Annotated in this window: 97 protein-coding genes and 2 pseudogenes (2 of these 99 cut by a window edge); 74 read left to right on the top strand and 25 right to left on the bottom strand. The window is 43.1% G+C overall.

All coding sequences use genetic code 11. The annotated features are described in order from the left end of the window. The 9 genes from BLT18_RS03440 to BLT18_RS03480 all read left to right on the top strand — a co-directional run. A protein-coding gene (locus BLT18_RS03440; RefSeq protein ID WP_091271254.1) for an enoyl-CoA hydratase-related protein crosses the window boundary here: on the top strand, window positions 1-741 show its 3' portion. The gene continues 39 nt to the left of window position 1, outside the view; 741 of the gene's 780 nt are visible here — the last part of the coding sequence; its start codon lies beyond the left edge, outside the window; it ends in the stop codon at window positions 739-741. A 24-nt stretch (window positions 742-765) separates the two neighbouring features. Continuing rightward, on the top strand, window positions 766-1,947 hold the full coding sequence (locus BLT18_RS03445; protein ID WP_091271255.1) for an acetyl-CoA C-acetyltransferase: 1,182 nt from the start codon (window positions 766-768) through the stop codon (window positions 1,945-1,947). A 257-nt stretch (window positions 1,948-2,204) separates the two neighbouring features. Further along, a complete protein-coding gene (locus BLT18_RS03450; protein ID WP_091271536.1) occupies window positions 2,205-3,713 on the top strand; it encodes a class I adenylate-forming enzyme family protein in 1,509 nt (502 codons plus the stop codon). 36 nt (window positions 3,714-3,749) lie between these two features. After that, a complete protein-coding gene (locus tag BLT18_RS03455; RefSeq protein WP_091271257.1) occupies window positions 3,750-5,123 on the top strand; it encodes a xanthine/uracil/vitamin C permease in 1,374 nt (457 codons plus the stop codon). 31 nt (window positions 5,124-5,154) lie between these two features. Beyond that, on the top strand, window positions 5,155-6,849 hold the full coding sequence (locus BLT18_RS03460) for an acyl-CoA dehydrogenase family protein (RefSeq protein ID WP_091271258.1): 1,695 nt from the start codon (window positions 5,155-5,157) through the stop codon (window positions 6,847-6,849). A gap of 43 nt (window positions 6,850-6,892) precedes the next feature. After that, complete coding sequence (locus tag BLT18_RS03465; protein ID WP_091271538.1) at window positions 6,893-8,476, top strand: class I adenylate-forming enzyme family protein; 1,584 nt, start codon at window positions 6,893-6,895, stop codon at window positions 8,474-8,476. Between the two features lie 237 nt (window positions 8,477-8,713). Continuing rightward, a complete protein-coding gene (locus BLT18_RS03470; RefSeq protein WP_091271260.1) occupies window positions 8,714-9,838 on the top strand; it encodes a cupin domain-containing protein in 1,125 nt (374 codons plus the stop codon). Between the two features lie 24 nt (window positions 9,839-9,862). Continuing rightward, the gene (locus BLT18_RS03475; RefSeq protein WP_091271262.1) at window positions 9,863-10,720 is read left to right on the top strand and encodes a fumarylacetoacetate hydrolase family protein; all 858 of its coding nucleotides are present in this window, start codon (window positions 9,863-9,865) and stop codon (window positions 10,718-10,720) included. Between the two features lie 3 nt (window positions 10,721-10,723). Then, window positions 10,724-11,128, top strand: coding sequence for an acyl-CoA thioesterase (locus tag BLT18_RS03480; protein WP_091271264.1), 405 nt, complete (start codon window positions 10,724-10,726; stop codon window positions 11,126-11,128). 183 nt (window positions 11,129-11,311) lie between these two features. On the opposite strand, the gene BLT18_RS03485 is transcribed toward BLT18_RS03480, so the two are convergent. Next, window positions 11,312-12,070, bottom strand: coding sequence for an IclR family transcriptional regulator (locus BLT18_RS03485; RefSeq protein ID WP_091271266.1), 759 nt, complete (start codon window positions 12,068-12,070; stop codon window positions 11,312-11,314). Between the two features lie 178 nt (window positions 12,071-12,248). Between BLT18_RS03485 and BLT18_RS03490 the strand changes: the two genes are divergently transcribed. Beyond that, a complete protein-coding gene (locus BLT18_RS03490; protein WP_091271267.1) occupies window positions 12,249-13,481 on the top strand; it encodes an FAD-dependent monooxygenase in 1,233 nt (410 codons plus the stop codon). Between the two features lie 64 nt (window positions 13,482-13,545). Continuing rightward, a complete protein-coding gene (locus tag BLT18_RS03495) occupies window positions 13,546-14,268 on the top strand; it encodes a hypothetical protein (RefSeq protein WP_091271269.1) in 723 nt (240 codons plus the stop codon). 178 nt (window positions 14,269-14,446) lie between these two features. Here BLT18_RS03495 and BLT18_RS03500 read toward each other — a convergent pair whose 3' ends face one another. Together BLT18_RS03500 and BLT18_RS03505 are read right to left on the bottom strand one after the other, a co-directional pair. Further along, the gene (locus BLT18_RS03500) at window positions 14,447-15,232 is read right to left on the bottom strand and encodes an IclR family transcriptional regulator (protein ID WP_091271271.1); all 786 of its coding nucleotides are present in this window, start codon (window positions 15,230-15,232) and stop codon (window positions 14,447-14,449) included. 10 nt (window positions 15,233-15,242) lie between these two features. After that, on the bottom strand, window positions 15,243-16,013 hold the full coding sequence (locus BLT18_RS03505; RefSeq protein ID WP_091271273.1) for an IclR family transcriptional regulator: 771 nt from the start codon (window positions 16,011-16,013) through the stop codon (window positions 15,243-15,245). 173 nt (window positions 16,014-16,186) lie between these two features. Between BLT18_RS03505 and BLT18_RS03510 the strand changes: the two genes are divergently transcribed. After that, entirely contained in the window at window positions 16,187-17,461 is a 1,275-nt protein-coding gene (locus tag BLT18_RS03510; protein WP_245705164.1) for a phenylacetate--CoA ligase family protein, read from the top strand. Between the two features lie 299 nt (window positions 17,462-17,760). Here the strand turns inward: BLT18_RS03510 and BLT18_RS03515 are convergent, their stop codons facing one another. After that, complete coding sequence (locus BLT18_RS03515; protein WP_091271275.1) at window positions 17,761-18,960, bottom strand: ROK family transcriptional regulator; 1,200 nt, start codon at window positions 18,958-18,960, stop codon at window positions 17,761-17,763. 204 nt (window positions 18,961-19,164) lie between these two features. On the opposite strand from BLT18_RS03515, the gene BLT18_RS03520 reads away from it, so the two are divergent. The 3 genes from BLT18_RS03520 to BLT18_RS03530 are packed head-to-tail and all read left to right on the top strand — an operon-like array spanning window position 19,165 to window position 22,946. Then, window positions 19,165-20,007, top strand: a complete 843-nt coding sequence (locus BLT18_RS03520; RefSeq protein ID WP_091271277.1) for an MBL fold metallo-hydrolase — start codon at window positions 19,165-19,167, stop codon at window positions 20,005-20,007. A 5-nt stretch (window positions 20,008-20,012) separates the two neighbouring features. Continuing rightward, entirely contained in the window at window positions 20,013-20,999 is a 987-nt protein-coding gene (locus tag BLT18_RS03525) for a TAXI family TRAP transporter solute-binding subunit (RefSeq protein ID WP_091271278.1), read from the top strand. A gap of 60 nt (window positions 21,000-21,059) precedes the next feature. After that, entirely contained in the window at window positions 21,060-22,946 is a 1,887-nt protein-coding gene (locus BLT18_RS03530; RefSeq protein ID WP_091271280.1) for a TRAP transporter permease, read from the top strand. Between the two features lie 317 nt (window positions 22,947-23,263). Here BLT18_RS03530 and BLT18_RS03535 read toward each other — a convergent pair whose 3' ends face one another. Beyond that, window positions 23,264-24,484, bottom strand: a complete 1,221-nt coding sequence (locus BLT18_RS03535) for a CynX/NimT family MFS transporter (protein ID WP_091271282.1) — start codon at window positions 24,482-24,484, stop codon at window positions 23,264-23,266. 190 nt (window positions 24,485-24,674) lie between these two features. Beyond that, a complete protein-coding gene (locus tag BLT18_RS03540) occupies window positions 24,675-24,854 on the bottom strand; it encodes a hypothetical protein (protein ID WP_091271284.1) in 180 nt (59 codons plus the stop codon). 479 nt (window positions 24,855-25,333) lie between these two features. Between BLT18_RS03540 and dcuS the strand changes: the two genes are divergently transcribed. The 6 genes from dcuS to BLT18_RS03570 all read left to right on the top strand — a co-directional run bounded on the left by dcuS (window position 25,334) and on the right by BLT18_RS03570 (window position 32,936). Then, a complete protein-coding gene (dcuS, locus tag BLT18_RS03545) occupies window positions 25,334-26,950 on the top strand; it encodes a DcuS/MalK family sensor histidine kinase (RefSeq protein WP_091271285.1) in 1,617 nt (538 codons plus the stop codon). Further along, window positions 26,943-27,668 carry a response regulator gene (locus BLT18_RS03550; RefSeq protein WP_091271287.1) on the top strand — a complete coding sequence of 242 codons (726 nt, stop codon included), beginning with the start codon at window positions 26,943-26,945 and terminating at the stop codon, window positions 27,666-27,668. Before dcuS ends, BLT18_RS03550 begins: the two co-directional genes overlap by 8 nt. A gap of 136 nt (window positions 27,669-27,804) precedes the next feature. Further along, the gene (locus tag BLT18_RS03555) at window positions 27,805-29,490 is read left to right on the top strand and encodes an SLC13 family permease (protein ID WP_091271289.1); all 1,686 of its coding nucleotides are present in this window, start codon (window positions 27,805-27,807) and stop codon (window positions 29,488-29,490) included. Between the two features lie 525 nt (window positions 29,491-30,015). Further along, complete coding sequence (locus tag BLT18_RS03560; protein WP_139184700.1) at window positions 30,016-30,498, top strand: hypothetical protein; 483 nt, start codon at window positions 30,016-30,018, stop codon at window positions 30,496-30,498. Between the two features lie 328 nt (window positions 30,499-30,826). Beyond that, window positions 30,827-31,510: a response regulator transcription factor gene (locus tag BLT18_RS03565; RefSeq protein ID WP_091271326.1), complete on the top strand. Its 684-nt coding sequence runs from the start codon at window positions 30,827-30,829 to the stop codon at window positions 31,508-31,510. Further along, window positions 31,503-32,936, top strand: coding sequence for a sensor histidine kinase (locus BLT18_RS03570; RefSeq protein WP_091271541.1), 1,434 nt, complete (start codon window positions 31,503-31,505; stop codon window positions 32,934-32,936). Before BLT18_RS03565 ends, BLT18_RS03570 begins: the two co-directional genes overlap by 8 nt. Before the next feature lies 1 nt (window position 32,937). Here the strand turns inward: BLT18_RS03570 and cobT are convergent, their stop codons facing one another. Beyond that, a complete protein-coding gene (cobT, locus tag BLT18_RS03575; protein WP_091271327.1) occupies window positions 32,938-33,981 on the bottom strand; it encodes a nicotinate-nucleotide--dimethylbenzimidazole phosphoribosyltransferase in 1,044 nt (347 codons plus the stop codon). A gap of 192 nt (window positions 33,982-34,173) precedes the next feature. Here cobT and BLT18_RS03580 point away from each other — a divergent pair, with 192 nt between their 5' ends. Together BLT18_RS03580 and BLT18_RS03585 are read left to right on the top strand one after the other, a co-directional pair. Then, a complete protein-coding gene (locus tag BLT18_RS03580) occupies window positions 34,174-35,088 on the top strand; it encodes a TIGR01777 family oxidoreductase (protein WP_175487359.1) in 915 nt (304 codons plus the stop codon). Between the two features lie 403 nt (window positions 35,089-35,491). After that, complete coding sequence (locus tag BLT18_RS03585) at window positions 35,492-36,061, top strand: FAD-dependent oxidoreductase (protein ID WP_091271329.1); 570 nt, start codon at window positions 35,492-35,494, stop codon at window positions 36,059-36,061. A gap of 267 nt (window positions 36,062-36,328) precedes the next feature. Here BLT18_RS03585 and asnB read toward each other — a convergent pair whose 3' ends face one another. Continuing rightward, entirely contained in the window at window positions 36,329-38,215 is a 1,887-nt protein-coding gene (gene asnB / locus BLT18_RS03590; protein WP_091271330.1) for an asparagine synthase (glutamine-hydrolyzing), read from the bottom strand. Between the two features lie 127 nt (window positions 38,216-38,342). Between asnB and BLT18_RS03595 the strand changes: the two genes are divergently transcribed. Further along, on the top strand, window positions 38,343-40,025 hold the full coding sequence (locus tag BLT18_RS03595) for a glycoside hydrolase family 13 protein (RefSeq protein WP_091271331.1): 1,683 nt from the start codon (window positions 38,343-38,345) through the stop codon (window positions 40,023-40,025). 239 nt (window positions 40,026-40,264) lie between these two features. Here BLT18_RS03595 and BLT18_RS03600 read toward each other — a convergent pair whose 3' ends face one another. From BLT18_RS03600 to BLT18_RS03610, 3 genes are all read right to left on the bottom strand, one after another. Beyond that, on the bottom strand, window positions 40,265-41,299 hold the full coding sequence (locus tag BLT18_RS03600; RefSeq protein ID WP_175487370.1) for an LLM class flavin-dependent oxidoreductase: 1,035 nt from the start codon (window positions 41,297-41,299) through the stop codon (window positions 40,265-40,267). 169 nt (window positions 41,300-41,468) lie between these two features. Continuing rightward, window positions 41,469-41,990 carry a nitroreductase family protein gene (locus tag BLT18_RS03605; RefSeq protein ID WP_245705165.1) on the bottom strand — a complete coding sequence of 174 codons (522 nt, stop codon included), beginning with the start codon at window positions 41,988-41,990 and terminating at the stop codon, window positions 41,469-41,471. Window positions 41,991-42,037: 47 nt separating this feature from the next. Beyond that, window positions 42,038-42,589, bottom strand: coding sequence for a GbsR/MarR family transcriptional regulator (locus tag BLT18_RS03610; protein WP_091271336.1), 552 nt, complete (start codon window positions 42,587-42,589; stop codon window positions 42,038-42,040). Between the two features lie 262 nt (window positions 42,590-42,851). Here BLT18_RS03610 and BLT18_RS03615 point away from each other — a divergent pair, with 262 nt between their 5' ends. From BLT18_RS03615 to BLT18_RS03625, 3 genes are all read left to right on the top strand, one after another. Continuing rightward, window positions 42,852-44,054, top strand: coding sequence for a quaternary amine ABC transporter ATP-binding protein (locus BLT18_RS03615; protein WP_091271337.1), 1,203 nt, complete (start codon window positions 42,852-42,854; stop codon window positions 44,052-44,054). Next, on the top strand, window positions 44,038-44,874 hold the full coding sequence (locus BLT18_RS03620) for an ABC transporter permease (RefSeq protein ID WP_091271339.1): 837 nt from the start codon (window positions 44,038-44,040) through the stop codon (window positions 44,872-44,874). The genes BLT18_RS03615 and BLT18_RS03620 overlap by 17 nt, the downstream gene beginning before the upstream one ends. Before the next feature lie 74 nt (window positions 44,875-44,948). After that, on the top strand, window positions 44,949-45,878 hold the full coding sequence (locus BLT18_RS03625) for a glycine betaine ABC transporter substrate-binding protein (RefSeq protein WP_091271340.1): 930 nt from the start codon (window positions 44,949-44,951) through the stop codon (window positions 45,876-45,878). A 530-nt stretch (window positions 45,879-46,408) separates the two neighbouring features. Here BLT18_RS03625 and BLT18_RS03630 read toward each other — a convergent pair. From BLT18_RS03630 to BLT18_RS03640, 3 genes are all read right to left on the bottom strand, one after another. Continuing rightward, window positions 46,409-47,434, bottom strand: coding sequence for a ThiF family adenylyltransferase (locus tag BLT18_RS03630; RefSeq protein ID WP_091271341.1), 1,026 nt, complete (start codon window positions 47,432-47,434; stop codon window positions 46,409-46,411). A gap of 26 nt (window positions 47,435-47,460) precedes the next feature. Further along, a complete protein-coding gene (gene moaA / locus BLT18_RS03635; RefSeq protein WP_091271343.1) occupies window positions 47,461-48,477 on the bottom strand; it encodes a GTP 3',8-cyclase MoaA in 1,017 nt (338 codons plus the stop codon). Window positions 48,478-48,687: 210 nt separating this feature from the next. Further along, window positions 48,688-48,927, bottom strand: coding sequence for a DUF362 domain-containing protein (locus BLT18_RS03640; RefSeq protein ID WP_091271344.1), 240 nt, complete (start codon window positions 48,925-48,927; stop codon window positions 48,688-48,690). 319 nt (window positions 48,928-49,246) lie between these two features. Between BLT18_RS03640 and BLT18_RS03645 the strand changes: the two genes are divergently transcribed. Beyond that, entirely contained in the window at window positions 49,247-51,034 is a 1,788-nt protein-coding gene (locus BLT18_RS03645; protein WP_091271345.1) for an SLC13 family permease, read from the top strand. 267 nt (window positions 51,035-51,301) lie between these two features. Here BLT18_RS03645 and BLT18_RS03650 read toward each other — a convergent pair whose 3' ends face one another. Then, on the bottom strand, window positions 51,302-51,754 hold the full coding sequence (locus BLT18_RS03650) for a single-stranded DNA-binding protein (protein WP_091271347.1): 453 nt from the start codon (window positions 51,752-51,754) through the stop codon (window positions 51,302-51,304). A 917-nt stretch (window positions 51,755-52,671) separates the two neighbouring features. Between BLT18_RS03650 and BLT18_RS03655 the strand changes: the two genes are divergently transcribed. From BLT18_RS03655 to BLT18_RS03675, 5 genes are all read left to right on the top strand, one after another. Then, complete coding sequence (locus BLT18_RS03655) at window positions 52,672-53,661, top strand: S-layer homology domain-containing protein (RefSeq protein ID WP_091271348.1); 990 nt, start codon at window positions 52,672-52,674, stop codon at window positions 53,659-53,661. A 28-nt stretch (window positions 53,662-53,689) separates the two neighbouring features. Next, window positions 53,690-54,583, top strand: a complete 894-nt coding sequence (gene galU, locus BLT18_RS03660; RefSeq protein ID WP_091271349.1) for a UTP--glucose-1-phosphate uridylyltransferase GalU — start codon at window positions 53,690-53,692, stop codon at window positions 54,581-54,583. 188 nt (window positions 54,584-54,771) lie between these two features. Further along, complete coding sequence (locus BLT18_RS03665) at window positions 54,772-55,833, top strand: bifunctional glycosyltransferase family 2/GtrA family protein (protein WP_091271351.1); 1,062 nt, start codon at window positions 54,772-54,774, stop codon at window positions 55,831-55,833. Window positions 55,834-55,841: 8 nt separating this feature from the next. Next, window positions 55,842-57,662 (top strand): hypothetical protein, encoded by a 1,821-nt coding sequence (locus BLT18_RS03670; protein WP_139184701.1) that lies wholly within the window; start codon window positions 55,842-55,844, stop codon window positions 57,660-57,662. Window positions 57,663-58,145: 483 nt separating this feature from the next. Continuing rightward, window positions 58,146-60,365, top strand: coding sequence for an S-layer homology domain-containing protein (locus BLT18_RS03675; RefSeq protein ID WP_091271354.1), 2,220 nt, complete (start codon window positions 58,146-58,148; stop codon window positions 60,363-60,365). 225 nt (window positions 60,366-60,590) lie between these two features. On the opposite strand, the gene BLT18_RS03680 is transcribed toward BLT18_RS03675, so the two are convergent. Together BLT18_RS03680 and secA2 are read right to left on the bottom strand one after the other, a co-directional pair. Continuing rightward, window positions 60,591-61,502 (bottom strand): accessory Sec system S-layer assembly protein, encoded by a 912-nt coding sequence (locus tag BLT18_RS03680; RefSeq protein WP_091271356.1) that lies wholly within the window; start codon window positions 61,500-61,502, stop codon window positions 60,591-60,593. Further along, window positions 61,502-63,871 carry an accessory Sec system translocase SecA2 gene (gene secA2 / locus BLT18_RS03685; RefSeq protein ID WP_091271358.1) on the bottom strand — a complete coding sequence of 790 codons (2,370 nt, stop codon included), beginning with the start codon at window positions 63,869-63,871 and terminating at the stop codon, window positions 61,502-61,504. The genes BLT18_RS03680 and secA2 overlap by 1 nt, the downstream gene beginning before the upstream one ends. 168 nt (window positions 63,872-64,039) lie before the next feature. Here secA2 and BLT18_RS03690 point away from each other — a divergent pair, with 168 nt between their 5' ends. Beyond that, a complete protein-coding gene (locus BLT18_RS03690; RefSeq protein WP_091271360.1) occupies window positions 64,040-65,467 on the top strand; it encodes an S-layer homology domain-containing protein in 1,428 nt (475 codons plus the stop codon). Between the two features lie 527 nt (window positions 65,468-65,994). On the opposite strand, the gene BLT18_RS03695 is transcribed toward BLT18_RS03690, so the two are convergent. Next, window positions 65,995-66,828 carry a tetratricopeptide repeat protein gene (locus BLT18_RS03695; RefSeq protein ID WP_091271362.1) on the bottom strand — a complete coding sequence of 278 codons (834 nt, stop codon included), beginning with the start codon at window positions 66,826-66,828 and terminating at the stop codon, window positions 65,995-65,997. 321 nt (window positions 66,829-67,149) lie between these two features. Between BLT18_RS03695 and BLT18_RS03700 the strand changes: the two genes are divergently transcribed. The 10 genes from BLT18_RS03700 to BLT18_RS03745 all read left to right on the top strand — a co-directional run bounded on the left by BLT18_RS03700 (window position 67,150) and on the right by BLT18_RS03745 (window position 79,376). Continuing rightward, a complete protein-coding gene (locus BLT18_RS03700) occupies window positions 67,150-68,826 on the top strand; it encodes an N-acetylmuramoyl-L-alanine amidase (RefSeq protein ID WP_091271364.1) in 1,677 nt (558 codons plus the stop codon). Between the two features lie 460 nt (window positions 68,827-69,286). Then, window positions 69,287-70,786: an S-layer homology domain-containing protein gene (locus tag BLT18_RS03705; RefSeq protein WP_091271366.1), complete on the top strand. Its 1,500-nt coding sequence runs from the start codon at window positions 69,287-69,289 to the stop codon at window positions 70,784-70,786. Between the two features lie 250 nt (window positions 70,787-71,036). Then, window positions 71,037-72,170, top strand: coding sequence for a polysaccharide pyruvyl transferase family protein (locus BLT18_RS03710; protein ID WP_091271367.1), 1,134 nt, complete (start codon window positions 71,037-71,039; stop codon window positions 72,168-72,170). 129 nt (window positions 72,171-72,299) lie between these two features. Beyond that, the gene (locus BLT18_RS03715; RefSeq protein WP_175487360.1) at window positions 72,300-73,640 is read left to right on the top strand and encodes an O-antigen ligase family protein; all 1,341 of its coding nucleotides are present in this window, start codon (window positions 72,300-72,302) and stop codon (window positions 73,638-73,640) included. Between the two features lie 4 nt (window positions 73,641-73,644). After that, the gene (locus tag BLT18_RS03720) at window positions 73,645-74,754 is read left to right on the top strand and encodes a glycosyltransferase (protein ID WP_091271370.1); all 1,110 of its coding nucleotides are present in this window, start codon (window positions 73,645-73,647) and stop codon (window positions 74,752-74,754) included. Continuing rightward, window positions 74,751-75,227 (top strand): PssD/Cps14F family polysaccharide biosynthesis glycosyltransferase, encoded by a 477-nt coding sequence (pssD, locus tag BLT18_RS03725; protein ID WP_245705166.1) that lies wholly within the window; start codon window positions 74,751-74,753, stop codon window positions 75,225-75,227. The genes BLT18_RS03720 and pssD overlap by 4 nt, the downstream gene beginning before the upstream one ends. Next, on the top strand, window positions 75,224-75,703 hold the full coding sequence (pssE, locus tag BLT18_RS03730) for a PssE/Cps14G family polysaccharide biosynthesis glycosyltransferase (protein ID WP_091271372.1): 480 nt from the start codon (window positions 75,224-75,226) through the stop codon (window positions 75,701-75,703). The genes pssD and pssE overlap by 4 nt, the downstream gene beginning before the upstream one ends. A 42-nt stretch (window positions 75,704-75,745) precedes the next feature. Then, complete coding sequence (gene murJ / locus BLT18_RS03735; RefSeq protein ID WP_091271373.1) at window positions 75,746-77,278, top strand: murein biosynthesis integral membrane protein MurJ; 1,533 nt, start codon at window positions 75,746-75,748, stop codon at window positions 77,276-77,278. Continuing rightward, on the top strand, window positions 77,239-78,573 hold the full coding sequence (locus BLT18_RS03740; RefSeq protein WP_322787550.1) for a UDP-glucose dehydrogenase family protein: 1,335 nt from the start codon (window positions 77,239-77,241) through the stop codon (window positions 78,571-78,573). Before murJ ends, BLT18_RS03740 begins: the two co-directional genes overlap by 40 nt. Window positions 78,574-78,602: 29 nt before the next feature. Continuing rightward, a complete protein-coding gene (locus BLT18_RS03745) occupies window positions 78,603-79,376 on the top strand; it encodes an S-layer homology domain-containing protein (protein ID WP_091271375.1) in 774 nt (257 codons plus the stop codon). Between the two features lie 906 nt (window positions 79,377-80,282). Here BLT18_RS03745 and BLT18_RS03750 read toward each other — a convergent pair. Together BLT18_RS03750 and BLT18_RS03755 are read right to left on the bottom strand one after the other, a co-directional pair. Beyond that, complete coding sequence (locus tag BLT18_RS03750) at window positions 80,283-81,719, bottom strand: SpoIID/LytB domain-containing protein (RefSeq protein WP_091271378.1); 1,437 nt, start codon at window positions 81,717-81,719, stop codon at window positions 80,283-80,285. Window positions 81,720-81,741: 22 nt separating this feature from the next. Beyond that, a complete protein-coding gene (locus BLT18_RS03755; RefSeq protein WP_091271380.1) occupies window positions 81,742-81,951 on the bottom strand; it encodes a hypothetical protein in 210 nt (69 codons plus the stop codon). Between the two features lie 428 nt (window positions 81,952-82,379). Between BLT18_RS03755 and BLT18_RS03760 the strand changes: the two genes are divergently transcribed. Continuing rightward, window positions 82,380-83,438 carry a glycosyltransferase family 4 protein gene (locus tag BLT18_RS03760; protein WP_091271382.1) on the top strand — a complete coding sequence of 353 codons (1,059 nt, stop codon included), beginning with the start codon at window positions 82,380-82,382 and terminating at the stop codon, window positions 83,436-83,438. A gap of 396 nt (window positions 83,439-83,834) precedes the next feature. Here BLT18_RS03760 and BLT18_RS03765 read toward each other — a convergent pair whose 3' ends face one another. Together BLT18_RS03765 and BLT18_RS03770 are read right to left on the bottom strand one after the other, a co-directional pair. Next, a complete protein-coding gene (locus BLT18_RS03765; RefSeq protein ID WP_091271384.1) occupies window positions 83,835-84,875 on the bottom strand; it encodes an LCP family glycopolymer transferase in 1,041 nt (346 codons plus the stop codon). Window positions 84,876-85,163: 288 nt separating this feature from the next. Then, window positions 85,164-85,796: a YigZ family protein gene (locus BLT18_RS03770; RefSeq protein WP_091271386.1), complete on the bottom strand. Its 633-nt coding sequence runs from the start codon at window positions 85,794-85,796 to the stop codon at window positions 85,164-85,166. A 238-nt stretch (window positions 85,797-86,034) separates the two neighbouring features. Between BLT18_RS03770 and BLT18_RS03775 the strand changes: the two genes are divergently transcribed. From BLT18_RS03775 to BLT18_RS03845, 14 genes and pseudogenes are all read left to right on the top strand, one after another. Then, window positions 86,035-87,177, top strand: coding sequence for a sensor histidine kinase (locus BLT18_RS03775; RefSeq protein ID WP_091271388.1), 1,143 nt, complete (start codon window positions 86,035-86,037; stop codon window positions 87,175-87,177). Window positions 87,178-87,258: 81 nt separating this feature from the next. Beyond that, window positions 87,259-87,972, top strand: a complete 714-nt coding sequence (locus BLT18_RS03780; RefSeq protein ID WP_091271390.1) for a response regulator — start codon at window positions 87,259-87,261, stop codon at window positions 87,970-87,972. A gap of 325 nt (window positions 87,973-88,297) precedes the next feature. Then, window positions 88,298-89,143, top strand: a complete 846-nt coding sequence (locus BLT18_RS03785; protein ID WP_091271392.1) for a DegV family protein — start codon at window positions 88,298-88,300, stop codon at window positions 89,141-89,143. Between the two features lie 102 nt (window positions 89,144-89,245). Continuing rightward, the gene (locus tag BLT18_RS03790; protein WP_091271395.1) at window positions 89,246-90,775 is read left to right on the top strand and encodes a DEAD/DEAH box helicase; all 1,530 of its coding nucleotides are present in this window, start codon (window positions 89,246-89,248) and stop codon (window positions 90,773-90,775) included. Further along, entirely contained in the window at window positions 90,768-91,544 is a 777-nt protein-coding gene (locus BLT18_RS03795) for a ComF family protein (RefSeq protein ID WP_091271397.1), read from the top strand. Before BLT18_RS03790 ends, BLT18_RS03795 begins: the two co-directional genes overlap by 8 nt. 32 nt (window positions 91,545-91,576) lie before the next feature. Then, entirely contained in the window at window positions 91,577-91,999 is a 423-nt protein-coding gene (locus BLT18_RS03800; RefSeq protein WP_091271399.1) for a TIGR03826 family flagellar region protein, read from the top strand. Window positions 92,000-92,096: 97 nt separating this feature from the next. Then, a complete protein-coding gene (flgM, locus tag BLT18_RS03805; RefSeq protein ID WP_245705167.1) occupies window positions 92,097-92,360 on the top strand; it encodes a flagellar biosynthesis anti-sigma factor FlgM in 264 nt (87 codons plus the stop codon). Between the two features lie 267 nt (window positions 92,361-92,627). After that, on the top strand, window positions 92,628-93,119 hold the full coding sequence (locus tag BLT18_RS03810) for a flagellar protein FlgN (protein WP_091271402.1): 492 nt from the start codon (window positions 92,628-92,630) through the stop codon (window positions 93,117-93,119). Between the two features lie 23 nt (window positions 93,120-93,142). Next, window positions 93,143-95,032: a flagellar hook-associated protein FlgK gene (flgK, locus tag BLT18_RS03815; protein ID WP_091271404.1), complete on the top strand. Its 1,890-nt coding sequence runs from the start codon at window positions 93,143-93,145 to the stop codon at window positions 95,030-95,032. 32 nt (window positions 95,033-95,064) lie between these two features. After that, window positions 95,065-96,186 carry a flagellar hook-associated protein FlgL gene (gene flgL / locus BLT18_RS03820; RefSeq protein ID WP_091271406.1) on the top strand — a complete coding sequence of 374 codons (1,122 nt, stop codon included), beginning with the start codon at window positions 95,065-95,067 and terminating at the stop codon, window positions 96,184-96,186. 68 nt (window positions 96,187-96,254) lie between these two features. Beyond that, window positions 96,255-96,790: pseudogene (locus BLT18_RS18520) on the top strand (DUF6470 family protein). 25 nt (window positions 96,791-96,815) lie between these two features. Then, window positions 96,816-97,286 carry a flagellar assembly protein FliW gene (gene fliW, locus BLT18_RS03835; RefSeq protein WP_091271412.1) on the top strand — a complete coding sequence of 157 codons (471 nt, stop codon included), beginning with the start codon at window positions 96,816-96,818 and terminating at the stop codon, window positions 97,284-97,286. Then, on the top strand, window positions 97,280-97,516 hold the full coding sequence (csrA, locus tag BLT18_RS03840) for a carbon storage regulator CsrA (protein ID WP_091271413.1): 237 nt from the start codon (window positions 97,280-97,282) through the stop codon (window positions 97,514-97,516). Before fliW ends, csrA begins: the two co-directional genes overlap by 7 nt. 330 nt (window positions 97,517-97,846) lie before the next feature. Beyond that, window positions 97,847-98,545 carry a response regulator transcription factor gene (locus BLT18_RS03845; protein ID WP_091271414.1) on the top strand — a complete coding sequence of 233 codons (699 nt, stop codon included), beginning with the start codon at window positions 97,847-97,849 and terminating at the stop codon, window positions 98,543-98,545. On the opposite strand, the gene BLT18_RS03850 is transcribed toward BLT18_RS03845, so the two are convergent. Continuing rightward, window positions 98,546-99,025, bottom strand: coding sequence for a competence protein ComK (locus BLT18_RS03850; protein ID WP_091271415.1), 480 nt, complete (start codon window positions 99,023-99,025; stop codon window positions 98,546-98,548). Between the two features lie 187 nt (window positions 99,026-99,212). On the opposite strand from BLT18_RS03850, the pseudogene BLT18_RS03855 reads away from it, so the two are divergent. The 6 genes and pseudogenes from BLT18_RS03855 to fliD form a co-directional block, all read left to right on the top strand. Further along, window positions 99,213-99,359: pseudogene (locus tag BLT18_RS03855) on the top strand (flagellin); the annotation flags it as partial. 122 nt (window positions 99,360-99,481) lie between these two features. Next, entirely contained in the window at window positions 99,482-99,853 is a 372-nt protein-coding gene (locus tag BLT18_RS03860) for a hypothetical protein (RefSeq protein ID WP_091271416.1), read from the top strand. Window positions 99,854-99,871: 18 nt separating this feature from the next. Next, window positions 99,872-100,072, top strand: coding sequence for a YjfB family protein (locus BLT18_RS03865; protein WP_091271418.1), 201 nt, complete (start codon window positions 99,872-99,874; stop codon window positions 100,070-100,072). 427 nt (window positions 100,073-100,499) lie between these two features. Then, window positions 100,500-100,733 (top strand): hypothetical protein, encoded by a 234-nt coding sequence (locus tag BLT18_RS03875; protein ID WP_091271421.1) that lies wholly within the window; start codon window positions 100,500-100,502, stop codon window positions 100,731-100,733. A 64-nt stretch (window positions 100,734-100,797) separates the two neighbouring features. After that, window positions 100,798-101,151: a flagellar protein FlaG gene (locus BLT18_RS03880; protein ID WP_091271422.1), complete on the top strand. Its 354-nt coding sequence runs from the start codon at window positions 100,798-100,800 to the stop codon at window positions 101,149-101,151. Window positions 101,152-101,178: 27 nt separating this feature from the next. After that, on the top strand, window positions 101,179-102,972 hold the full coding sequence (gene fliD, locus BLT18_RS03885) for a flagellar filament capping protein FliD (RefSeq protein ID WP_091271424.1): 1,794 nt from the start codon (window positions 101,179-101,181) through the stop codon (window positions 102,970-102,972). A 107-nt stretch (window positions 102,973-103,079) separates the two neighbouring features. Here fliD and BLT18_RS18095 read toward each other — a convergent pair whose 3' ends face one another. Continuing rightward, the gene (locus tag BLT18_RS18095) at window positions 103,080-103,235 is read right to left on the bottom strand and encodes a hypothetical protein (protein WP_175487361.1); all 156 of its coding nucleotides are present in this window, start codon (window positions 103,233-103,235) and stop codon (window positions 103,080-103,082) included. A gap of 274 nt (window positions 103,236-103,509) precedes the next feature. Here BLT18_RS18095 and BLT18_RS03890 point away from each other — a divergent pair, with 274 nt between their 5' ends. The 5 genes from BLT18_RS03890 to BLT18_RS03910 all read left to right on the top strand — a co-directional run bounded on the left by BLT18_RS03890 (window position 103,510) and on the right by BLT18_RS03910 (window position 107,866). Then, the gene (locus BLT18_RS03890; RefSeq protein ID WP_091271426.1) at window positions 103,510-105,198 is read left to right on the top strand and encodes a methyl-accepting chemotaxis protein; all 1,689 of its coding nucleotides are present in this window, start codon (window positions 103,510-103,512) and stop codon (window positions 105,196-105,198) included. Between the two features lie 99 nt (window positions 105,199-105,297). Further along, window positions 105,298-106,152 carry an alpha/beta hydrolase family protein gene (locus tag BLT18_RS03895; protein ID WP_091271428.1) on the top strand — a complete coding sequence of 285 codons (855 nt, stop codon included), beginning with the start codon at window positions 105,298-105,300 and terminating at the stop codon, window positions 106,150-106,152. A 204-nt stretch (window positions 106,153-106,356) separates the two neighbouring features. Next, entirely contained in the window at window positions 106,357-106,911 is a 555-nt protein-coding gene (gene fliS, locus BLT18_RS03900) for a flagellar export chaperone FliS (RefSeq protein WP_322787551.1), read from the top strand. Continuing rightward, complete coding sequence (locus BLT18_RS03905; protein WP_091271430.1) at window positions 106,912-107,274, top strand: hypothetical protein; 363 nt, start codon at window positions 106,912-106,914, stop codon at window positions 107,272-107,274. It begins immediately after the preceding gene. 202 nt (window positions 107,275-107,476) lie between these two features. Beyond that, the gene (locus BLT18_RS03910; RefSeq protein ID WP_091271431.1) at window positions 107,477-107,866 is read left to right on the top strand and encodes a hypothetical protein; all 390 of its coding nucleotides are present in this window, start codon (window positions 107,477-107,479) and stop codon (window positions 107,864-107,866) included. 107 nt (window positions 107,867-107,973) lie between these two features. Here BLT18_RS03910 and BLT18_RS03915 read toward each other — a convergent pair whose 3' ends face one another. Then, window positions 107,974-109,038, bottom strand: a complete 1,065-nt coding sequence (locus tag BLT18_RS03915) for a DUF6612 family protein (RefSeq protein ID WP_091271433.1) — start codon at window positions 109,036-109,038, stop codon at window positions 107,974-107,976. Between the two features lie 534 nt (window positions 109,039-109,572). On the opposite strand from BLT18_RS03915, the gene BLT18_RS03920 reads away from it, so the two are divergent. The 4 genes from BLT18_RS03920 to secA all read left to right on the top strand — a co-directional run. After that, the gene (locus BLT18_RS03920; protein ID WP_091271548.1) at window positions 109,573-111,000 is read left to right on the top strand and encodes an NAD-dependent succinate-semialdehyde dehydrogenase; all 1,428 of its coding nucleotides are present in this window, start codon (window positions 109,573-109,575) and stop codon (window positions 110,998-111,000) included. A gap of 542 nt (window positions 111,001-111,542) precedes the next feature. Further along, on the top strand, window positions 111,543-111,740 hold the full coding sequence (locus BLT18_RS03925) for a cold shock domain-containing protein (protein ID WP_091271434.1): 198 nt from the start codon (window positions 111,543-111,545) through the stop codon (window positions 111,738-111,740). A gap of 415 nt (window positions 111,741-112,155) precedes the next feature. Beyond that, window positions 112,156-112,743 carry a ribosome hibernation-promoting factor, HPF/YfiA family gene (gene hpf, locus BLT18_RS03930; RefSeq protein ID WP_091271436.1) on the top strand — a complete coding sequence of 196 codons (588 nt, stop codon included), beginning with the start codon at window positions 112,156-112,158 and terminating at the stop codon, window positions 112,741-112,743. A gap of 254 nt (window positions 112,744-112,997) precedes the next feature. After that, window positions 112,998-115,343: the 5' portion of a preprotein translocase subunit SecA gene (gene secA, locus BLT18_RS03935; RefSeq protein WP_091271437.1), read on the top strand. 183 nt of this gene lie beyond the right edge of the window; 2,346 of the gene's 2,529 nt are visible here — the first part of the coding sequence; its start codon is at window positions 112,998-113,000; the stop codon falls past the right edge of the window.

Raw genomic sequence — 115,343 nt, forward strand, 5'->3', positions numbered from 1 at the left:
GTTGCAGTAGTAACGATTGATCGTCCGCCAGTGAATCCGCTGAATGGCCAGGTATTTCAAGAGTTAGCTGATGTGATGGATGAACTAGACCGTAACGATAATGTTCGGGCGATTGTTATAACAGGAAGCGGCGAAAAAGCGTTTGTTGCTGGCGCTGATATTAATGAAATGGCCTCTTTGGATGTAGTAGGCATTAATAAATCCAATCAGCAATCCCGAAGCGCATATTCCAAAATTGAAAACGTTAACAAACCGGTAATTGCTGCCATTAATGGTCTTGCTTTAGGCGGCGGCCTGGAATTAGCGCTCGTGTGTGATTTGCGTATATGTTCGGAAAAAGCGAAGTTCGCGTTCCCGGAAGTTGGCCTTGGTATTATTCCGGGCGGAGGCGGAACACAGCGTTTACAGCGAATCGTTGGTCAAGGCGTGGCGAAAGAACTTCTCTATTTTGGTGATATGTTTGATGCCCAGCGCGCTGAAGAGCTGCAGCTTGTAAACAAAGTAGTAGAGTCTGAAAAAGTAGTAGAAGAAGCGAAAAAATGGGCAGAAAAATTAACAGAACAGCCGCCTGTTGCTCTGCAAATGGTAAAAACAGCAGTGAATACTGGAGCAAGCCTTGATTTGGAGTCTGGCTTAACATTAGAAAACCATTGTTTTTGTAATGCATTTGTGTCAGAGGATGCCAAAGAAGGGCTTACAGCTTTCTCAGAAAAGCGCAAGCCGGTCTTTCAAGGAAGATAAAAAGCAGAGAGGAGGAAAAAAGACATGGCAGAAGGCATTGTATTACTGGAAGGAGCACGCACGCCGTTTGCAAATATCTCAGGGTCTTTTCGCGGGATAACAGCAACTGAACTAGGGGTGCACGCTGCAAAAGGAGCTATAGAGAAAGCCGATATCTCTGCAGAAGATATTGATCATGTGGTGTTTGGCAACGTACAGCAGTCCAGCAAGGATGCACATTTGTTGGCAAGACACGTTGGTCTGAAATCTGGAACACGCCAAGACGTACCCGCTGTTACGATTAATCGTGTATGCGGAACGGGGGTTGAGGCTATCTTAGCTGGTGCCCGCCACATTCTAGCAGGAGAAGCACAAGTAGTATTAGCCGGCGGGACAGAAAGCATGAGTCAAGTGCCGCATGTTGTTCCAGGCATGAGATGGGGAAGTCCGCTGGGCGGTCCGAAGATGGAAGATTGGTTGTGGGATGGCTTACTGGATACAAATGCTGGCTGCACCATGGCAGAAACCGCAGAGAACTTAGCTGAAAAATACAGCATCAGCCGCGAAGAAGTGGATGAGCATGCGCATGCCAGTCATCAACGGGCTATTGCTGCTAGAGAAAAAGGTTATTTAGCAGAAGAAATTGTCCCGGTTACCGTGAAGGGAAGAAAAGGCGATGAAGTGATTGAAGAGGATCAACATGTTCGTGAAACAAGCATGGAACAGCTCGGTAAATTAAAGGCTCGCTTCATAGAAAACGGAGTGGTGACACCAGGTAATGCGAGCGGTATGGTAGATGGAGCAGCAGCTGTAGTTATTGCATCGGAAAGCTATGCCGAACAAAAAGGGTTAACGCCGATAGCACGTTTGAAGGCTTGGGACGTTGTTGGTGTGGAACCAAAATATATGGGGATCGGTCCTGTTCCAGCCATTCAAGGCGCTTTGAAAAAGGCAGATTTGTCCTTAGGCGACTTGGGCTTAATTGAAATAAACGAAGCTTTCTCTGCTCAATACTTAGCTTGTCAAAAAGAGCTTGGGTTTGATCTGGAGCAAGGAAACGTAAATGGAGGAGCTGTTGCTATCGGCCATCCGCTGGCTGCAAGCGGCACGCGTATTTCATTGACGCTGGCCTATGAATTAAAACGAAGAAATGCAGCGTATGGTGTTTCCGCTGTCTGTATCGGCGGAGGTCAAGGGATTGCAGCGATTTGGGAGAGCATATCATAAAAAAGCAAGTAAGGGGACAGCACTGCTGTTTCCCTTTCAGAAGGTGAGAAAGTATCAAAGTTGGCGTTTTCATGGTCTGGCGCAAGCACCTGCTCGCCCGAGATTCTTCTGATTCGTTTTGGAAAGAAACAATCAGCCGGGTCCTCGAGAGTGAATCGATCGTGACCAAGGCGCTTGCGTTTTTCTTACCGCCTGTGCGTGTTGAAAGGGGAGTGTAAGCCTTGAATCCGAAAGATTGGTCTGTTTCACAAACATTAATGCATGCAGCAAAAATATATGGAGAAAAAGAAGCGCTGTTTGATTTAAAGAGACGAATGACATATCAAGAGCTGGATACAGAAAGCGGCCGCTTGGCTGCGGGACTGAAAGAGCTTGGAGTGGCCAGAGGAGACCGTATTGGTATATGCCTGCCTAATTGGAATGAAACAGTTGTCCTTTTCTTTGCTGCAGCAAAGATTGGAGCGACGCTGGTACCTTTTAACCCGATGTATCGATCACATGAAATTGAATATATCCTTGAAAACTCCAAGCCTCACGTTTTATTTATTTCCCGTGCATTTGAAAAGCAGGTGAGCCTGTCACAGGCTGCATCACTTGTTCACCATGTGATAGCGGTTCGTTTTAAACATAAAGGAATGCTTTCGTATAGCGAAATAATTGACCGGAATGAAAAGGAGATGGTTCGTGAGCCGATCGACGTTGATGAAGATGTGTTTTGTATTCTCTATACGTCTGGAACGACAGGAATGCCAAAGGGTGTTATGACCGTTCATCGCAGCGTCGTACAATGTGCTTTTACCGTATCGGAAGAAATGCACTGTAATGAAAATGATGTTTTCATTGTTCCGGCGCCGCTGTTCCATATTTTTGGTATTACATGCAATGTCATGACGGCCATTGCTTCGGGAGCCAGGATGATTTTGCTCGAAAAATACCATCCAAAAACTGTGCTTCAACTAATTGAAAAAGAACAGGTTACCGTTCATCAAGGCGTGCCGACGATGTTTTTAAAAGAATTGGACCAAGAGGATTTTATCAACTATGATTTGTCCACCCTGCGGACGGGAATGGTAGGTGCTGCCCCTATATCGCCTGAACAAGTTCAGAAAATTAGGAAAGAAATGAATTTTGAACTTTGTCAGTCATTTGGTATCACAGAAACAGGAAGTGTGACGATTACGCGGCACGATGATGACGAAAAAACGATCACCGAAACAGTAGGAAGGCCTTTGCCTGGAATCACTGTAAACATTGTGGATGAAAACCGAAAGCCGCTTCCTCCAGGAGAAGTTGGTGAAATAGCGGTATACAGCTTCGGAAACATGAAGGGATACTACCAAATGCCTGAAAAAACAAGGGAAGTTCTTGATGATGAAGGATGGTTTTATACAGGGGACCTTGGAATATTAGATGAGAAAGGAAATGTACGATTTGTTGGCCGCCAAAAAGAACTCATTATCCGGGGTGGATTAAACATTTACCCGCAAGAAATTGAAGCTGTTCTTTTAAAGCATCCAGAAATAAGCGAGGCCGCTGTGATAGGGCTGCCCGATGATGTCTTAGGAGAAAGAGCATGTGCTGTTATTCAATTGAAGCCGGAGCGATCATGCACAGAAGATGATATTAAACAATACGTCGCAGAAAGAATCGCTACGTATAAAGTGCCTGAGAACATATTATTTTCTTCTGAGTTCCCAGTAACTGCCAGCGGAAAAATTCAAAAAGGGAAACTCAAAGAGCAAGTATTAGAGCACATAAACGCATAAAAATGAAAACGCTTTAAAAATAAAGGGGTGACGAGCATGGCGCTTTATAAACGTAAGGATGGCGGGGAACAGCCTTATTGGCCGGTTGGGAAATACAAAATGCGGCTGCCATTTATTCACTATCGTCTAGAAGCACCTGAGCTGATACAAGGGCTGGTTATTTTCACAATTGGCCTCAGTATGATTGAAATCATGACAAATGTTGTTGGGATGTCTTATCAAGCTGCATTAACGGTAACAATTTTTAGTCAGTTTTTAATGCTGATTCCGCCTATGTTTGGCGTGCCGTTTGTTACAGGTTTTATTACCCCGTTGATTCCGGTACTTGTATTGTTTTTAAGTGATTTTGAACCCGGGCCACAGGCTATTCAAGCACTGATTGCCGTTCAACTATTAGTAGCTGTTATATTTCTTGTGCTAGGTATTACAGGACTTGGTCGAACATTTATTACGAAACTGCCCACTTCTTTGAAAGCCGGGATTTTAATAGGGGCAGGTATCACAGCGATTATGACGGAAATCGAAGAGGGAGGACGTTTAGCTGAAACACCCATTACGTTAATTGCAGGTGGTTTGTTGTGTTTATACATTATGTTTTCTCTTTCATTTAAACGAATATATCAAAAAAATAAAGTGCTCAAATTTATTGCAAACTACGGCATTATGCCTGCTGTGGTTGTAGCAATGATTATTGGCTGGGTGAGCAGTGAATACCCGTCTCCGCAGATAGAGTGGGGCATCACCGTTCCGTCGCTTTCGGAAATGTGGGGAGTCAGCCCGTTTGCTGTCGGTTTCCCGGGAGCAGAATTGTTCTTAGCAGCATTTCCTACAGCGGTTCTCGCTTACATTATTGCATACGGAGATATTGTGGTCGGGCAAAAGTTAATTGAGCGCGCAAACAATTCCCGAAGAGATGAAAAAATCCGATATGATCTAAACCAAGTACACGTACTGACATTTGTACGTAACTTTCTGCACTCTTTATTCTTGCCGCATCCCGGACTGGCAGGCCCTATTTTTACAGCAGGGACAGCATCTGTCGCGGAGCGTTATACGTTTGGAAGACGCGCCATGGATTCAATTTTTTCAGGGACAAATTCGCTGCTTATCTCTCTTGCCCTGGCTATATTCATTCTTCCGCTCGTTACGCTGTTTCAGCCTTTCTTGCCAATTGCTTTATCTATTACGCTCATTCTTACTGGATATCTTTGTATCAACATTGGAATACAGCAGGTAAGAACAGAAGCTGAGATTGGAGTAGCCGGTGTGATGGCGATTGTTTTAGCAGTGTATGGGGCTGCATACGGTCTTGCAGCAGGGCTGGTGCTTTATTTCTTCATTCAACGCTCTTCTCTGTTCAAAAAAGAGGGTTCCCATGAAGATGAAACGTTAGAAAAAGATGCTGGTTAAACACTAATGACATGTATAGGAGGCGGATGGAATGGAAAAAACAACACAAACTTTTCAAGGCAATGCATTCTACAATACTGTTCACATTAACGATACGTTTACAGTAGAAGACTTTAGCGAAGAACATGAACTGATGGCATCGACGGTTGACAGTTTCGTAGAACAAGAGGTAATGCCTGTTCTGCCTGAGATGGAAAAGCAGCAGTTTCAACCGTCTGTGGATCTATTGAAAAAAGCAGGGGAACTAGGGCTTTTAGGAGTCGATATTCCAGAAGATTGTGGAGGTCTTGCGTTAGATAAAATCAGTTCCGTTATTATTATGGAAAAAATGGCAAAAGCCCGGTCATTTTCCGTGACGTATGGAGGTCAAGTAGGCATTGGCTCTCTTCCTATTGTTTTGTACGGTACAAAAGAACAGCAGCAAAAATACTTGCCAGATGTGATGACAGGAGAGAAAATTGGCGCCTATGCACTGACAGAACCTGCAGCGGGGACAGACGCTGTCAGCATTAAAACGACCGCTTATTTGTCGGAGGATTGCCAATATTATGTAATAAATGGAGAGAAACAATTCATTACAAACTCTAGGTTTGCTGATTTTTTTGTATTGTATGCAAAAGTGGATGGAGAAAAGTTTACGGTATTTATTGTTGAACGTGATACAGAAGGTTTAACAATAGGTGCAGAAGAACAAAAGATGGGTTTAAAAGGATCATCTACTGCTTCTCTCATTTTAGAAGATGTGAAAGTTCCGGTTGAAAATGTGCTCGGTGATATCGGGAAAGGACATCGCATTGCCTTTAACATTTTAAATATCGGCCGTCATAAAATTTCTGCCAGTTGTGTAGGAAGCGCCAAACGGGCGCTGGAATTAGCAGTCAATTATGTAACAGAAAGAAAACAGTTTCAACGCTCTTTAGCTGACTTTCCATTAATCAAGGAAAAGATTGCTGTGATGGCTAGTAAACTATTTGCTGCAGAGAGTATGGTTTATCGGACAGCAGGGGAACTAGAAAAAGGTGCACAGTTTGGAAAGGAACATGGTATTAAGTTTCATCAACTATTAAAAAACTATGCACAAGAATGTTCTGTTAACAAAATTTTCGCTTCTGAAATGCTCGATTATGTCGTAGATGAAGCATTGCAAATGCATGGGGGATATGGATATATCTCGGAATATGAAATAGAAACACTGTACCGGGACGCGAGAATCAACCGAATTTTTGAAGGTACGAATGAAATCAACCGCGTAGTAGCTGCGAGCACAGCACTTCAAGCAGAAGAAGGGTTTCCGGCAGAACGGGAGATAGAAGGAAGACAGTCGGATCGTTTAGATTATGAGTGGTCCCTGCTTCATTTATTACGGGAGATAACGAGTTTGATCGTCACTTATGGGAAAGAGAAGGGGGTGCATGAAGACCAGCAAATGCAAGCCCTGTTAGCAGACTTAATAAAAGCTGTATATGCGGTGGAAAGCAGCCTTGTCCGCGTAGAAAAACAAATTCTCCATAACCATAAAAATACCGAACAAAGTGAGCGGCTTGTGAGAATTTTTACGCTGGAAGCAGTGTCAGAATCCGCTGTAAGAGTGCTGTTAGAAATGAAACAATCAGGAGAAAACGTCCTCCTGAAAACAACAGAGCTCCTAGATAAAGTGAAGCAAAGCGATATAGACGTGCAAAAAGAAAAGCGGGATATTGCAGATAACATTAGCAGAAACAGCTGATAAAGACCGGCAAAAATCAAAAAGAAGGGGTTGGCTGATAGCTATGAAAGATTATTCTCTTGTTCCTGCTGCTCATGAACTATTAAAACGCGGGGCAGAACGTCACCCAAACCAGGAAGCAGTGTATGATGGAACACGAAGGCTGTCCTATGCGGAATTAGAAAAAGAAAGTGCTGCACTGGCACAGGCTCTGCTCAGTTTAGGAGTAGAAAAAGGTGACCACGTCGCTGTCAGTCTGCCAAACTGGCATGAATTTACCGTTGTGTTATTTACACTATCAAAAATCGGGGCAGTGATTGTTCCGCTGAACACAAAATATAAAGAGACTGAAATGGAGTATATTTTAACAAACGCTAAAGTCAAAGCTGCTTTTTTTTGTGAATCAGCAGAGGATAATCCGCTGGCAGAGCACTTTTTCCGTATTTCCGAAAAAAGCAAGTATGTAGAGCATTTCATTACTGTCCGGTTTGAACACGAGCGTGCGCATTCTTATCATTCGCTTGTCGACTACGGACAGGGGCAGGACAGAGAACTTCCAGATGTGTCCTCAAAACAGCCGTTTGCCATCATGTACACATCTGGTACAACCGGAAAGCCGAAAGGTGCTGTTTTGACGCATTATAATGTCGTAACGACAGCTGAAATGACAAGTGAGTTCATGGAATGTACCTCTGATGACGTCTTTTTAGTGCCGGTTCCCCTGTTTCACATATTTGGAATGGTCCCAAGTATTTTAACAGCAGCAGCGGCCAGTTCAAAAATTGTATTGCTGGAGTCGTTTAAAGCAGAAAAAGCACTGCAATTAATTGAACAAGAGAGAGTTACCGTTCATCATGGGGTGCCGACAATGTTTATCTTAGAGTTAAACCATCCTCGCTTGCAAACGTATGATTTAACATCGCTAAGAACCGGAATTGCTGCGGCAGCTCCTGTTCCAGAAGAAATTGTCAAAAAAATTAGAAAAGAAATGAATTGTGAGATTCTCGTATCATACGGAATGACAGAGGCATCTCCTTGCTTAACGGCTACGACGTTTGATGATCCGGATGAACTTCGTGCTGAAACTGTAGGGAAGGCGATGCCAGGTGTAGAATTGAAAATCGTAGAACAGCAGTCTCGTGAGTCTGTGAAACCAGGAGAAGTAGGAGAAATAGTCGCAAGAACACCTGGTATTATGAAAGGATACTATGAAATGCCGGAAAAAACGAGCGAAGTATTAAGCAGCGACGGCTGGTACGCTACCGGAGATTTAGGAACGATGGATGAGGATGGATATGTTCGAATTGCCGGCAGAAAAAAAGATTTAATCATCCGGGGCGGCTATAATATTTATCCGCGTGAGGTAGAAGAATATTTCTACAAACATCAAGCTGTTTCAGAAGTGGCAATTATAGGGCTTCCAGACAGTGTTTTAGGAGAGGTCAGCTGTGCTGTAATCAAGTTGAAAGAGGAAAAAGCAGCAACAGAAGATGACATGCGTTCGTTCATTCGTGATAAAGTAGCGTATTATAAAGTTCCGGATAAATTTGTATTCGTACCTTCGCTTCCTATGACAGCTTCGGGGAAAATAAGCAGGATAGCACTGCAAAAGCAAATGAAACAGGAATTGGAAACGGAATTAAAGTAAAACAAGGGAATAGACAAAAAATTGCCACCCCCCTCTTCTGGAAGGAGGATGGCAATTTTTTATGACAGAACGGTTTCTGTTTTCGTTGAAAAAGATTGTGTTAGGCTGTTAAACGTTTACATAAATATAGGTTTATCTATTGACAAAAACAGAAGATATTCTATATTATCATAAATAAGTAATTAAGTTCTCTTATTTTGGAATTGTTATTTGTGCTTTAAAAAGGAGCGTGCTGGCATGAACAAACAAGTATTCAGTGAGGCAGAAGTAAAGCAGTATTATGAAAACATGAAAAACGATTCAATCGGGCCGCTGTGGCATGATTTGGGACATATGGTGACAAAGGAGCCTGTTCATGATGTGGAACCGTATTTATGGAAATGGAAAACGATACGTGATTATGCGATGACAGCGGGAGATTTGCTAGAGCCTGGTAAAGATGCAGAGCGCCGAGTTGTCTATTTACAAAATCCAAGCTTGTTAAAGCGCGGATTGGTAGGATATGGGACACACACGTTATATGCCGGCATCCAGCTGCTGCTGCCAGGAGAAATGGCTCCATCCCATCATCACTCTCAAACGGCTATTCGCTTTATCATTGAAGGTGACGGAGGAGCGTATACAGCTGTAAATGGAGAGCGGTCTTACATGAAGCGGGGTGACATGATTTTAACACCGGCTTGGACGTGGCATGAGCACAAGCATGAAGGTACAGAACCAATGTTTTGGATGGATGGCCTTGATGTAGGGTTAGTGCGTACGCTCGCGGCATCGTTTTTTGAACCATATGAAGGAGGTTTTTACCCAGAAGAACCGCCTGAAAACTATTCGACGAAAAAGCTGACTGGAGGAGCTTTTGCGGCAAAAGGAGAAACAGTAAAACCGGGATATCCATCCCCAATTTTCAATTACACGTGGGAAAGAGCACAGTATGAGCTAGAGCAGCTAAGCAAATCAACAGATAACGAGGACCCATTTGACGGGTATGCGATTGAGTATATTAACCCTACAACGGGCGGGCCTGCTGATTCCCGGATTGGCACGATGATGCAAAAACTCCTGCCAGGACAGCATACAAAATCGCACCGTCATGTGCACAGCTGTATCTACCATGTGTTAGAAGGAAGCGGTTATACTGTAATAGATGGAGAAAAATTTGAATGGGAAAAAGGAGACTTTTTTATTCTGCCGCCATACAGCTGGCATGAACATGTCAATGAAGGCCAGGAAGATGCTCACTTGTTCTCTATTAATGATAAGCCGGTGATGGAAAAGCTGGAGTTGGAATTTGGTGATGAATACAAAGACAACAATGGGCATCAACCGATTGAAAAAGTCTTTCAGCCATCCGACAGCATGTAAAATGAAAACACTAGAGGTGAAACGATGAAACTAGCTATTTTTAATAATCAGTTGTTTGGAGTTGTAAAAGGCGATACAATTACGGATGTATCAGACATTGTTAACTGGAATTCTGAGTCCCCGTTTGAATCATTGGTATACGTAATGGAAAACTTCGATGCATACAAAAAAGATTTGGAATTGGCTGACAACAAAGAAAAAACATATAATCTGGCTGATGTGACGTTACAGGCACCAGTTCCTTCTACCGGTAAAATTTGGGCTGCGCCTGTTAATTATCAAAAACACCAAGAAGAGATGAACAAACAGTTTAATAACGCTCCACGTACGATTGAAGAATTAAAATTGTTTTTGAAATCCCCGTCCTCTCTTTCAGGACCGGAAGAACCTATTCGTCTGCCGCTGAAAGGTCGACGCACCGACCATGAGGCAGAACTGGGTTTTGTGGTTGGCAAAAAAGCACGAAATGTAAAAGCATCAGAAGCCAAAGATTACATTTTTGGTTATTTTGCTTTATTAGACATTTCCATACGCGGTAATGAAGAACGAACGTGGCGCAAATCATTTGATACGTTCACACCGATTGGCCCGTGGATGGTGACAGCAGATGAAATCGAAGATCCAAATAATTTGGATTTAAAGTTGTGGGTAAATGATGAGATTCGCCAAGACGGAAGCACGAAACATTTAATCTATGACTGCTATAAATGTTTTGAAGCAGCCACCCAAAACATGACATTATATCCAGGCGATATTATTGCGACAGGAACCCCAGAAGGAGTCGGCCCGATTCAAGACGGTGATAACGTTCGCATTCAAGTAGAAAATGTAGGTGAATTTACTGTACCAGTGACAGCAGGGGATGCCATCGAGGAGGAGTAAAAGGTGAAAAACATTTATGATATTAAGGTGACTTGGGGAGACACAGATGCCGCAGCTATTGTGTTTTATCCAAACTTTTATAAATGGATGGACCAAGCAACTCATGAGCTGTTTGCTGCAGCTGATTTATCGATATTGTCGCTGCAAAAAGAAGAGAATATTATCCTTCCATTGTTAGAAACATTTTGTCAGTTTAAATCACCATTGGAATATGATGATAGAGTTAGTATCCACTCGGAAGTAACAGAAATTAACAAGAAAGTTTTTACTATCACACATCAATTTAAAAAAGGTGATCACGTAGTAGCAGAAGGATATGAAAAGCGGGCATGGACAAAAGCAGAAGACGGCGCTCCGCCAAAAGCAGCAGCCATGCCTGCACACATACAGGATGTTCTCTTAGGATAAACAGAAAATGATTAACATGTTCTTGATTTTATAAGAAAAGCTGTTCCAGAACACACTGGAACAGCTTTTTTGCGTGAGAGACACCGGGAAATCAACGGAAGCGTGCCGCAGCATTTCGTATGTGGGCAAGCGCATCAGCATCCGCATTGAAACTGTACGCAGTACCAGCTGGTTTTTGGCGGTTTAGAGCTTTCCCCCGAATACAGATGATACCTCTTTGCTCTTTTCAAGCAAGTACAGACTTAACTCATGGTCAGTTGATTGCGGAATGGCATCTGCAAAACCAACAACGATAATGCTGCCTATAATATCGTCATTGTAATTAAAGATCGGAATCGCCACAGAAGAAATAGAAGAAGCTAATGCTTCCTTTGCAAAGGAAATTTTTTGCTCTTGAATGATGTCCAGCTCTTCATCAAGCCATTGCCGGTCCTTTTTATCCCAATTTGCTTGCTGGTCATTCTTCCAGGCTTCTATCATTGGATTGTTCATAAAAGCAGCAAACAATTTACCAGCGGCTGACTGAATAGGAAGAATGGATCCTACTTGACCGCCTAAATTTAAGCCGAGGCTGCTATGAATCATTTTTGTAATCATTGGCCCTGACTGCGTCCACACCGTGAGTAAGGTTGTTTCTTTCGTTTTCAAATTAATTTGTTGTAAAAATGAATTCGTTTTTGTCACAACATCCTCTTTATTAACAGCAGCCATGCCATATTGAATTAATGTGCTCCCAAGCGTATACATGCCTGTATTGTCGTCTCTGTGCAATATGCCCAGTGAGGTTAATGTATGTAAGTACTTATAAAGATTACTCTTTGTGATCTTGGTTTCATGGTGTATATCATTAAATTTCATCGGTATTCCGCGTTCGACCATTAAATCGATAATCGAGAAGCCGACAAGAAGTGATTGTACTTGCGTATTTTTCTTTTCTGCCATGGACCCATACCTTCCTTGTTTTCTTCGTTTGTGTCATTTTAACACATTTATCTACTCTCGAAATAAATTTTAAACGTACCACATAGAAGAATACATTGCTACGCATAAGCGCCAAAACTTTTTATAATACAATTAGAAAACGTTTACAGGATACTATAATTAGAAAGGATGAGCAGATATGGCAGAAAATACGAAAAAGCACTCTGTAATTGTAGTCGGTGCCGGCCCGGTCGGTTTAACAGCAGCATTAACTTTAAAAGAAAAGGGAATTTCTTGTGTTGTGTTAGAGGCAGACCCGTATGGTCATCCACGTCCAGGAAGCCGAGCAATCTTTTTGCACAAAGCTTCATTAAAGTTGTTGGAAGAATCGTCAAAAGGACTTGGTTTTACACTTGCACGAAACGGCATTGTATGGCCAATTAAACGAACACTGTACAAAGGAAAAGAAGTATACAAAAGAGATTACGGATTGACAAATACAGAGGACCCGCACAATTTACCTCCATTTACAGCGCTTCACCAAGACGAAATTGAAAGTCATATCTATGATGCTTGTGTGAAAGCTGGTGTGCGTTTTGAATGGGATACGCCTGTGAAAGAATGCCGCACTCATGAAGATGGTGTAACGATTGTAACCGAGTCTGGTGATGAATGGGAAGCTGATTATGTTATCGGTGCGGACGGAGGACGTTCCGTGGTTCGTCAGACAACCGGCTTGAAGTTTGAGGGACCGCGTACAGCTGATACATTCCTCGTTGTTGATATTAAAGAGGATGAAAACGATCCACTGCCGCTGGAGAGAGTGTTCCATTATCAGCACCCGGCAATGGGTGGACGAAATGTTATGCACGTTCCGTTTAAAGGCGGCTGGAGAGTTGACTTGCAGCTGCTCGAAGATGATGATCCGGAGGAATATAAAGATATCGAAGGCGTGAAAAAATGGCTCCCAAATGTGATGCCGGAAAAATATAAAGACCGTATTACATGGGTATCGTCTTATCGATTCCACCAAGTAGTCGCTAATTCCTTTACCGATGATAACCGACGTGTCCTTTTAGCTGGGGAAGCGGCTCACTTGTTTGCTCCATTTGGTGCCCGCGGCTTAAATTCAGGTGTTCCAGATGCAATCATTGCTGTAAATGGCATGGAAAAGGCACTTCAAGCCAAGAATGAATCAGAGCGTAAAGAAGCTATTGATGCAGCAGCAAAAGAAAGAAGAATTGCGGCTAAATGGAACCGTGATGGATCAACAACTGCGCTGCACCACTTGCAAGGAAACGCTCCTGAAATGAACGCAAAACGTGAAGTGGCGGCTTCTCTAACGTCTGTTGCTCCAAAACTTGGACGCTGGCTGGATGAAGGCCCATATGGTCCAAAGTTCGGACCTCCTGAGTTAACAACAAAATACTAGTCTCTGTGCTAGATGACGGTTATTCATGTAACAAGCTGCAGGTGGCGGCGCTTGGGAGAGAAGCATGACTCAAGCATCATGTGAGACGGACGGAGAGTTACGTCGCGGAAAGCAGAGCCGGTGTTTGTGGAATGCGTCCGACAATCGTGCAGTCACAACAACAGTATCAACAAACAGAATGGTATCTAAAAAAGGCAGAGGAGTGAGAGATGTGGCGGTAGCGGTAGAACTTGCTGATACGAAGCGATACGGCAATAATGGTGAAAATGTAGCCAGCCTGATTGAACGCTTAGCTGACATTGACTGGTACCAAAAGGCGGGGGAGCAAGACAAGGCAGTAGAAGAAAAGCTTGCCGAAAGCATGAAACAGTTAGGTGTGTCGACGTATCAAATAGAATGGATAAAGCCTGGCGAAGCGGCTGACGCCATTGCCAGCCTGGCTCTTGAAGAAAGTTCGATTTGGGAGCAGCTGAAAGAAGTTCCTGACACAATCAAAGCAAAAATGGACGAAGTAAATAGGGAAACAGTGGTTGATGACATTGTTTATAACATTCCAGAACTTGTGTATCACGGGTCATTTGCAGGAGCCTATCAATTATTTGAAGATGAAAAAACAACAGGATTTTTTACAGGGCATGCGATGTATATCAGCGTATTAGCCTGTCTATGGGAAGCGGCAGCTGATCTCGATGGGATGAAAGATAACCCGTTTTTACCTTTGGTTGAAATATTAGAATCAGGCCACGTGCCATTAGGATTAAAAAAAGAAACGATTTTTGTCCTTTAAGAGATGCAGGATAAATATTGGAAAAGAGAACCAGCGTGCAGGTGAGCCGCGGTTCTCTTTTTGCATGGATAGGAAAGCATATATCCCCTTGATGTCATTATCATGATGAGAAAAGCTGTATACGTGCAAAGGCCGTCACTTGTATCGGCTAAAATCTTGGTGCCTGCGCTTTTCTGATTTAGGAGCCAAAATAGCCCAGTTCCTCTGATATGTCACGGGCAGTGTGTTTTAAAGTGTTAATATAGCGGTTGTAGCTGTTTTCCGAAATTCGCGTTGTCGGACCAATGGTGGCAAGCGATGATACAACGTTTGAGGAATAATCCCGAATGGGCACGGCAATGCCTGCATAGTTCGGAAAATATTGTTCTTTGCTGACAGCATATCCTTGTTCTCTGATTTTGTGCAGCGTTTCTTTTAAATGTTCCCCATCCGTTATGGTGTTATCTGTGTAGCGATGGAGGCCTTGCTCAATAATATGATCCACAAATGCTTCTTCTTGATAAGCCAGTAATACAAGGCCTTCACTTGTACAGTGGATGGGGTTTTTCCGGCCAATATCTGTTATTAAACGTTCCGGGTTTTTTCGTTTCACACGGTAAAAATAAACAACTTGTTCTTTTTCTAATAAACAAATATGGCATGTTTCACCGATATCTTTTACTAGAGACTCTAAAATAGGAAAGGCGTCTTTATAAATTTCTTTGTGTACCGACACAACACCGCCTAATGTGAGCAGAGAAAGGCCTAAGCGGTACTGGCCTGTACGAGGATGCTGAGATAAAAACCCTTCTTTTCGTAATGTAGAAATCAGCCGGTGAGCAGTGCTCTTTGGCAGTCCTGTATGTCTGGCAATTTCGGCAACGCCAAAATCTTTTTTGCTGCTGTGCTTGTACAGCTGTAATATTTTCATCGCATTGCGGACAGAAGAAAGCCGGTATTTATCTCTTGTTGTGCTGTTCTGCATAGATATCACCTCATGAGCGTCTCTGTATAATAGTGGACAGTTCTTTGCTTGCACGCAAGACTTTTTCAATGCAATATTTTTTATGCGGCAAAATGCGCTTAACAGGACCGGCAATATTAATCGAAGCAACAACGTGCCGGCTGTCTTTATAAATGGGAGCGCCAATGGAGTAGATATTATGCCTGAATTCTTGGTCGCTCGTTACAACTCCCATTTGCCGGGCTTTTTTTAATTTTTCATAGATATCATGTTTATTCGTTAATGTAAAAGGCGTATATGTCGGCAGAGGCGGCTGAAGTATTTCCTCTACGATATGATCTGGCTGAAAAGCTAAAATAATCTGGCCTGAACTCGTACAATGTATCGGGTTTCGCTTGCCAAGGTAAGAGTCTAGTTTTACCGGATAAATACCATCAACTTTTTGCAAATAAATAACTTGACTGCCATCTAGAATTCCGACATGCGAACTTTCCCCAGTATCCTCGGTTAATTGTTTCAAGATAGGGTAAGATTCTTTGATTATTTTTATCTGCTCGGTTACTGTATTGGTCAATTGAAGAACAGAGAGGCCTATAGTGTATTTATTGGTGGCTGGATTCTTCACCACAAAATCTTCTTCAGCGAGAGTGGCTAATAGGCGGTGTGTTGTGCTGAGTGCCAGCCCCAATTTCTCAGCGAGTTCGCTGACACCAAGTTCTGGTTCTTCTTCAGAAAAACTTTTTAATGCTCGCAAAGCATTCTCTAACGAAGTATGTTTTCGTTTAGATGGTGCTTTTTTCATGCAGTGTCCCTCCTTCAGAAGATGCTTGCAGGCAAATAATTAGCAAGATATTGATGAAAGATAGTGCATATTTTGAATAGTTCCATATAAAAGAAAAATAGCCTTTCTTTTATTGTAAACGCTTTATAAGATTATAGATAGATGAAATTACAAATTAGGGAGGGGAAAATAAGATGTCTACAGCGGAATTGTATCCTTTATATGAGACTGGAATGGAATTGAAGTCTTATCAATTACAGCGCTTAAACCAACTATTATTATTTACATCCCAAAACAATGAATTCTATCAAAAAAAATTCAAAGATGTGACGTTTCCCATAAAAGATGAAAAAGGGTTAGAATCTCTGCCGTTTACCACAAAACAAGAGCTGGCTGAAGATCAGAAACTGTATCCTCCTTACGGGAAGAACCATTCGTATCCATTGGCTAGTTATGTAGAGTACCACCAAACATCAGGAACGACAGGTAATCCTATTCGCGTTCTTGATACGAAAGAGAGCTGGGATTGGTGGAGCAGATGCTGGCAGGAAGTGTATAGAAGCAGCGGTGTTACAGAAGACGATACCATCTTCTTGGCGTTCTCATTCGGACCTTTTGTTGGGTTTTGGGGAGCCTATCAAGGCGGAAAAGATAAAGGCTGTTTAGTTATTCCAGGCGGCGGCCAGTCTTCAAAAGAACGTTTGTACAGCATGCAGGAGAACCAGGCCACAGTGTTGACGTGTACGCCAAGTTATGCCTTGCATTTAGCTGAAGTGGCTGAAAAGCATCATATGGATCTTGCATCTTCTACTATCAAGACTATTATTACGGCAGGTGAGCCTGGGGGATCTATCCCATCTGTTCGAGAGTCTATTGAAAAAAGCTGGGGTGCTACACTGTATGACCATGTCGGCATGACAGAGATGGGGGCTTATGGGTATGCTTGTTCGGAACAAAAGGGCATTCATATCAACGAAGCAGAGTTTATTGCCGAAGTCATTGATCCAGATACAGGAAAGCCTGTACAGGAAGGAGAACGCGGTGAACTTGTTTTAACGAATTTAGGAAGATATGGTTACCCGCTTATTCGTTACCGGACAGGGGATATTGTGATTAACTCTAGTGAGAAGTGTGCTTGCGGTAATCCTTATCGTTTCTTGCCAAAGGGTATCGTGGGCAGAAAAGACGATATGGTCGTTATTCGCGGTATTAATATTTTCCCGCAATCCATTGAGGCGATTGTACGCGAGTTTGAAAGCGTTACCGAATTTAGAATTGTTTACTATACAGAAAATGACATGGATCAAGTGAAAGTACAAATTGAAGGAGACGACGCTGTGGACGGAGAATTAAAATTGCTTTTAAGAGAGCGTCTTGGTTTGCGTGTCGAACTAGAACATGTAGCAGACGGCGCACTCCCGCGATTCGAAATGAAGTCTCGCCGAGTAGAAGACCTTCGTCATCGATAATTTTTATGAAGAAAAACAAGGAACCGAAAGCACTTTTCCGCCAGAAGCAAAGAGAGCCCGAGCGATATTGCGCCCGGGCTTTTTCATATTTTCCAGCTTTCAAGATGCTTGCGCTTTTCTATTGCACAAAATGAATCAAGTTCTCATGCAAATGCTGCGTAGTGGGACAAGCAGCAGCTGAAAGGCCATCGGGGGACGTTTCCCGCTAAGCTTAATGCGCTGCCTGCAGCAAACGAGCTGAAAAAGCCATGCAATCAGAAAGAAGAAACTTATCCCAGCAGACGTTATAAAATTATATATTACCGGGGGTTTGTTTCTGTTAACCAATGCTGAAACATGAACAATGCTGCACCCATCATGCCAGAATCCCCGGCATAGGTTCCTTTTGAGATTGTTGTACGCTGTTTGATATCCATGTGGTTCTGGACTTGTCTTTGAACTTCTTCGAAAAAGCCCGGGTAATAATTAATAAGCGGTCCGTTTAATACAATGAGGTCTGCATGAAACGCCGTTGCAAGATTGGCTACTCCAGCCCCTAAGTATGGTGCAGTGCTGTATATAATTTGTTTCAGATTTTCACCGCCGTTTCGTAAAAATGGTATTAGTTCATCAATTTGAACAACACGGCGCTTGCCAATGTGTTGGTTATAATAATCAGGCATTTCTTCTTTGATGCAATCTAGTATATTATACAAAGACGTGTAGGCAACCGCACAGCCATGTTTCCCACAAGAACAGCGTTTCCCGTGCAAGTTTACTGTCATGTGTCCATATCTGCTCACATCACCGCTTCGGACATGCATAATCGAGCCGTTTTGAATTACTCCGCAGCCCCATGCCCAGCCTGATGTTACATTTAACACGTTCGGATAATACTGGTGGGCATGATACTCTCCTAAAGCTCCTACATTTGCGCCATTTTCAACAAGCACTGGGACCTGCAGTTCCTTCTCTAATGTTTCCTGCACTGGAACGTATTCCCATCCAGAAGCGATAAACGTCTCAGGTTGTAAAATCATCCCTTTCTTTCTATCGAGAGGACCAATAGCGCCTGCACCAACGCCTAACACATCACGCTGATCGATGCCACGGTCATGGAGAATTTTTTTAATTGACTGTACCACTGATTGAAGCGTCACCGCTGGGGTATGTTCAGTCGTCATGATAACCGTATCTTGGGCTAATTTTTCAAATAACACATTAAATAGTCCAATATTGGTTTGATAGCGGGTGATTTGGACGCCAATAACATAGCCGCTCGCTGGATGAAGCTGATAAAGCGCAGCCGGACGGCCGCCGCCTGAATCTGCGTGACCAGTGATATAAATGAACTGATGATCGAGTAAATATTTAAGCGAGCGGGTGACTTTTCCTCTGTTTAAATGTAGCTTTTCAATGAGTTCAGCACGAGATACTGGTCCGCGGTGGTGTATGTACGCATAAATTTGTTTGATGAAGGTATTTTGCATGGAATCATCACATAAGAAACTTTTCAGCATATGACAGCCCCTTTTCCGAGAAAGTAAGCATTCTTTACATCTAAGATAAAAGAGTCTGAACCGTGACGCAAATAATTTAGCTGCAACTGTTGACAATTTTCATAATTGATAGTAAATTTTACAATAACACTTATTCACAAATTGTGCAAAAGTAAACGTGTTTTTGAAAGCGTTTGCGATAATTGTTAAGTAGGAGTGATTGAAATGGCAGATATGAAAATAACGATGTTAGGAACAGGAAGTCCGCGGCCGGAGGTGTCAAGGTCTGGACCGGCTCAAATTATTGAATGGAACAATAACCGCATTCTATTCGATTGTGGAGAAGGGACAACGGGACAGCTGTTAAAGGCAGGGTATACACCTGAGTCTGTTACTCATTTGTGGTTTACTCATTTACATTCGGATCACACGTTTGGTTATGGACAGTTTCTTATTGGCGGCTGGGGAAGAGGGCGCAGCGAATTGACAGTGATTGGCCCGCCGGGTACAAAGGCTTTTCATGAAAAGATATTAGATTTATATAAAGAAGATATTGATTACCGCTGTTCGTTGGGACGAAGTGAAAAAGGTGTGAAAGATGTTCACGTTATAGAGGTGGAGGAGCCGGGAAAGGTGGAAAATCCTCTTGGTGTCCAAGCTAGTGCAGCCAAAATGATTCATAATGTGTGCACTTACGGATATCGTTTAGAAATAGACGGACAGGTGCTTGTTATTTCTGGTGACACCGCCCCTCACGAAGGGATTGTAGAATTAGCGGAAGACGCAGATTTACTCGTGATAGATGCTAGTTTAGCAGCAGGCGAACAAAGCGGTGCTTTAGCTAAAATTTGGGATCATTTGCAAAAAGAACATTGCACGGCAGAACAAGCCGCAGAAATTGCTGAACAAGCAAAGGTGAAAAAAGTGATATTCACGCATTTTCTGCCGGAAGTTGACACAGAAAAAGCGTATCAAGAAGCAAAGCCGCTGTTTTCAGGGGAGCTCATTATTCCGGAAGACTTGGAAACGTATTACGTGGCAAAAACAACAGCTGAATTGGGAGGATGAGATAGATGAAACGACTATGTCTATTATTGTTAGCTATCTTCGTCACAGCATTGGCAACAGCCTGTGCTGCTGATGAAAATGCATCCTCGCAAGAAGGAAGTAATGGGATTGTATCGCTGTATACGCCAGGGTCTGGAGGGCTCATTTATATGTTAAGTGCAGGAGTCAGCCAGCTGTATGACCGTCCGGACACAGAGCTGGTGACAGAAGCAACAAGCGGAAGCTCTGATATTATGCAGTCGTTAATTGAGCGGTATGAATCAGGAACACCAGCATTTGGAGGTCTTGCTTCGGCAACGGTATCGGAAGTCTATAACGGAGAATATGATCCGATTGATAGTGCACACGAGGAATTAAGAGGGGTGTCCTTTTTAGGATATACCACATTGCATATTATTACCAAAGAAGGAAGCGGTATTGAAAGTTTAGCTGATTTAAAAGGAAAAAAACTAGGTGCATCACCAGGAGCAGCAGATACGGATTTAATGATGAGATTGTTAGAAGAGCAGTATGGTTTAACGACGAATGATTATGAATATGTGCCGGTTGGATACGCTGATATTCAACAAGGCTTAGAATATGGGAGTATTGATGTTGGTGTTATCAATGGAGGCGTTCCAGCACCTTTGGTTCAGGAAACAGAGTCGATGGCAGATATTACATTTATTTCTGTTGAAAACGAAAAATTAGAAAACTTCATCGAAGATCATCCATATTATGGAATGAACACAATTGAAGATGGAACGTACGAGAGTCAATCAGAAAACATTCAAACACCGACACTGCAGCTGATGTATGTGACCCATGAAGGGACGGATGAAGAGGTGGTGTACGACTTTGTCCAAACGTTATTTGATAAACAAGAGGAATTGATCAACATACATCCTACCGCAGCAGACATTAACGAAGAAACCATCTTAAATGGTATTGACATTCCACTTCACGGTGGGGCTGAAACATATTATCAAGAGCAAAGAATTTTAGAAGAATAGAGAACGGTGAAAAGCTGCTCTATTCTATGCCCGAAAGAGAGTTCCTTTGGGAGGTACAGTATGCCACACCTATTAAAAATTATCGTTACTATTTTGGCCATCGGTATGGCAGTCTTTCATTTGTATTCCGGTGGTGTTGAGCTGCTGCCGGCAACACAACAAAGAGCCGTGCATTTAGGATTGGCATTGGCATTAATATTTCTGCTGTATCCGTTGAACCGGAAAAAGGATCATCTGCAAAGCCGCGTAGAAACTGGATTAAATGTGATATTAGCAGTCATTGCTTTAGCTTGCGGCAGTTATATTTATCTTCATTTTATGGAGCTTGCCATCAGCTTAAACTCGCCGTCTTTTCCCACGGTACTTGCTGGAGTAGGTGTCATATTACTAACATTAGAGGCGTCACGGAGAATATTAGGCTGGAGCCTGCCGATTATCGCACTTTTCTTTTTCTTGTATGCTTTTTTTGGAAACAATTTACCGTTGATGATAGCACATTCAGGTTTTTCGGTGGAAAAAATTATTACACAAGTCGGCCTTAGTGATCAAGGCATCTTAGGTATTCCTTTAGGGGTTTCCGCAACATACATTGTGTTGTTTATTATTTTTGGAGCCATGCTTGAAAAATCTGGAGCAGGCAAGCTGTTTATTGATCTGGCGATGGCCGTCGTTGGTAAATTTCGCGGGGGTGCAGCAAAAGTATCCGTCGTTGCGAGTGCCTTATTCGGTTCAATAAGCGGCAGTCAGGTAGCCAATGTTGCTACGACAGGTGTGCTTACGATTCCTCTTATGAAAAAAGGAAAATACTCTTCTCAATATGCAGGAGCGGTCGAATCCGTTGCATCAACGGGGGGCATGTTTTTACCACCGGTCATGGGGGCTGTATCGTTTCTGATTGCTGATTTTTTACAAGTCAGCTATGCCTCTGTTATTGTTGCAGCTATTGTGCCAGCTGTTTTGTACTTTTTTGCTGTATTTATTATGGTAGATTTGCGTGCTTCAAGAGTGGAGAGTACGAATCTGAAAAAGGAGATAGAAGTCCCGGAAGTGAAAAAAGTACTTCGTTCCCAAGGACATTTGCTTTTGCCTCTCATTCTATTAGTGTATTTTTTGCTTATTCTTGAGTGGGCACCGCCAATGGCGGGTTTTTGGGCAGTTGTTTCGATTCCCGTTGTTAGTTGGTTGAGAAAACATACGAGAATGACCTTACTAGATATAAAAGAAGCATTGGAACAAGGGGTTAAACTTTCGCTGCTGGTTGCAGCAGCAACAGCATGTGCTGGTATTGTTATTGGTGTCATTAACATGACTGGGATGGGTCTTCGTTTTTCAGGGATGTTAGTAGAGCTTTCCGGTCAAAATTTAATAGTATTGCTAGTGCTGACGATGGTTACTTCGGTTATCATGGGAATGGGTCTGCCGCCAGTTGCTTCCTATGTGGTGCTTGCAGTGTTAGCAGCACCGGCGATGATTGATTTAGGTGTTCATCCGATGGCGGCACATCTGTTTATTTTTTATTACGGCACATTATCTGCCATCACGCCTCCAGTGGCATTTGCTGCTTATGCAGCGAGTGGTATAGCTGGGTCTGATCCAATGCGTACTAGTTTTACTGCCGTAAGACTCGCCTCAACCGCCTTTATCATCCCATTTATGTTTGTCACGGGGCCGGCACTCATTTTGGAAGGACAGCCAATTGAAATTGCGGTGGCTGTTGCAACATCTCTTCTAGGGGTGTTTGCCTTAGCAGCTGCGACAGAAGGATATATAAAGGGACCGATAATGGTCAAGACACGTTTTCTTATGCTAGCAGGAGCGCTGCTGCTTTTACACGTTGGAACCATCACTGATGTGATTGGTGTGTTACTCGTTATTACTCTCATTGTATGGGAACTGATTCGTGTTAAAATGATGCGGAGTAAAGGCATAAATGTGGAAGCAGGTTAAAATAGTAAAAGAAACACTCGTCTCGGTAAGTGAAACCAAGACGAGTGTTTTTGGTTTTGAGCACTGTGACATTAGCATAGGTGCATCATTGACGTCGTTTGCACGCTAAAGGAAATCAGGATACGTGCAACTAGGCTAGCGCCTGCACTTGCCCGCTCGAGGTTCCTTTGATCAAAAGGCCGGCTTTCATATAGCCGGCCTTTCAGGGCTGGTGACAGGCTCTTAGGATGGAGTGGGTTCGGCGTTGTCACAAGACGTAACGGTCTTAGCCGAGCTTCCTTCTTCCAAAGTGCTTGCGCTTTTCTTTTAAGTAATAATTATTCATCTTCAGGCAGGGCATAACGGTTTTCACTTGCGTGTAACCCAAACCATAATATACATATGGCAATAAAGAAAGAAACGTATAAAAATGGCTGCCATGTGTGGAAGGTGTCATATAAAAATCCCATAAACACTGGACCGAGCGCGGCAAGCAAATATCCACATGACTGAGCCATGCCAGATAATAAGGATGCATGCCGTGCATTTGCCGCGCGAAGACTAATCATGGTTAAAGCAAGGCTGATTGCTGCTCCTTGTGCAATGCCTAAACAAATCACGCTGATGATAATAATAAAAAGATGAGAAAAAAAGATTAATCCTGTGAATCCAATAAAATATAACGAACATATACCTGTGACGATGGGCTTTTGATTTTCTAATTTATCGGCTAAAATAGGGGCGGCGAAACTAAAAGGAATTCCTACCAATTGAAGCCAGAATAACATCCACCCTGCCATAGAAAGACTCATTCCCAGCTCTTGCAGAACATCAGGAATCCATGTGATCAAGCTGTAAAACAAAAAGGACTGAAATCCCATAAATAACGTTACGTGCCATGCCACACGGGATGACCACATAGAAGCGGAAGACTTTGCTGTGCCGTTCTGTGCAGCAGTTGTTTTCCTCAATGACTGTCCTTTTATTTGGGGAAGCCAAACAATCAGTGCCACTACTGTGATAATAACCCAGACGGCCAATGCGTTTTCCCAGCCGAGACCGAGCGATTCTGACAATGGGAAGCTAAGTCCGGAACCGATACTGGCAAACGTTCCCATACACATCGTATAAATACTGGTCATCAGACCGACCTTTTGGGGAAAGCTGAATTTAATAACACCGGGAAGCAAGACGTTACATATGGCAATACCAATTCCAATCAGCGCTGTACCGATAAAAATAAAAGCAATCACACCAGACGAGCGTATCAGAATACCGGCAGCTAATGTGAGGAGTGCAAAAAAGATGGCCAATTGATTGCCAAAGCGCAGTCCCAGCTTCGGTGCAACTAGTGAAAACACGGCAAATGACAGTAATGGAATGGTCGTTAAGGTACCAGCTAAACTATTAGACATTCCAGTACTTTCCCTGATGACAGGAATAAGCGGACCAACGGACGTAATAGCAGGCCGTAAATTAAAAGCAACAAAAATAATACCGATAATTAATAAAATAGCAGCCTTACGATTTGCTTGTGATTCTGCTGATAATGTAGACATAACACAACATCCTTTTCTACGATAACCAAATTTTTCTAATCAATTACTTTTAGTATAAATGTTTTACGGTGAGACGGCCAAAGAAAAGTTATTCATATGGAAAAGCCCATTCTCTCACGTTTTTCCGTTGAAAAAATAACCCAGCCGTTTTATTAGGCTGGGTATAAACGCTTATTGTACAATATGTACGTTAACGACAAGAATACTGGCAGATTTCTTCATAAGCATCCACTACTTTGTGCAGTAAATGTTTTTTCTCGTTTTCTTGAATGGCGTCGGCTTCTAAAATCGTTTGCGACAATGACAAAAAGCTAGTGTGAGGGTTTGCTGATGAAAGCAGCAGCTCAACGTAAGGTTTTTCTTCGTTCAACAGAATTCCTCCTAATATTTGGTTCATAAAAAAGGCAGGGAAATATTTATATTGCATACATATTATCATGTAACACAATTGTAATAAATCCTAGGAAAGTCTTGATTTATGAAAGGGAATAGTAGATACTTTTTTCATTTAATGAAAAATATGGAAAGTCTTTGGTCGTAGATGATGCGGCAGAATTCAAAAAAGTATGGATGATTTTACGATAAAAGTCCTGTTTGTAAAAAGTAGGCTATTATTATTAGGGAAGAAGAATGGATGTGAAGACAGGACTAGTTCTTTGTTTTTTTGCATCTTTTTTACTAAGTACGTGTTTACCTTACTCGTCAGCATATATATACTTGGCCTGTTTGATATCCTGACAGCGAAAAGTCTGTTTGTGAAAAAGCGTATTTTCTATAATAAAGATATAAACGGACAGAGGGTGTATATTGATATAAGCGAGAAAAATGAGCGACATAGAGGAGATAGACATGAGAGTGCTACGTGGAAAGAAAAAACAGCCGCTGCGTTTACAAACATGGATTACGCTGATGGTTTGTTTTGTGTTAATTGTTGCCTTAACGGTAACAGGAATATTAATAGGAAGAAACACGGCAGAAAATGCAAGAGAAGCTCAAGAGGCCAAAATCATGAATATTGCTGAGACGGTCAGCCGTGCTCCTGCTGTTATTCAAGGCTTAGAAACTACCACGCAAAAAAACACGATACAATCTTACACGCAATCGGTACAAGAAAATACCCATGTTCATTATATTGTTGTAATGGATATGAGCCATATTAGACAGTCCCACCCTGTCGAAGAGCGAATTGGCCAATATTTTGTCGGCGGCGATGAAGACAGAGCGTTTGAAGGAGAGCGTTATACATCAGTAGCAGAAGGGACACTTGGTGAGTCACTGCGTGCTTTTGTACCCATTACAAATGACAATAATGAACAAGTTGGTGTGGTGTCTGTTGGCATTTTACTCGAACGTGTAGAGAGTATTGTGCTGACCCAGCAGAAGATGGTTTATACTGGAACAGCTGCCGGTCTTTTCACAGGTATAATTGCAGCAGTATTTTTAGCAAGACGTGTGAAAAAGACGTTATTTGGTTTAGAGCCAAACGAAATTGCCCAGCTGTTACAAGAAAGAGAAGCAATGCTTGCCTCTGTACGCGAAGGCGTGATTGCTGTTGATGATACAGGAAAGATTGTTGTGAGTAATGATGCGGCGAACCAGTTGTTTCAAGAAGCAGGATTAGCGGTTGATCCTATTGGTCAAGACGCCGCCTCTTTTTTAAAATCATCAAAACTGACGGATGTGCTGCACCATCAACAGGCAGAATATGATCAAGAACAAGTATTGAATGGCATGGTCTTTGTTGTAAACCGTGTGCCGGTCATGGCAAAAGGCAGGGTAGTTGGGGCATTGGCGACATTTCGAGATAAATCGGAGCTGACATCTCTGGTTGAACAGTTATCCGGGGCAAAATATTACGCGGAAAGCTTGCGTGAAAAAACACACGAATTTATGAACAAGCTCCATGTTATGTCAGCGATGGTACACACGGAGGCTTATGATGAGTTACAAGCATATATTAAACAGATATCCAATAACTATCAAAAAGAAGTGGGGATGGTGTCGAAATTAATAAAAGACCCGGTATTAGCAGGCTTTTTGCTGCATAAATGCAACCGCCTTGAAGAAGGAGGTGTCGATGTTTCTGTCACAGGAGAATATCCGCTGCCGCTTTTGAAAAATACGGAAAAAGTAGATGCGGTAATTACTGTGTTAGGAAATGTAATAGAGAACGCTTATGAAGCTGTAGCAAATCAACAGAAAAAGAAAGTAGATATAAGCATTGCTTACATCCATGGTATCTTTCACTTTACCGTGACAGATAACGGCCCGGGCATGAATCAATCAGAACAAGAAACCTTGTTTCAAAAAGGGGGGTCAACAAAAGGTGAGTATAGAGGAATTGGTTTATACCTTACGAAAAAAGCTCTTGATGAGCTGAAAGGAGACATAAAGGTTGATTCCATAGCAGGCAGAGGTACTGCGATAGAAGTAATTATTCCATATGAAGGTGACAAGCATGATTAATGTGTTAATTGTAGAAGATGATCCAATGGTGGCCAAATTTAATCGCTTGTATGTAGAAAAAGTAGAGGGATTTGCTGCAGCAGGTGTGGTGCATCACGTGCACGATGCTTGGAAATTACTAGAGGACGAGCATATCGATTTGCTGTTATTAGATGTGTATATGAAAGATGTTACCGGTTTAGATATGCTCATAGAGTTACGAAAAACCGATCATCCTGTTGATGTGATTGTGATTACAGCAGCCAATGACAAGCACTCTGTACAAACCGCGCTGCGTTATGGGGCAATTGACTATCTTATTAAACCGTTTGATTTTGAGCGGCTGCAAGAATCCCTGCTTCTTTATAAAAAGAAATATTGGCTGATGAACAACAAAGAAGCAGTCAGTCAAGAAGAGCTCGATCCCCTTTTCATTAGCAAGGAAAAGCCGGAAAAAACGAAAGTGAACTTACCAAAAGGGTTGACGCCAATTACGTTTGCCCGCATTGCAAATCAAATCGGCATGTGGAACGGCCAGCGTTTTTCCGCAGGTGATATAGCTGAAAAAACGGGGATATCAAGAGTCTCCGTACGTAAATATTTGCAGTATTTAGTGGAAATCGAAGTGTTAGAAGAAGACGTTATGTATCGTTCGACCGGAAGGCCGCTTCACATGTATCAGATAAAAAAAGAAAAAATCTCTGTTCTTCAATCATTGATGGCAGCCAGTGAAAAATAACCTGTGCTGCTATTTTTTTTAGTTACAAAAGTCTTTGGTTACTTATAAAAGGTATGTGTTTTTTATTTTATATTTTATAATTATCAGAAAGTTAAACAGTCAGAAAGCGTTTACAGCACGAAGGAGGAAATGACTAATGGTTAAAGGAGTGTTGACCAATGCATGGCAGAGTCTTTGGTCTGTCCATGCACAGACAAAAAAACTCTTAACTTTTTCACAAATCAGACAGGCAGGACAAGCAGCTGCGGCGAAGCAACAATCTTCCGCGTCTGCCGTTGGAGGGTCGCCAGGAGGACCAAGCGGGTCTGATAAAAATCCAGAAAAGGAAGAGAGGCCGGCATACACAAAAGCACAATTAGTCGGGCTGATTTTAGGGCCATTATTGTTTGTTATGACGTTGTTATTTTTTAATCCCGATGGATTAAGTGCTGATGCAAAAGCTGTTTTAGCCTCAACGCTGTGGATTGCAACATGGTGGATTACCGAGGCGATTCCTATTCCAGCTACCTCTTTATTGCCTATTATTCTGCTCCCTGTAACCGGAGCTTTGGATAGTGACACCGTCTTTTCAGCATATGGAGATAATATTATTTTCTTATTTCTAGGCGGTTTCTTTATCGCGACAGCAATGGAAAAGTGGAATCTTCATAAACGTATTGCATTAAATATTATTTCGTTAATTGGGACGAGTACGAAAAAAATTATTTTAGGATTTATGATTGCAAGTGGTTTTCTATCCATGTGGGTCTCTAACACTGCGGCCGTGATGATGATGATTCCAATTGGATTGGCTATTACGTACCAAGTGTCGGCTGCTGTGAAAGAAGAAAAGTATAAAAAAGAAATTCCGAAGTTTGAAAAAGCTATTATCTTTGGTATTGGTTACGCCGGAACCATTGGCGGTTTGGGAACACTAATCGGCACACCGCCAAACAGCATTTTAGCTGGAACGGTAAATGAATTATACAATGTCGAAATATCCTTTGCTGGCTGGATGGCATTTGCAGTGCCAATCGTCTTTATTTTGCTGATTAGTGCGTGGGTATATTTAACTCGCATTATTTATCCAATTGATATGAAGCATTTGCCAGGCGGAAGAGAACTCATCCAAGAGGAAAAACGTGCGATTGGTATGATGAGTTGGGAAGAAAAACTAGTACTTTCTGTATTTTTATTTGCTGCATTTATGTGGATTACCCGTACGTTTATTTGGGAAGACATCGTAGGCGTTCCTGGCATTGGCGACGGTATGATAGCCATGACAGCAACAGTGTTGTTGTTTTTGCTTCCTGCCAAACAAGCGGACAGCACAAAGTTGTTAGAGTGGAAAGATTCGAGAGATATTCCATGGGGGATCCTGCTGTTGTTTGGCGGCGGTCTGGCAATTGCAGCTGGATTTAGCCAAACTGGTTTATCCAACTGGATCGGTGAGCAGTTAACGGTTCTTGAGGGCATGAACTTCTTGCTTATCGTACTTGTGTCAACTGCAGTCGTTCTGTTCTTAACTGAAATCACTTCCAATACTGCAACAGGAACAATGATCCTTCCGGTTGTTGCATCACTGGCGATTGCCTTAAATGTGCATCCATATGCATTAATGGTACCGTGTGCGATGGCTGCTAACTGTGCTTTCATGCTTCCAGTCGGAACACCGCCGAATGCGATTATCTTTGGTACCGGCAAGCTGAAAATTATTCAAATGGTACAAAACGGTTTTGCTTTAAATATTCTAGCAATTATACTCATCACACTAGCGGTAACATTTTATTTACCAGCTATTTGGGGAATTGATTTGCAGCATATCCCATCACAATTTTTATAATAAACGATGAAAAGAAGAATCTGTCCTGTGTAAGCCGGGTGAGCTTTATTTTGATGAACACCAGCTGAAATACACGCTGTCTCCTGCAGGAAAAGCAACAGTCGAAGTGTTGCCTGCAGAAAATGAAGTGTATTTCAGCGGTGAAAAATCTTTTGGGACAGCTTCTTCTTTTTTTTCATCTGCTAAGAAAATATAAAGTGTTGATCCTATTAAGAAGGAGGGGCTGTGCAATTCTTTATGTCAGCATGCTGCTGTGGGCGTGTCGGCAGCACAGAAATTTTTGGATTTGTTAAATGCCTTTATATCAGGGTTTTTTTGTGTTTTTTTTATAAAAAATAGAGATTGACATTTAGCTGACACATAACTCCCTTAAAGTAAAAAATGTGATCGGCAGGAGCTGATTCACAATAAAGCGAAAAGGGAGGTGAAGCAAGCGATAAACAGATAGTCTCATAGCGTCCGTTCGGTAAAAGGCATAGTCGAAGCACTAGAAGCTAAAGCAGCTGTATCAGTAGTCATCCAAGTATGAAAAAACGAAGAGAAAAGAAGGTGCGCGATGTGTTCAATCAAGTCATGGACCAACGCGAGCGAAAACAGATGATGACAAGGCATGCCGTGGACAATATGTACTGGAACGCTCGCTGTATCAAAGAAAAACAAAGAGAGCGGGCATTAAGAAAAAGAGCGGAAAGCTATGGTATTGAAACAAAAGAAAAAGATATAGGTGACATCGTCAAAGAAATAAGTATTGCTCAGTTAAAGGAAGAAGCCAAAAACCTAGGCATAAACCCCAAAGGAAAAGAAGTACAGCAGATTATGGTTGAAATAAAAGAAAAGCAAATTCAGTTAGCTGCAGCTGCAGCAGGGATAGAGACTGCTAATAAAACGTTAGCAGACATACTGGACGAATTGGTAGACGAACATGAACAAGCAGCAAAATACTTTCACATCTTCCCTGCTGGAGAGCGTGATGTTGCCCCTTTAAAAAAACGAAATGTCATGCAATGAAATCGAGGCTGTTTCCCCAGCAGTCTTGAAAAGAAACCCCTTTGCTCGAAACAGCATAGCTAGCGATAAAATAGCAAAATTTTTTCATTGACCCCCCCTTTTAATAGATCGAAGGAAATCCCTGGTTCCATGCATCAGGGGTTTCCTTTTGTCATATATAGGAAATGTTTAGTCATAAAAGAGAAAAATCTCTTTACGTGTTTCAAAAGGTCGACATAATGATGATTGGATGTATGCGTCAGTTTTCTTTATACTACGGGATAGAAGAAAAAGTAAAAATCTCAGCTTGCTTCTAACCGCATTTTAGGAGTGCGAGGGAGTGAATAGGATGACAAAAGTTTTAATTATAGAAGATGAAGCCCCTATTAGTAAAGTCCTTCAAGCTTATATGCAAAAAGAGGGCTATGAAGTCCGAACCGTGCTGCATGGGGATGAAGCTATGCCCGTTTTTTATGACATGCAGCCAGACTTAGCGATTGTAGACGTGATGCTTCCTGGTAAAAATGGCTGGGATATTTTAGAAGAGATACGTGCAGAAAGCGCTGCTGCGGTCATTATGTTAACGGCACTAGGAGACGTTGATTACCGCTTGAAAGGATTAAACAGCGGAGCAGACGACTATATCGCTAAACCATTTGATGCTAGTGAAGTGGTAGCAAGGGTAAAAGCTGTCTTACGAAGGACAGGGCAGTTTTTGCAAGATGAAGAAGTCAAACATTTTGGCAGTTTAACGCTCAATGAGAAAGCGCACACGGTTAAACTGAATGGTGCGGACGTACCGCTTTCTCCGCGTGACTTATCGCTGTTATTTTTTCTGGCAAGACATCCAAATCAAACATTTGACAGAGAACAATTGATTGAACACGTCTGGGGAATTGACTATGAGGGAAGCGACCGTGCTGTGGATTTATCCATTAAGCGTATTCGTAAATCATTGCAAAATTGGCCGGAGTCAGAAGGGGAAATAAAAACGCTGCGGGGATTGGGGTATCAGTTTTGTGTTTATGAATAAAAACCGAAAAATATCGTTGCTGCGTTACTGGACAACCCGCTATTTTGTAACATTAGTGATTGGTTTAGTAATTGTTGCTGTTATATCTGTATTATGGATACGACACACGAATTTAGAAAACCGGTTAAATGTGACGATTTATTTAGCTCAGGAAATTGCGGATCGGTTCATAGAAGAGAATGAAGGACGGACAGTGCCCAGAGAAGGCGTCGATGAATATATTCAACAGCGCCAAAATATTATCGACACAGAACTTGATCCGATTATATATATTGTCGATGTAAACGGAAGGATACTTGCCAATCCTTTTAATCAAGAAACGTTTACGTCTGACTATTTTCCGGTGCGCATCTTAGAAGTGGAAAGTGATGTGCAGCGCTTAAAATTAGAAAACGGGATGCAATCGTATATTGTGAAGCGCCCTATCCAGACGGAAGGAGTGACGGCTGGCTGGGTTGTCATTATTCAATCGGCTAGTCAATTGACGCAGATGAACGAAGAGTTTCGGTTGTTGGCTATTATGTTAGCAACACTGGCTCTCATTGGCTGGGCCACGATTTATGTCCTTTCCAAGAAACTGTCGGAACCAATTCAAGACGTGGCGCAAGCGGCCAAACATGTCCAGGAACAAAACTATGATTTCAGCCTGCCTGAACACAATATACGAGAGCAGGAAGTGCATGAACTTGTCCATTCATTTAAAGAAATGTCGCTGCGCTTACAACAGTTAGAATCACTTCGTTCAGAGCTTCTAGCAGGTGTTACGCACGAACTGAAGACCCCCATTACATCGATGACCGGATTAATACAAGCTGTACGGGATGACGTTGTAGAAGGAGAAGAGGCGAAGGAATTTCTTGATGTATCTTTAAAAGAAGCAAACCGCATGAAAACGATGGTAGCAGATCTGTTAGAGTTTAATTCGTTTGCGGCTGATGCGATTCCAATAACGCTCGAGACATATGACGTAAATAAGTTAGCAAAAGAAATTTTACACCAATGGGAAATTGTCAATGATGAAGAGGGGCTGACGATTCAACACTACCTGCCTGAAGAAAATATTGAGGCACGAGTAGATTCTATCAGGCTCCAGCAAATTTTAGTAAATCTCATGAATAATGCGAAGCATGCGTTGAACGGGGAGGGGGTTATTTCCATCACGGTAGAGAGGAAGCGCCCTGGTGTGGCAGATATACACATTGAAGATAACGGACCGGGAATTCAGGAAGAGGAACAAGCGCTTATTTTTGAACGGTTTTATCGAGGAGAAAATAAAAAATACAATACCCACGGTTTAGGCCTGGGTCTGCCGTTTAGTAAAATGATTGCCCAAAGCATGCATGGTGATCTCCTGCTGACAGAAAGCAGACCCGGCCGTACCGTGTTCACGCTGGAACTTCCATGTGAAAGGAATGAAAAATCGTAAGTTAATAGCTCTTGAGGTCATCGAAAACAGCCATATCACAGATGAGAGCAGCGGCTGCTTGTATAATCGGGAACGACAGTGCTGCTCCGCTTCCTTCCCCTAATCGCATGTGTAAATCAAGCAAAGGCTGTTTGTTTAATAATTCTATAGCAAGGCGGTGTCCTGGTTCTGTTGACTGATGCCCGATAAACATGTAATCGCGGGCACGACGGGATATGTTAGAGGCTGTAACAGCGGCAGTTGAGCTAATGAATCCGTCCACGATGACAGGAACTCGGTGAGCGGCAGCTGCCAGCATGGCTCCGGTAATGCCTGCTATTTCTAACCCGCCGACCTTGGCAAGTACATCAATCGAATCATTGGAATTAATCGTACGTTCTTGTAACGCCTTGCGCAAGATATGTTGTTTATGCTTTATTTTTTCTGGAGAAAGTCCTGTGCCGGGCCCTGTGACGTGCTCGGGGTCTTTCTTGCTGTAACAAGCAATCATAGCACTGCTTGCTGTTGTATTGCCGATGCCCATTTCGCCTAATATTAAACAGCGGATACCTTGGTTTTCAATCATCATTTGAGCCACATCAAAACCAGCCTGAACAGCAGATACTGCTTCTTTTTTTGTCATGGCGTCCGTTTCGCAAAAATTAGCGGTCCCAGCTTTTATTCTTTTATTCGTGATATTTACGTGGTTTATTTCTTGTGTCATTCCAATATCTACCAGGCGAAAGGAAGCATCAATTTGGCTGGCTAATACATTGATGGCTGCCCCTTTATGTAAAAAGTTTTTAGCCATTTGTGCTGTGATTTCTTGTGGAAAAGCGGAAACCCCTTCGGCGGTAACACCATGATCAGCAGCAAACACGATAATACCAGGCGGAGTCACCGCCGGCTGTGGATTTGCTGTCATGGCGGCTAAATCCATGGCTATGGTTTCTAGCCGGCCCAGGCTTCCGGGGGGTTTAGTTAATTGGTTCATTCGCGTTTTGGCTGCTTCTCTTGCTTGCTCATCTAATGGTTCGATAGTTGTTACATGCTGCGGTAGGTCCATATATCTTTCCTCCTGTTTTGTGATGGTGGCAAGAGGCGCTTCTATGTGTCACTGCTGCCAGTTTTTGGATAATATCTTTCTAGATAAAGTGGAGCAAACAGCCACCTATTATATTTTAAAGGATTTATCATGTAATAGATAGATATGTTATTGGCAGACGAGTGTTTGACTTACATGAAGGTAGGGATCATTGTGCTTAAAAAAATCGTGTTGGCTGGCGGTTCTGGCAGGATTGGCCAGTCGCTGGCGGCTTTTCTTATCAATAAAGGTTTTTCTGTCACTGTGTTAACGAGAGGACATACACGTGTAGAAGAAGGGGTACGCTATGTTCACTGGGATGCCAGGACGCTTGGTGAATGGAAAAAAGAGCTGGATGGCAGCTATGCGTTAGTAAATCTTACTGGTAAAAGTATTTACTGTATTCATACAGAAAGAAACAAAAAAGAAATGATTCGCTCCCGTTATTACTCCGTCCGCGTATTACAAAAGGCACTCGAAACATGTGAACAACCGCCGCAAGCGTTTGTCCAAGCAGGTTCAATTGCTGTCTATGGGGATACGCATCATATGTGTATCGAAGATTCCCCGCATGGAGAGGGATTTCTTGTGAAAATGTGCGAGCTGTGGGAAAAAGCTTTTTTTGCGGTGTCTTTGGCAAATACAAGGCAAGTTATGCTGCGGATGGGTACAGTGCTTCAGACAGAGGGCGGAACCTTGAAGATGTTAGAACAATTGGTCAACTACCGCGTTGGTGGAAAAATAGGATCGGGTATGCAGTACATCAGCTGGATTCATATCGATGATGTTCATAAGTTGTTTCTGCGTGCGATAGAAGACCAGTCGATGGGCGGCATATATAATGCTGTCAGCCCGCAGCCTGTTACAAATAAATTATTTATGGAGAAGCTGCGGAAGGCGATGCGCAAAAGTTGGGGGATTCAGGTGCCCGCACCGATCGCTTCTCTAGGATCATATCTTTTGGCGGGAATAGAGCCGGATCTCTTTTTGAAAAGCCAAAATGCCTTGCCTTACAAATTAATTGACGAAGGATATACGTTCCAGTTTAATCACCTGGAAGCAGCGCTTAGCGATTTGATAAAAAAATAGTTGTTTGACATGTTGCTGACACAAAGAATCCGTATAGTAATCATTGAAGGATAGATAATCTGATCTATTCATTTAATCCCCCTGTTATGATATAAGGAGGCTTTTTAGGCAAAGTGTGTGTAAGAAGTTTGTGCGACAATGATAATTCCTCCTTTTATGATAGATTCGTTAGGGTAACCCCCTCCTTCTTCTTAGAAAGCAGTCACATATGCACTTTTCGCCTCCTTATATGTTCTTTTTCTCAATCTTTTATGATTGAGAATTTTTTTGTTTTTATTTTGCTTTATCGTGGAATGAACATAGTAGATAGACATCAACAAACGTATTTGTTGATTTTTCTGAAAAATACGTTTTACACTGAAAAAGAACATATAAAATTTGGTAAAGGGAGGCGTTGTGTTACATGTATGATGTAATTATTGTAGGGGCAGGTCCTGCTGGGGCAAGTGCAGCATTATTTACTGCAAAAGCCGGGAAAAAGACACTAGTATTGGATAATGATCAAAGTATGACCAAAGCGGCTTGGGTGGAAAATCACTACGGTGTTTCGGAAATTGAAGGCCCTGAATTATTAAAAACAGGTCAGGAGCAAGCGAAAAAATTTGGCGCAGAAATTGTTCAAACGCAAGTCAATCAAGTAAAAAAAGAAAACCCGCAACGTGTAACGGTGGAAACAGAGAAAGGCAGCTATGAAGCAGAACATGTCATTCTTACAACAGGAGGGAATACAAAGCTGGCAGAAGCATCGGGCATCAACACAACAGAAGGCACAGAGCCGCGTATTAAAACGATCATTGATACTGATGACAAAGGCAAAACAAACGTAGAAGGCGTTTGGGCTGCGGGGACGGTTGCCGGTGTTAGTGTGCATACCATTATCACTGCCGGAGATGGTGCGAAAGCAGCCATTAACGTGTTGACGGAAATGAATGGAGAACGTTATGTAGACCATGATATTCTCTCCAAAAAGTAGCCAGTATAAAGAAAAACGCAAGCGCTCTGGAAAAAGGAAGTTCAGCCGAGAAGAAGGAGCGTTCTTATCTTTTGAAAAAAGGGTAATCGGTCCTGGCCGATTACCCTTTTTGTGATGTGATGAAAAACAGTTATAAGCGCTCGATTGCTGGAAATAATGAAAAAGGTATACACTTTTCTTCTCGTGCCGTCTTGTCATGAGGGATAACAAAACAGTGAATCAAAGAGGAACGAAAATTGAAGAATGAAAGCTCTTACCATCGTTTTCTTACACGTTGACGAGCTGATTTTCTCTTTCTGTGCGTTCTGCTGTATACAGTCCTTCTACATGAACTTGATGCCAAATCATAAAAATCAGAATCGTCCACAATTTGCGGCTGTGATCATGTTTGTTTGCTGCGTGTTCGTCTAGCAGGGAAAGTACATATGCTTTATGGATATACGATTCGGTCTGGCTGTCGTTAATGATGGATCTTGCCCAATCGTAGAGTTCATTTTTTAACCAGTGTCGAATCGGCACCGGAAAACCCAATTTTTTCCGATCGTAAACATGATCTGGGACAATGCCTCGGAATGAATCTCTTAAAATAGATTTGGTCGTGTTATTAGCGATCTGGAGGTCTGCTGGAATATGACGGGCGACTTTAAACACTTCTTTATCTAAAAATGGTACGCGCAGTTCGAGCGAGTGTGCCATCGTCATTTTATCTGCTTTTAGTAAAATGTCTCCTCTCAGCCACGTGTTTATATCGACCGTTTGCATTTGCTGCACGGGATGTAAGTGAGTCGTTTTGTCAAATATAGGGCCGGTGATATCTCGATAATGCCAGTCACTCGATGCTGTTTTTAAAAACTTGCGTTTCTCTTCTTCTTCAAACATTTTTGCATTGCCGATGTATCTTTCTGCCAGCGGGGTGGTGCCTCGTTCGATAAAACTTTTTCCTTTCATTCCTTTTGGCATAAAACGGCTGGCGGCTCGTAAAAGGTACTTGATGGTTTTTGGGCAGTATTGAAACGCTTGTAAAGACGAAGGCTCGCGGTAAATGTTGTATCCGCCGAACAGCTCGTCCGATCCTTCACCTGACAAAACAACGGTGACGTGCTTCCTTGCTTCTCTGGCCAGAAAATATAAGGGAACACAAGAAGGATCAGCGAGAGGATCATCCATGTGCCAGATAATTTTTGGTAAATGGTGAACAAACTCCTCACAAGAGACCGTATAGCGATAGTTTTCAATACCTAACTTGTCTGCTGTTTCTGCTGCTATATCCATTTCCGAATAACCATTTGTTGCAAATCCTACAGAGAATGTTTTTAAATCAGGTTTGTACCTGGCAGCAAGAGATGCGATAATAGCAGAGTCAATGCCGCCGGATAAGAAAGAGCCGACAGGGACGTCGCTTTGTAAATGGGCCTCAACAGAAGAGGATAATGTGTCCCGAAGCAGCGTTTCCCACTCTTGCTTTTCTCGGTACACAGGTTGAAAGCTTGGTTCCCAGTAACTTGTAAGCTGCAGCGGCTGGGCGGGCTTTTTGACAAAGTAATGTCCTGGTGCCACTGTATGAACACCTTTAGTTAACGTGTTGTTTGGCACATATTGAAAACTCATATAGTGCTGCAAGGATTCTTCATCTATTTCTTCGTGGTGTGATACGATGCTTTTCTTTTCAGAAGAAAATGTCGTTTTCTCTGCTGTTTCTTGGTAGTATAGCGGCTTAATTCCAAAGGGATCTCTTGCGCCGTACAACGTTTGCTGTTCCTTATCCCAAATAAGAATAGCAAACATGCCTCGTAAATATGAAAACATATCAGTGCCATAATGAGAGAACATGGCAGTAAGGACTTCTGCTTCCGATGAAGTATCAAAGTAACAGCCATGGTCCAGCAGTACTTTTTTCAATGATAAAAAATTATAAATCTCTCCATTGAAAACAATCGTATAACGATTATTACCGTAACTGGCTGGCTGACTGCCGCTGTTTAGATCAATAATGCTTAATCGTCTAAAGCCAAAAGATATATAATCATCAAAGTAATAGCCATACTCATCAGGACCGCGGTGGCACAGCAGCTGACTTCTTTCATAGAAATGTATTTTTTCATCTTCATTTATCGTTTTCGGGAAATGTCTTATTTCTCCAATAAAACCGCACATGAACATAACCTCCGTTTGTAATGTGTATATATTTTACATTTTTAGACGTGTTTTTCCTAGAAGTTGTAACAAAATTTTTTAGAAAATGTAATAAAACATTTAAAAACGTGTAAGAAAGGGTGATAATATGACAAAGCAATGGTGGAAAGAATCAGTAGTGTATCAAATATACCCGCGCAGTTTTAATGATTCGAATCATGATGGTATTGGCGATATCCGGGGCATCATTGAAAAGCTGGATTACATAAAAAAATTGGGCATTGATGTTATTTGGCTTTCTCCTGTGTACGACTCTCCGAATGATGATAATGGATATGATATTCGACACTACCGACAGATTATGTCTGAATTTGGCACAATGGAAGACTTTGATGAGCTGTTAGATGAAACACACGCACGAGGGATGAAACTGGTGATGGACTTAGTGGTCAATCATACATCTGATGAACATCCTTGGTTTGTTGAATCTCGTGCTTCGACACATAACGATAAACGAGATTATTATATTTGGAAGAAAGGAGAAAACGGGAGCGAGCCAAACAACTGGGCTTCTAACTTCGGAGGTTCTGCCTGGCAGTTTGATGAAGGAACAGGGGAATATTACTTGCACTTATTCAGCAAAAAACAGCCTGACCTTAACTGGGAAAATCCCAAACTGCGCGAAGAAGTATATGACATGATGCGCTGGTGGCTGAACAAAGGGGTAGACGGTTTTCGAATGGATGTGATTAATTTCATTTCCAAAGATCAACGGTTTTTGGACAGTGATGCGAAGCCTGGCCACGTGTATGCTTCAGGTTCTAGCTATTTTCGAAATGGGCCGCGTATTCACGAATTCTTACAAGAAATGCACAAAGAAGTCTTATCTGGCTATGATGTGATGACAGTCGGAGAGATGCCCGGTGTAGACGTGGAGCAAGCAAAACTATACACTGGTGAAGACCGTAATGAATTACATATGGTGTTTCATTTTGAACATATGGGCTTAGGCAATGGGCCTGGCGGCAAATGGGATAATCAGCCATGGAAGCTGACCGAATTAAAGCAGATTATGACAAAGTGGCAAAAAGGACTGGAAAGTGTTGGATGGAACAGTTTGTATTGGAACAATCACGATCAGCCGCGGGCAGTAACACGATTTGGTGACGATGCAGACTACCGCGAACAATCTGCTAAAATGTTAGCCACATGTCTTCACATGATGAAGGGCACACCGTATATTTATCAAGGGGAAGAGATTGGGATGACCAATGTTTCCTTCCCGTCTATTACTGATTATAAGGACATTGAAACATGGAACTGGTATCAAGAACAAAAAGAAAAATTTGGCCGGGATCATTCTTCTTTCATGGCATCTATTTACGACCGCAGTCGTGATAATGCTAGAACACCGATGCAATGGAGTGATTCCGCAAATGCCGGCTTTACAGATGCCAAGCCGTGGATTGGCGTAAATCCAAACTACAAAAACATCAATGTGAAACAGTCTTTAGAGAACCCAGATTCTGTGTTCTACTATTATCAAAAACTCATTCAGCTGCGAAAACGTGAACAGACTATTGTTTATGGAGATTATGAATTGCTGCTAGAAGATGACGAAGAGGTATTTGCTTACACGCGGACGTTAAAAGGTGAAACACTGTTGATTGTTTGCAACTTTACCGGCAAGTATATTACAAGGGAGTTTCCCTCTTTTTCAAACAAGCCGAAGACTCTGCTTATTACAAATAACGACGAGCGCACAGATATGGATGCCCTTGACAGAGTCCGGCTTCTTCCGTACGAGGCATTAGTGTATAAGTTCTCGTAAAACAGAATCAGCTAGACGCTGGTTAAGCGGCAAAACATGAACGCGGTCTCCAGCGTGCGAAGCATTGACAGTGGAAAGGCATGGAAGAAGAGAAGCTGTGTATTGCAAGGAAAATAGAATGAGAATAGAGAAAGCCGGCAAACGCATGAAACGTTGGCCGGCTTTTTCGTTCCACTTTAGGGACGTTTTCTTTTATAAAAGAATACATAGTTGGAGGTTCATGATCCAGCGCTAGTTTTTTATATCGTACTGTGGTGTGGAGAAGCTGTACGCGGTTGAAGGCGGAATGCATCAGCTAACAGTTTGTAGGAGCGGCGTTTCTTTTCCGCATCATAAATATTGGTAATTACCATGATTTCATCGGTTTGATATCGTTTGCTAAATTGTTGTAATGTTTCTTTGACATAATCGGGTGTTCCGATGACTGTACGTTTCCGGTTTTCCTCGATGCGTTTTTCATCGTCTTTAGACAATGGTGTTTGTTTTGCTTCCTCCACAGAAACAATTTGTGTACTTCTTCCTTTTTCAACAGCTAACAGCCACAAATCCTGGCTTAAGGCTAAATCTTCTGCTTCTTGTTGAGTATCTGCGCAAACGACGAAAATACATGCATTGATTTTAGGTTCAGGCATTCTCTCACTTGCTTGAAAAGACGATAAATATTTTTCAGCTGCTTCCTGGCCGTATTCTGGATTAATAAAATGTCCATATGTAAAGCCGGTACTGTTAGCAGCAGCGTGTTTGGCTGCACGCCTGGATAATCCAAGCACCCATGTTTCAGGCAGAGTGTCGATGGCTGGAGATGTTTTAATTGTGCGGTACGGGTGATCTTTAGGAAGGTCTTCATCTAAGAATCCTTGCAAATCAGCTAGCTGTCGCGGAAACTCCATTAAATTTTTCTTGTTTCCATCGGTGAGTGCCAGTCGAATTGTTTCTCCTCCGCCTGGTGAACGGCCGACACCCAAATCAATACGATTTGGAAACAGGGCCTCAAGCAACTTGAAGTTTTCAGCGACTTTATAAGGGCTGTACTGAGGAAGCAAAACGCCCCCTGAACCGATACGAATCTGTTCAGTCGATGTTGCCAAGTGGGATATAAGCACTTCCGGCGATGTACTGGCCAATCCGCTCGTACTGTGGTGCTCGGCAACCCAAAATCTGGTATATCCGAGTTCTTCGGCGAGCTGGACAAGCTGCTTGGTCTGCTTTAAAGCCTGGCGTGCGTCAGACCCTTTTGATATCGGGGATTGATCAAGGATGCTAAGTCTCAACAGAACAGTCTCCTTTCGTATGTCCTTTCCTTACATAGTCTGTGCTGATTATGGAGGACATAAAAGAAAAATAGCAATAAGTTTGCATAGAGGCAGGAACGAAAACGAATGAAGCCGCTTTTAATGCGTATAATAGCCTGCTGCGTAGGCGGGATATGCAGCAGGCTATTGTTTAAAACGTGCCATAATGAACTAATTCGCTATTTTCTGGCGGTGTTTTTTTGCCGGGATGAGAGGCAGGATAACCCAGGCCTAAAATGGCAACGACCCGGCGGTCTTCTGGAATCGAAAGCGCTTGGCGGACATGTCCTTCTCGTTTGGCTGATTCTTCTTCGTCTTGGGAGTGATAAATGGCTCCAAAAGCAGAACCAAGTCCATGATCTACTGCAGCCAGCCAAATAAAGCTGCAGGCAATCGAAGCATCTTGGAGCCAGTATTTACTAACATCTGGCCGGCCGGTTACGACAACCGCTGCTTTGGCTTCTTTTAACCAAGGAATAAATGGAGAGGCTCCTTCTAAATGGTCGAGCATGTCTCGGTTTTGGACAACAATAAATTCGCGTGACGGCAGACTGTTGCCGGCAGGCGCTAAAACGGCGGCATCAAGCACTTCCTTCATCGCATCATGCGGAATGTCTTTGTCCTGATAATGGGTGATCTCACGACGATTGCGAATAATGTCTTTAAATTCCACTGTAAAACGCCCTTTCTTATAGGAATTAAAGCTCTGCTTGTATCTTATCATTTTTTCTCGACGATTTGAAAAATATCGCCATTTTCAAACAGCGCAATGACTTCATCGAGCCAGCTGTAATACCGAACCGCGTGGTTTAATTTGTCCATATCTTTTTTGATTTGTTCTTTTATTTGGGGGTCAATCGTGTGTTCATACATACGTTGCATCGCCTCAGTAGCTTGCAAGGCAGCATGATAGTTGTTATCCGTTGCCTCGCGCCAGCGGTTAACAAATACAGATGTAAACGACTGATACCAATCATCTTCTGTTTGATAAAGGTCTTTGCGTACGCCTTTTTCCCATACGCGAGACAGCATAGAAGCTTCTGTTAACGCTCTCACACCTGTGCTCATGCTTGTTTTGCTCATTTCAAGTGCTTGGCTCATGTTATCTAGTGTCATTGGTTTATCGGAAAATAAGATCGTGCCATATAAGCGCCCGTTCGTCTCTGAAATTCCATACAGCCCCATGTTCTGTGCCATAACGGAGATAAAACGATGCCTGATATGCTGGAGTTTGTCCCACTCTGCTGTTTGTTGATCGCTGCTTGGTTCCATCGCTTCGCACCTCCTTAGCCAGTATGTGATAGTTACAAAGTGTAACAGAAGAAGGGAAACGACAAAAATGACTAACCGAAGATAAAAATGTCGAAAAAAGCAGAAATAAGAAGAAAGAAGAATATAAGCTTTGTAAAGTTTAAACTTTACGTTTTACACAAAGCGTATTTTCAATAGATAAGATTTGCTACTTTATCCCTACTGACGTATAGTGGAAAAAGTGATTGAGAGAACGAAGACAGTAAAAAAGAGGTGTATAAAGGTGGCCAAATTAGAAGTTGATGGCCTGACGAAAGTTTTTGGCAAGAAACCAAAAAAGGCTTTAGAGCTGTTAGAGAAAAACAAAAGCAAAGATGACATCTTACAAGAAACGGGTAATACCGTTGGGGTGAACCGGGCCTCTTTTTCCGTAGAAGACGGAGAGATTTTCGTTATCATGGGGCTTTCAGGCAGTGGTAAATCGACACTTGTTCGTCTGTTGAATCGACTGATTGATCCAACTGTTGGGAATGTCTGGGTAGATGGTGAAAACCTGGCGGAAATGAATGATAAGCATCTGCGTGATACACGGCGCAAGAAAATGAGCATGGTCTTTCAAAAGTTTGGACTGTTTCCATTTCGTACAGTATTAAGTAACGTGGAGTACGGCCTTGAAGTTCAAGGGGAAGAAAAAGAATCCAGACAAGAAAAGGCATTAGAGGCGTTAGAATTAGTAGGACTGAAAGGTTATGAAAATATGTATCCAGACGAGCTCTCAGGTGGTATGCAGCAGCGCGTTGGATTAGCACGAGCACTTGCGAATGACCCGGACATTTTATTAATGGATGAAGCGTTCTCGGCACTTGATCCACTAATTCGAAAAGATATGCAAGATGAACTGTTGGATTTGCAGACAAAAATGAAGAAGACGATTGTGTTTATTACACACGATTTAGATGAAGCACTGCGAATAGGGGACCGAATTACGATTATGAAAGATGGAGCAATTGTTCAAATCGGCACTCCTGAAGAGATACTGATGGAGCCGGAAAACGAATATGTTGAAAAATTCGTAGAAGATGTAGACCGCTCTAAAGTGTTTACTGTTGAGCATGTAATGACAAGAGCGGAATCGGTGAATGTGGAAAAAGAAGGACCGCGCGTTGCTCTTAAACGAATGAAGGAAGCAAATATATCAAGCATTTATGTAACAGATAGAGAGCGTAATCTGCTCGGTATTGTTCATGCAAGCGATGTGTCACGTCTTGTGACAGAAAACAAAGACCAGTTACAAGAAGTGATTCAAGAGAATGTTCCTACGACCGCAAAAGATACGGTACTGCGTGATATTATGAACCTATTAACATATCAAAATGTACCATTGGCTGTTGTAGAAGACGGAAAATTAAAAGGTGCTGTTGTACGCGGAACAGTTATTGCAGCGTTATCCGGAAGCGAGGTGGAAAATGTTGGACTTTCTTCCTAGGCTTCCATTAGCAGACTGGATTGACGCATTTGTTGACTGGCTAAAAAATGCTGATTTCATTTTTGACTCCTTAACATCCTTTATCAGTGCTATTATTGAGGGATTGGATGCAGGAATCGGATTTTTTCCATCATGGTTATTAATTGTGCTGTTAACCGCGATTACGTATTGGTTTGCCGGCAGAAAAACAGGATTGACAGCTTTTGTCTTTATTGGCCTGTTTTTAATCGATAATATGGGCTATTGGGACGGTATGGTATTGACGCTGGCTATCGTCATTTCCGCCTCTTTAATTTCTGTCATTGTCGGTGTGCCATTTGGCATTTGGATGTCGAAAAACGATGTAGTAGAAGGAGCTATTAAGCCTGTGCTGGATTTCATGCAGACCATGCCGGCATTTGTTTACTTAATTCCTGCCGTTGCTTTTTTCGGTATCGGAGAAGTGCCAGGGGTTGTGGCTTCTGTTATCTTTGCCATGCCGCCTACTATTCGTTTGACGAATCTAGGGATACGGCAAGTATCAACAGAAGCGATTGAAGCAGCTGATGCTTTTGGTTCAACACCAGCTCAGAAGCTATTTAAAGTGCAGCTGCCTATGGCAAAAGTTACTATTATGACAGGAGTCAACCAAACAATTATGCTTGCTTTGTCTATGGTTGTTATTGCTTCGATGATTGGGGCAGGCGGTTTAGGTACAGAAGTATACTACGCAGTGGGCCGTAATGATGCTGGTGGAGGATTTGAAGCCGGTTTTGCTATTGTCATACTGGCCATTATTTTAGACCGTTTAACACAAAGCTTCAGCAACGGCCGCAAGTAAGTGCGTTTATCTCTTGTTTTTGTTTAAGCAAGAGTAAACATAAATAAATTTTATTTAAAAGGAGTGGGTCAATCATGTTGACAACATGGAAAAAGGCTGGTGCAGCAGCGGGGCTTTCTTTGTCACTAGTACTTGCCGCATGTGGCGCGGAAGAGGAAGAGCCAGCAGAAGAAGCACCGGAAGGAACAGAAGAAGGCAGCGAAGAAGCTTCGAGTAACCTTGGAGAAGAAGTTGATTATACTATTACAGGAATTGATGCTGGTGCCGGTGTCATGGCTTCAGCTGAACAAGCCATCGAGGACTACGGCTTAGAGGATTGGGAATTGCAGCCAAGTTCGGATGCAGCAATGACTAGTGCTTTAACAGAAGCAGTGGAAAATGAAGAGCCAATTGTTGTAACGGGCTGGAATCCTCACTGGAAATTTGCCGTACATGATTTGAAATATCTTGAAGATCCAGAAGGTTCCTTTGGGGAAGCCGAGGACATTCACACCCTTGTACGCAATGGATTGGAAGAAGACAAGCCTGAAGCATATGAAGTACTTGATAACTTCGCTTGGGAAGGCGAGGACATGGAAGAAGTAATGCTTGATATTTATGAAGGTACAGATGAGCAAGAAGCAGCTCGTAATTGGGTGGATGAAAATGAAGATACCGTTTCCGAGTGGACAGAAGGTGTAGAAGAAGTTGAAGGCGAAGAAATCAGCTTAGTATTTGTTGCATGGGATTCTGAAATTGCTTCTACGAATGTCATTGCAGAAGTGTTGAAAGACGTAGGTTATGAAGTAGAAACGACTTCGATGGAAGCACCGCACATGTTTGCAGCAATTGCTGAAGATGAAGCAGATGCAATGGTAGCAGCATGGCTTCCAGCGACACATGAACAGTACTATAATGATTATGAAGGTGAATTTGAAGATTTAGGTGTTAACCTTGAAGGAGCAAAAATCGGCTTGGTTGTACCTGAATATGTAGAAGCAGACTCCATTGAAGATCTTCAATAAATAAAATGCAGCAGAGGCTGGGGAAAACCCAGTAAATGCAAAACCCCTCACTTATTGTGAGGGTTTTTTGCGTAAAAAAGAGGATAGTACAAAATACATCCGCTTGCTGCTAGCAAGGCTTCAGCTAACCGGCGGAAGATCACCCGTCGATGGATGGACCTTCAGGTGCTTGCTTCGATGCACACAACGTGTGGCCAACGCCGACACTAGCACGTCCTGTGCGTCGAAGCACGAGCCGAAGATTCACGTGGTAATGGCTTTTCTTTACCAAGTTAGCTGAGGCTGTGCCCGCGGAACGCGACGTATTTTGACGGAGCAATGATAGAAATCAGTATGCTAAACAGATAATCCGGACTGATTGTAATAAATCGTTCGGATTATTATGTCGTTCCTACCCTTTTATCCCAGTTTTTTTTGCATTTTTTCAGTTTCAATGTGCAAATGCCTGATGTTATACAGTTCCATGTGAAACAAGCAAACACGGGATGTTCCGTTTTTATCTTGCGTAGAACAGCCATTCTCTGCATGTACTACAATCCGCTGCTGATAAATTGCTGATATAAATGCTTTGCTGTCCGGGCTTCATTGGTGCCATGTATCAATACCCGTCCGTCTTTAAAGACAGAAAAGCGGTAATTATTGATTGTGCATAAAAGAAGATATTTGTTTCTTTTGACTTCTCCGTAGTTTTTTAATGTGTTTGCAAGAGAAGTTAAATTACAGGATGTTGTTTCGGCAGGGCGAATTTGTACGGTATTGCGGCCGCATAATACATTTAGTTTCATATTGTTTTCTTGAACTAAATATGGATATGTCCGATTTGGTCCGCAAGAAGGGCATTTTTCTTTGCGGGCACTGTTTACACGAATGGATTGCTGCTCGTTTTTCCAAACGTCGAAAAAAAGCAGGGTGTTTCTTACCTTGTCATATTGTTTGGTTAATACCTTGAGTGCTTCTGTCATTTGATGAGCAGAAGTCATAAGAACTACCGGGGTAATAATGCCATTTGTTTCACAGCTCATGCTGTCTGCAGGCAGTGCTGGCAGAAGACAGCGCAGGCAAGGAGTTATTTTGGGAAGAAATGTATACGTCATGCCAAAGCTGCCAGCAAAAGCAGCGAAAATCCATGGTATTTGATATTGCTGAGAAAGGTCATTGATAATAAAGCGAATGTCGTAATTATCACTGCCATCTATGATAAGGTCACAATGGCGAACAAGCTTTTTGAGGTTGCCGGCGTGAGCATCGAGCACATACGCTTTAATCGCAGTGTCGGAATTAATTTGCTGCAGCCGTGTTTTAGCAGCGACTGCTTTTGGCTGATGTTTTCGAATGTCCTCTTCGCTGTAAAGCTGTTGACGGTGAAGGTTAGAGAGTTCAACAACGTCACGGTCAACAATCGTTAATTTGCCAACACCTGCACGTACTAATGTTTCTGCACCAGTACTTCCCAATGCACCAGCCCCGAGGATAAGGACGTGTTTATCTTTCAATTTTTTTTGGCCGCCTTTTCCGATGCCGGGGAAACGTTCTTGTCTGCTGTAGCGCGTCTCCACTTGCCCCTCGCCTCCTTTGCACAGATTTAGCCGCCAATATAAGACATTTCAATTTTTTTACGGTGTTTTGCCGTTTCACTGGTTCGCTCTGCGGAGTAACGGTCGGTGCGGTAGTGCCATATCGATTGCACGTTCCTTTCTATTTGTTCGTCTGTGGCACCGCCTCGTAATAGAGCGCGCAAGTCGTGCCCAGATTCAGCAAAAAGACATGTGTACAGTTTTCCGTCTGCTGACAGACGCGCGCGCGTGCAGCTTGCACAAAATGCATCCGACACGGATGAAATAAAGCCCACCTCGGTGTTGGTGCCAACATATCGGTATCTCGCTGCGACTTCACCAAAGTAGGCTTTTTCAACAGGTGCTACAGGAGCAATGTGCTGCAGTTTGTGCAGCATTTCCTTTTTTGTGACAACATCGGAAACATTCCAGCCATTTGATTGGCCGACATCCATATACTCAATAAAACGAAGCGTAATGCCTCGTTTTTTACAGTACTTTGCTAGTGGCAGGATTTCTCCGTCATTGACTCCTTTTTTGATAACAGCATTGATTTTAACATGCAAACCAGCAGCAAGAGAGGCATCAATTCCTCGCAGCACCGCATGCGGTTTTACGTTTCTGCCGTTCATTGTTTGAAATATTTTTTCATCTAACGCATCTAAACTGATGTTTACGCGTTGAAGACCGGCTTTTTTCAATGTATCTGCGTATTTAACTAAATATACGCCATTGGTTGTTAAGCCGATGTCTTGTATACCTTCTAGCACCGATAGACGCTCAATGAGTTGAGAAAGATGAGGCCGCATTAACGGTTCACCGCCCGTAATGCGGATTTTTTCTGCTCCCATTTGCACAAACGGTTTAGCCAGACGCATAATTTCGTTAAAAGTTAACAATTCTGATTCTGGCATAAAAGGGTAGTCATCACCGAAGATTTCTTTTGGCATGCAATAAGAGCAGCGAAAATTACAGCGGTCAATGACGGAAATTCGCAAATCGCGTAATGGCCGCTTTAATGCATCTTTTAAGACACGTTTTTTCATGATGTCCCTCCTAAAGAGGCGTTTGAATAATTAAGTTGATGCAGCGGTACAGGTTGTAACATGGGCTTATTCAATGTTATGTAAAGGCTGGCGGATGATATGCCATGCTAATTTTATTTAGCAGTACAAGAGATATGCACAGGTAAATCAAAACCCCGCGTCTTTTTAAAAGAGCGGGGTTGCGTGATTCTTATAATAGAAGAACTTAAATCAGCTTGAGCCGAAAAATTCTTTTGCCTTTTCTAAATAAGGCTCTGTTTCCGGTGTCAATTCTGTATCTTCTACAATAGCTTCAACCGGGCAAACTACGATACATGCTCCGCAGTCGATGCAGACATCCGGGTCAATAAAGTATTGATCGTCTCCTTCTTCAATACAGTCCACTGGGCAAACATCTACACAGTCGCCAGCTTTTTCCCCAATACAAGGTGAGGTAATTACAAAAGCCATCTGTCCTACCTCCTTTCCTGCAGCTAAGAATCTAAGTTGGATGGTGTTTAAACAAACACAAAAGCAGCTGTATATCAGTATCTTCTATATTTTTCGTTTCATTCCTGCTTCATTCGCTAAATTTTTTTCTAAAATTGCCTAGCGCCTGAATATACTTTTGTTGAGCGTATTAGAAATGTGTACTAGTCAAGGCTTTTTATAATTATATCATACTTTACAATTCCTAGCGGAAAAGTATAATATAAGTTATAGTATATAAAACCAATCAACTTACTATGAAATAAACATATGCTATTAAAAAAGAGAAGAGGTGTTGGCATTGACATGGGAGATCGCAGTTACCGGGGGAGTCATTACAGTCATGATGATGGCTTTAATAAAAGAAGCGGCACGTCCAGATATTATCTTGCTGAGCGGGCTATCTGTTTTGTTAATAACAGGGGTTCTAACTCCGCAGGAAGCAATAAAAGGATTTTATAACCAAGGGATGCTTGCTATTGGACTGCTTTGTCTTATTGCCGGTGCCATTCAAAAAAGCGGTCTTGTTGAAAAGTTTGTGGCAAATGTACTAAACCAAGGCCATAGTATACGGCAGTCGCTTTTTCGTATTATGGTACCTTCTTCTCTTTTTTCAGGCTTGTTGAATAATACCCCCATTGTTGCAGCATTTACACCATACGTTCGGCAATGGTGCGAAAAACATGGGGTGGCTCCATCTAAATTTTTATTGCCGATTTCATTTGTCACGATTGCAGGAGGAACGACAACCCTTATTGGCACCTCTACGAATTTAGTAGTACATGGAATGCTTATGGACCGGGGATATGATGGATTTTCTTTTTTTCAATTAGCAGTCATTGGTGTGCCGATAACAATTATCATTATGCTGTTTATGATGACAATTGGGTTAAAGCTGCTCCCCAATCGTGTCCCGGATGCTCCTTATTTCAGCAGCGATAAGTATGAAAGACGATATTGCGCTGAATTTGTTATTGAAGAAAATGGAACCTTGGATGGGAAGACCATTGATGAAGCAGGATTGAATACTACTCATGGCGCAGCACTTTTAGGAGTCGTTCGGCATGGGGAAGTTTTGTCAGATTACTCGCCTGCCTGGAAGCTTGCAGCAAATGATGGGCTTTTATTAACGGGAAGTTTACAGGAAATCGCAGCGCTCGAATCTCAAGATGGATTGCGCATTGACACGAAATCTCCTTATCAGCTGGATAGTTTGCGGGAAGGAAAAGGTCAGTTGTTAGAGGTTGTTGTCACGCACTATTCTTCACTGTTGTTTAAGAAGATGAAAGATATCTTGTTTCCACAGCAGTTTGATGCAGCTATTGTTGGAGTGGCTCGCTATGAAACGTCGCGCGTGGAGCGGATGGAAGATATAAAAATTAAACCGGGGGATACACTGCTTTTGATCGCAGGTCCGGAATTTGAACAAAGAACGAGCGAACGCAATGAGTTTACGGTTTTGCGAAAAAATAAAAAAGGGCATCCATTTCAGCCATTGCCGGCATGGAAACGAACATTGCCAATTGTCTTATTTGCAGTGATGATTATACTTGCTGCTTCACAAGTCATTTCCATTTTTGTGGGAGCTCTCATGACCGTACTGCTGCTGGTGTTGTGTAATATTCTAACGGTGAAAGACATCAAACGATATGTTCCTCTTCAAGTATTGGTTGTCATTGCAGCGGCGTTAGGAATTGGAGAAGCAATGTTAAAAACGGGGGCAGCGACATATCTTGCAGAAACATTGCTGCAATGGACAGCTCCCTTGGGAGTCATTGGTGTGTTTATTTTATTGTATGTCTTAACGAACATTCTTACTGAAATGATAACAAATAACGCTGCAGCTATTATGATGCTGCCGGTTGCTATTGAATCCTCTGCTATTTTAGGTCTTTCGATGACGCCATTTGCGGTTATTGTTGCGATAGCTGCATCCGCAAGTTTTATTACTCCGATTGGATATCAGACTAATTTGTTTGTTTACAATCATGGCGGGTATCGGTTTGTTGATTTTATGAAAATTGGTATTCCAATCAGCTTATTAGTGATGGCAACGACAGTGTCGATTGTCTGGATTATCTGGGGATGACAAAGCTTAGAAGAGGCAGGTATGTATGTTGTCGAGAAAAATACAAGCTGGTCAGCCATCACGTGCTGGCCGCTTTTTTAATAGCTGATGCTGCTTAGAGGTGACCGAAACATATTGACACGTTGTCTATACACTGCCGTGTTTTAAATCAAGCCATCTGGTGTTACAGGCAGAACCCAGATGGCTGTGTTCAGAGGAAGGAAAAGGTTAGCGGGAAAATAGTGCGAGGCGTTTAGATAGAAGGGAGGCCTGTGAGAAGAGAAAGATTTATTGAGGCTTATTTGTTTCTTTTACGTTCATTACAGGGATATGTTCAACAGGAGTCAGAGGAGTGTTGTCTGTTTCGCGGCTTTCCTCTGCCGCTGTCTGCTGACTAGCAGCGTTAAAAGCAGGTTGATGGGAGTTCAGCTTTAAGAAACGAACCTGATCAGCATTTACTTCAACGACATGAACACGTTTTTGCTCTTTGTTTTCATATGCTCGAGTGTGGATTCTGCCGTTCACTCCAACTAATGCTCCTTTATGACAGTATAAAGCTGTGTTTTCCGCTTGCTTTCGCCAGACAGTAACAGGAACAAAATCAGCATCATATTCTCCTTGTGTGTTACGAAAAGAGCGTTGTACTGCTAACGTAAAATTACAAACTGCCGTGCCGTCTTTCGTATAGGTTACCTCAGGGTCACGCGTGAAGCGGCCGACAATCGTTACTTGATTAAACACAATAGACACCTCAAATCAATAAAAAGAGAGTATAGGGTATTTTGATGATAAGAAAAACGATGTTATGCGTGTAGCATAAGGGCAAATGAAACATGTTTTGTGAAGATAAGCTTAGAAAAGTACATGCTTGTATCATGTACATGTTTGGCAGGCTGATTCCTGATGATATGTTCAAAGCAGGAGGGTGCTTTGGCATTCATTCAGAAGAATATTTCCTGCCACAGTGGACGTGTGAAAAGGGGTGTGCTGCTACATGTACAGTGCGAAGAGCGCATCTTTTGTACAGGAGGGAAAAGACGCAGCTGCTGTGTTTTATACATTATATTCATTTTGCTCGGACGTTTAATCGCTGTCATCGTCCACTCAGTCTTTTTGTTTTCTTTTGTGCCTGTCAATGGATAATTTCTCAGAGTAGAATGTCTCGTAAATAGACCAGATGAAAAAGGTGGTGTGTGAAAGAAAATAGATATTCAGAGGGAACAAGAGAGTCGTAAGCAAGGGGGCTTACATTGAGAGTGGGTGGTAAAACGTCAACGATCCTCCTTTCTAGTAATTTAACCTAAATATATCAGATATTTAGGAAAAAATCACTATATATTTTTAAAAATTTTTCAAAAAAAGTTCTTTCCTACTATTTAATAGGAATTATTGTTATGAAGTAATATGTGTTGGAAGAAAGATGCAGGATGACACACCCTTCATCGTGCTCGTTTGTTAATGCTGTTGTACAGGGCAGCTAATAATCAACATCATTTTGTACTATTTTCACGTACTCGTTCACCTGCGACTAATCTCTCTTTCTGCATGTTTCATAAACGCAGGTAGCCGCAGGCGTCATGAAGAAGATATAATAAAGGATAGAAAGCATAAGAGGAGGTGTAAACGAGCATCTTATCAAGTAAGAAAAGCTCCTATCTATGAAGATTTTTTCAAAAGAAACCTTATTTCAACCGGATCGTATGGCTGCGTTTTTATTCATGGCTGTTGTTTTATACATAGCGGCTGCATGTGTTTCAATGACGAATGCGGCAAATGCTGAAACAAGTGGTTTTCCGGATGTTGATCAAGGGTATTGGGCGTATGATGAAATTCGCTGGGCAGAAGAGACTGGATTAATCAATGGGCACGATGATGGACGTTTTGGGCCGGGAAATGCGATGAGTGAGGCACAATTTGTCACGATTCTTAAGCGTTATTTCCAGCTGGAACATAGCAGTACAACAGCCGCCCACTGGGCACAGCCAGCCTATGAAACACTCTCTCAGCATTCTCTGCGTATGCCGGGTCTGCGTGATGATTCCATAAAAAACCGTCCAGTGACCCGGGGAGTAATTAGTCAAGCGCTGGCGCACTCACAAGGGCAGCCTGCAGAATTAGAACAAGCCATTGAATGGATGTTTAGAGAAAACATTACGACTGGGCGTCAAGACGGTGACACGCCGATGGAGCGTTTTGATGTTAATGGCAAAATGACACGTGCACAAGCGGCAGTTTTCTTTAAACGACTGCATGATCAGCAATTTACAAAATGGAATTCAAATGCACTGCTTGATTTGACAGCAGAAGGTTCCAATGCTTATACCGAAATGGTGCGGTCTTTGTATGAAGAGAAAGGTGTGACATTGTACGCACGCGGCGACCATCAGTTTGCGACAGCCGACCAAACATATTATCATTTGTTTCAAGCGTTTCCTGGTGAACAAAGAGAATATGTTGTATCAAGAACGACAGAAGATAATTTAGAGCTGGTTTCACAAGCAGCAGAGGCGCTTGGAGCACCGCATGATGCGAATACGATTCTAGAAGCACTGAAAACGGCAGATACAACAAATCAACATCAGCAGCTGGGGACATTAGAAATTTACCCTCGTGTCCATGATATCTTTTTATTATGGGATGAAACTTAAGGATGATCTGAACAAGGAGTGAATCGTTGTGAAAGTAAAAAAAGCCATCATACCAGCGGCAGGGCTGGGAACGAGGTTTCTGCCAGCTACGAAAGCGCAGCCAAAAGAGATGCTTCCTATTGTTGATAAGCCAACGATTCAATATATCGTAGAAGAAGCGATTGAATCTGGAATTGAAGATATTATTATTGTCAGCGGAAGAGGGAAGCGTGCGATTGAAGATCATTTTGACAAATCCTATGAGTTAGAAGAAACGCTTTCCAAAAAGGAGAAATGGTCCCAGCTTGAGGAAGTACAATCAATTTCAAACATGGCTAATATCCATTATATTCGCCAAAAAGAACCGAAAGGCTTAGGACATGCGATTGCTTGTGCAAGCAGTTTTGTCGGCAATGAGCCATTTGCCGTGTTGTTAGGCGATGATATTGTCAAATCGGAAAAACCGTGTCTGGCTCAACTCATCGAAACATTTGAACGTTATCATTCTTCGGTTGTCGGCGTTCAGCAAGTGCCAGATGAGGATGTTTCGAAGTATGGTATTGTAGAACCAAAAGGCCAGGAAATCGAAAGCGGTGTGCTGCATCTTGCAGATTTAAAGGAAAAACCACCGTTAGAAGAAGCGCCTTCTAATTATGCAATTATGGGTCGTTATGTGCTGCGTCCTGAAATTTTCGATATCTTAAAGGGACTTGCGCCGGGTTCTGGCAACGAAATTCAGTTAACGGATGCGATTAAAGAGTTAAACCAATCACAAGCGGTGTTAGCTTACCAATTTGGCGGTGTCCGCTATGATGTTGGGGATAAATTCGGTTTTATTAAAGCAACGCTTGATTTTGCACTAAATCGCGATGACTTAAAAGAGCCGCTTGAAGCATACTTGAGAAAAGCATTGACAGAACGAGCCGGCCAATCTTCACTTTGATACCTTACGGATAAACCGCCTCGGTGTATGTTGAGGCGGTTACATTTTGTCTGCTAGAAAAAGGTTCGATACATGTAAACTATTCACTATTCAGCGTAAACAGTGGTTGTGTATCGCTCTCTAGCAGCATGTCTTTTCGTTCAACTAGTAAAAAAATATATATGTGGTTCTGAAAGGAGGGAACAAAGATGGCAGGTACGTTTAGAGATGTATCAGTTGTCATACCAGCATTCAATCCAGACAGTACAGTGATTGAGTTAGCAGAACGTTTAATGACACTTGGTTTTAAAGACATTATCGTTATTAATGATGGAAGTACAAAACAACACAATGACATTTTTGACAAGCTGTCGGGTTTTTCTGCATGTACGGTATTAACTCACTCGGAAAACTTAGGGAAGGGACGAGCATTAAAAACAGCATTTTCGTTTTACAAAGACAATTACCCAAATGGACTCGGCATGGTAACAGCGGATGCCGACGGCCAGCATGCTCCGAAAGATATTAAGCGAATTGCTGATGAATTAGCAAAGCACCCATCTCGTCTCATACTTGGTGTTAGAGATTTTTCCGGGGAGAAAATACCACTCCGGAGCCGGTTTGGAAATGTCTTGACGAAAATGGTCGTAACAATGGCTGCCGGTATGAAAATTGCGGATACTCAGACAGGGCTGCGCGGAATATCGAGATCATTTGCTGAAAAGCTGTTAGATATAAAAGGCGACCGCTATGAGTTTGAGATGAAAATGATTTTGGCATGCCGCACTCATGACGTTCCCATTTCACAAGTTGCGATTGATACTATTTATATTAATGACAACGAATCATCGCATTTTCATCCAATTTTGGATTCCATTAAAATTTACTATGTCTTTTTGAGATTTTTATTTTCTTCCCTCGCTTCTTTTGTTGTAGATGTGCTGTTGTTCGCCGTATTTGTGTTGATGTTAAAACCGCTGCTGCCCATGAGTTACATTATTGTGGCAACGGTATTAGCAAGAGTACTGTCGTCTTTATTTAACTACATAATAAACCGCAATATTGTATTTAAGTCGTACCAATATACGAAACGTACACTGATTAAGTATTACGTGCTAGCGGCGGCGCAAATGTCAGCTTCTGCGGGCGGTGTTTATGTACTGTACCACTCGCTTGGCGGACCAGAAGTGCTTATTAAAATTGCTGTCGATTCCTTATTGTTTTTATTTAGTTTTTACATGCAGCGCCAGTGGGTGTTTAGAAAGGGCTGAAAAGAAAGATGTCAGTAATGCTTTTATTTGTGTTGATGTGGCTGTCATTTATCGGCTATGGCTTTTACTTGCACTACCGTTTTTCCTTTCCCCCGGCTGTGATTCCGTTGTTTGTGTTTTCAAGTGTTGTGGCGGTTGTTTTCATCGCCGGCTTGATGGATGTATTGCGGCCTGCTGTATACGGCATTTGGAGCATTGGGCTTATCTTGTTTGTATACGCTGGTTACCGCATCATAAAGAAACGTTTGTTCACGTCACTCATCACACCAGGGTTGGTATTTTTTACAGCTATGTGTGGTTTCTTTCTCGTCTTATTAAAAGATGCGGTGTTTCTGCACTTTGATAACTTCAGCCACTGGGGTATCATTGTGAAACATTTGTTCTTATATGACAGCCTGCCAGGAGACGCTTCGGTGATTACATATAAAAACTATCCGCCTGGTACAGCGTTATTTGTTTATTATATTGTAACATTGATCGGCTTTTCGGAAACAAAAGCGTTGATGGCACAATCGTTTTTAGTGGCTGCTGCTTTGACGCCGCTGTTTTTGTTTACGTCGTGGAAACGGCCGTTGTTACTAATCGTTGTAACAGCAGCGGCGTTTGTTCTGCTGCTCATTGATGCGGCGAGTATTTATACATTGCTTGTTGACCAGATTCTTGGTTATATGACGATTGCCGTTATGCTCATTGTTTTTTATTACCGGAACCATGTACGCTTGATGATGGCAGCGGCTGCACCGGTGCTAGCATTGTTGGTTCTCACAAAAGACAGCGGCAAAATCTTTTTTGCGTTTTGTGTGGTTTGGATTATCGCTGTGGTGATTAAAAACAGGCAGTCGCTGCAAGGGAAAGCGGGACAGGTTCTCAGCATGTTTGTACTATTAGTGCTGGCTTTTCCGCTGCTTGTGAATGGGCTGTGGTCTTCATATATCGAAAGGGCTTACACGTCGGATTATGAAGAGAATAAATTTGCGATTACGAAAGAAACATTTCTTGACCCGAATAAATCTGATGAAGTGGTTCAGCAGCTGTGGCCAAATGTACTTTCCCAAGCATTTGATATGTCGGTTGATGTCATTCAAGTGATGACTGTTGTCAGCATTGCAGCGATACTAACGTTTGTTTGGTCAGCATTTGTAAAAAAACGCTCGCCGCGTGCACTGTTGTTTACAACGCTATTTGTACATTTGTTCTATGTTGTCTATATCGGATTGTTGTATCTGCTGTATTTATATTTAATGCCAGAGGGCGAAGCTGCTAATTTAGCAGGATTTTCGCGTTACCAGGCTACAGCAGGTGTGTTTTTTACCGGACTGCTGCTTGTGATGCTGTTACGAGAGTGGCAGAAGATATCATACGATGGCGGCCGGGCCTGGTTTTCAAAAGCGATGATGGCAGGGTGCGCAGTTGTGGCAATGCTCCCGCTTTTAAACAACATTCCGGCCCTTTTACAACAGCACAATCCTGGTGCTGAGCCGCGTTATCCTGCGCTTGAGCAATATTACGCGTTAACAGATGCAGAAAAAATAACAGGTGATACAAAAATAACATTAATACGTGACACCGGTGAGTCAGACCATGGCTTTTTAAGACATGCAATGAATTATGAACGTATGGCAAAAACGACATTTGTTCACACAATGTGCCAGACGGAGGAAGAGAAAGAAAAATTACAGGAAGATGTAAAAGAGTCTGATTATCTTATTGTGCTGAAAAACACAGAAGAAATGAATGAATGTCTGGCAGAAGTGAATCAAGCTGGCCCGCTAGAACCTGGCAATTATTTGATTGAGGAAGGTGTCATTATGACAAAAGTGACACCGTGAACTACCCGCCACTTAGCTACGCTTGAAGAGGGAGATACGTTAAAATGTTTCTCTAACTCGTTTTTACTTGAGGCTGGCGTAACTTTAAGACAGGTTATTCTACAGCTGAACAATAAGGGATGAACGTACAGGTTAAGTGTTGTTAACATACGGAGACCCTGCTGGAAACAGAGCGAGCTGAACCTTCTTTTTTCGGACACTTGTGTTTTTTAACCAAGTCAGCTGAAGTTGTGTCCGCGGAACGTGCAGAATATTAATGAAGCAATGATAGAAATAACTGTTATCAGCAAACTATCTGATTTTATTTTCATGAACTATTCAGACTGTCCTATGATTACTATACGTTTGTTCCCGCCTCTTTTGGTTGTATCTTTATACATCTATTAATCTTTCAATTGACAGTTTCCGACAATTGGAATATTCTACAATTAGTGCTTTTTACATAGATTGGTAGATACATATAATGGGAGAGGATTTATACAAATGGGAATAAAAAGAACCATAAAACGCAGCATGACTGCTGTGTTGTCGACGTCGTTGTTTGTTGCCGCAGCGCATACAGCCGGGGCTTCGTCTTTTCAAGTAAGTCCAGGAGTTACATATGAAAGTGATGCGGCACATGGAGCTAATGTGTTGACCGTTGATATAACGGAGAACTACAGCGAACTTGATATTGGGGTGCCCGAGCCGCTGAATCAGTTACAAACCACTTCTGAGCAATCAAGGAATGCAACAAGAGAGGGGCATCGGGTGGTAGGTGCTATTAATGCTTCCTTCTTTGATATGGGAGCTGGTTCGACGCAGCTGCCTTTCAGTATTATTACAAAAAACAATGAAATTATAAGTTTCGGGCGTGTATCGGAAGGCAGAGAACATTATCGCAGTGAACCGATTGTTTTTGGCGAGACGCGGGATGGAAAAGTTGCAATTGGAGAATATCAAGCGCGTGCCCATACTGAAGTGAATGGAAAAACAGTCACGGTGGATAATATCAATGCGACGCGCCGAAGCAGTGAAGCTGTCTTGTTTACACCGGCTTATATAGATAAACGGACAGGAACAAACCAGTACGGCGTGGAAATTATCGTCGAGCAAGCCAGTGGCAATCCGGAAAGTTTTTCGTTTGGTGAGACATTGAGCGGTACAGTTACAGCTATACGTGACTATGATGCTGTTGGTAATGCAGCTATCCCAGAAAACGGGTTTGTTATCTCAGCGAACGGGGACAGATATGACCAGCTGAAAGATGTTTCTGTTGGAGATTCTATTTCTGTTAAAGCAACGATTAATAATCAATGGCAAGACGCATCCTTTATTCTAGGGAGCGGCCCGCAGCTAGTAAAAAATGGAGAAGTCAACATTACGATGGATCCTAACAGCTGGCGTTATAAGTCACAGACAGCGCGTACAGCTGTTGGAGTGAACGCTTCTGGTGATAAAGCGTTTATGGTGACCTTGGATAACGCCGATATAGGAGAGCTTGCTAGATATATGAAGAATATCGGTGCAGATCGAGCGCTTAATTTTGACGGCGGCGGTTCGACCACACTCGTTGCAAGACAGCACGGGGATGAATATGCAAGTGTCATGAACCGTCTGTCTGCGGGCAGTGAACGTGCTGTGTCGTCTACGCTTCAAGCGATAAGTACGGCACCAACATCGGAGCTTGCCCGCTTGGTTCTTTCGAGAGAAAGCGGCACGCTTTTAGTTGGCCATGAGATAGATATGTCATATACATATGGAATGGATAAATACTATAATCCTGTTCAAGTAGATGGCAGTGCGATTACGTGGACAGTTAGCAATGACATCGGTTCTATGAACGGAAATACATTTACTGCTGAAAACAATGGTGAAGGAAGGATTCAAGCCAATGTAAATGGCACCCAAGTAGGTTCTGCAGCAGTAGAAGTAACAGATGCGTTTGACAAGTGGAACTTGTCGCATACACAGCTTACGCTCGGAACAGGAGAAAGTCAGCAGTTATCTGTCAATCCCGCACTTTCTAATGGAGAAAAACTGTTGTTTGATCAATCACAGATAGAGTGGGACGTAAGCAGTGATATTGGAACTATTACGGCAGACGGCACATTTACTGCTGGTAATGAACCAGGCTCAGGAAATATTACGGTAACTCTTGCTGGACAAGAACGGGAAATTCCGGTAAGTGTGGCAGCACCACCAATGTTTCAAGATGTAGCTCATGATTATTGGGCAGCAGAGGCTATTGAGTATTTGGCAGAAAGAGACATTGTTAATGGGTACGATGATGGAACGTATCGTCCGGGTATGCATTTGAAACGCTCTCAAGCGGCACAAATTCTCGTTCGCTCGTTTGACTATGACACAGCGAACCGGCCGAATCCAGACTTCGCTGATGTCGATTCCGGTTTTCACGCGTATGACGTGATAGCTGCGGTGGCTGATGAAGAAATTATGCGCGGTTCTGATGGGCGCTTTCGACCGAATGGAGAATTGACACGCGCGCAAATGGCGGTCATTCTTGCTCGCGTCTTTGACTTAGAAAGTGAGACAAAGCAGACGTTTCAAGATGTGGACAAAGATTATTGGGCGTACGAAGAAATTGAGGCACTGGCAGCACACGGAATTGGACGCGGAAGCGATGGTCATTTCCGTCCTGGAGAGCCAGTCAATCGGGCGCAATTTGCGGTCTTTATGGAACGGGCATTAGAGGATTTATAAACAGCTTAAGAGGCAGGCTGGAAAAAACGTATAGGAACCAAAGAATAATCCAAACGATTTATAAATCGTTTGGATTATTTGTGGACACTTCAGGAAAGGCATCTTGGTTAAGGGATGAAAGGATAAGAAACATGGCGCCTTCCGCCATAAAGGCGCGGTGGCACCTTGAGTTTTCGCATATTATACACTGGAGAACTTGCATGCAGCAGCCGTGTGAGGATGCTGTTATTTCTTTTGCAGCGGGTAGGCTTTCCAGCTGCTTAAATCGATATGTTCTTTTTGTACAAGCTCCGTTGGAAAAATGAATGTCCATGGTTTGCTTGTGTTAGCTTTCACTTCAAATTGATCGAGGGAAAACCCGCCTTTTGCTACGACTTGAGAGTGGCTGTCTTCCACTTGCAGCGGAATTTGTTCAAGTGTAATGTTTTTGTTGCTGCCATTACGAATAAGCAGCGTCACATGCAGGGCACCGTCGTCTTTTTGCAGAGCTTTTAAGCCCATAAAATTGACTTCACCCGGTTTTGGCGGATCTAAGTTTTCTACCATCTCTTTTAGTTTGGATTTATCCTTTTCCGCAAGCGATTGTTCCCAGCTGTTATCAAGCTGCAGGCTATGTTTTCGCGACGATGGCTTGAGTTGAAAAGCCAGCTTCCATCCCTCTTCGGGTAAATCACTTGTGAACAATTCCTCGTCGTTAAAGGTGAAGTTCCATGGACGGCTGCTTTTTGCCGGGATTTCTCCAGCGCTTGATAAATCCACTGTCTTTCGGCCGAGTACATTATCTTTGGCGTCGAGAAAGACTAAGGTTGTTTCATGCAATGTAATGGTTTTGTTTAAGCTGTTACGAATAAACGCTGTGATTTGGCATGTGCCAGGCTCATTTTCCTGCAGACTAATACCAGAAAGGGAAATCTGGTTTGGTCTTAAAGCAGGACATTCCATATTTAGAAACTGGAATGAATACTGGTCTTCTTTTGACATCGTCCATTCCGGATGAAATGAAAGATCCGTATGTACCTCTTCCTCGGTGTTATCAGCCTCGCTTGTTTCGTTTAACAATTCCTCGGAGGAAACGGCTGATTCGTTTCCTTCCATTTTCGGGTTTCCGTTTTTCTTTTTACGAAAAAATGGGAGCATTATTTTTTCACCTCTTTTGGAACAACAATTGGTCGTAAGATTTTTGAAAGGTAGAGCGCTGCGTCTTGTTCAATCATGTCGTGCATCCGAGAAAACAGTTCATATCCTTCCCGTGTGAATACACGCATAGGATCTTCTTGTTGATAACTGCGTAAGCCAATGCCTTCTTTTAAGCGGGTCATTTCTTCCAAATGACTGAGCCAATGGCGGTCAATGGATGTGAGCAGCACCTTTCGTGCCTGCATTTGCACCGTATTTTTCTCGCGGAAATTTTCAATAACAGCCAAGTATTCCTCGGTGGCCTCTTCTACAATATCCATAATTTCTTTTCTTGACTCAACCGATTTTGGCAGCGTAATAGCTGGCTTTAAAATAATATGGCGAAGACGTGTTTGCAGTTCAGTCGTATTCCAGTCTTCAGGCAAGTATTCGTCCCCGCAATAACGTTCAACGAGCTTTTTTGTACTGGATTGGACCATTTCCATCCATGTGCTGAGCGGATCGTCTTGTTTGAGTACTTTATCGCGCAGTGTGTAAATAACGTTTCGCTGCTCGTTGGCGATATCGTCTAGTTTTAGTGTGTATTCCCGCAAAGAAGCATTTGCGTTTTCACACATTTCTTGTGCTAAATTGACGACGCGGTGAGCATCTTCGTTTAAGACGCGTCCGCCGTTATCTGTCTGTAAATTTTCTTTTAGCTTTTCGATGTCTTCTTCTCCAAAACGCAGCAGCATCTCATCTTCAAGAGAGAGAAACATCTGTGTTTCACCAGGGTCGCCTTGACGGCCGGAGCGTCCCTTTAATTGATTGTCGATACGCCTGTTTTCATGGCGCTCGGTGCCAAGCACAAATAAACCGCCCAGTTCTGCGACGCCCTCACCAAGCATAATGTCTGTACCACGTCCAGCCATATTGGTGGCGATGGTTACTTGTCCTTTTTGACCGGCCAGAGAAATGAGCTGTACTTCTTTTTCTACACTTTTAGCATTTAACAACTCATATGGAATTTTTTGTTCATCCAAATAGCCAGCCATAGTTTCGGACTGGATAATAGAAGAGGTGCCAATGAGGACAGGCTGTCCTTTTTGATACCGTTTTTCGACTTCGTTGGCAACGGCTTTGTATTTGTCACCTGCTGTTGCAAAGATAATATCTTCTTTATCCTCACGAATTCGTGTCTTATTGGTTGGTATTTGGATAACGTCCATTCCATACAGGTTCCGAAATTCTTGTTCTTCGGTTTTTGCTGTTCCTGTCATTCCAGCAATCGTTGGATACATGCGGAAATAGTTTTGCACGGTCAGCTGTGCTTGCGTTTTATTTTCTTCGGTAATTTCAAGGCCCTCTTTTGCCTCTAATGCTTGATGTAAGCCGTCGCTGAATGTACGGCCGTCCATGATGCGTCCAGTAAACATATCAACTAATTTAATTTCACCGTCTTTGACGATGTAGTCCACATCACGTTTAAACATGACACGCGCACGCAATGCTTGCAGCACAAAATGATAGAGTGTGTGGTGCTCAAGGTCATACAAGTTATTGATGCCAAATGCTCTTTCGACTTTGGTAATACCTGCATCAGTTAAACTAACAGACTTTGAAATCGGATCGTACAAATAATCGGTTTCAGCATCGAAACTACGTGCCATTTTCGCGCAGATTTGATAGAGGCTCGGGTTTACTTCGGTTTTGCCGGCGATGATAAGAGGAGTTTTTGCTTCATCTACAAGTACGCTGTCTATTTCATCAATGATGGCAAAATGATAGGGACGCTGTACTTTTTCATGTACGTTATAGACCATGTTGTCTTTTAGATAATCAAACCCAAATTCATTGCCTACGCCATATGTAATATCCGCTGCATAGGCGGCTTTCTTTTCATCTTTTGCAAGACGAGGGACATTTAGTCCAACAGTTAAACCAAGAAATTCGTGCACTTGACCAATTAACTCCCTGTCGCGCCGCGCTAAATATTCATTGACCGTGATGACATGCACGCCTTTTCCTTCTAATGCCTGCAAATAGCTGGGCAAAGAAGCAACAAGTGTCTTTCCTTCCCCGGTGGCCATTTCAGCAATGTCTCCGTCGTTTAATGTAAGCCCTCCTAACAACTGGACATCGTAATGACGAAGACCAATGACACGTTTTGATGCTTCACGAACAACGGCAAATGCTTCGTCTCTTATTTTATGTAAAGGCTCTCCGTTTTGAAGGCGTTCACGAAACTCTGGTGTTTTTTGCTGTAATTCTTCATCGGACAGCTTTTGAATCTCAGGTTCTAGTTTATTCATTCGGTCAACGATTTTCCGGTACTTTTTTAAACGGCGCTGTTGCTCGTCGCCAATAATCTTTTTTAATGAAGCAATCATGTTGTTCTCTCCTTATTTCAATGAGCTTTCTATCAATAACACTTGTATCAGTATATCATTTTCCCCGCGTTTATTTCATTAGGAAACCAATTTTTTTACAGTTGGATTGGAAGAGTTTGGTTTGTCCGTTATAATAGATTCATAGACAAAAAGAAGGGGGCAGCAAAGATGAAGAAAGGTTTGGGTGTGCTCGCAGCAGCTGGAGCAGCGCTACTTCTTAGTGTGCCGGCGCTAGCTGAAGAGAACACTGGTAAAGAAGAGAAAGACAGGCTGTCATATAAAGAGAAAAAAGACCTGCTCACGGAAACGGCATTAGAATATGAGATTCCGCCGGAAATTTTAAAAGCAATCGCCTATGAAGAAACTGGAATGAAACAATTTGACGAAGCAGGAAACGTCATAAGAAATGAAAATGACGATGGCGGCATTGGCATGATGCAGGTGACATTGGACGAAGATGATTTAATGAATCGCAACGTAGATAAAGAAAGGCTGGAACATGATACGGCCTATAATATTGAGGTGGGTGCACAGCTGTTAGAAGAAAAATGGAACTGGTCCGGCAATTTATTGCCTGCCGTAAATGATGGGCAGCGCCATATTCTTGAGAACTGGTATTTTGCAGTGCTGGCATACAACGGCTTAGATGAACGCAATGACCCGAATAAGAGCGGTGATACATATCAAGAGGGTATTTATGAAAGAGTTGCGAAAAGCAATCTCTTTGACGTGAGTGTGTTCGATTTGCCAGGGGTGGATACTGTTTATGAAAACGACAGCAACATTATGTCATTTGAAGAAAAACACGTGACAACGGAAACAAAGACACCTTCTTTACAGATGTTTAAAGAAGGGGATGATGTGTACAGTTACAGGGAATCTGGTAATTCTATTAATTTTCGTGAAGGCCCGTCGACAGGCACAGCACTATTAGGAAATGTCGCAGTATATACGCCGCTGACGGTAGAAGGAGCGCTTGAGCACGATAACAATCCGGCAAATCACTACGGCTTTTATCCGTTCTATTATTCAGACAGTCATGGCTACATGGCAAGCTCTTATGTTCAGGAAGGAGCAATAACAGCATTTCCGGACGTACGCGGTGATGAGCTGATTAAAGCAGTGGCTGAGCTGGAAGCCCAAGGCATTATTAATGGCCATGAAGACGGGACATTTAAGCCAAATGATCCGATAAAAAGAAAGCACGTGGCAGCAATGCTTGATAAAGCGCTGGACTTACAAGTTCCGGGTGATTATGAATTACAAGCAGCTGGCGTTGACAAGGACAACCCTTATTATGAGCCGCTGCGTGCAGTGGAGTATCACGGTATTATGACAGGAAGCAATGGTGATATCCGTAAAGAGGAAAATATGACGAGGGCACAAATGGCAAGTGTTCTCACAACTGCTTTAGCGGATTATGCTGAACCTGCCGGCGAACAGCATCACTTTGCCGATATTGGTTTTGATTACTGGAACTATGATGCTATTAATACGCTGTATCACAATGGGTGGACAACAGAAGATCCATATCGGCCAAGTGGAGATGTGACAAGAGGGCAGTTTGCGTTGTTTTTAACGAGAGCGATGGAATAATAGCAAGCAAGTGCAAAAAACTGTGTCAAAAGCCGTTCATCAAAAAATCCATAGGAAGATACAACTGGTTTATGGCGCAGTCTTAGGAAACAGCCTTTTGGTTACTCATAAAAAATCGCCTGCTTTCGTTCATGTGGTGGCTGATGCCTCCATTATACGAAAAGCGGCGATTTTTTGTATGTGTAACATGAAAAGCGAGCTCTAAATCACGAGGAGAGATGACGATAGGGGGGCTTTTTTCACTCTATCATCTTTGCATGGCAATCAGGTAAGATGCCTGCAGGGGGGCGGCTAAGACCAGACCCATTGTGTGGCTGACGCCGGCACTGGCACGTCCTGTACGTCGAAGCAAGAGCCGAAGATCCACCGACAGTGGTTTTCTGTCAATCAGCTGAAGTTTTGTCCGAGGAAAACGAACCGGAAGAGCCATCCAGGGTGAGAAAATATGATGTAAGACTTATAAATGAAAAGAGGGGGCTGCCAAAGGGTCGTTTTTTATGACCTTTTGACAGCCCTTCTTTTTGTATTTAATCAATGGAAGCATTTAAGTAATCTTCGTAGATGGTGAACGTATCGTCGCCGTATTGTTCTAAAAACTCAGCAGTTGGCTGGAAGGCTTTTGTTAGAGCGTCTCTGCGTCCTTTTTCATCCCCCATCGCGGTGTACACTTCACTCATACGGTAGTAATGAGTAGGATTTTCGCTGTCAAGAGCTGTTAAACGCTGGTAGCGCTCAAGGCTTTCATCTAACTCTCCGAGGGCAAAATAGGCGCGAGCAAGTGCCAATAATAAATCAGTGCCAGGCTGTTCTTCCTTTGCTGTTACTTCTTCCTCTAAATCAAACAGCAGCTGCGCTCCTTTATCAATATCATATCCGGAATTAAGCAGAAGCTTGGCATAGTTCAAAGTTGTCTTTTCGTCTTCTGGGTCTAGTTGATATTGCTGTTCCATCAAGTTAACAGCGTCTTCGACTAATGGCTCAGACGGCTCGCTTGTCCGTTCAACGTGAGCTTGCAGAGCATCCATATAGCGTTGGGAATAAGGGGCTGCGGCTGCTTCTTCTTCCTCCGCACGAAGTTCGCGTAAGTAAATAATGACTTCATTGTAACGGCCATTTTCAATTTCATCTTCCATAATGCTGTTAACATTCGTAGTTGTTAACGATTCATTACGAAAACGATTGGCTAGCTCCTGAACAATTTCTTCATTGTATGTGAAATTCTCATCCTGATATGCATATGTCTCAGTGTCCACCGCTTCTTCCTGGGCAATATAGCGCTCCATCGCGAGCGTGGAACATCCTGATACAAGGAGCAGACACATCGATAAGCCGATTAGTGTATATGCGTTCTTTAATGTCATATTATCACCTGTTTTGTAAGAAGTAACTTCTTTATTTTAAACGATATGCATGTGAAAAGAAAGAAGTGGAAAAAAGGGAAGGTTGTGTTATCAAAAAGATATATTTGTAATATAATTTTAATCTGAAATAATATATTTTTACTATTTTCGATATTTTTTGGTAAAAACCTAGTTAATCTATGACGAACATGCTATTCTAGTTGGCAGAAGGAGAAATATGGTGAAATTTACCTATTGTTAGGTGGTTTTTGTTTCCTTCGTCATTCAAAACCCCAAAGAGAGAAAGGAGAAGGGGATACACAGCAAAGAGGAGGATATGCATTGTTAAAGAAAGTTTCATATGTACTGCTAGCTCTGTCTCTTTTGCTTTCCATTGTTCCATCAATTGGGTTAAGTGAAGCAAAAGCGAATGGCGGGTATTCTGATGTAGGCAGCGGTCATTGGGCGTATGATGAAATTATGTACTTGAAGGACAAACGTGTAGCCACGGGAGACGAGACAGGAAGGTTTCGAACGACCGAATCTCTTAGCCGCGCGCAAGCATCTGTCATGATGACCAATGCGTTGAACGCAGGTGTTCTGAATAGTTCCTCTCCTTCTTTTTCCGATGTGAACAAAGGATTTTGGGCATACGGCTACATAGAAAGAGCCGCGGAGATGGGTTTTTTCCAAGGCAGAAACGGGGAATTTAACCCAAATGACAAAATCAGCAAAGCGCAAGTAGCAGCAATTGTTGCACGAGCTTTTTTTGGACAAGAGTCACAGCACAATAATCAATCCTTACAATATAGTGATATATCAGAAAGTTTTTGGGCTAACGGTTACATAGCAACATTAGTAGAAAACAATATAATAGAAGATACTGGGGCGTTTGAACCGAACACATCAGCGACCCGGGCTGAATTTGCTGTTATTTTGGCCAGGGCGATGAATGAAAACTTGCGCATTGGACAACAACCGGATAATGGCGGCAATGTCGATGAAACTCCAGGTGAGAAACCAGCAGAAGACGATGTGCTCTATGAAGGCGTGGTTCGTGCCAGTACACCATTAAACGTTCGTTCAGGGCCGGGTATGGAGCATAGTGTAATTGATACGCTTTCTAATGGCACAAGCATCGACGTATATGAAATGGAAGGCGACTGGTTGAAGGTGTATGTCGATAGCCGTCAAGGTTACGTGTACCATAGTTATGTAGACAAGGCAGACGGGGTAGGATCGGATGACGGCCAAAAACCTGCAGAGCCTATTTCAAAAGGCAAAGTAACAGCATCTAAGCTAATGGTCCGCTCTGGTCCGAGTGCAAGCTATGACAGCATTGGCAGCCTGAGTGCAGGCGAAGTTGTGGATATTTATGAACAAACAAATGGCAGCTGGGTCTTAATTAAATACAATGGAGATTGGGCTTATACACACAGCGGCTATATGAAAGAAAAGGGTATCGGCGAGAGCGTGTTAAACGGCAAGACAATCGTTATTGATGCCGGCCACGGCGGGCATGACCCGGGTGCACAAGCAAACGGATTAGTTGAGAAGAATGTTGTTCTGTCCGTTGCTCTTAGCGTAGAAGACTTGTTAGAAAATGACGGTGTAAATGTGGTGATGACACGCGATGATGATACGTTTGTTTCATTAAGCGGCCGCGTCAATATTGCTGAAAGAGCAAATGCCGATTCGTTTGTCAGCATTCACGCAAATGCTGCAACACCAGCCGCAGAAGGGGCAGAAACTTTTTATGATAGTTCTCATCAGGCGAAAGAAAGCCGTGAACTTGCATCAGCTATCCAAGACCGTCTCGTCAAAGATACGGGAATGAGTTACCGCCGTGTAGCCAACACTGGATTTTATGTAATCAAAAATACAACGATGCCAAGTACGTTAATTGAGCTAGGATTTTTAACGAACAGTCGTGATGCACAACGTATGAAACAGGCAGGTTACACGGATAAAGCGGCAAGGGCCGTATATAACGGCATAAAAGATTACTATGAATGGTAATAGTGATGACATTCCCACTAAAAGCGTTGCCGAAACCTTTTGGTGGGTTTTTCTTTTAGCCGTATGAGATAATTTCTGTAAAAAAGGTTCTAGAACGTTTGGTGAAGGTGTCAGCAGCTCCTTCTTTCTAGCTGGATGACTCTGCAGCTGCTGCTTGTGCCTGGACTGCTGTCGATCAGGTCATCGATGAGAAAAAATCAGCTTGTTGCTGAATTATTATGGCAGAAGCTGCCGTTTTTCTTATCCTTCTATCCTTTGCAAAGGTGAATGTCCTGAACGTGTAATGGAACACCGGTGTGTTCACCCTGACATTTGAACTAGGACCTAAAAATATAGATTTTCTATGGCGTTCACTTACTTGAAAAAAATGGTAGAATAAAAGAAGTTGTTTGAAAGATAGTCAAAAACAGGAATAAGAGGTGTAGAGTACGGTTTGAACCGTTGGACAGGGGGCGAAGATATGGTAAAAAAATTAGCTCTGGCAATTAGCATCTTATCTATTATGCTATGGATCGCTTTACCGCTTCACGCAGAAGAATCAATATTTTCTGATGTAGATGAATCATTTTGGGCTGCTGATGAAATTTCTTATATTGCACAACAAGATATTGTACACGGGTATGATGACAGTACTTTTCGTCCGGCCAATCATGTTAACCGCGCACAAACAGCTGCGATGATAGCCCGTGCGCTTGATTTAGAAACACCGCGCGAAAGCAGTCAGGTGTTTCATGACGTTGATGAAAGCCATGCTATGTATGATTCTATTACTGCTGTAGCAGAAGCTGGTATTATGAATGGAAGCGATGGCCATTTTCGTCCGCATGAACCGTTAACCCGTGCGCAAATGGCTGTTATTTTATCAGGAGCATTTCAGCTGACGGCAGAGGAAGAAGTAACTTTCTCAGATATTAAAAAAAGCTACTGGGCACACGATGCCATTCAAAACCTGGCTGCTAACAGGCTGACCAGCGGACACGCTGATGGCTCGTTTGGGCCGGGGGAAAAAACGACACGAGCTCAATTTTCCGTGTTTCTAGCACGAGCAATGAATGAGAGTTTTCGTGTAGAAACAATTAACCAGCCGCCCTCTGATGTAGATAGTGAAAGAGAAGCTTGGCATTTTCGCGGGATAACATTGGGAGATTCGCTGGATACACTGACAAACGTTCTGGGGGAGCCTGAATCCATTGAAACAAGCCGCTACGGATTCGATTGGTATATTTATCACAATGCTTACAATGATTATGTTCAATTTGGCGTTCAGGACAATAAGGTTGTGGCAGTGTATTGTAACCAAGATATATGGTCAGACCATTATGGGCTTGGCATTGATGATTACAAAGAAGACGTATCGAATGCTTATGGAGAGCCATTATCGTACATTACGAAAAATGACTCTCATTACAGCGTAGAAAGTGATACATCTGGTACGTATAAAGGCAGCGGCCGTTACACGACGTTTTTCTATGATGCCCATCGAAATCACCGAATCATGGCGGTTCTTCTCATCAATTCAAGCATAGAAGAATCATTTGATCAGTATTACGCAACACCAACCAAAGAAAGAAAAGAAAGCTTTGAGCGGCAAGTGTTTCACCTCGCTAATGCCCAGCGCAAGCGGTACGGTGAATCTGTGCTGGAGTGGGACGATACGGCGTCACAAACAGCTCGTGCCCACAGTGCGGATATGGCTGGCAATAGCTTTTTTGAACACACCAATTTAGACGGCCAAAGTCCTTTCGATCGGATGAGCGAAAATGGAATAACGTTTTATAACGCAGCTGAAAATATTGCCTATGGACAAGTGAGTCCGATATTTGCCCATGCCGGCTGGATGAATTCAAAAAGTCACCGTGATTCATTATTAGGACCTTATGAGCGGCTGGGTGTTGGTGTGGCATTTGATGAAGTGCGAAAACAACCATATTATACACAAAACTTTTATACACCGATGTAGTATTTCATTCCGCTGTCTTTTTATTGGAAAAGACGGCGGTTTTTGCCTGATTTGAGGAGTTTTTCATATTAGTGGTGCTCTCATTGGATTTGACATGAAATCGAAACTAGTCGAGCAGACACTCGGAGTGTATAATAAAAGGGATGGAAATCGTTTCTATGCTGCGTGTCTGTTTGAACAGCCGGCACGCAGCATTGTCTTGCATGAGAAGAGTACAATAATTTGAAGAAAAGGTTAGGTACGTATACATATGAAAGTTGGAATTATTGGAAACTACGGCCATAACAATAATGGAGATGAAGCGATTTTATCCGGGCTTCTTCATCAATTAACGACTTTTGGGCAAGTGGACAAAGAAGATATTGTCGTATTCAGCAATACCCCGTCTAATACAGAATCAAGGCACGGTGTGAAGGCAGTTCCGCTTTTATATAAAGAAGGAAGTTTGGTGAACTCGGCGTTACAAACGATACGAAAAAGCCGCCGTGTTATGAAAGAACTAGATTTGCTTATCATTGGCGGCGGTGGTCTTTTAATGGATATGTATAAGCGCGACGCACCGTTATATAGTGTCCTTGGATTGACAGGAAAGTACAGCGGGTGTCGTGTTGCTGTTCATGGTGTAGGGGCAGGCCCTATCAACACTAAAGCTGGTATGTTTTTTATAAAAAAACTTGTCAATGCGTCTTTTTCTACAGCTGTACGCGATGAAAAATCAAAGAAACTATTACAGGATATTGGCGTCCAAAAGGATATAGATGTTATTTATGACCCAGCATTTTCGGTGCCTGTGCAAAAGCCGCACGTGCCAACAGATCAAATCAAAAGAATAGGAGTGACGGCAGTCCCGTATTTTAGTGATGAATACTGGCCGACACCAGATAGTGCGAAGTATGATGCATACGTTCGCGGCATGGCCTCATCGCTGGATTGGCTCATTTCAAACAAAAATATCCAGGTGACGTTTTTTTCGACGAAGTTTCCCGAAGATGTTAAAGTCACCGTTGATATTGCTGCCAAAATGGAATATTCACAGAGCGTACATATTATCGAAGACAATTTACCTCCAGAAAAGATTATTAAAGTAGCTGCTGCTCAAGACATGGTGATTGGCACTCGGCTGCATTCCTTAATTCTCTCGGTAAACGCCAAAACTCCGGTTATCGGAGTTGAGTATCATAAAAAAGTAAAGGATTTTATGCAAATGATGGATAAAAACGACTATTCCGTAGCGATAGATGAACTGCTCGATCAAGAACATGGTATTGTATCCGCTTTTGAACGAGCGGAAAACAACTGGAACAGCCTGCAGACAAATATCGCCTCTGTTTCAAATGACTTGCGGCATAAAGCAAACGAGGGCATGAAGCTGTTAGGTTTTTAAGCTGAATGCTCTACAAGATAAGCGCAGCATTTTATGCTTTCTTATCTACATGAAAACAAAGCCGCAGCATGTGCCAACGGCAAATAGCTGCGCATTTTAAAAATAGCAATGAATGGTGTGACAATCGTTATGTTTAATCGCTATCTGCCATTGGAAAAAGCAAATCAATTCCTTCTCTTAGCAACAACGTTTATCGTAGTCTGGACTTCTTTTGAATTACTTTTTACACGTGTATGGAATAATTGGCTGCCAATTGTGCCAAGTTTGTTAGGTTATGCAACCGAAGGACTGCTTATTATCATGGCAGCGGTTGTGCTGTTTCATCCAGACATTGGAAGGCGGCATTTGCTGACAAAATGGCAAAACCCTTTAAATAAAAGCTTGTTGATTTTCGCAGGATTTGTGTTGTTTAGTCTATTTGTTAATAACGTTCCATTTGCTCAAGGAATTTTTGGGGTGCGCGCTATCTTTCAATTTTTAGTCTTGTTTTTCATTCTGTTAGCGATTGATATCCCGAAACGCTGGGTCAAACAGCTTTTTCATATTATCTTAGGCCTTGGTGTGATGCAGGCAGTTATTGGTATTTTCCAAATTATATACAGAGTGCCGCTGCCTTTAAGAAACACAGAGCAGCGCCGCAGCATTTCAATTGGGGAAGAAATTCGAGCATTTGGCTTAATGGATTCAAGCAACACGCTCGGCGGTTATTTGGTGGCTGTACTGCTGCTTTTAGTGATGTATATGTTTGTCTACCGCAGCCAGCTGACAAAAAAACATTGGGTGATTTATACCGTTATCGGTTTCATTCTGCTGACTGGTCTCGGCCTGACTTTTTCACGACAGGCATTTCTGGCACTGATTGCCTGTTTTGGTCTTATCGGCCTCATCTTTCGAAAAAACAAAGCCTTTCGCATTATGCTGTATACAGCGGTCGGTTTGTTTGTTGTATTTGCCGTCGGTTATGGGCTGGCGCTTATGCTTTTCGAAGGGTTTGCACAGCGTAACATGTACACACTCGATTTATCGAAAAACTACCGTTACCTCATCGTTTTGAGCGGGCTGCTCGTTCTGACATTCAGTCCGGTATTTGGGGTAGGACCTGGGATGTTTGGCAGCAACGCAGCATTTGTGTTCAACTCTCCATTTCACCAATTTATGCATGAAGATTTACCAAGCACAATGACAACCGTGGATAATAATGCGTTGTACGTCTTAGTGGAGTACGGCATTATTGGGGTCATTCTCCTCGGGCTTATTGCTTGGTCTGTGTTAAAAACCAGCGGGAAAATGGCTGCAGCAGCGGATTTGAAACAAAGATGGATGGGTCTCTTTATTATTTCCTTTAGTGTCGCATGGGTTTGTATGGGACTGTTATCAACAGCTTGGGAAAATCATCAAATTGCTTTATTTTTCTGGCTCTTTTTAGGTATTGGATGTAACTGGCGGAAACGTCAGCAAACGGAGGAATGAATCGATGCGGATTTTAGTAATTAGCAATATGTACCCATCGCATGAAGCGCCAACGTTTGGCATTTTTGTAAAAAATCAAGTGGAAGCCCTTGTTAAACAAGGAAATCACGTAGATGTTGCCGCGATTACGAACCCAAAAATGGGAAAGAAGAATGTGCTCCACAAGTACAGCACATGGCTGTTACAAGCAGGACGAGGGCTTCTTGCACGCAAAAGCAGCTATGACATCGTTCATGCTCATTATGCGTTTCCATCTGGAATGATGGCGCGCTGGTTTAAGCGCCGCTTTAATATCCCTTATGTTGTTACTTGTCATGGAGGCGACCTGAATAAAATGGCCAAGAAAGGCCGTTTTTTTCGGAAGCAAACCGAACGCATTTTACAAGAAGCATCACATGTTATAGCGGTAGGTCGTGATTTGGAAGAACAAGTGATTCACGATTTTCACGTTCCAAAAGACAAAGTATCTGTTTTTAGCATGGGAGTGGACCAGAACGTGTTTCACCCGCGTGGAAGCTCGGTTCGCAGCCAGCTTGAATTATCTGATAATCAAAAGCATGTGCTCTATGTTGGAAATATTATTGAAGAAAAAGGGATCGCTGATTTAGTAGAAGCGCTGGCGCTGCTTCGACAGCATGTTCCTGAAGTGATTCTGCACGTGGTAGGCCAGCCAAAACAAGCCGAATATTTTGCCAGCCTTACCCGGCGAATCGAGACACTGCAGCTTAGCGGGCATATTCACTTTCACGGGGCTAAGCCGCAATCAGAAGTTGCTGATTGGATGAGTGCAGCTGATGTGTTTGTCCTTCCCTCTCATACCGAAGGGTTTGGGTTAGTAGCAGTGGAAGCAATGGCTTGTGCTACTCCGGTCGTAGGCACGGAAGTCGGCGGCTTAACGCATCTTTTAAGTGACGGGGCCGGCGTTGCGGCAGAACCGAAGAATCCGTCGTCTTTAGCTGATTCAATCGAACAAGTGTTAAGCAATGACGTTCTGCGGCAGCGCCTCATAAAAGCGGGACAGCAAAAAGCAGCCGCAAATGATGCAGAACAAATTACAAAAAATGTGCTCTCTATCTATAAACAAGCACAGCAAAAGCAAGGTGAGAGACAGTGAGCAAAAAGCGAAAAAAAGTATTATTTATTTCTTCTGTTGGCGGACATTTGACGCAGCTCATGCAGCTAAAGCCGCTTTTTCAGCAATACGACTATTATCTTGTCACGGAAAAAACAGAAGTCACTGCTTCTATGAAAAAAGAGCACCCTATGTCTTTTCTCGTCTATGGTGCACGCAACTATCCAATTAGCTATCTGTTTAAGTTTTCGTTTAACTGTTTAAAGTCACTGGGGATTTTCTTGAAAGAACGTCCGGATGTTGTTGTAACAACAGGTGTACATACAGCAGTACCGATGTGTTACATTGCTAAGCTTTTTCGGAAAAAAGTAGTTTTCATTGAAAGTTTTGCAAAAACGTCGTCACCGACACTGTCGGGCCGGCTTGTTTATCCGATTGCCGATTTGTTTATCGTGCAATGGGAAACGATGCTTAAACATTATCCAAAAGCAGTACATGGGGGGTCCATCTATTGATATTTGTCGTATTAGGCACCCACGAACTTCCTTTTACCCGCTTGGTAAAAGAAATAGATGAACTGATACAGCGTGGTATTATTCAAGAAGAAGTAATGGTGCAAAGCGGCCATACGTCGTATGAGTCAGAGCGAATGACGCTTATTCCATTTCTAAGCTTTGAAGAAATGGATCAAACTTTTGCGGATGCGCGCATTGTGATTGCTCATGGAGGTACTGGCTCGATTATAACCGGTGTGAAAAAAGAAAAACCTGTCATTGCTGTACCACGGCTTGCAAAGCATGGGGAGCATAACGATGACCATCAGCTTGAAATTGTCGACCAATTCCATGCAGCTGGCCACATTATTGGAGTAGAGGGGCCAGAGCAGTTAGAAGATGCGCTGAAGCAGGCAGAAACATTCCAACCCGTTCCATTTAAAAGCGGGAAAGAACAAATATTGCGGCTGCTGGAAGATTTTATTGACAACGTGTGAGACAGATTTGAAGTGACGGTCTCCGAAAGGAACGTGTTATAGATGAAAGGCAAAAAACTACTGCAAATCATCGGTGCTGTTGCCGTCATTAATATGTTGTCACGCTTGATTGGTTTTTTTCGAGAAGTCGTGATTGGCTATCAATTTGGAACAAGTTATGCCGCTGACAGCGTCGTTACTGCCTATACACTGCCCAACTTTTTTTATGTTGTGATAGGAGGCGCGGTGACGACAGCTTTTATTTCTGTGTACACGAAAATTGATGATCCGCTTGGACAGCACCGCTACCTTGAGCGCATGTTTGGCTGGCTGTCTCTTGCGTTTCTTTTTTTTAGTGCGCTTCTTGTATTCTTTTCTGAACAAGTGATTGCTTTATTATTCTCTGGGATGGAACAAGCAGAATTTCAGCTGACGGCCGATTTGTTTCGTGTGATGGCCCCAGCTACGTTTTTCTTGATTCTCTCTATGTGGCTGACAGGCATATTAAATGTTAATAACCGTTTTTCGTGGGCAGCTGTTGCCACGCTCGTATTAAATGGCTCATTTTTAGGGATTGCGGTCGTTTTTTATCCGTGGCTTGGCGCATATGCTCATGCTTGGGGAGCACTTTTTAGTGCGTTTTTCATGTGTATGTTTCTCGTATATTTTGTTCGAAAAGGAAAGTTCTTTTCATTTCGCCCGCGTTTAGAAAAAAGCAGGGAAACATGGCGGACACTAAAGATAGGCATGCCGATTCTGCTTGGAGGTGCAACACTGCAGCTGTATTTTTTGCTGCACCGTATGTTCGCTTCTTGGTTAGAAGATGGTTATATTGCAGCATTAAATTATACGTCCAAAGTCGTGCAAATGCCGCAAAGTGTCCTTATGATGGCAGTGACAACAGTCATTTATCCGCTTCTGTCACGAAAAGTAGCAGCCAAAGAAGAGAGCGGCATCCAATCGCTGTATGGCAAAGGACTTCGAATGATGGGGCTGGTTATTCTGCCTGCCACAGTGTTTGTCCTTTTTTATGCAGAAGATATTATCCGTATTATTTTTCAATACGGTAACTTTACAGAACAATCTACCGCTATGGCGGCGCCGTTATTGCAAATACTTGTTATTGGGATGTTTTTTCATTCGGCCAATCTGTTTATTACGCGGTTTTTTTATGCTTATGAACGTTCGATCTTCCCTGTTGTGATAAGTCTGGTCTCTGTATTAGGTATTAATGTTGTGATTGCGTTTTTGCTCATTGAATCATATGGAGCTGCCGGGGTAGCCTGGGGAACATCGATTGCGTCGATATGCAACTTTATTCTTCTCTTAGCAGGTACACGTTTTGTGTTAAAATGGCAAGGGACAATGAAACATAAAGCAGGAAAAGAGATTGGCAAACTGTTGCTGCTTTTGCTTCTATTTGCCGCGGCATTGTTTGGCTTTAACTTTTTCATGACGGCTGGCGGCTCTTTTGTACGCCTTGTATCAGGTGGTTTTACAGCAGTTTTCGTATTGATTGTTTTGATGAAGTTACTGCGTTTTCAAGAGGTTGATGAGTGGATTCAAAAAGTGAAAAAGAAGGTTGTGAAGAAATGAAATTAGCCGTTATTGGAACTGGATATGTTGGGCTTGTATCAGGGACAAGTTTTGCAGAGCTTGGTAATACTGTCGTCTGTGTAGATAAGGTAGAGGAGAAGGTAGAACAATTAAATCGCAATGAAATTCCTATTTATGAGCCGGGTTTAGAAGAACTCGTGAAAAAAAATAAAGATGCAGGGCGGCTTTTTTTCACGACAAACATACAAGAAGCGGTAGAGCAGGCGGAAATTGTGATGATTGCAGTTGGAACTCCGGAAACAGAAACGGGAGCGGCAAATTTAAACTATGTTTATGCTGTTGCCGAAGAAATCGGGCAGTCACTAACGAATTCCTTTACGGTGATTGTAAACAAATCAACTGTACCGGTTGGAACCGCAGAAGCGGTAAATGAGATAATTCGCAAGACTTATCCACAAGCGGAGATTGATGTGTGTTCGGTACCTGAGTTTTTGCGTGAAGGTTCAGCCGTTCATGACACGTTTCATCCAGATCGGGTCGTGATTGGCACATCGTCGGAAAAAGCAGCAGATATGTTAACGGAGCTGCACCGTCCGCTGACAGACCAGATTGTCGTTACCGATCCGCGCAGCTCAGAAATGATAAAATATGCGTCCAATGCTTTTTTAGCAACCAAAATATCGTTTATTAATGAAATCGCCAATATTTGCGATTTATATGATGCGGATGTTCATGCAGTCGCTCAAGGCATGGGACTTGACCACCGTATTGGGCCGAAGTTTTTACATGCCGGTATTGGTTATGGCGGTTCTTGTTTTCCAAAAGACGTGAAAGCATTGAAATTTTTAGCAGAAGACAAAGGGTATCAGCCGAATATTTTACAAGCGGTAAATGATGTTAATAACATTCAAAGCCATAAGGTTGTCGAACACCTTGACCGCATTTTTGACGGAGACATCCAAGGCCGCACCATCGCCGTATTAGGCTTGGCATTTAAGCCAAATACAGATGACATGAGAGAGGCTCCTTCAATTAAAATCATTGAAGAGCTAAATCAGCGGGGAGGGCACATTCGTGCATTTGACCCGGCGGCAGTGGAAAATGCCAAACAAATGTTAGATGTGGATATAACGTATACTGATCAAGCACTTGCTGCCATTGATGGAGCAGATGCGGCGTTATTGGTGACAGAGTGGAAAGAGTGTGTTTCAATTACGCCGGAACAGTTTAAACAAGCATTAAAACAACCAGTAGTGATTGATGGGCGCAATGCGCTTGATAAAGAAAGCCTGAAGCAGGCAGGTATTATTTATCATGGCATAGGCCGCAAGTAAACAGGTTCATAAAGAAAGGGGACGGGGAGATGCGTCATCGATTGAAAGGCGTGCTGTTTGGAGGAGTGCTGCTTGCAGCCGCGGTTTTAACAGGAGGGTGCAGTGACGGTGAAGCTGGTGCGGATTCGTCACAAGAAGCAGCGAGCGCAGAGTGGACGGAAGAACAAATTGCCAGCACCGAAGATAAAGTGACAGATGCAGACGAACGATTAGATGAATTAGAGCAAAAGATTCAATCGCTTCAAGGAGAACCGTTGTTTCCCGAGGAACCGGTATTTCCAGACGTAAGTGCTGATTACCATGCTTTTGACGAAATCCAATACTTATCCGCAGAAGATGTTATTAGTGGGTTTAGTGATGGTTATTTCCGACCATCCCAAGAAATTACGCGTTCACAAACAGCAAAAATGCTCACTGCCGCGCTTGATTTAAGCGCACCGGATGATTATGAACTGCAAGTGACTGATGTGAGTGCAGAAAATCATGCCTATGACGAATTAGCAGCTATGGAATACCACGGTATTATGACAGGAAACAATGGACGGATGATGCCATCGGAAGGTTTAAAACGTTCGCAGATGGCGATTGTTTTAGTAAAAGCATTTGACATAGCAGAAGCGGACACAATCCACACCTTTACCGACATCGATGAAGACTACCCGAACTTTGAAGAAATTAATAGGATTGCTGATCATAACATTACGACCGAAGCCGGCGAAGCATTCCGGCCAAACGAAACAACGTCTCGTGCACAATTTTCTTTATTTATGGCCAGAGTGCTGGACGACTATTTCAAAAACTAGATAAAGGGTTGTCTCAAAATCCCTGAAATAAAACGAGGCTGGGACACAAGTATAGGAACTATATAATAATCCGAACGATTTGTTAAAAATCAGTTCGGATTATTTGTTTATCACAGGAATTTCTATCGCTGCTCCGTCAACATACGTCGCGTTCCACGGGCACGGCCTCAGCTGACGTGGTAAAGAACAGGCCTTTACCAAGTGGACCTTCGGCTTCGTACTTCGACGCACAGGACGTGCTGGTGTCGGCGCTGGCCACACGATGTGGCTGGTCTTAGCCGACGTCCCGCAGGGGTCTCCGTATGTTGACGATTTTGCTTAAAATATGCTTTCATATCTTATTGTTCGGCTTTTGAGTAACCTGCTTTAGATTTGTCCCAGTCTCGTTTTCATGCTCCGATGATGTTAGGATCTGCAATATTAGCTTTCATATCAATATGGGTGTGAGTATTACGGTATCCTTTTTGCCTGCTATCTAGTTGAGGCAGTCAAGTGAGAGTCTGTGGGAAAAGTAACGGCTGAAAAGTCATCGAAACGGTTTTTTCAATTCGCTTACAGCCCTGCCTGCGCAAGCAGGCGTAAAAAGCCATTGGTTCAGAAAGAGGAGGTTATAAAGGGCCGTTCCAAAGGTCAATATTCACAACTTTTCGGACAACCTCTTTGTTGCTTTAAGCAGGAAAATACAGAACGCAGCATAAGCTGAATCATTGTCGTTATTAACATGTGGAGGAACAGAGCAGTAACTTGCACCTAAAGGCTTGACGCTAACTGAGTTTTCTTTGTGCTTCGTCATCCACATGTGTATAACACATGAGAAGGTACAGGAGTTGTGGAAAGGAATGGCGGCAGCTTTTTGTTAACGTAAAACCTGTCCACACAAGAATGTGAACAGGTTTTACGATGAAACTATCTGTGGACGATGTCAATATCAGTGTAGTAATGATGCAAAATATCTCGAAAATGATGCCCGTCCTTTGCCATTTTATAAGCACCCCACTGGCTCATGCCCAGACCATGGCCAAAGCCTTGGCCGTCAATTTGATAGGAGGACGGCTTCGTTCCTACATAAGAAACACCATTTGACATACGAACAGCAAGGTTTTCATACGTAATGACTTCATTTTCTCCATCAGCTTGTTTCATTTTCATCCCAAGCGCACTGTCATAGGAGGAAGCCGACCCATCTGCTGTTTTAACGGTAATGCTGTTTGGCTGTTCTTTTTTTATATCAAACATCGTACTTTTTAGTGTTGTACCGAGTGACCAACGCAAAGAATCTGGCGAAGATGCTTCTGGAAGAGTGATGCTCTTTTCTTCACCAGTCTCTGTATGAATGGCTTCTGCTTTCATGGTTTGTACGCGGCCGGCATTGCTTTTTTCAGTGATTGTTAAGTTAGTCAGCTCCCACTCATCTTCTGGAAAAACAGCGTCATCTGCATGTTCTTGCGTGAGCTGGACCGTCCAGCTGGTATTGGTGTTCGCGCTGTGGGTATCATAAGGGTCCTCAACAGCGCGTATATAAGGGACACGGCTGCTCCAGACGTTTTCACTGTTGTCTGTATAGCCTCCAGAGCTTGCATGGAAGTAGGCATAGATCAGTGATCCATTGTGCTCGATATATGTCCCTTCGGTAGCCTTAATTGCTTCATTACTGCGGCTTGCTTCCCCTGACTTACCGTGATAAACCTGATGAGTGACAGTGTCATACAAGAATTCGTTTGCCTGCATATTAACTTTTGCATAGTTGCGTGCAGCAACAGATTGTGCTTTTAGTGCTTCCATAGGCCAAGACGCAGCCATTTCATGCGGCACGACGCCTTTTAAGTAATCTTCAATTTCTAAGATGTTATACAGCTGCACGCGGTTTCGAGTTTGTTCTTCATCTTCCTTATTACGGCGCTGTTCTTCAGCTGCTCCATCGGGATTCCGTTTTTCTTCTGGTTCCATTTTGAACGACCCGCGATAGCTTGTCTGTTGAAAAGAACTACCAGCTCGTTTCACTGAAGAAATCGTCACGTAATTGTTGGAAGAGGGACTATTTTCCTGGAGTACATAGCCTTCTGTTGACGTTTCAAGAACATCATCACTAACTTCTACAGATACTGTGTCTGTACCGTGGCGGAATGTTACATCACGGTCCACATCCAGTGTTTCACCGGTTTTTAAATCTATTAGTTCATAGGATCCATGGATATCAGCGGTGAATGTTTGCGAAGGGATTAATTTGATGGTCATTGGTTCGTTGTACAAATCTTCTGGTTCTTCTGCTGCTGCACTCTGGTTAGCACAGATAAACAACGGAACCGCTAAAAGTACTCCCATCATTTTTTTATACATCATCATTATCCTTTCTTCTATGTAAACATTATTCTTCTTGTAAACGTTCTACTTCGTCTTCTAATGTGTCAATTCTCTCTTCCAAATTATCGATACGCTCTTCTAATGGCTCTATTTGAGAAATCACCCATTCAACGCTTGCTAATACTGGTTCGGATTGGGCAATAGCCGGCGTTTTAACTGCGATACCAAGTGCAAGGACGGTACTAAGCACTCCTAATGCAAAAGACTTTTTCAAGACAAACGACCCCCTTTTGACAACATTTGTGCATGTTGTGTGAAAATTTGTTGAATTTTTGTGTTTTTTGTTTTGGAATAAAAGGGAAACGACTAGATTAGTAGAATAATATTTCTAGTAAATTATACCACCTCTTTTCATAAGGTAAAAGGTGTGAGAAGGGCGGGAGGGAAAAATAATAGAAAAAGAAGAGAAACGTGCAACTTTTATCATTTTTATGCCGTCTCATAAAGTGGTGGAGGATTTATAAAAAATATGTGTAAATTTGTGTGAACATCTCCCCGTGAATACGTTTTATGATATAATTCGATGGTGGATTCAACCAATTAGCAGAAACGCTAGATTTATAGGGAAATGACGCAAAAAAAAAATAAAAAAACGATTATAAATGATTGCAGTTTTGGCAACGGTAATGAAGGAGGGTCAAAATGACGACCGCATTGGCATTAATCACATGTTTTATTATTGCACTAGTATTGACACCACTTGTGAAAAAAATGGCATTTAAAATAGGAGCAACTGATCAACCTAACCATCGGAAGGTTCACCAAGGAGCGATGGCCCGAATAGGTGGATTGTCTATTTACGTGGCGTTTTTGGCCGGACTCCTCATTTTACAGCCGGAAAATGACTACTTGCCCTATATTTTGACAGCAGGTACGATTATTATTATAACCGGGTTTTTAGATGATTTAACGGAGTTATCCGCCAAATGGAAGCTGCTTGGCCAAGTTGTTGCGGCCGTCATTGTCGTCATTGGTGGTGTACAAATTGAGTTCATCAACTTACCGTTTGATGGCCGGCTGGAATTAGGATGGTTCAGCATTCCCATTACACTTTTATGGATTATTGGTATTACGAATGCGATTAATTTAATTGACGGCTTGGATGGCCTTGCTGCAGGTGTGTCATCAATTGTCCTGGCTACGATTTCCGTGTTGGCTATTATCCAAAACGATATTTTTATTGTTGCGCTTGGTATTGCATTATTAGGTGGAACGTTAGGGTTTTTGGTGCATAATTTTAATCCAGCAAAAATCTTCATGGGAGACACTGGAGCGCTGTTTTTAGGCTTTATGATTGGTGTTATTTCCTTGTTAGGATTTAAAAATGTAACCATATTCTCTCTCGTCGTGCCAGTCATTATTCTTGCGGTACCGATATCTGACACATTTTTTGCTATTATTCGCCGTGTAGTGAACAAACAGCCATTATCGGCGCCGGATAAATCACATTTGCACCATTGCTTGTTGCGACTCGGCTATTCTCACCGCCAGACAGTGCTGATTATTTATGCACTAAGTGCGTTTTTTGGATTGTCTGCCGTGATCTTTACAATTTCGACATTATGGGTGTCCTTAGTCATTATGATGGTACTTCTGATCGGAATCGAACTAATGGCAGAACGAATTGGGCTGGTCAGCCACAGTTACCGTCCGATGTTAAAACTTGTAAATAAATTTTCTAACACACCAAAACGGCCATAGTGAAAAGCCAGCTTCTCATGGGAGAGGCTGGCTTTTTTATACTGATAAGGATTAGCATGGATGAATGACTGACATCATCAACACGTTGAAGAAAGCCGCGAGGTAATTTGCAGTTTCCCAGCAGGATGGAAGTCTGTTCGATGTTTCACAAAAAAGTATGCTCCTATAGGGTGTATCGGCTTAGAGCATAACATGTGCGTTTTTAGCAGAAATTCCTTCCCCCTCGGCCAAACTGCCTTCTTTCAGGGAGTAGCTACATTTTCTTGAAGGGGAATCATTTTGAGACAAAGAGGGAAGCTGTTTAGCAATAGTGCATGCTCGCTGGTGAGGAGGCAAGTGAGAAAAAAATGGAACAGAAAAAACAGCCAGCTCCTGTGTGAGGAACTGGCTGTTGTCTTATGGGGTAGAAGGTTGTGTTTGCTGGTTTGCATCGTTCCTTGCATTTAAGGCGTTGTCTTCATCTTTTTCAATATCTAAATGTGTTTTTAATTCTTGTGCAATGTCTTGTGTGGATTGTTCATCAAGTTGATAATAATAGCCGCTGTCTAGATTTAAATGGTTCCCTTGCAGCTGCAGTGTCTCAATGTCACTAATAGAATTAGCATAACGATGAAGCGATATTAAATTTCCGAATGTGAAGTTCATCTTCATATGCTCTTCAAGACTGCGAAGCACATCATCGTAGTTATGAATAGAAGAGATGGATGCACTTTCACGAATAATGGCTTTAATAATTTGCTGCTGACGCTCTCCGCGTCCTAAATCCCCGCGTGGATCTTGTTTTCGCATGCGGGCATATGCTAATGCCTCTTCGCCATTGAGCTCTTGTTCCCCTTCTTCAATCGTAATAGCATCTTGGTTTCCTTCACTGTCCTGCTCGGTAAAACCAAATGGAACATCCACCGTTACGCCGTCTAGTGCATTGACAATTTCAATAAAAGCATCGAAATTGAGTTTTACGTAGTAATCAACCGGTATATCAAACAGTTCTTCAACTGTCTCTATCGCAAGGTCTGTTCCGCCAAACGCGTGAGCATGTGTAATTTTGTCGTCTCCGTATTCAGGAATAGAAACGAGTGAGTCACGAGGAATGCTCGTGATTTTTATCGATTCTTTGTCTTTGTTAAAGGTAGCTAATACCATGGCATCCGTACGGCCATCTAATTCCCCGCTTCGATCATCTAAGCCAAGAAATAATACAGAAAAGTTATCTTGTTTGGGGTCGACTGCTTCTGCTCGTTTTTCCGATTTTTCTCCTCGTTCCAAGCTTTCTTGGGTGTCGGCAGCAACGTCATTAAGCTTCCAAACAAAATACCCAACTGCACCTCCAAAGACTAAAAAGGAAACAAGGCCAAGAAACATAAATGCCCGCAGAATGCGTCTTCTTCGCCGGCGCCGATGACGCCTAAGCCTTGTATTTGTTACGTCTGTCCCCATAGCAACTAATCTCCTTGTTTTTAAATTTGCTGCCACTCATTCTCACTCATTTTACATAAATTGCGTTCATCCGTAAATCCGCATTTTGCGCTACATACAGATGACAAAAACCTTGTGTGGACAATGTATTCTCTCTGTAAGACGACAGGAACCCTTCAAGTGTTACAGCCACAGACAAAATTTCCTCGGAAATTGTACATTTCCCTGGAAATATTACAAAGGTGTGATGTAATAGAAGAAAAAGAAAATAAAAGTCGAATGATGAACAAAAACAGGGCATGGGTGTTGTTACATATCTGTTTCGAGATAGGTCTCATCTTGTTCTTTGATTTGCCCCTGCCCGTTTGTAATATTGGTTATCCATTCGGTGTAATGGTCTACTTCTGCAACAGGTACGTAACTATGTAAGGATACATAATCTTCGTAATCAATATGTTTGAGTAAATAACGTGACTGTCTTAGCTCATTTTCTATTTTGCCAAGCCATGTATAATCCACTGTAATACTCATCACTTTCATCCGCTTTCTTTCTACAACACCAACAGCATTAATTCCCTCTGTTACGGCTGATCCATAAGCCCTGATCAGTCCGCCGGCACCGAGCTTGATTCCTCCAAAATAACGTGTTACCACCACACATGTGTCTTTTAACTGGCGCTTTTTGAGAACTTCAAGCATGGGCACTCCTGCTGTCCCATTTGGCTCTCCATCATCATTTGCTTTTTGAATATCATCATTTTCTCCAATCATGTAAGCTGAACAATTGTGAGTGGCGTTCCAATGTTCTTTTTTTATTGATTGAACAAAGGCCTGGGCTTCTTCTTCTGTTGTAACCCGTTTTACATGGGCGATAAATCGGGACTTATTGATGACGATTTCATGTGTTCCGCTCGTTTTTACGGTATAGTATGAGTCGAGCATGACGTAATAACCCCTCCTAACGATGTAATTATACTATAATAATATTGTAAAACTATAAACCCTGGAGTCGTGGTATCCTAAAAGAGACGGTGTTTTTCACTCCTTGTTCAGGGGGCCTGGGTACTGGCTGGAATTTTACATTTTTTTACTTATGGGTCATCTAGAATATGCTAAAATAATCATAACGGATCATGACAGTCTGTCAAACAAATGAATCTGACAAAGCGTGGTGTCATTTTTGTCAACGAAGCTGACCCTTGATGAAATTATTGAAAAAATGCTGAACACCGTAGAAGTGAGCAAAGAACAAATTTTTGAAATCAGTGAACAATCTCGAGAAGAATATGAGTCATTGCAAAAGGAATTAAAAGGCATACAAGACACAGTCACAACGATTATCGATAAATCTGAGAAACTGGAGATGCACGCTCGTTTTGCACGCAATCGGCTTGCGGAAGTCAGCCGCCATTTTAAAACTTACAGCAACGAAGAAGTGAAAAAAGCTTATGAACAGGCGAGTGATTTGCAAATAGAGCTTGCTGTTTTACAGCAGGAAGAAAAACAGCTGCGCGAGCGGCGTGATCATATCGAGCGCCGGATCATTCATCTAGAAGGGACGATTGACCGAGCAGAAGCTCTTGTTAGTCAAGTATCCGTCGTTTATAACTTTTTAGCCGGCGACTTAAAAGAAGTTGGTGAAATGGTGGAAGATGCAAAAGCGAAGCAGCAATTTGGCATGAAAATTATTGAAGTGCAAGAAGAAGAGCGAAAACGGGTTGCCCGTGAAATTCATGACGGTCCTGCACAAATGATAGCCAATGTACTGCTTCGCTCGGAGCTGGTCGAACGTGTTCGCAGCGAAGATGGTGTCGATGCAGCTTTAGGAGAATTTCGTGAATTGCGTTCCTTGATCCGCTCGAGTTTAGCCGAAGTCAGGCGTATCATTTATGATCTGCGCCCGATGGCACTTGATGATCTAGGGCTCATTCCTACTTTAAATAAATATTTGAACAACATGGAAGAGCACACGGGGCTTTCTATTCGATTTACACCAATGGGGAAAAGACTGCGTTTGCCTTCCAATGTGGAAGTAGGGCTGTTTCGTTTAGTGCAAGAAGCAGTGCAAAATGCTTACAAACACGCTGATCCAAGTGAAGTTCACGTGAAAATTGAATTGAAGCCTTCGCGCGTGATTATCGTCGTAAAAGATGACGGCAAGGGGTTCGATATGTCCAAATCAGAAAAAGACAAATCGTTTGGACTTATGGGGATGAAAGAAAGAATTAATGCTTTAAACGGGGAACTGACGATTGATTCGGCACCGCAGAAAGGAACGGTTGTCCTTATCCAAGTTCCTCTAGAGAAGGCGGTTGAGGAATAAAAAAAGAAAAGGCTGTATTGTTTGCGGTAAAATATGAATAATGGACGATGCAGCGTGAGGTGTTAGGAAAGGATGAGAAATATGCAGGAAGCTCCAGATAATACAATTAAGTTACTCCTTATTGATGATCACCAGTTGTTTCGTGAAGGAGTAAAGCGGATATTAGATATGGAAGCAAATTTTGAAGTAGTGGCAGAAGGAGATGACGGAGATGAGGCTGTCTCCCTTGTAGAACAATATGATCCTGATGTCGTTTTGATGGATATAAACATGCCAGGTACAAATGGAGTGGAAGCGACTCGTCATTTAATTGAGGCCTTTCCGGAAATAAAAGTATTAATATTATCGATTCACGATGATGAATCGTATGTGACTCATGTACTTAAGACCGGCGCTGCTGGGTATTTGCTGAAAGAGATGGACGCTGATGCGTTGATTGAAGCAGTCAAAGTCGTAGGACATGGCGGTGCTTATATCCATCCGAAAGTGACACACAACTTGATTAAAGAATACCGCCGTTTGGCTTCAAGTGATGAAGCGGTCGGAACAGGTGGTGAAGTCGGCTTTAAAGAAGTGGAATACCGCAAGCCTCTTCACATTTTAACACGCCGTGAATGTGAAGTGCTGCAGCTGATGACAGACGGGTACAGCAACCGTTTGATCGGAGAGACGTTGTATATCAGTGAAAAAACTGTCAAAAACCACGTCAGCAATATTCTACAAAAAATGAATGTTAATGACCGCACCCAAGCGGTAGTAGAGTCCATTAAAAAAGGCTGGGTGAAAGTCCGGTAGCAGCAAGCGGTGTGCTCCTTTCCAAGGCGGCCTCTTTTGATATTTTAAGAAAGTTTGCTGAGGGCGGTACTTTAAGATGACCGAGAAACACCACCCCGGTGGATTTTCCACTGATGCTTGTCTCTTCAAGACTACTGTCAACCAGATAATAATATGCATTCCAACGTTTGTATGAGAACCTTTCCTAAAGCATCAGTATTCAATTAAGGCGATGGCTTGTGCTGCGAGGAAGCGGTGGCAAGCCAAGTTTTTTCTTGCAGAGAGAAAGCGGACAAATTATGATAAAAAGAGACCAACGAAAACCGAAAGAGAAGAGAGGATTACTATGGCTAACATCGCGATTGTGACAGACAGCACAGCCTACCTTCCTGAAGAAATGGTGAAAAAAGAAAATGTTACGGTCGTGCCGCTTAGTGTTATTTTTGGCGACACTGCTTATGAAGAAGAAACGGAACTTTCTGCCGATGCTTTTTATGAAATGCTGCAAAAGCAAGAGGAACTGCCCACCACATCTCAGCCGCCACTTGGAAAGTTTGTTGATGTATATGAATCATTAGCGAACGACTATGAAGCGGTAATTTCGATTCATTTATCCAGTGGAATCAGTGGTACGTACCAAACTGCTTTGACAGCCGGGGAAGCAGTCGACGGCATTGAGGTGTACGGGTTTGACTCGGAGATTAGCTGCATGCCGCAGGGCTACTACGTGATGGAAGCCTCAAGAATGGCAGAGGAAGGCGCTGATATTGATGACATTCTTCAGCGCTTGAATGATATGAAGAAAACAACAGACGCTTATTTTATTGTCGACAGTCTGCATCATCTTCACCGCGGCGGCCGTTTAACGGGAGCAGAAGCACTCGTTGGCAGTTTGCTGCAAATCAAGCCAGTTCTTCATTTTGAAGATAAGCAAATTGTTCCGTTTGAGAAAGTGCGCACCGAGAAAAAAGCATTAAAGCGAGTATTGGACTTGTTTGATCAGGCTGCCAGCATACACGGCTCGTTACGCGCTACGGTTATTCATGCTAATCGGCCGGAAAAAGCCGAAACTGTTAAACAGAAGATGCAGGAGAAACATCCGAATCTCACGATAGACGTCAGCTGTTTTGGCGGCGTCATCGGTACGCATCTTGGTGAAGGCAGCATCGGTATAGGCTGGTGCAGCTTTTAGTGTTCTCTTTGCATAGACCGGATGAATTGTTTGCTTGATTATCATCTGGTCTTCTGCCCTTTTCTTTATTCTTTTCACAAAAAAATGATAGGAGCGTTGTTGATGCATTTTTGTCACGTTCGCTCACCGCAAACCGGCCAGATTATATGCCTTCCGGAAAGTTTGGCAGAGAAGGCAAGCATTGTGGCTGGGCCGGCTGTAATTAGCGAACTTCCGCTACTCCCCTTTCCATCTCCCGTCTCTGAAGAACCTCCATTATTTGCTCCAGACATACGGTCTGTACTGTATGGAAAAGAACTGCTCCTTGATGAATTACCTTTCACTATTCATGAACTTGCCGCACTATTACAATCTCAGCATATGACAATCCGTTCTGGGTTAAAACAGACAGAAAACGGTTTTTGCTGCCAGCGCTGTCATAATAGCGCTAAGCAGTTTTTCGGTGTCTTTCCGTGTGCCCGCTGCGGTCAATCATGTGTGTACTGCCGTCATTGTTTGATGATGGGACGAATTAGTGCATGTTCGGCACTTTTTCGCTGGAATGGTCCCGCGCCACCGATATCATATGAGGCAGTTTGCACATGGGAGGGCACGTTTTCTCCCGGACAAGCTCAAGCATCCCGCGCTATCATTTCTACCATTATACAAAAAGGTGAGCGGCTGATTTGGGCGGTATGCGGAGCGGGAAAAACAGAAATATTGTTTCCAGGTATCGAACACGCCTTGCAAAATGGAGGGAGGGTGCTGCTTGCCACACCGCGTACCGATGTTGTAGTGGAACTGCTGCCGCGGCTGCAAGCTGTTTTTCCAAAAACAGATATCATTGGTCTGTATGGAAAAAGTGAAGACAAACAAAAAACAGCTCCGCTCGTGATTGCTACTACCCACCAAACGATGCGCTTTGCCGATGCGTTTGATACGGTTATTATTGACGAAGTGGACGCATTTCCGTTTAGCCAGGACAAATCGCTCGTTCAAGCGGTTGCAAAAGCAAAAAAACAGCACGCTGCACTTATTTACTTAACAGCCACCCCGACACCAGCGTTGAAAAAACGCGTGAAAAACAAACAGCTTCCAGTAACAAAAATTCCGCGCCGTTTTCACGGTTATCCGCTGCCTGTGCCTCGTTTTAAGTGGTGCGGATACTGGCAGAAACGGCTTGAAAATGGGAAACTCCCTCATTCTGTTGAACGCTGGTGCGCCTCTCATATTGCGACAAATACTCCTGCCTTTTTATTTGTTCCATCTGTAAATGTTCTTTGGAAAACGACAGAAATTTTACAAAAAACGTATCCGTCCGTAATGGGTGTACACAGCGAAGACGAAGAGCGGCAACACAAAGTAGCGGCGTTTCGAAAAGGGGAAATTCCGCTTTTAGTCACCACAACGATTTTAGAAAGAGGGGTGACAGTTGCCGGTGTGGAAGCTGCTGTGTTCGGTGCTGAAGCAGAGGTTTTTACAGAAAGTGCACTCGTGCAAATTGCCGGACGGACAGGCAGAAAAAAAGAAACCCCTGCAGGCGATGTAGTGTTTTTCCATGCTGGCAAGACGCGAGCCATGCTGGACTGCCGCCGGCACATTACAGCAATGAATGAAGAAGATGCGGAGGGAGGGAAAAGAAACAATGCTTAAAGCGAGTATGAGCGAGGATATGCACTGCTGTGTGTGGTGCCTGGAAAAGAAAAGCCAGGCACCGAGCTGGCAGACGATATGGCCGGTGTCTCAAGATAATTATTTGTGTAATACATGTGCAGAAAAGCTTGTGCCAGTTGGCATAACGACATGTTCTTACTGCAGCCGTCCACGTGAAAAGCCCGGCATCTGCTATGATTGTGAGCGTATTGAAAAAGACCCTGACTGGCGCGGCTTGTTAGATCACAATGTGTCGCTTTATCGTTATAACCATGCCATGCAAGAACTGATTGCGCAGTGGAAATACCGGGGCGACGCGGCACTTGCATTGATTTTTCAACAGAACATCAGCCAGCTGTATGAAAAAAGGTATGCTAATTATATACCAGTTCCAATACCGCTCAGTCCGCAACGCTTGCACGAACGAGGGTTTAATCAGGCAGAGCAGCTTGCCAGTTGGACACAGCGGCCTGCCAGATGTTTATCTTTGCTCCGTCTGCGGCAAAAACAGTACCTTTTCCCTGTAACAAAAGCATTAACCCGTGTGCTGCATGAAGAAAAACAAAGCAAAAAAACACGCCGCGAACGTTTGGCGGCGACGCGTAATCCATTTGCGTTTACTCCTGCACAAGAAGTTTCTGTAAATAGTAAAAATATCGTACTTTTCGACGATATATTTACTACAGGAATGACGTTACGAAAAGCGGCCAAAGTGCTAAAAGAACATGGTGCGAAGCGTGTTTGTTCCATAACGCTCGCCCGGGGATAAATGAGTGAAAACGTGTAGTGGAGGGAAAAAACATGGAACATTTAAAAAATTGCCCACGTTGTGGAAGATTGTTTGTCAAATCACTGCGTGCTATTTGTAATGACTGTCACCGAGCGATTGAAGAAAAGTTTCAAAAAGTGTATGCGTATATGCGCAAACAAAAAAACAGAAGTGCGACGATGATGCGGGTAGTAGAGGCAACAGGTGTGGAAAAAGAAGATATCAGCCAGTTTATTAAAGAAGGACGCTTGCATATTCAACAGTTCCCAAATCTTGAATATCCTTGTGAGTCATGTGGAAAAGGCATCCGCGCAGGCCGCATTTGTCAAGTGTGCAAAGACGATATCGAGAACGGCTTGAAAGCAGAAACGGTTGCCAAAGACCAAAAAGAACGGGAAGAACAAGAGAAAAAGCGCCATCTGACATATCAAACCTTACATGAGCGTTTAAAATGAGACCTTCGTACGGGTGAAAGCCGCCGCCTGCTTTCCGATATAATAGAAGAAAGACAACGACATGCGGCAGGTCTGCCTGTCCTAGTGGGAGGTGACTGTGTTGAAAATTAATCCTCTCGGATCATTCAACAACCCATATCAAAAGCAGAGTGCGTCTCAGCGTGCGAACGCAGCAGGTACAAATAAAACAGAACGTGATAAAGTCGAAATTTCACAAACGGCCAAACAAATGCAAAGCGGCGAAACCAACATCCGCCAAGAGAAAATTGATGCGTTAAAGCAAAAAGTCGAAGCAGGAACGCATCAAGTGGATGCTGAGAAAGCGGCGAAGAAATTTATGGACTTTTGGACCGGAAAATAATAGAGGAGGCTGCTTGCAATGACTGCTTCAAGCGAAGCTTTTGCAGGCAGCCGCCTTCTATGAAGATGGCTCGGTGACAGAATATTGCTACGATAATGTGATTGGCGGGCGCTTGCTGTGAGTGCAGTTTCTATTTTAAAACGAAATAAGCAGCTCATTGCACAAGAGACTTGGTTCTGTTTCTTTTGCAGGCACTGTCATGAATTTGTTTGATGCATAAGCAGCAATGGAACAGAGTCAGAAATAACAGAGAAAGCGGGGAACGTTATGTCGGTAAAAGCCATCCTGGAAACAATGGCTCTTCTTATTAAACAGCATCAAGAGTTAAACGTTCTATCTCGTGAGAAAACGGAATGGATAAAAAAGAATGATACCAAACAGCTCGTTGATGTATTAAAAAAAGAAAACAAACACATCCGCATGATGGAACAAACAGAAACACAGCGGCAGCAAGCAGTACGCACTTTTTTATACAACCATGGTGAAACCGAAAAAGAAGCGACGGTATCCTTGTTATTAACGTATGTATCAAAGGAGTATCACGACCTGCTCTTGCAGCTGCAGGAGCGGCTGCTTGCTGAAATGCAGAAGCTGCGCCAGCAGGAAACGCTGAACCGGGCATTAGTGGAAGAGTCGCTGCAATTTGTACATATGACGATGGATATGATTCAGCCGGACCCAGATGCGGTGCATTACCGTCCGCCAGGAGATGACGATAACAGGCAAAGTGGTTATTCCACATTTGATTCAAAAGCGTAAAACGAAAAACAGGGGGGAAATCGATGACTTCTACGTTCCATGGGCTTGAAACCGCCAGACGCGGAATGATGACCCAGCAGTCGGCTCTGCATACGACTGGCCATAACATTGCAAATGCGAATACTGATGGCTACACACGCCAGCGGGTAAACTTTGGCCAGACAGAACCATATCCCAATGCTGCCCGCAACGCGCCGCGCATGCCGGGACAAATTGGCACAGGAGTGGAAGCTGATTTTATTCAGCGGATTCGAGAAAATTATTTAGATATTCAATACCGCGGCGAGCAGGCGCAAGCCAATTATTGGGAAACGCGCCATGGGGAACTCGAGCGGATTGAAGACTTGATGAAGGAACCATCAAACGAAGGGATTGCTAATATGATGGATGAGTTTTGGGAGTCTCTTCAAGACTTATCGGTCAATCCGGAAGACTCCGGAGCTCGTTCGGTTGTGCGCCAGCGCGGCATCGCCTTAACTGAAACATTTAACTACGTCTCTGACTCCTTGCAGGCAAACAAACAAGACGTCCAACGGGAATTAAACACAACGAAAGACCAATTTAATTCCCTCACAAAGCGCATTCATGACATAAATGGACAAATTGCCCGCACCGAACCGCACGGGCAAATGCCAAATGATTTGTATGATGAGCGCGACCGTTTGATTGATGAACTGGCAGGACTCGTAAACATTGATGTGAAAAGAAATGAAAGCAAAGGCAACGCCGAAGCTGCGGCAGAAGGAACAGTGGATATTTACTTAGCGGATGAAGAAGGGAAGCGTCTGACGACATTGGTTGACGGGGAAAACAGTGATTTTAAGACGTTGGAGATCAGCGAGGGTGCGAGTGCAGAGGAGAATGGAGAAAAAGAACAGCATGCTTATATTAGTGAAGCTGTGCTTGATTGGGACGATGATAGAGGTAACGATGAAGAGAAAAATTTGGATTTAGATGACGGTGAAGAGCTTTCAGATATCGTATTTCAAGATTCTCCCGGGAAGTTAAAAGCATTGGTGGAAGCATACGGTTATCGAGAAGGCAGCAGTATGAAAGGAACATATCCGGAGATGATTGACAATTTAGACACAATGGTCAAAACATTTGCTGATCGCTTTAATGCAGTACATAAAAGCGGCTGGAATTTAAATGATGTTGCGGCTGGTGAAAAAGGCGATGGCATTGCTTTTTTCGCTTTTGACGGCACTGAAGGCAGCAAAGGCTATGCCAGTGCGCTGATGGTAAGCAGCGACATGAAAGGTGATTTGGATAACATTGCAGCTGCTTCCAATACAGAAGCTATGATGACAGTAACAGAGGGGAATGAAAAGCAGCCAGGTCCTCTTTTAACAGGGACGTATACGGGAGATAAAGACGAATTGTATATTCAATATAACAAAGATGGAGGATGGCAATATTCGTTTCAGAACCCCGAAGACAGCGAGAATTGGACGGATTTACCGGAAGAGGGGACAGTTGATGAGACTGAGCTTGCCATTCATACAGGTGGTTTGCAGCCAGAAGACGGAACCGTCTGGAACCATGACTTAAGCGATAGTACCGGAACACAGGCATATGCTGGAGATGGTTCGAATGCGTTGAATTTGTCACACGTAAAAGACGAGCTGCTGGGTTTTGATGGAAGTACGACTGACGTGCAAAGTTTCTATCAAGGAGTGGTCGGTGAAATGGCGGTTCACACCTCGGAAGCACAGCAGCAAATGAATAATACCGATCAACTGCGTGCCACTGTGGATCAGCGCCGTCAAGAAGTTAGCAGTGTGTCGCTGGATGAAGAAATGACCAACATGATTCAGTTCCAGCATGCCTATAACGCCGCAGCACGCAACATTACAATGATTGATGAAATGCTGGACCGTATTATTAACAACATGGGTGTGGTCGGCAGATAACAGGGAAAACGGCAGGAGAAAGGAGAAAAGTGATGCGAGTAACACAAACGATGTTAGCACAAAATTCACTGCGTCATTTGAGCCAAAGTTACGATCAGCTCGGCAGGCTACAAGACCAGCTGTCAACGGGGAAAAAGATTACACGTGCTTCACAAGACCCGGTGGCAGCAATGAATGGAATGCGCTATCGTTCGCAAAGCGCGGAAGTGCAGCAATTCCAGCGTAATTCAGGTGAAGTCTATAATTGGATGGAATCCTCCGATGACGCGCTGGATAAAGCAACACAAGCACTGCACCGCGTACGCGAATTAGCGACGCAAGCCGCCAATGATTCGTATGACGAGAACCAGCGCGCTAATATTGCCAAAGAAGTATCACAGTTATACGAACACCTCGTCTCGATGGCGAATACAAAGTCAAATGACAAGTACATTTTTAACGGCGCGGACACGACGAATCCACCTGTCGATCAAGACGGTTTAGATCTGTCTCTTTCTAGCATCGAAGACTTGCCGAATGACGAAAAGGAACAGCACAGTATTGCGTTTCGCGGCAATGTTTATCGTTATGAAGAAACAGATGGTGACGAAGTAACATTTAAAAATGAACATAATCACACAACAATCACGATAGACTTTGCTGGCGATGAGGCGGCAGTGAGTCATAAAAGTGAAGGTGATACGACAGAGTTAAGAGACAGAGACGTGGTGTTGGCTCGAAACGATGCAGTGTCTGCCGATAAGAAAGACGTGGAAATGGAGTTGCTGCAAGGAGTGACTATCCCGGTAAACGCCAATGCAGAAAACGTGTTTAGCAGTGCGTTATTTGGCGATGTGAAACGGCTTGAAAAGGCCTTAGAAGACCCAGAGGCAGATGGAGAAGAGCTGACAACGTTTATTGATACCATCGACCAGCACGTTGATAATATGGTCAATGAGCGCGCGGAAATGGGAGCGCGGTTAAACCGGGTGGAAATGATTGAAGAGCGCTTAGGCAGCCAAGAAGTTATTGCTGAGCGTATTATGTCTGAGAATGAAGATGCTGATATGGAAAAAGTTATCACCGATTTAATGAGCCAAGAAAATGTCCATCGCGCTGCACTTGGAGCCGGGGCGCGCATTATCCAGCCAACTTTGATGGACTTTTTGCGCTAGAGGAGAAACAGCTGATGAATATACCGATGGTAGAAATTACGATGACGCATGCAAAGCTTGGCATGAACATGTCACGACCTCCGCTTGAAATCAAGCAGCGTCCAGCAGACATCCATATCGAGCAAAACTTTCAACACACAGTGCATATCTCTACAGAATCCGCTTCTGTAAAGATTGACCAATCGGAAGCATTTGCCGATGCCAACATGATACACCCGTTTGACCGCTTGAAACAGTACGCCGAAAAGGGAAAGCAGGCGGCGTTAGAGTACGCCGCAAAAAAGCGCGTGAAGGCGAACGGTTAAAATCAATTGAAGATAACGGCGGGGGAGGGAGTGCTATTTCATCCATTGCGAAACAATACAGCCGCATGTTTGATCAGCAAATGGAATTAGGATTTATGCCAGAGCATGCGTTTAAAGTAAAGTTTGACGTGGAGCCGGGTAGTATCACTTTTGATGCCGACCGAGCGGAGGTGAATATCGATGTTCAGCCGCATAAACCCGATATTCATGCGCCCCGCTGGGAAGTTCAGCATTACATGCGCCAAAAACCGAGCATATCCTTTCACATAAGCGGAGAACAAGTGAACCGAACGCTTTAGAGAAAAAAGGAGGCAGCAGACAGCCGTGAAGCTACGCACGAAACATCTTGGAGAAGTAGAAGTTGAAGAGAGCGCCATATATACATTCGAGCAAGGCTTGCCCGCTTTTGAAGAGGAAACATCGTTTGTCTTATTGCCCTTTAGCAGTGACGACACCTTTTGGATGCTGCAGTCTATGCGTACACCAAAATTAGCACTGGTCATTGCAGATCCGTTTGTGTTTTTTCCAGATTACCGAGTCGAACTAACCGATGTTGTTATCGAACAGCTTGCGATTGAAAAAGAAGAAGATGTCGCGATTTTTTCAGTATTAACGCTGCAAGAGCCCTTTACGAATACGACTGCGAACTTGCAAGCACCAATTGTACTGAATGCTGCCGAAAAAAAGGGTAAGCAAATGGTAGGAACCGATACAGCTTTCAAAACAAAGCATCCGCTGTTTCCACGTGATCAGAAACAAGCTGCCACTGAAGCGAAAGGAGGCAGCTCATGTTAGTACTGACTCGCAAAACGAACGAATCAATTACAATCGGTGATGATATCGAAATAAAAATTATCGCTGTTGACGGGGATCAAGTAAAAATCGGCATTGATGCGCCGAAACATATCGATATTCATCGCAAAGAGGTTTATCTTGATATTCAACAAGAAAACCATGAAGCGGCTGGAGGCGGAAACTTGGATATTATTGAACAACTGTCACATGTGTTGAAAAAGAAGAGTTGAAGAAAAACACGCCATTTTTGTGCCTTTTTTCCTAGATTGATTGAAAAGGTTGCCACAAACCCTTCTGATAGAGCGACGAAAATTTTCCTAGTTCGGGACAAAAGCAACAAGACAAATCCCACAATCTAGCAATGTCCTATTTTGAAGCAGGTACTCTCGTTCCTTGTTTCTTGAGTAGAGCAAAGGTAAAATTTAGAAAGGTTTTCCTTATAAAGCAAATGCGTAAGGTTGTATCCTGCAAAGGTAGCATGAGATATTCAAAGCTTTACAGGGATGAGGAATGGATAAAGCGAAAGTAATGCATTCAGGTCGCTTCAGGAGGAATACATAATGGCAAATAGATATCATAACGAAGCCAAGCACCGGCTTCCGATTCTTCTTTTAGACACCGAGGGGAATGTGTCACAAGAAGGAATGTCAAAAGCGGCTCAAAAAGCGGTCGTGGAAACAGCAGTAGACCAATTGCGGGCGCTGTTTGAAAAAGGGTTGAAAAAAGATACGATCTATTATGCATGTTGTGACAAACAAACAGTAATGCCGGTAGCCGAAAAACTCAAATACATGTCTTCGTATTTCAGGCTTGCTGTTAATATCTCATCGTGTGAAAAAGAACTGATGGACAAACTGTTTTCCAATGTTGTCTCGATGGTATTTGCAGCTGATCGCGACCGCGAAAAGTGGCTCGATCATTGGCAGCGGTCGCAGTCATTTCTGGCCTACATTGATCCTCTCTTTCAGCCGCATTTCATGGAGAAGTACCGTACGCTCCATCAACAACGAGTGGAGGAGAAGGTACAAGAATTACAACTAGATATGGAAAAAGCACGACATACGTTATCTGAAGCGGAAGTAAGAATATTTGAAAAAATGCTGGAAGGAAAAAGCAACCGAAAAATCGCCGAAGAAAGCTTTCTTGCGGTCGCCACCGTCAACAACCACGTGAGCCATTTAACGAAAAAAATGGGCGCCAATGACCGTACCCATACGATTAAAAAAGCAATCGAATATGGCTGGGTAGATATTCAGTAATTAAGACGAAGGAGAAAAAAAGATAGAAAATGCTTCCCACGCCCGCATCTTTTGCAGCCGCAAGCTGTACGCCGACACATCGATATGTAATTGCTGTCCGTCTAAAAATGTAATCTCAGAATGAAGATGATTTTTTGGATGGGACGCAATTGTTTTAATATGGTAAGGAAACAGCCAAAAGCAGTTGTGAAGACGCGGGGAATGCGTAGGCATCGCACCAATTTTTTGAAACACATTCATCGGCACCGGAACCTTCCGCTTCACTCCGGTTCGATAACGAACAGCATCTTTTCTGCCTTCATAACTTGCTCCGCCAAGCAGGCATCCTTCTGAAATAATATCCATTGCTGAATCTTTCACGACAAGCACATCTTCATTTCGTTCATACACCTTGCTTTGCCCATCCATCTCAAACGCCGGTCCAACCGCCATCGTCCGCGTCGACACGACATAATCATTTTCGTACATAAACTTCTCCATACGTTTCCCCCCTGTATGAATATCACAACTAGTTCTTTGTTTTGTTTAGATGATAGACGCGCGTCAAAAGAACTAGTTTTCGAGATTATTATACACAAAATAAAGGTCATTGGTTGTTAATTTTTGGTTAAATATGTAAATGTTACGAAAAGAGCGGTGAGGACTCCTTTAGAGCGAACAACACATATCAGCTGCGGAATCCCGTATCCGTGACGTGGACATGGCGGAAGAAATGGTAGAAATGACTCGTTCCAACATCCTTTCTCAAGCTTCCCAGTCTGTGCTCGCTCAAGCCAACCAGCGTCCGCAACCGGTTTTACAGTTACTTGGATAATTTCATCCTTCGTCATACAGGCTCCAGTGAAAACTGGAGTCTTGTTTATGTGTACATTAAAGATTTAATGGATACAGTCGATATGAAGGGTACAATCTACCGATAGAAAGCAGGGAAGCGTGATGGAGAAACAACTTCCGGTGATGGAACACATATTAAATTTATCCGAAACGATGGGAGAAGGGCTTCAACATATTGCTCGGCTGTTTCATGAAGGGAAGTTTGAGAACGGCTTGCCGTTGTTTGAAGATGTCATTCAGGCGTTTACAACGATTGAGCAATCCTTTGCTTCTCTTTCAAGTAACATGGAAGCGTTAGGTATCGTACAGGAGGAACAGGAAAAGTTTCGCACAGCTCTCGATTACATTGTGACGCAGATGGAAAGCGGTGCACATGAGCAGAGCAAAGAAGTGCTGCATTTTACAGTGCTTCCACGCTGGCGCAAGTGGAAGGGGGCTTTGGAGGCAGCATTTCGTAGTTTTCTCGTATCTTAAGCAAAAGGAGGTGACGTAATGGATATCGGAGCAATGTCGATGGCGCTTAACCAGGGACAGGTGAAACAGCAGGCATCGATGTCTGTGATGAAACAAGCGGTGGACCAAGGTGAGCAGCAAGGCGAATTTGTAAACAAAATGCTCGATATATCTGGTACGAAAGCAGTGCAGCAAGCAGCCGAGCCCCATAAAGGCAGCAGCATTGATGTATCTTTATAGTTCTTTTTCTATTCATGATGGTAAGACTTCAGCGGACGCTGAAGTCTTTTTTAACAGGAAGTATAAAAGTTTGGCGTTTTCATTGTCCAGTGCAAGCGCCCGGCTGATCGAGGTTTCTTCCCTTTTGGCTCCAGTCCGCAGGCAGCCCTGCGCGTTTATAGGATTGTCTCCTAAGTGCACCCCCATCCTTTGGGAACGGAGGTGCGGGCACGTCCTGTACTTGGCAGAACCTGTCACGGGCTCCCAGGAAGGGAGTGAGTTCGGCGTTGCCACAGGACATGACGCTCTCAGCCAAACTTCCTTCTTTCAGGGCACTTGCGCTTTTTTGGTATATAGGCAGCAAGTCACGTTTTTTTCTAGACACTGAAAAAGGGGATGGAGCGGCCGATATAAAAGAAAAGGATTGTGTACTGAAGGAGCAGAAACCATGGGAGAAGCGAAAGTATTTTGTGAAGACTGCGGTGCGTTAACACCGAATATGGGAGCGAATCTTTGTGCCGATTGTTATCTGCGCTATCGTGATGATTACGTTACAGTACGGAATTACGTCAAGCAAAAACAAGCGCCGACTGTGCTCGAAGCAAGTACAACAACAGGTGTGTCGGTGCGGCGTATTCAAAAAATGGTGCGCGAGCGCATGATTTCTATCAAAGAAGCATGATCATCGAGACGTGCCAGCGTTTGTGTTGATGAAAAAATAAACCTATGGGAATGGAGGATGGGAGATGGGTTTTTCCATATCTGTAGATGCTTCTTATGCGGCAGTGGCAGGCATTTCTTCTGACGGGAATGGGAAAGATCGTTCGATGGCGGGAAGCGTGAAGCATATGCATCAACAGGATGCGGCTGTGTTCGATAGAAAAGCATTGCAACAACAGATCAATGAGATAAATGACAGACTGGAGGCAAGCTTTGTTGATTTGAAATTTCAGGTGCATGAAGAGCTCGACCGCGTCTATGTGCAGGTGCTTGAACGTGAAAGTGAGGAAGTTATTCGGGAGGTGCCTCCGAAACAGTTTTTGGACATTGCTGCCGCGATGTTGCAGCAGGTTGGCATGTTGGTGGATGAAACGATTTAACAGCAGCATACAGGAGGGAGCAGAGCGATGGAAATAAGTAATAGGGTGACCGGATTTGCTTCGGGAATGGACATTAATCAGCAAGTACGCGATTTGATGCGGGTAGAGCGTCAGCCGCTTATCAAGATGGAACAAGAGTCGCTGCGTTTGCAGTATGAAATGGACGGATACCGCGAAATGAACCGCAGCTATCAATCGTTTAGCGACTCTATTTTTGACGGGATTATCCGGCGTTCCAATACGAGTGCTAAAGAAGCCGTCAGTTCCAATGAAAGTTTAGTCTCTGTGAGTGCTTCGGCTAATGCCGAAGGAAGTTATCAGATTTCAAACGTGGACAATCTGGCCAGTGCAGCGATGAATCGAAGTCAAGATGCGGCAGGAAATGCGCAAGCAGTGACTGGCGATAACGGAGACCCTCTTGATCGAAACGGATCGCTGTGGAGCCAGTTGGAAAATACGCTCGCTTGGGATGAAACAACGGTTAATGAAACGGTTGAAGTGTCAGCAGGAGACACGGCCGTCAACTTAGAACACGGCGCAATATCTGGATTTCCGGCGGAAGTGGCTGTGAACGGTGAAAATTATACCGTTGTGGCCAATGAAGAGGATTTGGCGGAAGGTACTGTCTATTTAAATGAGGCAGAAGGAACGCTGCAGTTTAACGAAAGGCTTACAGAGGATGCGCAGCTGGATGTAGAGTACACGTATAACGAGTTTACATTTGGGATTGAAACGTATAATGAAGATGGTGAAGCCATAACAGAAGAGTTTACTTTTAGCGGTTCGGCGACGTTAGATGATGTGATGGACAGCATCAATGCATCTGAGGCCGGCGTGAATGCGTTTTATGATGAGTTTAGTGGTCAATTTTCGATCACGCGCAGTGAGACGGGGGAGTTCAACCCTAATGAGACAGGATTTGAAATGTCATTTTCTGGTGCTTTCATGAGTGATGTTTTGCATTTGGATAAGGCAAATGAAACCGCTGGAGAAAATGCAAGTTTTACGCTGAATGGCATTGAAACCGAGCGCCGGTCTAACCAGTTCACCGAAAACGGAGTGGAGTTTACCTTAAACGATACATTTTCCGACTCTTCTGTGAGTGTTTCTGTGAATCCAAACACTGAACAGGTAAAAGAAACGGTTATGGATTTTGTGGAAGAATACAATAAAATGATTGATACAACAAATGAAAAGTTGAATGAAGAGTATTACCGTGATTATCCACCGCTTACTGAAGAACAGCGCGGTGAAATGAGCGAGCGGGAGATTGAGTTATGGGAAGAGCGGTCACAAAGCGGTTATCTTCGTAATGACGATATTTTATCACGCGGGCTTGAGACGGTGCGCCGTAATATGTATGATGACGTCGCAACCGGAGAGAACGCTGCGTTTTCTCATCTTACAGAAATCGGTATTACGACGACGAGTGACTATATGGATGGCGGGAAGTTAGAGGTGGATGAAACGCGTCTTGAAGAGGCGATTCAAGAAGATTCGGAAGCGGTGTATCAGTTGTTTTCTGGTGATGGAGATACCTACGAGGAGAAAGGTGTTGCCCGTCGCGTTCGTGAGTCACTCGATGGCGTGATGGATCAAATTTCCGGACGTGCCGGCGGACCGACGACAGTGTCTCCGGATCAATTTACGATTGGCCGTGAAATGAATGACCTTGATGATCAAATGAGCAATTTCGAGCGCCGTTTGCAGCAAATCGAAGAGCGTTATTGGGATCAGTTTACCCGCATGGAACAGGCGATTGCTGAAGCGAACGCCCAAGCACAGCAGATGCAGCAGCAGTTTTCGAGCTTAATGGGATAACACGATGAAAGAAGGGAGCGATTCTGCCGCTCTCTTTTTTTTTGGCTTTTCCATACCATAAACGCAACCAACCCTGCCAGAAGCGCGGCAGGGCTGCTATGTATATATTATTTCTGTTTGCTGGCTGTCAGAACACCTTCTTGATAGCCGTCTTCGTATCCTTGTTCATAACTCGTATCAATCATGCCTTCGATCACTTTGACTTGTTCTGGGGTGAGTATATGGAAAAAGTGAGGATACGCATGGATGTCGGTTCGTTTCATGTTTTCTGTTCAACTCCTATTATCTATCCTGTTTACCGATATATACCCATATGTACAGCACATTAATCATACGATTTATGTGACTTTCGATGCGCTGTCAGGAAGGTGTTCATAACAAGAAACTCCGCTGGTCAAACAAAAGCGATGAATGTCATGTGATAAAATACTTATATTAATACTAATTTTTAGAAAAAGACTGAAACTTTTAGAATGGACGCCGATATTATGAAAAAGCTGCTTTGCTTATGGAGATAAAACAGAAAGGGGATGCCGTATGAAACGCATGCAGTGGAAGCATCTAAGTTTAAAAGCAAAAATGCTAGTGACGTTTTTTATTGTTGCGTTACTGATGTGTGTTGGTGGCGCATTTATTTATATGGAAATGGACAAGGCCTCGAATCAAGTAGAAGCGCTGGAAAGAAGAAGCGACCGCGCGATGATGACGACAGAAATTGGGTCGCTGATTCGTCATAAATACATATTGGTGAGTGACTATGGCCGGGGCAGTGTGTTTGATGAACAAACGTACCAGCAGCTGGATGAACGTTTAAATGATTATTTTGCGCAATTAGAGAACCGCATGAACACAGAGATGCAGCAGACGCTGTATCAAGTGATTACTTCACAGAATGCACGGTTTAATACCATTGTTGAAGAAACATTGAGTGCTGAAAATGACAATAGTACGACGCAATTTGTTTCGCTCGATCAAATACGAAAACAAATGCTCGGAAATGTGGAAGAGTTAACGACGATGGTTTCAGAACAAGCGGAGACAGCTGGCAGTGAGGCATTATTAAGTGTCGAAGGGGCCAAAACAATGTTTTTTATCAGCTTTGGCATCGCGGTATTAAGTGGCGCTGTGTTGTTTTATTTCTTTGCAAGCCGCATCAGCCGCCAGCTGCGCCATGTCGTGACGCTAGCGAAAAAGGTCAGTGCAGGCGATTTAACAGTAGAAAAAGCAGCGCCGAAAGGAAAGGATGAAATTGGCCAGCTGCAGCAAGCAATGAATACAATGGTCGATGGATTGAGCGGACTGATGAACAAAATTTCCCAAACGTCTGAGCAGCTGGCGTCAAGTTCCAATCAGCTGACAGCCAGTTCAGATGAAAACAGCAAAGCCTCTACAACCATTAGTGAGTCCATTCAAGAATTGGCATCTGGCATTGATACTCAATCTACCAATGTTCAAGCCAATCAGCAGATTGTAAATGAATTGAATGAAGGAATAGGGGGTATTGCTAAAGCAATGGAAACCGTTCACCAGACAGCAATGCAGACGTCTGAACGTGCATCTAATGGAAACGAAGTGGTAGAGCGGACCGTATCACAAATGACCGATATTAACCAGCAGACAAAAGTAACGTCTGAGGTAATTCAACAGCTTGACAGTAAGTCTGAAAAAATTAATTCAATTGTTTCGTTGATTACCGATATCGCAGATCAGACGAATTTGCTTGCATTGAATGCGGCGATTGAAGCAGCACGAGCGGGTGAAAACGGTAAAGGTTTTGCTGTAGTAGCTGATGAAGTCCGGTCTCTTGCTGAACAGTCCACCTCCTCGGCCGGACAGATTAGCGAACTTATTCGTGACATTCAACAGGATATTTCTCAGTCAGTGGAATATATGAGTGAAAATCGGAAGCAGGCAGAAAGCGGTTTGCACGAGGTACAGCAAGCAGGAGAAGCATTTAATGATATTACTGAAAGCGTACAGCGTATTACAGAACAAACAGAAACTGTTTCCGCGTCAGTGGAGCAGTTAACTGCCAGCACCCAAGAAATGGTGTCTAGAATTGATGAGTCTGTTGGTGTTTCACTGCGTGCTGCTGATTATTCCCAAGACGTTGCAGCATCAGCAGAAGAGAGCAATGCTTCGATGCAAGAAGTCGCGGCATCAGCAGAAGCGCTGTCGGGTATGGCGGAAGAATTGCAGGAGTCGACTCGCCATTTCAAAGTGTAAATGGCAAAAAAGGAGCAGGCGCTCCTTTTTTTCTTTTATATTCGATCGTTTCACTATTCTGACAGTTTGTGGTACGATGCAGCCAAGGAGGGATAGCGTATGAATCACGTTGTTATTGAAAATCGAGCGTTTACCATAGAAGTCCCGGAAAACAAAGCATTGCTGCGAGGAAATGTTCACGCCCCGAAAGAGCAAAACGAAGCTCCGGTTGTGATCATTTGCCATGGCTTTAAAGGTTTTAAAGACTGGAACTTCTTCCCGTATTTGGCTGATTGTTTAGCTGAGGCAGGTATTTATGCCATTCGCTTTAATTTTTCGCATAACGGAGTCAATGAAACCGATTTTGACGAACTTGAGAAGTTTGCTGTCAATACATACACGAAAGAACAAGCGGATTTAGATGCGTTGTGGCAGCATATTCAAAAGAGAAAGCTTCCTTTCTCAGAACATTTTCAAACAGAGCATACAGGAGTGCTGGGCCACAGCCGCGGTGGTGCAAATGCGATTGTGTTTGCAGCCGAACATCCAGCGCACGTGCGCGCGGCTGTGACGTGGAATGGTGTACCCGATGTTGACTTTTTCTCAGAAGCCTTGAAGCGGCAAGTGAGAGAAGAGGGTATTGCTTACATGGAAAACAAGCGCACGAAGCAGAACATGCCGTTAAAAAGAGATGTGCTGGATGATATTGAACAAAACAAACAGCGTTATGCGCTGCTTTCGCATTTGGAAAAGTTAAAAGCACCCGTGTATGTCATTCAAGGAGACGCGGATGGAGAGTGGCTGGTCAACGGTGCGAAAAAGATGGAACAAACCGCGCCGATTCATTCGCTGTTTTCGATTAAAGGCGGCGGCCACACATTTAACGCAAGTCACCCGTTAGAAGAAGTACCGTCTCAACTAGAAGAAGCCATTCAAGAAACGACGAAATTTTTTACGCAACATCTGACTTTCTAAACGAGCAAGCGCTGATTTCCATTCGCAGGGAATCGGCGTTTTTTCTATGCAGTTCCCTTAAAAAAATAACATATTGGCCGATATAAAAAGCAGCTAATGAAAACATAGTATATATTCCATACATACGGCGGTGGCTGCAGTGCATGCTATCCGCTCGATTGTGCAGGCAGTTTTTATGTTTAATAATAGGAAGGATGGGTACGAATGGCATTTCAACAGGCACAATCGCTATACAAGAAGAACATGAAACAAGCTGAGGCATACAAGAATAAAACAACACTGTCAAAAGACCAAGCGTATTCGCCATCAACAGCTGCGGCAGCGCGAACAGCACAGGCCCAAACACCGCCTGCTGCTTCAGCCGCACCAGCGTCTTCACATGCGTATCAGCAAAACGCTATTCAAACAGCGTCGCGTGGTGATTTGACGCTGCTTTTGTATAATGGTTGTTTGAAATTTATTGATAAAGCAGACAAAGCGATGGGCGAGCAGGATATGGAGAAAAAGAACCAATTTATCGTGCGCGCACAAGATATTATCCGTGAGCTCATGGTTACGTTAAAAACGGACACAGAGTTGGGGAAAAATATATACCAGCTGTATGACTTTATTCACCGCCGTCTCATTGATGCGAATATTTCCAATGACAACGAGGCGCTGCATGAAGCGCGCCGATTCGTACAGGAATTTCGCGACACATGGAAAGAAACGATTAAGCTTGACCGCCAAGCGCGTTTTAAAGAAGGAGACCAGGCGTAGATGGTGGAAGGGAAAGATTTATTTTTTATCACGAAAGCATTATATGAACATGTCACTTCCTCTCTTCCAAAAGATGTAGAAAAACGGGAGCGGTATGTTGAGCAGACAGAAGAGTACGTCAAGAAGCGTGCGGCAGCGCTAGAAGCGTTTCAGCCGCCGGATGAGATGAGCGACATGGAAAAAAAGCTGTACCGCGCGATGCTGCAAATGAATGACCGTATTGAAGAAGAACTTGAAGCATCAAAAGGAATGATGCGGCAGTCGCTAAAGCAGCTGCAGCAAAAGAAACAATCGGGAGAGCGTTATGAACGGCCGTACGGCGGTACAACAGTAGATGGTGTGTTTTTCGATCAAAAAAACTAATAGATGGATACAGCAGCCGCAGGTGATGGCTGCTTTTTTGCTCGAATGAGAAAATGTACAAATGGATGGTTTTATATAGTTTAAGGGGGTGCTTATGTTTTCCCGCTTACATGTTTGCTGCTGGACTTTTGCAAAAACAACATGCATCGAAACAGCGGGCATGCTATGATCGAAAGGACGAGAGAAAAAAGGGGGATGTGTCGTGTCCAGGCGGTTACAAGAGGCAGAACACGTATTTTTAAAACGGTATAACAAATGGCTGCAAACGGTAGAAGAAGGTCTTGCGTCTGTAGCTTATTTTTATCGCGAAGGCCATGTGGACAATGGCGATCGACTGCTCCTGCAAATGATGGAAGGATTTCAGCCGTTTTCTTCCGATAACATGACAATGCGTTATTTGTTCGTGGAAAAAGAAGGCTTGGAAGAAGAGATGATAATTTTTCATGATGTGGTTGAGAAAGCAAAAGGTGTCCCGTCTTTTGCTTCAGCAGAGGAACGAATTCGCTTTATTGCACAAGAGCTGATTCCGTCATTTCAACGCTGGAAGTTATTTGTGCAGCAAGTAGAGGGCGGTGAGACGGACAAGCCGTGAAGGGGACAAACGGCGCGAAAGAGGACTCGGCTTGCTGCTGAGTCTTTTCGCATCGTTTCTAATAAGTGAAGCAGTCCTGTAAGGAGAGGATTCAATGGTGTTCACTGTTATTCCTCGGTGTCATCGCTGTTTAAAAACTCTTTTAGATCGATTTCGACTCCGTTATCGGTGTCCTCACCTTGTTCTTTTTCATAAAATTCATCTAGTTCTATTCTGTCCATTGTTTCAAGCTCCTCCATCTCATTAAAACCGCTAAACTCTTCTACATCCATTTCCTCTGCGGCTTCTAAGACTTGTTCAGGGGTCGATACCTCTTCGGTGGCATTGAAGTCACTGTAGCGTGCAACGACTGTGTGATGGGATGCATATGAGCGGCCGTCTTCACTGTTCATATTCATGTTCATATCCATTTGCAGTTTTCTCGCATGAAATGTTTCTTTATCAATTAGCAGCTCAAATGCTAAGTGCTCGATTTCTGTCATATACATCATATCTTCCATCATTTCGGAAAAATCGGTATTCACCATTTGCATCAGTGCAACAGCAATTTCGTGAAGCTGTTCGTCTTCCCCTGTGAAGGTAAGCTGATAGTGGCGGTTGCCTTCAACGAGATGGAAATCTGAGGTGTAGGCGTCAATCAACTCCAGAATATGTGCGGGTTTTTCATATGAATCATCGTACGATTGAATGTCTTCGGTAAACTCATCCGGAAATTTCACCCAGCGGCCTTCATTAGAATCAAAAATATAATATCCTTGGTCGGTGAAATAACGTTCGAGAATGACCGTTTCATGGGAGGCGGCATCTTGTTTTTCTTCGCTTGTTTGAATGGTGGACGTTTCATGATAGCGAATTGGATCTACGTTTACCAGCGTATGAGAACGATATTTATTTTCTAAATAACCGTGTGCATTGTATTGGATATCTTGATTCATATTCGTGTCAATCGTGTAATTCTCTAACTCTTGCATGGCATGAATGGATTGCTGCAATGCGTGAGAGGCGCTGATAGTTTCCTCTGTTTCTTCTAGAGGCGGTTCTTCTTCTCTCGGCTCTTGTTCTTTAGGCTCTTGGGTGATGCCATTGTTGTCATCCGTTTCTGCTTCGGACATGCAAGCGGTAAGCAATAGTACCAGCATGACGCCAAAGAATCGCTTACGGATTGGCGACATGATTCATCCTCCTCTTTGTGAAGGTTCATTAAAATAGTATCACAACAGGCAGTGATTGGATAGAGCATGATGTTTTGTATCAGCGGGGTAGAAAGAAATCCATAAGAAAGCAGGACCTGATGGTTAGGTCAGATCCTGCTTGCAGAAGTGCTGCCAAAAGAGGGGGACAGCGGTTTTTACGCAAGGGATGGGCATGGCGCTTTTGGCAAACGGAGGGTTTTTATAGAGGGGATGGTGTACTAGGACGATGCTAGGGGATTATGTATGTCTGTTGCCCTACTTTTATTTTACTGTAAGTTGAAATAATTTCAATAAAATGTAAAAATTAGTAGGAAGATTCATATTTTGTAAGAGTATGTGTGCAATAATTGAATTATTGCTAAGCAAAAATTAAGTTTTTGCTGTACATACGGTGCAGTTTTTTTATTCATTCGAATAAAGAAGGTTAAAGTGTCTATGCAAAGACATGCATACAAGCAGACAAGAGCGGGTAAAGACCAAGGGATGATTATTCAGGAAGGAGTGAGAGGCACGATGGATACACGATTATATATAAATGGAGAATGGAAGCCAGCAGAAAAAGGAACATTTGCAGTAATAAATCCAGCGAATGGCGAGCAGATCGGCAGTGCCGCAGATGGAGGGCGGATAGAAACGAAGCAAGCCATACACGCAGCTGAAGCAGCTCTTCCGAAATGGTCAGCGTTAACGGCGCAAGAAAGAGCCGGGTATTTAAAAGAAATGCATCGTTTAATGATGGAAAAGCAAGATGAGCTTGGTGAGCTGATCACAAAAGAAATGGGAAAGCCGTTACAAGAAGCAAAAGGAGAAATAGCGTATGCTGCTTCGTTTCTGGAATGGTTTGCTGAAGAGGCCAAGCGCGTGTACGGAAAAACGATTCCAGCAAGTAATGAGAATAAACGGATGATGGTGATCAAACAGCCAGTAGGTGTTGTTGGTGCAATTACACCGTGGAACTTCCCGCAAGGCATGGTGACGAGAAAGGTAGCGCCTGCGATTGCAGCTGGCTGTACGGTTGTATTAAAGCCTGGAGAAGACACACCGTTTTCTGCTGTGAAATTTGCTGAAATCTGTGAAGAAGCTGGACTTCCAAAGGGAGTGTTCAACGTAGTAACCGGAGAGTCTGCATCGGAGATCGGTGAGGAAATGATGGAACATGAAGTCGTACGAAAAATAACGTTTACCGGCTCGACAGAAGTAGGGCGTCTATTAATGAAACAAGGCGCAGAGCACATCAAAAAACTGTCGCTGGAACTGGGCGGACATGCACCAATTATTGTCCTTGACGATGCCGATATCGATAAAGCAGTCGCAGGTGCCATTGCATCGAAATTCCGCAATGCCGGTCAAACGTGTGTATGCGGAAACCGTATTTACGTACAAAAAGATATTTATGAGACGTTTGTGGAGAAGTTTCAAGCTGCAGCTGAAAAACTAACAGTTGGTGACGGCATGCAAAAGGGAGTGGACATTGGCCCGCTCATTAACAAAGACGGCTATGAAAAAGTCGACCGTCACGTGAAGGATGCTGTCAGCAAAGGGGCAGAGCTGGTCACTGGCGGGGAAGGATATGAAGAGAGCGGTGCATATTTTTACGAGCCAACCGTGTTGAAAAACATGACGAGTGATATGGTGATTATGGAAGAAGAAACGTTCGGGCCTGTAGCGCCTGTACAAAAAATTACGAGTGATGAAGAAGGCATCCGCCTTGCGAATAACTCAAAATACGGATTGGCGGCTTATTTCTTTACCGAAAACATGAGCCGCGGCATGAAAGTTGCGGAAGGGCTGGAGTTTGGTATTGTCGGCTGGAACGACGGTGTGCCGTCTGCTGCTCAAGCGCCATTTGGCGGCTGGAAACAAAGCGGTTTGGACCGTGAAGGCGGCAGTGAGGGAATCGAAGCCTTTGTCGAAACAAAATACATCTCGATGGGATTATAAAGAAGAACGGCGAGGCTGGGAGAAATCTAAAACAGGTTACGCAAAAGCCAAAACAATAAGATAGGAAAATATATGATAAGTAAGGGTAGTTAACGTATGGAGACCCCAGCGGGACGTCGGCTAAAACCAGTCGTATCGTGTGGCCGGCGCCGACACTAGTACGTCCTGTGCGTCGCAGCACGAGCTAAAGGTCTGCTTGGTAAAGGCTCTTTCTTTACCAAGTGAGTTGAGGCCGTGCCTGCAGAACGCGAAGGATGTTGACAGAGCAGCGTTAGAACTTACTGTTATAATCACACAGCCTAAACTGATCTGCAGTAAATGGTTAGGCTTATTCCATACGTTTGGCTCAGCCTCGTTCTGCTGCTTTGTCTTCCATTGTATTAGACGCATATGACAGCTAAACATCTTGCGTCCAAGGAATGCTGCACTTTATTTTTAAAATTTTAAAATAGTTTGAATTTTCATTGACGGTTTGTTCGTTTTTCTGCTATATTAAAAAGGTGGGAAAGGCCCGCGCATTACGTTCGAAAGGAATGTGGAGAATGCAAGGAAAAGTAAAATGGTTTAATAATGAAAAAGGTTTTGGGTTTATTGAGCGTGAAGACGGAGACGATGTGTTTGTACATTATTCCGCTATTAATGCTGAAGGGTTCAAATCACTTGAAGAAGGACAAGAGGTGGAATTTGATATTGTAGAAGGTGCGCGCGGTCCGCAGGCTGCAAATGTGAATAAACTATAAATACAATATACAAAAAGTCCGTTTTTATTAAAGAGACGGGCTTTTTTCATACCGATAGGAAAGTGCAGCCATTTGAGTGTAAGTGAATCACCGATGTTTTTACAATGTGGAGGAAGCCCGTATAAGGGAGCTTGGGCTATCGCTTGCGGCTTGAAGGCTCAGCGTCAGCCAAGTTTCTTTAGAGGTGCTGGTGCAGCAGTGTGACATTTTTGTGAAGTTCCGTTGTTTTTTTAATATTGTGAAAAAATAAAAATGCTGTCAGATTGGCTGTCAGCGGTGTCTTACGTTTCTCTTTTCGACAAGAGTCACGTTTCTTGTTCCTTTTTTCGATGTATTTTGACTAAATTTCGGTTTTAAGAAGGACTTGCAGCGTGAATATAGAATAGTAACAGTATCGAAAGGAGGAGTTTACTTGATGGAATATAATATTCGTGGTGAAAACCTAGAGGTAACTCCGGCACTAAAGAATTATGTGGAAAAGAAAGTAGGGAAACTCGAGCGCTACTTTGATACAACACCTTCTGCTGATGTGCATGTAAAAATGCAGGTGCACAATAGCGAACATATTATTGAAGTAACTGTGCCAATGTCTCAGCTGCTTTTGCGGGCAGAAGAGACGCACACAGATATGTATGCAGCGATTGATCTTGTCGTAGAGAAACTTGAGCGGCAAATCCGCAAGCATAAAACGAAAGTGAATCGAAAGCTGCGTCAAAATGGCAGCGTGAAATATATGTTTAAGGATAATATTGAAGATTTGAATGAGGAAATTGTCAATGGCGAGTTAAAAAACGGAGAGTTTCCGGGTGATGATATCGATGACTATGAAATTGTGCGTACGAAGCGGTTTAACTTGAAACCAATGGATACGGAAGAAGCTATCTTGCAAATGGATATGCTTGGCCACAATTTCTTTGTCTTTTCCAATGCGGTTAACGGCGATACCAATGTGGTGTACCGCAGAAAAGATGGACGCTATGGCTTAATCGAGCCGGAATCATAAAACAGCGTGTGCATAATCGTTTTTGTTTTTCAAAACGTATATAAATAGGAAGCTGGCTGTCTCGTTCGGGGGCAGCCTTCTTCTGTGCCTCTAAAGGCGGCCTGTTTGTCCCGTTGTAAGGAGAATTGGAAACTGATAAAATGAGAACTAAGTGTGAAAAGGAGGGAGGCAGTGGTTTGCTGTGTGCGAAATAAAAGCACTACTGCCTGCTTGATATATTCCTTTACAGGAAAAGAGAGGACGATGATAGCGTCATGATCGGTTTACTCAAAAAAGTAATCGGTGATACGAACCAGCGAACCGTGAAAAAACTGCAAAAAACCGTGGACGACATTGAAAGCTATGCAGATGAGATGAACAGGCTTTCTGATAAAAATCTGCAAGAAAAAACGGAAGCGTTTAAAGAACGCTTCCAAAATGGCGAGTCTTTGGACAAACTTCTTCCAGAAGCTTATGCGGTTGTCAGAGAAGCTGCGACTCGTGTTCTTGGCCTAACCCCATTTCGTGTTCAATTAATGGGGGCAATTGCCCTGCACCAAGGAGACATTGCCGAGATGAAAACCGGGGAAGGGAAAACCTTGGTGGCAACAATGCCGGTGTATTTAAATGCATTGACTGGAAAAGGCGTGCATGTCGTAACAGTCAATGACTATTTGGCTGGGCGCGATAGCGAGACAATGGGAGAGTTGTATCGCTTTTTAGGATTAACAGTTGGCTTGAACCAAAAAGGAATGAGCAAAGAAGAAAAGAAAGAAGCGTATCAAGCTGATATTACGTATGGTACCAACAACGAGTTTGGTTTCGACTATCTGCGTGATAACATGGTGCTTTATAAAGAGCAAATGGTACAGCGCCCGCTCCACTTTGCTGTTGTCGACGAAGTGGACTCTATTTTAGTCGATGAAGCGAGAACACCGCTTATTATTTCTGGGTCGGTCGAGCAGTCCACAAAGTTATATATGGCAGCCGATGCGTTTGTACGCCGCTTGAAGCTGGATGAAGACTATACGTATGATGAAAAAACGAAAAATGTGCAAATGACAGAAGAGGGTGTCAACAAAGCAGAACAAGCCTTTCAGATTGATAACCTGTTTGACCAAAAGCACGTACAGCTGATTCACCATATTAACCAGGCCTTAAAAGCGCACGTGTCGATGCATCGTGACAGTGACTATGTTGTAGAAGAAGGACAAGTTGTCATTGTCGATCAATTTACGGGGCGTTTAATGAAAGGCCGACGGTACAGTGACGGCCTTCATCAAGCGATTGAAGCAAAAGAAGGCTTGCAAGTACAAAAAGAAAGCATGACGCTTGCATCGATTACGTTTCAAAACTACTTCCGCATGTATGAAAAGCTGGCCGGTATGACAGGGACCGCAAAAACGGAGGAAGAAGAGTTTCGCAACATTTATGGTATGAATGTCACGGCGATTCCAACGAACAAACCGATTATTCGTGACGACAAGCCTGACTTGATTTACAAAACACGAGAAGCGAAGTTTCGAGCAGCGGCAGATAAAATTGAAGAGCTCTATAAAAAAGGACAGCCCGTACTAGTCGGAACTGTAAGCGTAGATACGTCAGAGCTTGTATCACGGTTGTTGAAAAAGCGGAAAGTTCCTCACAATGTATTGAATGCGAAAAACCATGAAAACGAAGCAAAAATTATTGAAGATGCCGGCCAAAAAGGTGTGGTAACAATTGCAACAAACATGGCCGGGCGCGGCACAGATATCAAGCTTGGTGAGGGAGTCATTGATTTAGGCGGGTTGTACGTGATCGGAACGGAGCGTCATGAAAGCCGCCGGATTGATAATCAGCTGCGCGGACGTTCCGGCCGTCAGGGTGATCCGGGAGCATCACAGTTTTACCTTTCCATGGAAGATGAATTGATGCGCCGCTTTGGTTCGGAGAACATGCGAGGCATGATGGAGCGGTTAGGTATGGAAGATGACCAGCCGATTGAAAGCAAGCTGGTCAGCCGTGCGGTGGAACAAGCACAAAAACGCGTTGAAGGCCATAACTTTGATGCGCGTAAACAAATTTTGCAGTACGATGATGTGATGCGTGAGCAGCGTGATATCATTTATGCGCAGCGAATGGAAGTATTAGAGTCAGATAACCTCAGTAATATTGTGAAAAACATGATGAAGTCTGTAGTAGAGCGTGCGGTCAAATTGTATACCCCGGAAGAAAGTGTGCCGGAAGACTGGGATTTAGACTCACTTGTCAATTATTTGCGCGGCACGGTACTCGACGCAGACGATATTGAGGTAAAAGATATAAAAGGCCTCGAACCAGAAGAAATCATCGAGCTTGTTTTAGAGAAAATAAACGAGCGTTATGCTGCAAAAGAAGAAGAGTTGACGCCGGATACTATGCGCGAATTTGAAAAAGTAATTATGCTCCGCGCGGTCGACCGAAAATGGATGAATCACATCGATCAGATGGATCAGCTTCGTCAAGGCATTCATTTAAGAGCGTACGGACAAAACGATCCACTTCGTGAATACAAATTTGAAGGCTTTAACATGTTTGAAGATATGATTGCTTCTATTGAAGAAGAAGTCGCTACGTATGTTATGAAAGCGCAGGTACGA

Origin of the sequence: Alteribacillus persepolensis, from assembly GCF_900099605.1 — a bacterium.
Taxonomy (GTDB): domain Bacteria; phylum Bacillota; class Bacilli; order Bacillales; family Marinococcaceae; genus Alteribacillus; species Alteribacillus persepolensis.

What these genes read in the sequence shown, in the direction of transcription:
- BLT18_RS03625 (WP_091271340.1), top strand. Translation starts at nt 44,949, where the DNA reads ATGTTGACAACATGGAAAAAGGCTGGTGCAGCAGCGGGGCTTTCTTTG.
- BLT18_RS03565 (WP_091271326.1), top strand. Translation starts at nt 30,827, where the DNA reads ATGACAAAAGTTTTAATTATAGAAGATGAAGCCCCTATTAGTAAAGTC.
- BLT18_RS03555 (WP_091271289.1), top strand. Translation starts at nt 27,805, where the DNA reads ATGGTTAAAGGAGTGTTGACCAATGCATGGCAGAGTCTTTGGTCTGTC.
- BLT18_RS03595 (WP_091271331.1), top strand. Translation starts at nt 38,343, where the DNA reads ATGACAAAGCAATGGTGGAAAGAATCAGTAGTGTATCAAATATACCCG.
- BLT18_RS03455 (WP_091271257.1), top strand. Translation starts at nt 3,750, where the DNA reads ATGGCGCTTTATAAACGTAAGGATGGCGGGGAACAGCCTTATTGGCCG.
- asnB (WP_091271330.1), bottom strand. Translation starts at nt 38,215, where the DNA reads ATGTGCGGTTTTATTGGAGAAATAAGACATTTCCCGAAAACGATAAAT.
- BLT18_RS03710 (WP_091271367.1), top strand. Translation starts at nt 71,037, where the DNA reads ATGAAAGTTGGAATTATTGGAAACTACGGCCATAACAATAATGGAGAT.
- fliD (WP_091271424.1), top strand. Translation starts at nt 101,179, where the DNA reads ATGGAAATAAGTAATAGGGTGACCGGATTTGCTTCGGGAATGGACATT.
- BLT18_RS03795 (WP_091271397.1), top strand. Translation starts at nt 90,768, where the DNA reads ATGCTTAAAGCGAGTATGAGCGAGGATATGCACTGCTGTGTGTGGTGC.
- BLT18_RS03515 (WP_091271275.1), bottom strand. Translation starts at nt 18,960, where the DNA reads ATGCTGAAAAGTTTCTTATGTGATGATTCCATGCAAAATACCTTCATC.
- BLT18_RS03550 (WP_091271287.1), top strand. Translation starts at nt 26,943, where the DNA reads ATGATTAATGTGTTAATTGTAGAAGATGATCCAATGGTGGCCAAATTT.
- BLT18_RS03715 (WP_175487360.1), top strand. Translation starts at nt 72,300, where the DNA reads ATGTTTAATCGCTATCTGCCATTGGAAAAAGCAAATCAATTCCTTCTC.
- BLT18_RS03610 (WP_091271336.1), bottom strand. Translation starts at nt 42,589, where the DNA reads ATGGAACCAAGCAGCGATCAACAAACAGCAGAGTGGGACAAACTCCAG.
- BLT18_RS03810 (WP_091271402.1), top strand. Translation starts at nt 92,628, where the DNA reads ATGTCGGTAAAAGCCATCCTGGAAACAATGGCTCTTCTTATTAAACAG.
- BLT18_RS03675 (WP_091271354.1), top strand. Translation starts at nt 58,146, where the DNA reads ATGGGAATAAAAAGAACCATAAAACGCAGCATGACTGCTGTGTTGTCG.
- flgL (WP_091271406.1), top strand. Translation starts at nt 95,065, where the DNA reads ATGCGAGTAACACAAACGATGTTAGCACAAAATTCACTGCGTCATTTG.
- hpf (WP_091271436.1), top strand. Translation starts at nt 112,156, where the DNA reads ATGGAATATAATATTCGTGGTGAAAACCTAGAGGTAACTCCGGCACTA.
- BLT18_RS03585 (WP_091271329.1), top strand. Translation starts at nt 35,492, where the DNA reads ATGTATGATGTAATTATTGTAGGGGCAGGTCCTGCTGGGGCAAGTGCA.
- BLT18_RS03510 (WP_245705164.1), top strand. Translation starts at nt 16,187, where the DNA reads ATGTCTACAGCGGAATTGTATCCTTTATATGAGACTGGAATGGAATTG.
- moaA (WP_091271343.1), bottom strand. Translation starts at nt 48,477, where the DNA reads ATGAAAAAACGTGTCTTAAAAGATGCATTAAAGCGGCCATTACGCGAT.
- BLT18_RS03505 (WP_091271273.1), bottom strand. Translation starts at nt 16,013, where the DNA reads ATGAAAAAAGCACCATCTAAACGAAAACATACTTCGTTAGAGAATGCT.
- BLT18_RS03765 (WP_091271384.1), bottom strand. Translation starts at nt 84,875, where the DNA reads ATGGGGACAGACGTAACAAATACAAGGCTTAGGCGTCATCGGCGCCGG.
- BLT18_RS03875 (WP_091271421.1), top strand. Translation starts at nt 100,500, where the DNA reads ATGGGAGAAGCGAAAGTATTTTGTGAAGACTGCGGTGCGTTAACACCG.
- BLT18_RS03790 (WP_091271395.1), top strand. Translation starts at nt 89,246, where the DNA reads ATGCATTTTTGTCACGTTCGCTCACCGCAAACCGGCCAGATTATATGC.
- secA2 (WP_091271358.1), bottom strand. Translation starts at nt 63,871, where the DNA reads ATGATTGCTTCATTAAAAAAGATTATTGGCGACGAGCAACAGCGCCGT.
- BLT18_RS03745 (WP_091271375.1), top strand. Translation starts at nt 78,603, where the DNA reads ATGCGTCATCGATTGAAAGGCGTGCTGTTTGGAGGAGTGCTGCTTGCA.
- csrA (WP_091271413.1), top strand. Translation starts at nt 97,280, where the DNA reads ATGTTAGTACTGACTCGCAAAACGAACGAATCAATTACAATCGGTGAT.
- BLT18_RS03460 (WP_091271258.1), top strand. Translation starts at nt 5,155, where the DNA reads ATGGAAAAAACAACACAAACTTTTCAAGGCAATGCATTCTACAATACT.
- BLT18_RS03720 (WP_091271370.1), top strand. Translation starts at nt 73,645, where the DNA reads ATGCGGATTTTAGTAATTAGCAATATGTACCCATCGCATGAAGCGCCA.
- BLT18_RS03890 (WP_091271426.1), top strand. Translation starts at nt 103,510, where the DNA reads ATGAAACGCATGCAGTGGAAGCATCTAAGTTTAAAAGCAAAAATGCTA.
- BLT18_RS03850 (WP_091271415.1), bottom strand. Translation starts at nt 99,025, where the DNA reads ATGGAGAAGTTTATGTACGAAAATGATTATGTCGTGTCGACGCGGACG.
- BLT18_RS18095 (WP_175487361.1), bottom strand. Translation starts at nt 103,235, where the DNA reads ATGAAACGAACCGACATCCATGCGTATCCTCACTTTTTCCATATACTC.
- BLT18_RS03535 (WP_091271282.1), bottom strand. Translation starts at nt 24,484, where the DNA reads ATGTCTACATTATCAGCAGAATCACAAGCAAATCGTAAGGCTGCTATT.
- BLT18_RS03485 (WP_091271266.1), bottom strand. Translation starts at nt 12,070, where the DNA reads ATGGCAGAAAAGAAAAATACGCAAGTACAATCACTTCTTGTCGGCTTC.
- BLT18_RS03780 (WP_091271390.1), top strand. Translation starts at nt 87,259, where the DNA reads ATGCAGGAAGCTCCAGATAATACAATTAAGTTACTCCTTATTGATGAT.
- BLT18_RS03920 (WP_091271548.1), top strand. Translation starts at nt 109,573, where the DNA reads ATGGATACACGATTATATATAAATGGAGAATGGAAGCCAGCAGAAAAA.
- BLT18_RS03530 (WP_091271280.1), top strand. Translation starts at nt 21,060, where the DNA reads ATGCCACACCTATTAAAAATTATCGTTACTATTTTGGCCATCGGTATG.
- BLT18_RS03520 (WP_091271277.1), top strand. Translation starts at nt 19,165, where the DNA reads ATGGCAGATATGAAAATAACGATGTTAGGAACAGGAAGTCCGCGGCCG.
- BLT18_RS03905 (WP_091271430.1), top strand. Translation starts at nt 106,912, where the DNA reads ATGGTGGAAGGGAAAGATTTATTTTTTATCACGAAAGCATTATATGAA.
- BLT18_RS03450 (WP_091271536.1), top strand. Translation starts at nt 2,205, where the DNA reads ATGCATGCAGCAAAAATATATGGAGAAAAAGAAGCGCTGTTTGATTTA.
- dcuS (WP_091271285.1), top strand. Translation starts at nt 25,334, where the DNA reads ATGAGAGTGCTACGTGGAAAGAAAAAACAGCCGCTGCGTTTACAAACA.
- BLT18_RS03865 (WP_091271418.1), top strand. Translation starts at nt 99,872, where the DNA reads ATGGATATCGGAGCAATGTCGATGGCGCTTAACCAGGGACAGGTGAAA.
- BLT18_RS03690 (WP_091271360.1), top strand. Translation starts at nt 64,040, where the DNA reads ATGAAGAAAGGTTTGGGTGTGCTCGCAGCAGCTGGAGCAGCGCTACTT.
- BLT18_RS03925 (WP_091271434.1), top strand. Translation starts at nt 111,543, where the DNA reads ATGCAAGGAAAAGTAAAATGGTTTAATAATGAAAAAGGTTTTGGGTTT.
- BLT18_RS03670 (WP_139184701.1), top strand. Translation starts at nt 55,842, where the DNA reads ATGTCAGTAATGCTTTTATTTGTGTTGATGTGGCTGTCATTTATCGGC.
- BLT18_RS03860 (WP_091271416.1), top strand. Translation starts at nt 99,482, where the DNA reads ATGGAGAAACAACTTCCGGTGATGGAACACATATTAAATTTATCCGAA.
- BLT18_RS03800 (WP_091271399.1), top strand. Translation starts at nt 91,577, where the DNA reads ATGGAACATTTAAAAAATTGCCCACGTTGTGGAAGATTGTTTGTCAAA.
- BLT18_RS03845 (WP_091271414.1), top strand. Translation starts at nt 97,847, where the DNA reads ATGGCAAATAGATATCATAACGAAGCCAAGCACCGGCTTCCGATTCTT.
- BLT18_RS03560 (WP_139184700.1), top strand. Translation starts at nt 30,016, where the DNA reads ATGAAAAAACGAAGAGAAAAGAAGGTGCGCGATGTGTTCAATCAAGTC.
- BLT18_RS03895 (WP_091271428.1), top strand. Translation starts at nt 105,298, where the DNA reads ATGAATCACGTTGTTATTGAAAATCGAGCGTTTACCATAGAAGTCCCG.
- BLT18_RS03640 (WP_091271344.1), bottom strand. Translation starts at nt 48,927, where the DNA reads ATGGCTTTTGTAATTACCTCACCTTGTATTGGGGAAAAAGCTGGCGAC.
- BLT18_RS03785 (WP_091271392.1), top strand. Translation starts at nt 88,298, where the DNA reads ATGGCTAACATCGCGATTGTGACAGACAGCACAGCCTACCTTCCTGAA.
- BLT18_RS03880 (WP_091271422.1), top strand. Translation starts at nt 100,798, where the DNA reads ATGGGTTTTTCCATATCTGTAGATGCTTCTTATGCGGCAGTGGCAGGC.
- BLT18_RS03465 (WP_091271538.1), top strand. Translation starts at nt 6,893, where the DNA reads ATGAAAGATTATTCTCTTGTTCCTGCTGCTCATGAACTATTAAAACGC.
- BLT18_RS03695 (WP_091271362.1), bottom strand. Translation starts at nt 66,828, where the DNA reads ATGACATTAAAGAACGCATATACACTAATCGGCTTATCGATGTGTCTG.
- BLT18_RS03570 (WP_091271541.1), top strand. Translation starts at nt 31,503, where the DNA reads ATGAATAAAAACCGAAAAATATCGTTGCTGCGTTACTGGACAACCCGC.
- BLT18_RS03655 (WP_091271348.1), top strand. Translation starts at nt 52,672, where the DNA reads ATGAAGATTTTTTCAAAAGAAACCTTATTTCAACCGGATCGTATGGCT.
- BLT18_RS03705 (WP_091271366.1), top strand. Translation starts at nt 69,287, where the DNA reads ATGGTAAAAAAATTAGCTCTGGCAATTAGCATCTTATCTATTATGCTA.
- BLT18_RS03490 (WP_091271267.1), top strand. Translation starts at nt 12,249, where the DNA reads ATGGCAGAAAATACGAAAAAGCACTCTGTAATTGTAGTCGGTGCCGGC.
- BLT18_RS03500 (WP_091271271.1), bottom strand. Translation starts at nt 15,232, where the DNA reads ATGCAGAACAGCACAACAAGAGATAAATACCGGCTTTCTTCTGTCCGC.
- BLT18_RS03770 (WP_091271386.1), bottom strand. Translation starts at nt 85,796, where the DNA reads ATGCTCGACTCATACTATACCGTAAAAACGAGCGGAACACATGAAATC.
- BLT18_RS03475 (WP_091271262.1), top strand. Translation starts at nt 9,863, where the DNA reads ATGAAACTAGCTATTTTTAATAATCAGTTGTTTGGAGTTGTAAAAGGC.
- BLT18_RS03760 (WP_091271382.1), top strand. Translation starts at nt 82,380, where the DNA reads ATGACGACCGCATTGGCATTAATCACATGTTTTATTATTGCACTAGTA.
- fliS (WP_322787551.1), top strand. Translation starts at nt 106,357, where the DNA reads ATGGCATTTCAACAGGCACAATCGCTATACAAGAAGAACATGAAACAA.
- BLT18_RS03680 (WP_091271356.1), bottom strand. Translation starts at nt 61,502, where the DNA reads ATGCTCCCATTTTTTCGTAAAAAGAAAAACGGAAACCCGAAAATGGAA.
- cobT (WP_091271327.1), bottom strand. Translation starts at nt 33,981, where the DNA reads ATGGACCTACCGCAGCATGTAACAACTATCGAACCATTAGATGAGCAA.
- BLT18_RS03750 (WP_091271378.1), bottom strand. Translation starts at nt 81,719, where the DNA reads ATGATGATGTATAAAAAAATGATGGGAGTACTTTTAGCGGTTCCGTTG.
- BLT18_RS03915 (WP_091271433.1), bottom strand. Translation starts at nt 109,038, where the DNA reads ATGTCGCCAATCCGTAAGCGATTCTTTGGCGTCATGCTGGTACTATTG.
- BLT18_RS03470 (WP_091271260.1), top strand. Translation starts at nt 8,714, where the DNA reads ATGAACAAACAAGTATTCAGTGAGGCAGAAGTAAAGCAGTATTATGAA.
- BLT18_RS03665 (WP_091271351.1), top strand. Translation starts at nt 54,772, where the DNA reads ATGGCAGGTACGTTTAGAGATGTATCAGTTGTCATACCAGCATTCAAT.
- BLT18_RS03495 (WP_091271269.1), top strand. Translation starts at nt 13,546, where the DNA reads ATGACTCAAGCATCATGTGAGACGGACGGAGAGTTACGTCGCGGAAAG.
- flgK (WP_091271404.1), top strand. Translation starts at nt 93,143, where the DNA reads ATGACTTCTACGTTCCATGGGCTTGAAACCGCCAGACGCGGAATGATG.
- BLT18_RS03445 (WP_091271255.1), top strand. Translation starts at nt 766, where the DNA reads ATGGCAGAAGGCATTGTATTACTGGAAGGAGCACGCACGCCGTTTGCA.
- murJ (WP_091271373.1), top strand. Translation starts at nt 75,746, where the DNA reads ATGAAAGGCAAAAAACTACTGCAAATCATCGGTGCTGTTGCCGTCATT.
- BLT18_RS03525 (WP_091271278.1), top strand. Translation starts at nt 20,013, where the DNA reads ATGAAACGACTATGTCTATTATTGTTAGCTATCTTCGTCACAGCATTG.